Here is a 115,343-nt window from a genome sequence, read left to right on the forward strand (position 1 = left end):
GCTGCACAGATGAAACCCGTACAGGAAGGAGATACCAAGCTTTCGGAAATTATGCTTAAAGTATTTGTTCCTGCTATTATTGCCGGAGCAATAGGTTGGTTTATTCCTAACAATATTTTTGGAAGTGACAGTACAGATGCCTTTATTTTTGCATGTGTACCTGTAATCTATTTCTATGCATCCCTTTATTTTAAAGCTAAACCTGACGAAAAAGCATCTATCGGAGCATTACTTTCTGTATTCCTGATCAGTATGTTCTTCTGGGCTGTTTTCAAACAGAATGGTACAGCTTTAACGAGATGGGCGAATTATTATACAGACAGAAGTGTTCCTGCTTCTCTTGAAAAACCATTGGAGGGAATTTATATGGTGGAAGGTAAGAGCTATGAGAACAAAGAAACTCCGGTATATGACAATCAGTTCAGATCTCAAAAGGATGACAAAGGAGAGACTAGAAAGGAGACGGGTAAAGATGTTTATTTTAAAAACATATCCCCTGAACAGCGTGCTGCCCTCGAGAAAAACCCTGAGAATAAAGTATACCTGTACAATACAGAATTATTCCAGTCTATCAATCCGTTCTGGGTTATTGCATTGACTCCTGTAATTGTTGGATTCTGGGCATTATTGAGAAGAAAAGGAAAAGAACCCCTGACTCCTACCAAGATTGTTTTAGGATTATTTATTTCAGGACTTTCCTGTCTGGTAATGGTTTTAGCAGTAATGGCCGGAGATAACGGAGCTGTAAAAGTATCTCCTCTATGGCTTGTTGCCAGCTATGGAGTAATTACCATCGGGGAATTATGTTTGTCTCCAATGGGACTTTCATTTGTTTCAAAACTTTCCCCTGCAAGGATCACCGCATTGATGATGGGAGGATTCTTCCTTGCCAACTCTGTGGGAAATAAGCTTTCAGGAATCCTGGCAAGTACATGGTATAATTACGAAAACAAGACGAATTACTTCCTTGTCAACTTCGGTTTGTTAATATTTGCTACACTTTTAGGTCTTTCTATGTTAAAAAGACTGAACAAAATTATGAAAGAAAAAGGACATTAATCCTTGATATTATAACGATTAGCAAGCTGCGGAACTATTCCGCAGCTTTTTTATTTAAAAATAAAATTAAAACCTTGCCAAAAACCCAAAATAAACTATATTTGTCAGTCTTAACAAAAATTAACAATAGAAATGGATAATATTGAAGCATTGAGTCCGAAACCGGATGAATTTGTAGAGAATAAGAATTCCAGGCATCCTAAAGGATTATGGGTTCTTTTCGGAACAGAAATGTGGGAGCGTTTCAACTTTTATGGGATGAGAGCACTTTTGACGCTCTTCATGGTAAATTCCTTATTAATAAAAGAAGCTGATGCGGCGATCATCTATGGTGGATTTCTAGCTTTATGTTATTTAACACCTCTTTTAGGAGGGTTTATTGCTGATAAGTATATCGGAAACAGATTTGCAATCATTATTGGTGGATCTTTAATGGCTATTGGCCAGTTTCTATTATTCATCAGTGCCTCTACCTTTTCCGCAGATCTGGGTAGTTCCAAAATGATCATGTGGTTAGCTTTATTCGTTATTATTTTTGGTAACGGATTCTTCAAACCGAACATTTCCTCAATGGTAGGAAGTCTTTATCCAAAACAGGAAAAGTCTAAACTGGATTCAGCTTTCACTATTTTCTATATGGGGATCAACATTGGAGCATTCTTAGGTCAGTTTATCTGTCCATACGTAGGAGACGTAAAAGATGCTGCGACTGGAGTAAGAGATATCTTTGCTTTCAAATGGGGATTCTTAGCTGCTTCTATTGCAATGATAATCGGAACAATAACATTCTTTATCCTTAAAAATAAATATGTAGTAACCCCTGAAGGAAGACCTATCGGAGGATTGCCTAAAAACAATACAAGTGCAGACTTTGAAGAAGGAGAAACGCAGACTGCTAAATTCTCAGGAATGTCTTTAGGTATTACTGGAATTATATTTGTGATTTTATTCTTTGCTTTCCGATATCTTCTTGTAGGAGAATTTGGCTTTAAAGCAGTAGAAATGGGTCAATTGATCAAAGGAATTATTTATCCATTCATCTATGCAGCCGGTATTTCCTTAGCATTCCTGATCATGAGTTCTGCTGAAAACAAAATTGAAAGACAGAGAATCTGGGTAATCTATATCGTATCATTCTTTATTATTTTCTTCTGGGCTGCATTCGAACAGGCAGGTTCTTCTTTAACATTTATCGCAGATAACCAAACAGACAGAAACATTTTCGGTTGGAATATGCCACCTTCAATGGTTCAGATCTTTAACGGAATTTTCGTAGTTCTATTAGCTGTTCCTTTCAGTTTGTGTTGGGATAAGCTAAGAGCAAAAGGAAAAGAACCGGTATCTCCATTCAAACAGGCAATGGGATTGGCATTAATCGCTCTTTCTTATTTTATCATTGCACACAATGTAAAAGATCTTGGAAACTCAGGATTATTAGCAATCAAATGGTTAATGCTACTCTATTTCATCCAGACTTGTGGTGAGCTTTGTCTTTCTCCGATTGGTTTATCATTGGTTGGTAAACTGGCTCCAAAAAGATTTGCCTCATTATTATATGGTGTTTTCTTTATCTCTAATGCTGCAGGATACGCTTTGGCAGGTTCATTAGGAGCTCTTATCCCTGCAACAGGTGATAAGTTTACAAAAGCACAGGAAATAGGAGTTAACCTACAGGATGTCTTAGATAAGAAAGTAACCTTAACTGCAGATCAGGTAGCTGCTTTTGATAAAGCTCAGTTACCATTACACAACCCTACTTTTGTAGGATTTGAGATTCACAACTTATTTGAATTCTTCATGGTATTCGTAGTACTTTGTGGTATTGCTTCTGTAATTCTAGGTTTAATTTCACCTATCTTAAAGAAAATGATGCACGGTGTAAACTAAGTGTATTAACAAAATATGAATAAAACCTCTGCTAAGTCAGAGGTTTTTTTTATTTTCGTACGATGGAAATATGTGACGCAGTGCGTCACGAATTGGGCTGAATCCATGACCTATTTCTTTCACTCAAAATGATAAAAACAATTTATTCGCCAGCAAATACCTGCTGTACCTCCCAAAAGAAGAAGAATTAAAACAAATTATTGACCAGGACAGAATCCGTTTTGAACTGGATCAGAAAGATAAAAACCCTTAATTAGAACTTAATCATATATCATTATGAGCTTAACTTTAGATGAAATACAAGATTTCAAAGGAAAATATCCCAGACAGATCTGGAGCCTTTTTTTCTCTGAAATGTGGGAACGTTTCTGTTTCTACGGAATGCGTGGAATGCTGGTCTTCTTTATGATCTCACAGCTTAATTTCCATGAAAAGGAAGCCAACCTTCAATATGGCGCCACTCAGGCTTTCGTATATGCCTTTACTTTTATAGGAGGTCTTTTTGCCGATAAAATTTTAGGATTCAGAAAATCCCTCTTCTGGGGAGGTCTCCTGATGATTGTAGGAAGTTTAATTCTTGCTACAGATCCTCATAAATTCTTTTTCCTCGGAATAGCATTCACCGTAGTGGGTACAGGTTTCTTTAAACCTAATATTTCATCCATGGTGGGACAACTTTATAAACCTAATGATTCAAGGGCTGATGCAGGCTTTTCGCTTTTCTATGCAGGAATTAATCTTGGGGCATTATTAGGTGGTTATTTGTGTATTGCCATTGGTAAAGGAGAATTCCTAAGTAATATTATTGCAGAAGAAATGAGATGGCATATTGCTTTCGGACTGGCTTCGATCGTAATGGTGATAAGTTTAATTAATTTTGTATTTACACAAAGAACATTAGGCACTATTGGTCTACAGCCGGGACATCCTTTGGCAGAAGAAAAAACAGCTCCTATACCAAAATGGAAAGAATACGGAGTATATGTATTGTCACTGGTTTTTGTACCCATTATTATGATCATGGTTGCTCAGACAGAATATACAGATTATTTCATGTGGACCATTGGGCCATTAACCTTAATTTATCTATTCTATGAAATGTCCAAAGTAACAGCTTCAGAACGTAAAAAGTTATGGGCAGCTCTGGTTTTCATTATTTTCTCCATCATATTCTGGGGAATTTACGAACAAAGTGGAGGCTCTTTAAGTATTTTTGCAGCTAAGAATCTGAACAAGGATCTTTTCGGATTAGACCCTAATGGTGTGAATAACTCTGGAGGAGCTTTCTTTATTATTTTCCTTGCTCCAATTATCGGACTTCTTTGGATCTGGCTGAATAAGAAAAAAATTGAACCTAATACCATTATTAAATTCGGATTAGGATTCATTTTCCTGGGATTAGGATATTATGCCCTATTTGCTACCCGATTGTTCGCAGACCTTCAGGGAATTACTTCATTGAATTTCTTTACCCTGGCATTATTAATCATTACTCTTGGTGAACTATGCCTCTCTCCTATCGGATTATCTATTATGACCAAACTGTCTACCAAGAATCTGCAGGGGATGATGATGGGAATGTGGTTTCTTGCTTCTGCGTATGGACAGTATGTTGCAGGGATTATCGGAGCCAGTCTTGCTACGGCAAAAGAAGGTTCCACCAACTATGATGAATTGATCACTTATACTGATGGATATAAACAATTAGGATTATATGCGATAATTGCCGGAGTGGTATTAATTTTGATATCTCCGTACGTGAAAAAATTAATGCAGGATGTAAAATAAAAAGAATAAGTAATTATGCTTATTTTTACCTAAATATCACAATATGAAGAAATTTTTAAGCATAATTCTCTTACTTTTATTAAATTTCAGTTTTGCCCAGGTAAAGTGGATGACCATTGAGGAAGCTTTAAAAGCCCAAAAGGAAAATCCTAAAAAAATACTGATTGATTTTTATGCAGACTGGTGCGGCCCATGTAAAATCATGGACAAAAAAACTTACGGACATCCTGTGATTGCCCAGAATCTGAACGAGAATTATTATCCTGTAAAGTTTAATGCAGAAGAAAAAAAGAGTATTGATACCTTCGGAAGAACATTTTCAAACCCTAATACCGAGCACAGAAAAGGAAAAAATTCACTGCATGAGTTTACACAGTATATGAATGTAGGTGCTGTTCCAAGCACCGTATTTCTGGATGAGCATGGAGATCCTATCACCATTCTTCAGGGAGAATTATCTGCCAAAGAACTGGAACCCTATCTGGAACTGATCTCAAAAGATTTATTCAAAAAGATTAAAACCAGAGAACAATGGGAAGATTACCAGAAAAAATTTAAATCTAAAATCAAAGATTAATATAGAGATCCGGATTTTCGGATTTAATTTTAAAAATTCACCATACAGACTTCCAATTTTTTGGAAGTCTTTTTAATTTTACCGAAATTCGAACCTTTATTTCTTTTGTCAAAAAATAAGGATCAAAAAATTCAAAAACCCGCATCCTGAAATCTGAAAAATGAATCTCGAAACCTCCATAGAATACGTAAAAGGCATAGGTCCGGAAAGAGCCAAACTTATTAAAAGTGTATTGGGCCTGACTACTGTTGAAGATATGCTGAACTTCTACCCTATCCGCTATCTGGATAAAAGTAAAATTTATACCGTTTCTCAGCTTCGGGAAGAAAGCAGCCAGGAAATACAATTGAGGGGAAGAATCACTCATGTTCAGGAAATCCAGACTGGGAAGACTAAAAGATTATCTGCGAAATTCAATGATGAAACAGGCAGCATGGATCTGGTATGGTTCCAGTATTCAAAATGGTTGAAAGAACAGCTTCCTATTAATAAGGAGGTTTATATTTTTGGGAAAATCAATGTTTTCAACCGCCAGTTTTCTATGCCGCATCCGGAAATAGAAGCTGAAGAAAGTAAAGAAGGAGATACAAGACTTAAACCTATTTATCCGAGTTCAGAAAAACTAACTAAAAGAGGATTAAGTCAAAGATTTTTTCAGAATGCATTGAAAAATATCTGCAAAGAAATTCCTGGTCTTATTGAAGAGAATTTTCCGGAATACCTCATGAAAACCTTTAAATTCATGTCCAGGCAGCATGCTTTTCTGAATGTTCATTTTCCGAAAGATAAAGAGCATTTTGATAAGGCAGATTACAGGTTGAAATTTGAAGAATCATTCTTTTTTCAATTAGGATATGGCTTAAAAAAGCTTCACCATAAAACACAGGCTCATGGCAACCCTTTCCCAATTATTGGGGATCATTTTAACGATTTCTACGAAAACCACCTTCCTTTTGAGCTTACCAATGCACAGAAAAGGGTATTAAAGGAAATCCGTATTGATATGAAAAGGCCGATTCAGATGAACAGGCTTTTACAGGGTGATGTAGGATCAGGGAAAACGATGGTGGCATTGCTAACCATGCTTATTGCTATGGACAATGGTTTTCAGAGTTGCTTGATGGCTCCAACAGAAATTCTTGCCCAGCAGCATTATAATGGTATCAAGGAACTATTAGAAAAAACCGGAATCAACATCCGTATTCTGACCGGTTCTGCCAAAGCAGCAGAAAGGAGAATTATCCATGAAGAACTGGAAAATGGTACACTTTCAATTCTGGTAGGAACCCATGCTGTTTTAGAAGATAAGGTTAAATTCAAAAATCTGGGATTAGCAATTATTGATGAGCAGCATAGGTTTGGAGTTGCTCAGCGTGCTAAACTTTGGGCCAAAAACAAAATTCCGCCTCATATTCTGGTGATGACCGCTACTCCTATTCCGAGAACACTTGCGATGAGTTTTTACTCAGATCTGGATGTTTCTGTGATTGATGAAATGCCTGTAGGAAGAAAACCTATCATTACGGCTCACAGACGTGAAAAAGACAGACTATATGTTTATAATTTCTGTAAAGATGAGATTAAGAAAGGGCGGCAGGTCTATTTTGTATATCCGCTTATTGAAGAATCTGAAACCTTAGATTACAAAAATCTGGTGGAAGGGTTGGAACATGTCATGGATTATTTCTCAGAATACAACGTGACCATGCTTCATGGGAAAATGAAACCGGACGAAAAAGACGCGGCAATGGCTTATTTTGCTTCGGGAAAAGCTGAAATTATGGTGGCAACTACAGTAATTGAAGTTGGAGTAAATGTCCCTAATGCTTCCGTAATGGTTATTGAAAGTTCAGAAAGATTCGGGCTTTCACAGCTTCATCAATTAAGAGGGCGTGTAGGAAGAGGTGCTGAACAGAGTTACTGTATCCTGATGACATCAGACAAATTGTCGAAGGAAAGCAGAACGCGTATTAAGACAATGACTGAAACCAATGACGGCTTTAAAATTTCTGAAGTGGATATGCAGCTTCGTGGTCCGGGAGATATTCTGGGTACCCAGCAAAGTGGTGTGGTAGATTTTAAGAGATTGGACCTGATTAATGATTCGGCGATCATTAAAACAACAAAAAATACGGTAGAAAAAATTCTGGAAGCGGATCCGATGCTGTCCAGACCTGATAATCTGATCATTAAAAACTATTATATCAGATACTACAAAGGAAAAAACAAGTGGAGTAAAATTTCATAAAAAAACCGCAGAAAATACTTCCTGCGGCCCCCTTATAAAACTGTTATTTAGAAGAAATTACTTTTGATATATTCAAAAATTTATTTAATAGTTAAGGCTTAATATTTTGTGATGTGGTGTGGTGTGATGTGAAAATATCTATATAACAATATATATTTAGATAAGCTAAAACCTTAACTATTAAAATAAATTATGAAAAACAAAATGAATTATTTTTTTCCAACTTGCTTATTATAAAAACTAACTGAGTTTCGCTGGAGATGAGGGAATGAAACGAATAAAAATACCTCCAACTACTTTTGAGTTTTCATGATTGTACCGTTTTGTTTAAAGATCTTCTATGCTTTAAAATTGGAAAATTAGTATAATCCATTTTGTTAACTAACATCGTGATTTATATAATTTTTGTTTTTAGAAACAATTATTCTCATTCATCTGTATCTTCTACTATATAATGAAATTTGTGTCTCAGATTACTTTTACAAATGTCAGTATATTAATTCAGATCCTTTTTATATTATTTTAAGTATTAGTTATAAAATTTTCACTTATTTGTGAATAGTATGCATCAAATACGATTAATATTTCCTTAATACAAAATTAATAATCCCTTTATTCATCATACTTTTAGAATAAAATGATCTTTATTCAATCCTGAAGTGTGATACTGCCAATTGATTGTAATAATTTCTGTAAGTACTTTTTTAAGACTCTCAAAAGACTCAGGTTTTTTCATGAAAATATTGGCCCCTTTTACAAAAATATCTTCAATTTCATTTTCCGAAATAGGTTCAGAAAAAATGGTCGTTACCATATTATTGAATTTTGAATTCGCTCCAATTTCTTCCAGGCATTCCAAGCTGTCTTTTCCAGGGATGGTGTAGTTTATGAAAACAATTTCCGGAACTACGGCATCATCATTATTCAGATATAACATCATATCTTTTCCGTTACAGAAGCATTGAACTTTTATAGAGATTTTCAACTCTTTCAAAATATTTTTAAAAAAAATCAAGGTGTTTTCATCGTTATCTGCTACTATTACGTTCAGAAATTCTTTATTCATACTGCATTTTAGGGTTTATTACCGTGCTTTGAGCTCTTCTTCGTTTTCCAATAATCTTTTGAAACTGGGAGGGAGTGATTCCCGTTGTATTTTTAAACTGGGTGCTCAAATGCGCCACACTGGAGTAATTCAGCTTATGGGCTATTTCTGTAAGGCTTTGTTTATTTCTTATGATCAGGGCTTTCGCGTGCTCTATCTTTTGCAGAATAATAAAATTCTCAATAGATGTATAAGCAACTTCGGAAAATAGGTTGGAAAGATAACCATAGCTGTGATTCAGTTTTTCAGCAATATATATGGATGCTTTTACCGGTATAATCTCATCAGAAAAGACCAGTTCTACGATAGCATCTTTTATTTTCTGTACCAACGCAGTCTTTTGACTTTCTATGATTTCTATACCATAATCTTCAAGATTTTTCTTAAAAAGACTGTGTTGTTCTTGTGTAAGGGGCTCATAAAATTCCACTTCACCGAAGTTCAGCAACCTGTACTTCAGCCCGTGTTCTTTAAGTTTTTCGTCCAATACCTTCTTGCAAAGGGCATTGAAATCAAATTTAACATACATTTTCATCCTAGTATATATAAGCATGTTTTATTTAGTAAATATAATAATTTATTTCATTTAAAAGTGAAATAGATTCAATTTTTTTATTTTTACCAAATAGACGCAAAAACTCCTGTATTTAAGAATACAGGAATTTAAACACTAAGGATGAAAAAAATATACTGATAAAAAGCTGTGTCAGCTCAAAACCAAGCATATGAATGTATTGTTATAAGTGATTTGGTTCTGAAGCAAAGATCATTCAAAATAAGAAGTCACTTGTTATAGAATTACAGGATAAAGTTACAAAATTTTAAGTCAATGATAAGTGAATTAGAAATTCCATCATGTAATCATCCATTACAAATCCGTTCCCTATATCGAAAATACCTTCCCCATAAACCCTGTATCCTTGAGACTCATAGAAGTTTCGGGCAGCATTATTTTTATTCACATTCAAAATAACTCTTTCATTTCCGTTTTCAGAAACTTTTTCATGCAGAAACTGAAGTGCTTTTTTGCCGAATCCTTTACCCTTACTCTCCGGAACAAGATAAATACGGTGCAGCTTGGTTGTTTTATCTTCATAATGATGTTCATATCCGATAAAACCTTCGTAAGAGTCATTATTTTCATCCTGAATGAGATAATAATGGTAATGAGGATTCTGAAGGTGGTTCAGAATTTCTGTTTCAGAATACATTTCGGAAAGCATAAATTCCATCTGTTCTTTTGAAAGAATGTCTGCATAGGCATTTTCCCACGATCTTCGTGCCAGATCTTGAATTAAAGGGACATCCACGGCTGTTGCCTGTCTTAATTTCATGATTTATTGTATTATTATGATTAAAAAAAGTGAAAAGCCTAAACTTTTCACCCTTTATGTTTTTCAATAATGAAATGCTGAATTTTAAAGTGATATTAAAATTCAATTCATTATTAAATGTTTGCCATTTCAGCTTTAATTTTTGCATGAAGACCTTCTGATGCTTTTACCAAAGGAAGTCTCAGATAGTTTTTAATGATTCCTTTTTCTGCAAGAATTACTTTAATACCGCAAGGGTTACCTTCTGCAAAAATCAAACGGGTAATATCTACCAGCTTATTGTGAATTGCGTAAGCTTCTTTCACTTTCCCTTCAAAAGCTAGCTGTACCATGGTAGAGAATTCTTTAGGATATGCCTGCCCGATAACGGAAATCACACCATCTCCTCCTGCTAATGTTACAGGCAATGTATATTCATCATCTCCGGAAACCAATGAAAAGCCTTCAGGTTTCTTTCTCAGAATATCAAAATACTGTAAAATATTAGGTGAAGCCTCCTTAATCAGGAATAAATTAGGAAATTCCTTTGCAAGACGAAGGGTAGTATCTGCTTCTACGTTCTGACCGGTTCTTGAAGGAACATTATAAATAATAATATTCTTCCCTGTGGAAGCTAAAGCTTTATAATGCTGATAAAGACCTTCCTGGTTCGGTTTATTGTAATAAGGAGATACTGAAAGTACTGCTTCAAATGCAGAAAGATCTGCTTCTTCAATCTGTTTCTTAACGTCAAGAGTATCGTTGCCGCCAATTCCCAAAACTAAAGGAAGACGTTTATTATTCACCTTAATGATATGCTCAATTACCTGTTTCTTCTCCTCTGCAGAAAGCGTTGCGGCTTCTGCCGTAGTACCCAATACTACCAAATAATTGGTTCCGTTTTCGATATTGTATTCAACCAGTTTTGTTAAACTGTCGAAGTCAACGGATAAATCTTCATTAAAGGGTGTTACCAATGCAACACCTACTCCTTTTAAAATGCTCATCTGTTAGAATTATTTTTGCCAAATTTAATCATTTACAGTAAGAATTTGTAATAAATAATAATGTTTTATTATACATATAGTTATATTTGCATATACTAAAAGATATTATGAAAAATAAATTCTTGTTAATAGGAATTGCCCTGGCAGCCCTTACAGCATGCAAAACAGCTTCTACGCTGCAACTTGCGGATGTAAAGACCCAGAAAAATATTTCTATTAATAATGAGCTAAAAAATGATGAGGAGTTTGCAAAATTTATTGAGCCTTATAAGCAAAAACTGGATAAAGAAATGAACCAGAAGATCTCCCACACGAATGCGGATCTTACAAAGCAGGGCGACAACAGCAATCTGGGCAATCTTTTAGCTGACTATACGTTTGAAGGAGGTAATGAATGGATAAAAACTCATCTTAAGCAGAATGTAGATGCTGCATTGATCAATATCGGAGGAATCCGTACCACTATCGGAAAGGGTGATATTTTACTTAAAAATGTATTTGAAGTAATGCCTTTCGAAAATGAGGTAGTTATTGTGAAAATGAAAGGAGCCGATTTACAGGGACTTTTTGAGTATTATGCAAAAACGCAGGTCAACAATCCTGTTTCTCATTTATATATTGAGACCAATAACGGACAGGTAATCAAATCCCTGATCAACGGAAAAGCAGTAGATCCGGCTAAAGACTATTATATTGCTACTTCAGACTATCTTGCACTGGGAGGAGACAACATGAAATTCTTTGCAAAAGGAGAATCAATCTCAACAGGAATTAAAATGAGAGATCTGTTTATCGATTATTTTAAGAAGACTCCTGAAGTGGTAGTAAATTCAGATGTTCGTTTAAATTTTATCGGGAAGAAGTAATGGATAGAAAAAGTTTTTTAAAAGCAATAGGAGGCGGATCTTTGGCAATGGCTTTAGCTCCCAATATGATGATGGCGGAAGAGTTGAAAATTCTTGACTTAAAATCCGCAAATAAACTGACGATCCTTCATACCAATGACCAGCATAGCAGAATAGAACCTTTCGATGCAAGCTATACAAGAAATCCTAACCAGGGAGGTTTTGCAAGAAGGGCAAACTTAATTCAGCAGATCAGAAATCAGGAAAGCAATGTACTGCTTCTTGATTCAGGAGATATTTTCCAGGGAACTCCTTATTTCAATTTCTTCGGAGGAGAACTGGAGTTTAAATTAATGTCAATGATGAAATATGATGCCTCTACTATGGGAAATCATGATTTTGATAATGGTCTTGATGGATTTTTAAAAGTACTTCCCAATGCGAAGTTTCCTTTTATCTGTTCCAATTATGATTTTAAAAATACGATTCTTGACGGGAAAACTTCTCCGTATAAGATATTCAACAAGAATGGAATTAAAGTAGGAATTTTCGGAGTGGGAATTCAACTGGACGGCCTTGTAGGTAAAAAACAGTACGGAGAAACCGTTTATTCCAATCCCATTGACGTAGCACAGCATTATTCAAATTATCTGAAAAAAGAGCAGAAATGTGACCTGGTAATTTGTCTTTCACACATCGGTTATGATTATAAAGATGAACCGAATAAAATAAGTGATAAAATTTTAGCGGCCAATACAGAGAATATTGATATTATCCTGGGCGGCCATACTCATACATTTTTACCGGAACCTCAATCTTATACCAACAGACAGGGCAAAAACGTACTTGTCAATCAGGTAGGATGGGCAGGTCTTCTTTTGGGTAGAATAGATTTTTATTTTGATACAAACAAAAACGTACAGCATATTTCCTGGAACAATCAGGCAATAGACAGCAGCATAACCGCATAATATGAAAAAACTCTCTATAATTTCTCTTGGTATTTTAGCATCCCTGCAGTTTACAAAAGCGCAGGTCATTTCATCGAAAAAATGGGCTGATGTATTTTCCTATAACAAAGTCTTAGCTATGAAAGAAGACAATGGGAAAATCATTGCAGCTACAGAAAACGGAATATTCTATTATACAATATCAACAGGAGAAATTACGAAGTTGTCCAAGGCCAATGGCCTTCATAATATTGGAATAACAGCCTTCGATTACAACCCACAGACTAAAACAGGACTTATTGGGTATGAAAACGGCTCCATGGATGTTATCACTCCACAGGAAATCAAATATATTGTTGATATTCCTATTGCTACCGGCTATAACGGAAATAAAAAAATCAATCATATTTCCATTACCGGAAATCAGGCTGTCATTTCTGTAGGCTATGGACTTTCCATATTTAATCTGAATAATAAAGAATTCGGAGATTCTGCGTTTTTCCTGACTGGCGGGGTGTATGAAGCAAGTAATGAAGCAACCATATTCGGGAATAAAGTATATTCTGTAACCAATACAGGATTGAAGAGCCATCAGTTGAATACTACCTTCCCGGTATATTCTACATGGACAACGGAAGCTCCCGGAGCATTCAAGCATATAGATTCAGAATCTGAGCTTGTATATTCATCAGCTACAGCGGCCTATTTTTACAACAACGGCACTCCGACTCAGCTTCCTACGAACTTTGATAATATTCGTGATATCGTTGTTACATCTAATAATATTATAGTTACTGACAACAGAGTGTATACCTACGGAATAAACGGGGTATCACAAAATGCGGTAAGCCTTGGAGAAGAATGCAACACTGCAATAACAGCTGGTGGAAAAATTTTTGGAGGAACCTTATTATCAGGGATCAAGGATGAAAGTAATAATACTTTCAAACCATCAGGCCCTTACTACAATTTTGCCTATAATATTAATCTTTTCGATAATAATCAGCTTCTGGTTTCCTCTGGTGCCAGAGCAAATAATTACAACCACCCGTCCATTATTCCACAAGAACCGGGATTTTATTATTTCAACGGTACGGATTGGATTTATCCTTCTTTTTTCAATAAAAGTAATCCAAATCGTCCAGTCTTTGTCAACGTATTGGATGCTATTATAAGTCCTTATAACAGTAATGAAGTTCTCTTTACTAACTATACAATGTTGGATAATGGAGTGTATAGAATGAAATATAATGCCACAAGCAAAGATTTTGATCTGGTAAAGTATTATAATCTCGGTGCACAGCCTTACTACAGACGTCCGGTAGGATTGACTACAGATACTCAGAACAATCTTTTTGTTTCCTTCGGATTTAATGACGGAAACCCTTCCATGGGAATCTATGATAAAGCCGCTGATGATTTTATCATCAAGAAAATAGTTCTTGCCAGTGATGGTATACAAAAGGCCGTTTTCCATGAAAATATGCTGTGGACTCCGCTGCCGAGATCTAATAACTTTTGGGTATATGACTATAAAAATGCAACCAACCTTTCCGATGATACAGATTATATTCTGGGTTCTTCTAATGGATTTAATAGTTCAGGAGGAATCTTATCTGTAGCATTTGATAAGTCCGGAGATGCATGGATCGGTACAGACGGAGGTTTAAGGATTATGCCTAATGCTGCATCTGAGATAAAAAATCCACAGCCGGAAGTAGAACCTATAGTCATAGAACAAAACGGGCTGGGTGAAGAGCTTTTCAGGGAATCAGCTATTCTTCAGATCGCAGTAGACGAAGGAAATTACAAATGGGTTTCCATTGATGGTGGTGGTGTATATTACCTTTCTGCTGACGGCCAGAAAACAATAAAACATTTTACTAAAGAAAATTCACCTCTTCCTACAAACAGTGTTACAGATATAAAAGTTGATAAGAAAACCGGGAAAGTATATTTTGTAACATATAATGGTATTGTAACATATCAGGGTGATGTTGCTGATGTAACTTCCAATTTCGGTGATGTTGTAGTATATCCTAACCCTGTTGTATATTCTAATTTTAAAGGAAAAGTTACCCTTAAGGGTCTTGCAGAAAAAACGAATATAAGAATTGTAGATGCAGCAGGAAATGTTGTACACTCTGCAGTAGCAAGAGGAGGTTATTATGAATGGGATCTTAATAATCAGAAAGGGGTAAGAGTAGCCTCAGGAATGTACTTTGTCCTGATGACCAATGAAGATGGGTCAGATAAAGCTACAGCCAAAATAGGAGTAGTCAATTAATTAATGAATTCACAAAACGGTTTTTTACTTTCGTTTATAAAATATGGAGAAAATGATGCTGTATTGCATTGTTTTACTGAAGAAGAGGGTTTTCAAAGCTATTTTCTGAAAGGAATTTATGCTAAAAAGAACAAAAAGAAAGCTCTGCTGCTGCCCCTGAGCCATCTGAATTTTTCAATACAACCGCTCCGTGGCAATGGCATACCAACTGTTTCAAAGTTTGAACTGGTAAAAAATAATGATATTTATACGGATATAAAAGTCAATACCGTTATTTTCTTTATTTCAGATTTCCTGAGTCATATCCTTAAATATGAGGATAAAAATATTCCTATCTATACCGGCATAAATCATTTTATCAATGAACTGACGAACAGGAATTATCAGGCACATCTGCTCTTTTTACTGGCTGTTTTAAAAATTCAGGGAGTTGCTCCACTGTTGGGTGACGGTAAGTTTTTAGATCCGGAAACCGGAACTTTTTCCTTAGGAATCTGTCATCAGCAATTCAATGAAGAAATTTCCACATTATGGAAAGAAGCACTTTGTGCTGAAAATCTATATGCTACAAAAATCCATTCTTCATTAAGAAAAGATTTTCTGGACAGCCTTCTGATATATTATCATTATCATATCACAGACTTCAAAACACCTGCCTCATTGGAAATTATCCAGCAGATATTTGAATAGGCCGATTTCTGATGGGTAGTATTGTTTTATGATTCTTTTGTTTTTTCAATATCTCCAGGCATTTCAGTTTCAGATTCGGCAATTTCTTTTTTGGAGAATCTTGGCTGTAAGATCTTGGCAATAAGTCCCGTCCAGCCTGTCTGGTGGGAAGCTCCTACTCCACGTCCGTTGTCCCCATGAAAATATTTGTAGAACAGGATATAATCTTTAAAGTCCGGATCCGTCTGAAATCTTTCATACTGCCCGTGGACAGGTCTTTTCCCATTTTCATCCTTTAAAAAAATCTTTGCAAGCCGTTTGTTTAAAGCATCCGCTATCTGATCAAGGTTTAAATAGTTTCCACTCCCTGTAGGATATTCCACTAAAAAATCAGGACTATAGTAGAAGAAAAAGCGCTGAAGACTATCGATAATCAAAAAATTAATAGGAAACCATACCGGACCGCGCCAGTTGCTGTTTCCCCCAAAAAGACCGCTGTCACTTTCTGCGGGAGTATATTTCACATTATAATCCGTTTCATTCAGTGTCAAAGTATAAGGATTATTTTCATACTCTTTTGATAACGCTCTTACTCCATAATCACTTAAAAATTCATCCGGATTCAGCATTCTGTTTAATAATCTTTTCAAACGGTGTCCGCGAAGCAAAGACAAAAGGTGTTTGGAATCCTGGCCTTTGACTTCCCACCTTGAAACCAGAGAAGCCAGTTCCGGTTTATTTTCCAGTACCCATTTCATTCTTTTCTTAAAATTAGGCAGGTTTTCAATCATTTCATCATCGATGACCTCAACGGCAAACATCGGAATCAATCCTACGATGGTTCTTAATCTTAAATACATATGCGTTCCGTCATTAGAAGCTATGGCATCATAGAAAAATTCATCTTGTTCATCCCACAAACTGAATTCTTCCTCACCCATATTATCCAGTGAATTGGCAATCGCCAGGAAATGTTCAAAAAACTTCATCGCCATTTCTTCATACACATTATTGTAAAGAGCCAGTTCCAAAGCAATCCGCATCATATTCAGGGCAAACATGGCCATCCAGCTCGTCCCGTCCGACTGTTCCAGCTGCTCTCCGTTTGGCAAAACAGCATTCCGATCGAAAACCCCAATATTATCAAGTCCTAAGAAACCTCCTTCAAATATGTTATTGCCATTGGTATCCTTTTTATTGACCCACCATGTAAAGTTCATTAACAGTTTCTGAAAAGCACTTTCCAGAAATTCCAGGTCAGGTTTGTTATTTAAATATTCATCAATTTTAAATACTCTGAAAACGGCCCAGGCATGTACCGGAGGATTCACATCACTCAAGTTCCATTCGTAGGCGGGAAGCTGTCCGTTTGGATGCATATACCATTCAAACAGGAAAAGTTTCAGCTGATGCTTTGCAAAATCAGGATCTATCAAGGAAAAGCTGATGGTATGAAATGCCAGATCCCAGGTGGCATACCACGGATATTCCCATTTATCCGGCATGGAAATAATATGTTCGTTATTAAGATGCTTCCAGTCGTAATTTCTTATTTTTTTCCGCGACTGTGGAGGAGGCATTTCAGCAGGATCACCTTTCAGCCATTTTTCAACATTGTAGTGGTAAAACATTTTATTCCACAGCATCCCTGCAAAAGCCTGTCTTTGTACCAGCCTCTCATCTTCCGAAGCAATTCCTTTCTGGATTTCAGCATAAAATTCATCTGCTTCTTTCTGTCTTTGATTAAAAACAGTATCAAAATCACCGAACGGCTCTCGTAAGTCCTTATCCGATATTCTGAATTCAAATATTCTGGATTCCCCAGCTTTGAAATCTTCATCAATAAAAAAAGAAGCTTTGGTTCCTACATTCTTCGGGTTCACAGATTGAGAGTTACCTGTCATTACAAAATTATTGATCCCGTCTTTGCAGAACTTAAATTCATTTTGCGACTGGTAAAGTCTTTCATTATTGGTTTCATTATTACAAAACAGGGTTTTTAAAGATTGTTTTGCATATACATTTTTGATGTCAATATCCTGATGATTTACTTTAATACGGTCTGCATCTTCAGCATACAATTTGGGTTGATAGTCATCATAGCCCCACTTCCAGGTGTTTCTGAACCAAACCGTAGGCAATATTACAAGGGATGCTTCTTTTTCAGATTTGTTGACAACCGTTAGTCTGACAAGAATATCATTCTGACTTTCTTTTGCATATTCAATAAAAATGTCAAAGTATTCATTGTTATCAAAAATTCCGGTATCAATCAATTCATATTCCGTTTCATCCTTACTTCTTGAAGCATTTGTTTTTATGAGATCTTCATAGGGAAAAATAGTATGGGGATATTTATACAGCATTTTCATATAAGAATGGGTAGGTGTAGAATCCAGGTAATAAAAATATTCCTTTACATCTTCACCATGATTTCCCTGTCCGTTGGTCAATCCAAAGAACCGTTCTTTCACCATTTTATCTTTTTTATTCCAGAATCCGACAGAGAATACAAGCTTCTGAAGGTCATCACAGATTCCGCATATGCCTTCCTCACCCCAACGGTATGTTTTGGCTTCCGCAGTATCATGACTGGTATAATTCCAGGCATCTCCGTTTTCACTGTAATCTTCACGAACAAGCCCCCATTCCCGATTACTTACATAAGGACCCCATTTTTTCCATGAAATATCTGAAATTCTCTGTTTTTCTGACATAAGCGATAATTATGAGTAATGAATAATAAGCAATGAGTCATATCTGATCTCGTTTGAAGCTATGAGAACAACCCCAAAACTATAAACTTTAAACCTTGAACTTCTTAACCTCCTGTAGAAAAACTCTCAAACGTAGTCATGCCACCATCAACGAAGATGCTGGTTCCGGTAATATAATCAGCAAGATCACTGGCCAGAAAAGCGGCTAAATTTCCAATATCCTGAGGCTGTCCGATTCTGTTATAAGGAATAAGGGTAAGAAGAGAATTCAGTGCTTCAGGAGTATTCCAGGCATTTTGATTAATAGGCGTCTGAATAGCTCCCGGGCAAATAGAATTGACCCTGATTTTATCTGCACCATATTCCTGAGCAAGAGTTTGCATCAACATTCTGATGGCTCCTTTACTGGATGCATAATTGGCATGCCCGGCCCATGGAATAATTTCATGCACAGAACTGATATGAATAATCTTCCCACATGCAATGGAACGTGAAGGGTCTATTCCCCGCCTTAGAAACTCTTTAATGGCTTCTCTGGCACATAGAAACTGTCCCGTAAGATTGACCCCTATGACAGCATTCCATTGATCGATGGTCATTTCGGTGAATTTCGCATCTTTTTGAATACCCGCATTATTCACCAGAATATCTACAGTTTGAAATTCAGAAACAACATGCTGAAACATTTTGACCACCTGATCTTCTTTGGATACATCACATGCATAGGTTATTCCTTTTCCTCCGGCATCAGTGATTTCTTTCAAAACAGCTTTGGCTTCTTCTGCAGATCTTTCCGAAGAATGGTTGACAATGATTGTCGCTCCTGCTGCAGCTAATGATTTTGCAATTCCTGAACCTATTCCGCTGGAGGCACCTGTAACCACAGCTACCTGATTTTGAAGTGATATTTCCATGTTTTGTAATTTGATGTTACTCAAAGTTATGGAAAGATATCAGCAGATAAAAAATTATGATTTTAAAATTTTATTAAAGTTTTTTGTACATCAGATATTGAGGACCGCTTCTTCCTATTCTGGTTTTACCGTCAAAAATATATCCTGACTGAAGATAAATATGGTATGCGGAATCATTTTTCTGATTTACTGCCAGTACAATTTCGTTACAATCTCCAAAGTGGGTTTTTACAAAATTTCCTACTTCCAGCATAGCCATTTTTCCTATTCCTTTCCCCTGCATCTGAGGATTTACAGATAAAGAACGCAGTAAAACTGATGTTTTATCATCGGTAAGTTCAAATTTATCTTTCCCGAAATCAAGTACAAAAAACCCGACAGGCAGCTCATTTTCAAATATCGTTATCGGAAATGCGTCGTCATCATCCCGTTCGTTGATACTTTGCAAAGCCTGTTGAGCTGTCGCAGTAAATTGCATCTGGTTTTCATCCAAAGCATAACTGACTCCGGAAAGATCTTCTGGTTTAAAGAATTCTAAATGTATCATAGTCTTAATGATGGTAAATATCTTCATACATTACTCCCGCACGGATTTCCACAGGAAGTTTATTCTCCTCAGGAACAACAGGGCAATTGTAATCGTAAGCATTATAGGCACAAAAAGGATGATAGGACTGATTGAAATCAAGCACAATCGTATTTCCTTTCGGTATCTTTAAATCCATATATTTTCCTCCTCCATAGGTTTCTTTTTCATTGGTAGCATCACGAAACGGAAGAAAAAGATAGTCTTTATATTTATCTTGCTTGATTAAAGCCAGGCTTTGATATAAGGTAACCGTATAGGGTTTATCATCCAGCATAAATATAGCTTTTCCATATTCCTGATACGTCTTTGTTTTTCCTGAAGAAGTAGGAAGTTCAAAGGGTTTAGTATCTTTTGATTTAACAAATTTTGCGGTTACTCTGTATTTAGCATCAAAAGGAAAGAAAGGGTGACCTTTAAAGTTTTTAAAGTTATCTCCCCTTAATGGAGTCTCTTTGGGATTCAGATATTCAGCATTGAGTTCTTTCTGAAATTTCTGAACATCTTTCTCTTCCTTTGAAACTGTTTTCTGAGAAAAAGCCCATAATGGAAGGAGTAAAAAGAGTACTATATATTTTTTCATGTATGTAAAATTATAACCAAAACTATGAATTTTCGGAACAACAAAAGTTAAAATTCTGATAAAAAAACATAATCTGTTTTAAATAAAATAAGCACCAGCTGATCTAGCATACTTTTTGGAAAGCAAAGCTCATGGACAGAAAAAATTTCATCAGGACCAGTGCATTGGCTATATCAGGTTTCTATTTTCTTCAATCTGAATTGTTCCGGGCTGCGGAAAGAAAAAACAGCCAGATAAAAGAAAATACTGATGTTCCTATTGTGATCATTGGCAGCGGGTACGGAGGAGCTGTATCTGCATTACGTCTTTGTGAAGCCGGGAAAAAAGTAGTGATGCTTGAAATGGGTCTTAACTGGGAGAAAGCAAGAATTCCGTTTTCCAATCTGCTGAAACCCGGGAAAAGTTCGGCCTGGCTGAAAAAGAAAAGCATTGCCCCTTTCATGAATATTTTTTCTCTGACTCCTTTTACCGGGATATTGGACCGTCTGGATTTTGAACATATCAATATCTGGGTAGGAAGAGGCGTTGGCGGAGGTTCTCTGGTGAATGGCGGAATGGCTGTTACTCCCAAAGAAAGTTATTTCAAAGAAGTTTTTCCTGATCTTGATCCTGAAAGGTTTTACAATCATTATTTTCCTCTGGTACGGGAAGAACTCAAAGTAAATGTGATTGATGAACAGTTTCTGAAAGACTGCCCATATTATAAATTCACACGGGTAGGTGAAGAAGAGGCTCATAAAGCGGGTTTTAAAACCATGAGAGTTCCGAATGTGTATGATTTTAAGTATATGGAAAAGGAGTTCCGGAATGAAGTTCCCCGTTCTGCTCTTAATACCGAAGTGATCTATGGCAACAATTATGGGAAAAACAGTTTGGATAAAACCTATCTCAGAAAAGCACTGGAAACCGGCAATTTGGAAATCCTCGACCTTCATCATGTCCAAACGATACAACTTAATGATGATAAAAGCTATACATTAAATGTCCGCCAGATTGATACATCAGGTATACTGGCTGCTGAAAAAGTTTTCCACTGTAAAAAGCTGATTCTTTCTGCAGGAACAATGGGAACTTTACAGCTTCTGTTACAATCTCATGCAGAAAATAATTTCCCCCTCCATGAAAAGGTCGGAAAAAAATGGGGTAACAATGGGAATTTTATGACCGGAAGAAACTGGGTACAACCTTTGTCTGGCGGTACAGGAGCCAAGCAATCTACTATTCCGGTAGGTGGAATTGACAACTGGGAGGATCCGGAACATCCGTTTTTCACAGAAATTGCCCCTTTACCGATGGGAATGGATGTTGCTACCGCTTTATATCTGCTCATCAACAGAGTCGATAAAAAAGGAGAAGTTGCATACAATAAAGCCAGCCAATCCCTGACTTTGAACTGGGACGAAAGCAATACCGTCAAAATGAAAGAAAATGCCCAATATTTTATCCGGAAAATGAATAAAGCCAATGGCGGAACGAGAAGCCACCTGCTTTTCAATAATGGTTTTGGAGCTGATATCTGTTATCATCCGCTTGGAGGATGTGTTCTTGGTGAAGCTACCAACGAATATGGAAAATTAAAAAATCATGAAAACCTGTATGTTCTGGATGGATCACTAATTCCCGGAACCATTGGTGTCAATCCGTTTGTAACCATTACTGCCATTGCAGAATACTGTATTGAAAACCTCATCAAACAAAATGAATTTGCCTGAAATCAGGGCATTGATTGTATTTCTGTAAAATAATTGCGGATATCATCTTCCAGTTTTACCGGATAGATAAAATGAAGTTTTTCTGCCAGAGAAGTTCCCAGTTCATATACCAGATCGGCACAGGCAAGCAAAGCTTTCCAGTTTTCTTCAATATCATTTCCTGAGAATGTAGCTTCCACTTTATTCCATAATTCCGGGGATAAATATTGTTTGAAAAGTCTTCCATGCTTATTGGTCGTAATATTATTCCAGTTATGATTCGCGGCAATATACCATTCAATCAAAGGAACAAGATAATCAGTACGCAGGACATTTTCAGACATAAATTTGGCATAAAAAATATCACCGCGTTTAAGGCATTTTGCCACATAAGTTGTATCCCACCAGAAATCATTGAACAGCTGTTGAAATTCTTTTTCCGTAGGCTTATGGATCATGACAGACTGATAGGTTGGAGGTTTCAGGTTTTTAGTCAGATTATCTTTATCCAGTAAAACTTTATACCCTACATCCCAATCTTCGGGAAGATTTTCTTCATTGATTTCTTTACTAAATTCTGACACCTGATACAGCTTAAAATCAACCTTCACATGGTCTTTATACAAAACCATTTTCATGGCATGTTTTCCCTCAAAAACACTGTCAGCTTCTTCAATCATAGAAATAGGTTCACCAAAAAGCCTGATCCATTCATTTCCGGATTCATAAGATGCCCTGTTTTCAAAAACAAGTTCTACATCCAGATCACTTAAATCATCTACGGGAGCATAAGGGTTTACCAATGAACTGGTCAGAAGAACAGCACGGATATCGGGATTGTTTTCAGCCCAATGAATAATCTGTTTCAGTTTTTCTTCCCTTATTTTCATCTTTATTAGGATTCTGAGATTTTTACCCGATACACATCGGAAGAATTTCTTTTGATTGATTCTACAAAAAAGCCGCCTTCTTCAGGAATTACTTCTTTTAAATCAAAACTTTTACAATCTTTCGGAAGCCCGGAAAATATCAACGTAAACCAAAAATCTTTCATAAAAGGAACCGCTGTCCAATAGGGAGAAATTGAAATATTTTCCGCATGAATCAATTTGCTTCTATGCTCAGACTGGTTGTCAAAAAGATAGGTCGAGTGCCAGATTCTGATCAGGTTTCCTAAAAACGGTGATGCCGGAAAACAACAATGTACAATCACCTGTTTCTCCTCTTCCGTTTTTGCCTTAAGAGATTCCAGGATTTCCTTTGCAATAACAGGTTTTACAATTACTTCTTCCACCTTTTATAAATAATGAGTGATGAACAATGGGTAGCAGTGTCTACTCCCATTGTTCATCACTGATGTTAATATTCTAATTCTAATTTTTCTTTTGTATAATTTCTCACCTCATTGGTCAGTTCAGGATTTTCAGCCAGTTTTTGTCCATAAGAAGGAACCATTTCAAGCAGTTTTCCTTTCCATTCGCCATGTAATTTTTCCGGGAAACATTTTTCCAGTACATTCAACATGGCATATACTGCTGTAGACGCGCCTGGTGAAGCTCCCAGCAGAGAAGCAATGGTCCCGCTCTTATTCACAACCACTTCAGTTCCGAATTCCAGTTTTCCCCCTTCTTTTTCATCTTTTTTGATGACCTGAACCCTCTGACCTGCTACTTTCAATTCCCAGTCATCTTCTTTGGCATCCTTAACAAATTCTCTTAAATGCTGCATTCTTTGAGATTTCGTCATGGCAACTTGCTGGATAAGGTATTTCGTCAGAGGAATATTATGCCACCATGCTCCAAAAAGGGATTTCAGATTTTTGGTGTTTACACTTTCAGGAAGGTCAAGATAGCTTCCTTCTCTCAGGAATTTGGTGGAGAACCCTGCAAAAGGTCCGAAAAGAAGAGCTTTCTTACCATCAATAATTCTAAGATCAAGGTGTGGAACAGACATTGGAGGAGCATCTACTGTAGCCTGCGTATATACTTTAGCCTGGTGCTTTTCCACCAATTCCTGGTTATGGCTTACCAGCCACTGTCCGGAAACCGGGAAACCTCCGTAACCTTCACTTTCTTTAATATCTGAACTGTCTAATAACGGAAGTGCATACCCTCCGGCACCAATGAAAACAAAGTCTGCCACCACTTCCTGTTTGTGGCTGTTGATTCTGTCTTTCACCTTCATTTCCCACTTTCCGTCTTCTCTGGCATCAATATCTTTCACTTCGTGGTATAAGAAAACCTCAACATTAGAATCTTCCAGAAGATGTCTTCCCATTTTTCTTGTCAGTGTTCCGAAGTTCACATCCGTCCCCATATCCATCTTCGTTGCAGCCATTACTTCAGACTGATTTCTTTTGCTCATTACCAAAGGAATCCACTCTCTCAGTTTCTCATGATCTTTAGAAAATTCCATTCCTGAGAAAAGAACAGATTCGGCCATTTTATCGTGGCGTTTTTTAAGATATTCAGCATCTTTTTCTCCGAATACCAGACTCATATGCGGGCAGGAATTGATAAATTCTTTAGGCTCATGAATATAGCCTTTGGTGAGCAGATAGGCCCAGAATTGTTTTGAAATTTCAAACTGTTCTGCAATGCTCTCTGCTTTGGAGATATCAATAGACCCGTCTGGTTTTTCAGGGGTATAATTTAGCTCACAAAATGCGGAGTGCCCTGTTCCGGCGTTGTTCCATGCTGCTGTACTTTCTTTGGCAAATCTTCCGAGTCTTTCAAAGATTGCAATTTCAAGATTTGGATCAAATTCATGAAGCAGCGTTGCTAAAGTGGCGCTCATGATTCCGCCGCCTATCAGTACAACGTCATATTTAGGTTTCGGTGTTCTGCTTGTAAGCGATTGTGACATAATTTAAAATTTTACTTCAAATTTCGTGAAAAGTTTTAAAAACTGGACCGCGTTTAGCGATTTTAACACGTTATTTTTTACAGCAAAAACACTTCTTGAGTACGCAACAAAAAGCTATGGAAAATTTCAATAAAACATCATTGAAATGATTGATAATATCAGATCATTATAATCTCTTGGATCATCAAAATGAACAAAAAAACTTAAGCATTGAAATACTTAAGTTTTTTTGTTCATTTTATGTTACAAACAAGGTTTTAGCAATAGCCTTGTTATTTTAATTCAATTTTGCAGTCAGTTTTTTAAACTGTTTTTCAGCATTTTTACCTTCATAAAGAATAGCGTAAACAGTATCTATAATTGGAAGTTTAAGATTTTTCTGTTTTGCTGTTTTATAAATAGAATCTGCTGCATAGTATCCTTCCGCCACCATATTCATAGACTGAATGGCAGATCTCACGGTATATCCTTTTCCGATAAGATTCCCCAGGTTTCTGTTTCTTGAGAAAAGTGAATAAGCAGTCACCAGAAGGTCACCCAGATAAGCACTTTCATTCACATCTCTTGGTGCTTCATAGATGGCTTCCAGGAATGTTTCCATTTCACGGATTGCATTTGAAACAAAAACAGCCGTGAAGTTATCTCCATATCCTAAACCACTTGCGATTCCTGCTCCGATTGCAAAAATATTTTTAAGAATCGCACTGTATTCATTTCCTAAAATATCTTTACTTGTTTGTACTTTGATAAAATCTGAACTGAAAATACCTTCAAGTTTTTCAGCCGTTTCATCTTCTACTGTCGCAATGGTAAGATAAGAAAGTCTTTCCATCGCTACCTCTTCTGCATGACAAGGCCCTGCAATAACCGCCTGATTTCTGAACCCGATTTTAAATTCATCACGCAGATAATGCGCTACCACATCATTTACTTTAGGAATAATCCCTTTAATTGCAGAGATAAAGATCTTATCTGAATAATCACAGGTCATCTTATCCAGTGTATCAGACAGGTAGATGGACGGAGTTGCCAGCACAATAACGTCACAGGCAGAAACCAGTTCATTGATATCTGTTGTTAATTTTAAGCTTTTCAGATTAAAGTGGGCCGCTGTAAGATAAGTCGGGTTATGTCCGCGAAGCTCAATGGCTCCTTTTACAAATTCACTTCTTACACACCAGTGTACAACCTTACAGTTTTCAACAAGCATTTTTACGATAGCGGTTGCAAAACTTCCGCTCCCTACAACTCCTACAGAAATATCCTTTTTATTCTTTTTTGGATTCGAAGATTCTGAAATAATTTTCTTTTTAGCCATAATTGGAATGTGAACTGCAAAGATATTAAAACAAAGACGTAACAAAGGCTTTGAAACTATGATAAACGCCATTTTCTGAAAAAATTAACACTTCAACACAATTAAACAGCTAATTAACCGTTAAATACAGAAAAAACTGAATTTTAATTAAAAATAACCCACAAAGCTTATTTTTAATTAAATTTGCAGCTTCAAAACCGTTTTAAATTTATTAAGAGAAGAAATATGAAAAAATTTCTAAGCAGCAAGAAGAACGTAAACATTCTCCTGGGAGGACTTTTACTAGTAGTTTTTGCACAAGGTGTCTTCATTGCGAAGCTCTTTTCTGAAAGAGATGACAAAACCTACGAAGTCAATCTTGTAAAAATAAACACTGAAAAAGACAGTGTAGATTATCTAAAAATGAAAACTGATCTTACGCTCGTAGATCAGACAGTGGCTCAACTCAACTCTTTCCTGAAGTCCAAAGACATTACCAACGAAAAACTGATGATGCTCAACCAGGACAGTATTTCAAATTCTATTTATCTTTCCAAACAGGCAAACCGATACAGCCAATATCTGATGGATCTTCAGAAAAAGCTGATGCAGGTTCCGTTGGGTATGCCTACAGACGGGTATATTTCCTCTAATTTTGGAGTGAGAAAAAATCCGATTCCATTCAAAACTGTTTTTGCGTCGGTAAAAACAAGTGCTGCAACGGAAGCAAAACCGGCAGTAGCTGCAGCTCCAAAGCCTGAAGTAAAAGCTGAACCTGTTGAGAAAATTATAGAACTTACAGACAGCTATGGAAATAAAAGGGAAGTAAAAGTAATGGTTACTCCAAAAGCAGCTCCTGTAGCGTCAGCATCAGCTCCTTCTACAACAAAAGCTGTGGCAGGAACTACAACAACTAAAACTGTTGCTGAAAAAAACAACCCGCCTGCAGAAGCTGACCAGATGCAGTTCCACAAAGGACTGGACATTGCCGTTGCCTATGGTTCTGATGTAAGAGCTGCCGCTGCCGGAACAATTATTTTTTCCGGACAGAGAGGGGGCTATGGAAACTGTGTGATTGTTTCTCACGGAAACGGATTGGCTACACTCTACGGACACTTATCACAGCTTGTATCTAAAGTAAATGATAAAGTAAAGGTAGGTCAGGTAATTGCTAAATCCGGAAATTCAGGACGTTCTACAGGTCCTCATCTTCATTATGAAGTCCACAAAAACAATACTCCGATTAATCCGAAATTGTTTATGAATCTATAAAAAGAAAGGCTGCTCAGTATGAACAGCCTTTTTTATTTTGATATTACCCAGGTTCCGGATACGTTATGCGTATTTTATTCTTTATGGAAATTCAATGTTCAGCATTTTTTTAGTCTTTCTGTCAAATGCTACATTGATAAACGGGAAAACCTTATCTCTTTTGCTTACTTCTCTTATTAAGATCATCTGTCCCAGATTGGGATTATCCAGAAATTCAAATCCCTGAAACTGTATTTCTGTAATCGGGCCTAATTCAGAATCCATTCTTGAAATCGTTTCTTTGACTACTTCTTTTTTAGGCTTAAATTTTGGCTCAAACATTTCAAGAATTCCTTTATCATCTTTATTAATCAAAAATGAATTGATCTTATCAATTTCCGGGTATATATCTTTTACTTCCTGCAGTTCTTTTCGAGTGAATGATTTTGTAAAACTGGCTCCGTCTGATAAAAGTAATTTTGTTTTAATAACATCATATTCTCCAGGTTTTTGATTCTGAAAAACTATAAATGCAATATTGGCAGCATTGGATACAGCTCTTTGAGGCTGGCTATTGATCAGTTTACTGTCTTTAATCTCCACTTCAAAAAAATCACCGGATTTTCCATTCAGCGTTTGTACTCCTTTCATCGTTTCAACATAACCTCCGTAAAACTTAAGAACTTCGTCAACAGATTTTTTATCTTCGAATGTTGTTGCCAGTTTACCACAGCTGAATAAAAACAGCAATAACAGAAAAGGCAGAATTTTAATTAATTTCATTGGTTATTATTTGATTTTAAAAATAAATTACAGATTCTCTTCTCTTTTTAAAGAAGGTTTTCTGCTAATCAAATATAACAAAAAGTACATGTAAAATTTACATGTACTTTTGATTCTTATCATTACTTCAAAATCTTAAGCGTTCCTTTCGGATGGGTAAATGTACCATCAGGACCTGCAATATTTGAATACACTATATTTTGATTATAATCCTGAATATGGGTTACGTTGAAGCCAAGATGTGGCTCATGCCAATACACCATAAAAACATTCTTCGCTACTTCTACAGCCGTATATTCTACAGTATCTGTACTGTTTTTTGAACTTCCGGCTGTTCCTGTAAACGTCATTGTTTTGTTATCTTTAAAATCAAGAAGGAATTTCACCGCTCCAAAATCAACTTCCACTTTATTCCTGATTGCCGGATAAGGTGATTTCAGATCCCAAGCCATTTCGCCAAAGAAAACTTTTGCTCCCATTTCCAGCTCATCTTTTCCATGAAGATCAGGATATTTTTTAACCATAAAATCTACAACAGCAGAAGATGTTTTGTTTTCAGTGACTGCTTGTTTATAGTTTTCCAAATAGCTTTTCACAAAATCAAGAGATTTTGGAGTGGTAGAAAGTTCTGCAAAATGAGAAGGAACAACCTGCTCCGGCTTCAATGCTTTCATTGCATCAATCTGTCCTATCCATTGATCAATTGCTTTCACATTTTGTGTATCTGCCATCCAAAGGTGTGAGCCTACGGAAACCGAAATACCACCCGCAATGGTTTTGATGGAAGGAATCCAAAGAAAACTATGTGCCGGATCTTCCGGGTTTTGTCTGATTTCAATTTTGTTTCCTTCAAGATCAGGAATTGAAACAGCTGCTTCAGGAACAATAATTTCTGATGGAGCATCTGCTTTCAACTGTGGTTTCCATACTCCCATTTTATCATCTTTTGAAGCTGATATCAAATAGGCTGTCTGAGCTGTTGAGATAATCTTTGCATTAGGAAAAGCTTTTTTGATGACATCCAACCCGAAATAAAAATCAGGGTCGCTGTGAGAGATAAAAACTGTTTTCAGGTTCTTTCCTGTTGCTTTTATTTCTTTCACAAGCTGCTCTGCATATTGTTTCTGAAATTGAGCATCAACAAGTATGGCATCTTTATCTCCATAAATAATGGTGGAAGTAATCGGGAAAATAGCTTTGGTTCCCGGATTATATACTTTTACTTTAAGGTTTCCGGCAAATATGCTGATAAATCCCAATAGCGATAATATCGACAATAATTTCTTTTGTATCATTTCTGTTCTTTTATGTATTAGTATGCAGCTGTAAAACGTTCTCTGATATGGTTGTTCTGTTCCAGTTCATCTACCAAAACTACGGCTACATCTTCTACAGACAGACGGCTTCTTCCGTTTTCATCAAATACCGGAGTTTCTAATGATGTTCTGTATTTTCCTGTTCTTTCTCCTACATTTGCCTGGTTCATTTCTACTGCAGGGCTGAAGAATGTCCAATCCAGCGTGTTGTTTTCTTTGATTTTGTTCAGATAATCTCTTGCTGCTGTAGCACCTGGCTTGTAAGCATCCGGAAAATCAGGGGTGTCTACGATTTGTATATTATCCGGAGTATAAAGGCTACCTGCTCCCCCTACTACGATAAGTCTTTTTACCCCGGACTGTTCTACTGCTTTTTGAATATTCTCAGAACCATTCAAAAAATCGTTATAAAGATTAGGATTCGTCCATCCTGCGTTGAAGGTACTGATGACAGCGTCGCTTCCTTTTAATGCTTCAGCCAATTCATCTACATTGTTTACATCAACGCTTTTTGCTGTTACATTTGCCTGTGATTTTACCTTAGATGCATCTCTTACCAATGCTTCTACAGCATATCCTCTGTCTGCTAATTCTGCTACTACGTGTGCGCCTACAAATCCTGTTGCACCGATTACTGCTACTTTTTTCATAATGTTTATTTTTAAATTAAACTGTAATAAATTTTGTTACATTTAAGGTTAAAAAATTTTTACTCGAACTGGTCAGCGAATTCCTGTAATGACTTGTCTCCTAAAAACTTTACTACCAAATGATCTGTTTCTTCAAATAATGTATTTAAATGAACGTTAATTTCCTTTCCAACACTGCAGGCCGGATTAGGATTCTGATTTTTTTTACCTAATACTTCTGTATTTTTTACTGCTTTATAGATCTCCGAAATGGTGATCAATTCCGCATTTTTGCCAAGCTGACTTCCTCCTTCTTTCCCTTGTCTGCTAATCATCAGACCTGCTTCTCTTAATACGCTGATCTCCTTTCGGATAATCACCGGATTCACATTGATACTACCGGCGATCCACTCGGAAGTAAGCCACTCCTGAGGGCTCTTCGCCAATAATGTCATGATATGTATTGCCGTAGCAAATCTTGTATTGTTCATTGTAATTACATTGCAAAGGTAAACATTTTTTCAAATGTAACAAATTTCATTACAGTTAATTTTTTCTTAAAGAATTAATTTATCCAGATCAAGCAGCAGATAATTGATATTCTGATTGATGGTACGGGTGGCTGACTGCATCTGATTGAGCATGGCAGCGCGGTTATTGAGATCATCTGCTCTGTAAAATCCTCCATCGCTGAAGATCACAGACTTATCTGCAGCTTCTTTTACATCATCAAACTGATAATGAAGCCATCTCAACTTCATATTTCCTATGATAGAGTATTCTTCTTTGTTGGAAAATTTTTTCTCAGTATACATATACCAAATGAAAGGCGGGAAGTTTGGGGATTCCAGTTTTTCTTTCCATATATCCCTCAAAAGATTTCTCTGGTGGATAAATTCTACTTTTTTTCCCTTGGGATTAAGGGTTGCCAAACCAAACCCTGCTCCTAAAATACCTCCTCCGATACCAATTGCATTATCCCAGCCGTCACTTTTTACAATTCCACCCGCAATGGATGAAGCTGCTCCGGCAATGATAGAATATAAAATCAGTTTATTATTTCTGGAGGCATTCAGATTATCTACATAGCTTCCAATCTGAGCCACTCTTTCTCCTTCACAGTCAAATTCTGCAGCTACTGCATCCAGCTCTGTTAAAGCAATGGTAATTCTGCTGTTGATTTTGGTTTTAAGCTGCAATATTTTCACCTGTGAGGTGAGGGAAGAATCTTTTTTAAGTTCGATGATTTTGTGTACATCATCAAGGTTTCCCAATGCATTTAAAATTAACACACTCTGATCGGTAAACATTCCGCTGAGTTCTTTATTGGCAGTTAGAATAGAATCCGAATTATAAGACGGAAGCTTATTATTGTAATTGTATTTAAAAGGTGCCTTACAGTAGCTGTCCTTAAGGGTAAGAATATTCTGCTGGATTGCCTGGTTCTTTTTGGAAACACACGACACCAGTAAGCTAACCATAGCAATAAGGTAGAAGAGTTTTTTCATTCAGTCATATTTTTGTGTTGCCTGACGCATTGTAAAATAAATTTCTTCATTTTCACAATTCATCTATACGAATATAACACAAATAAAAAAATTTACCTGAAATCAGGTAAATTTTTAATCTATTTTTAAGAAGGATTATTTAATATCCAGTAATTCAACTTCAAAAACAAGCGTACTGTTTGGTCCGATTTCTTTGCTGATCTCCTGATCTCCATAAGCTAAATGCGGTGGAATGATCAGTCTCCATTTGCTTCCAACCGGCATCAGCTGAAGTGCCTCTGTCCACCCTGAAATCACTCTGTTTAAAGGGAAAGATGCAGGTGTATCCCTTTTTACTGAGCTATCGAATACTTTACCGGAAATAGTGGTTCCGTGATAGTGACATTTTACAGTAGATTTAGGACCTGGTTTTGGACCGTCTCCTTCTGTAATGATCTCATACTGTAAGCCGCTTGGTAATTGCACAACGCTTTCTCTCTTACCATACTCTTCCATATATTCTTTACCCTCTTTCAGGTTCTTTTCTGCCAATTCTTTTTTACGTTTAAATAACATATCTGCTACTCCCATATTATAATTTTTTACAAAGATAATGCTTTTTTAGGCTTGGAAGAGGGAAGCATGAGGATGGAAGATTAAAAATCCTGAGTATTTCCACATCAAACAATACGTTTTAATTTATTCTTATTTAAAACAATTTTATACTAATAATCAACAAGTTAAATAGTATATTGATCGAAATTCAGCAATCATATTGCCTTACATTTCTTTATTTAAAAGCATCTTTTCAACAAAATTCAAATAATTGTAATACTTACTTAACACAGATTTCGAAACTTGGCGTTATAATTGGATTTTAAAAACTAAATGCCAAATCCATTAAAATATAATAAGAAGTTTGATGAACTGAATGAGGAGGAAAAAAAGCTTCTTGAAATCAATAAAAAAACAATTGCTGATTTTGTTGAGCAGTCCTCTTCCATCAGTGACGTCAATTATGCAACCCGAAACGCCCATGCTAAAACATATGCCGTAGCAAAGGGAACGTTCTGGATTGAACCTGATATCCCGGAATCACTGCATCCTTTTTTTGATAAGGAAAAATTCGATCTGACTATACGATTTTCCAATGCTCAGTTGAAAATTAAGAATTCAAAAAAAGATATTCCTGCGTATGGCTTTGCTGTGCAGATCAAGGATGAGAACAGTGGATTACTTGCCAATTATCCATTGGTGAATTTTCCTTTGTTCCCTGTCAGTTCTGTTTCTACTTTTCTGAAATTGTTTACAGCAATTAATCGGATTTATATGAAGCAATGGAGCAGTTTATTTTCTATGTTTGTTCAGCTGATCAAAACACTGCCCTCTTTATTGACAGGCGATATGCTTCGTAATATGCTTATGCTTATTGGGAAAAGAAATGATTTTATCCTGTCCTTTGATTATTATTCTGTAGGAGCTTACCGACTGGGAGATCAGATCATTAAAATAAAGTTAAGTCCTCAATCCGTTGATAAAAATACAGGCAGGAAGCAGAAGATCAAGGATTCTTTGACAAACTATCTTCAAACTCATGATTTCACTGCAGATGTTATGATACAGATTTGTTATGATTTAAAAGATCAACCGGTCAACAAACTGAATGTTGAATGGAAAAATTCTCCATTTATTAAAATTGGTGAAGTCAGAATCAACCAAGATTCCTTATTGGATTCACGCAATTGCACGAATGAGCTTCTTTCATTCAATCCTTTTGAAAGTAAAATGTTCTTCCAGCCTGTAGGGAAAATACAGAAACTGCGTGATGAGGCTTATAAAATTTCTTTGCAAACGCGAAGAAAGATTAACAAACTGCTGCATGGGAAAAACAGTTAAAATAATGATGAATTATAAATGATGAGTTATAAATTTTTGAATGCAAAACAAAGATTTTATCTAAAAAAGAGCATTTCTTGGAAGTGTCATTCTGAACGAAATGAAATGTAGTGAAGAATCTCACATCATTGTTTATCATTAAGATTCTTCCTTCGTCAGAATGACAAAAACCAAATAATTTGAGTTTTGAGATAATTTCTTATTATTTTATCTGAACTTTCGATCTTCTTCGTTAATAGCTAAATCATTGATACTTGCATATCTTTTCGCCATCAGCCCATTTTCATCAAACTCCCAGTTCTCGTTTCCATACGCCCTGAACCAGTTTCCATCTTTGGTCTGATATTCATATTCAAAGCGAACCGCAATGCGATTATCCGTGTGTGCCCAATATTCTTTTTTAAGCTTATAATGAAGTTCTTTATCCCATTTCTTTTGAAGAAATGCTACAATCTCTTCTCTACCATTCACAAAGGTATCTCTATTTCTCCATTCGCTGTTGCTGGTGTATGCTTTAGAAACTTTTTCAGGATTCTGACTGTTCCAGGCATCTTCAGCCAATTGAATTTTTTCCAATGCCGTTTCAAGAGTGAAAGGTGGAAGCGGGTGTTTTTGTTCCATGATTTATTGTATTAAATTGGTGACTATTTTTTTTGATTTTTCAATTAATTCATTGGATTTGAAAAGCTGGCTTTCTATGATACTGCTCTCAAAAAGCATATAAACATGGTCGGATAGTTCATCATCATCTATCAATTCTGAAAAATAGTTTCTGAGATCAGCTTTATGGGACTGAATGACACTCAGAATTTTAATATTATCCATTGGGATTTCTGATAAAATATTCAGAAAACTGCATCCCCGAAAGTTTTCCTTTTCATTCATATAGACCAGAAAATCGAAAGCTTTGGTAGTTTTAGATTTTGAATCTTGTTCTTTTGCTAAGAAGTTATGGAGTTCATTGAACCAATATTCATGTCTTACCTTCAGAAATTCTACACACAGGTCTTCTTTGGATTTAAAATACTGATAAAAGCTTGCCTTGGCAACTTCTGCTTCTGAAATAATCTGATTGATTCCGGTAGAATTATAGCCTTGTCTTGCGAACAATTGAAATGTGGTTTCTATAATTCTTTCTCTTGGGGATTTCATATGCTTTTCTTTTCTGGAACAAATGTATGAAAAAAATAATAGACAGACTAGTCTGTCTATTATTATTTTTAAAATATTTCTTTTATTTCGTTGGAAACGCAAAAGCGCTAAAGTTTTTATAAGAATGTGTCAAGGCGCAAAGATTTTATCTTCGATAAAATTGAATACCGCTAATAATATGGCTTTGAATAATGCGAATAATTAATATAAGTAATTATCCTTGCTGAAAATCTTTGATTTTCCTGCGTCTTAAAAAGCAGCATAATTTTTATCTTCTTTGCGACTTTGCGTTCTTCCAACAAAAAAGCCTCCAGAATTGAATTCCGGAGGCTTTTTATATATTTTAAATAAAATTATTTTTCTTCTAATTCTTCTTTTTTCTCTTCTTCTTTTTCAGGGAAGATGATGGATAAAAGAACAGAGATCACCAATACTCCTCCTACAATTCCTAAAGAAACCGGAGACGGAATATGAATCCATGGTGCAATAAGCATTTTAACTCCAATGAAGGAAAGGATAATCGCCAATCCATAAGGAAGTTTGCTGAACATGTGGATAAAGTTCGCTAACAGGAAATATAATGATCTTAATCCTAAAATCGCAAAGATATTCGATGTATAAAGGATGAAAGGGTCATTAGAAATCGCAAAAATAGCCGGAATAGAGTCTACCGCGAAAAGAACGTCAGTAAATTCGATAACCCCTACTACCACTAAAAGAGGAGTTGCCATTTTGATTCCATTCTGAATGGTAAAGAATTTATCTCCGTCATAGTTGTCAGAAACTTTCCAGAAACTCTTGATCAGTCTTGCTCCTGCTGTATTGCTGTAATCTTCATCGTCATCGTCGCCACCGTCGCCCCATGATTTGATACCAGCGTATACAAGAAACAACCCGAACAGTGCCATAACGATATTGATTTGTACAGCTTTACCAAAAATATTCATTTCAGGAAGATAAGTCAGATTGATCAATCCTACTCCTGCAAAAATGAATATAGCCCTGAAGATCAATGCACCGATGATTCCCCAGAAAAGAACCTTGTGATGAAGGTATTTCGGAACTTTAAAGAAACCGAAAACAAGGATAAATACAAATAAATTATCCACAGACAAGGCTTTTTCAATCCAATAGGCGGCCTGATATTGTGTAAATTTCTCTATTGCCAAAGCATGGCTTTCAGGGCTTCCATCGGTATTGAATACCCAATACACCACTCCTGAAAAAACCATTGAAAGCGAAATCCACACGATAGACCATATGGTAGCTTCTTTGGAAGAGACTTCATGACTTTTTTTATTAAATACCCCTAAGTCCAGGAGCAGCATGATAACGACTGTTATTGCAAATCCCCACACCAGACCTGGGTGCAGTTCTAAAATACTTTGATGTTCCACGTGAGTTATGTTATTATATGATAAAAGCAATAGATGTACAGAGTACAAATATTGCTATTTTATTTATCTTTTGATTTACAATTGATTATAGATAATTCATCTGTACCGTCTGGATCGTCTGCTCCAGCTTTTTGTCTGCTGTAGGATCTCCGATAGCGTTGAATTTCCATTCTCCGTTTCTCTTATAGAAAACACCCATTACCATGGCAACATGTCCGTTGAAAGAAGCATCATTTGCAATATCATATTTTGCAAACACTTCTCTCACATTGGTAGGTGTTCCTTCATAAATACGGATAGAAGCAAAAGGAATTGTTCCGAAGTCCTGGCCTCTGTAGCTGTTCAGTACCATAGCCACATGCTCTACATTCGGCTCCAGCTGGCTGAAATCTACTGTGATCACCTCGTTATCCAATCCGTCATCTCCGTTTACGTCACCGGTAAGATCATCTCCGCTGTGTTTTACAGATCCGTTTCTAGATTTAAGATTTCCAAAATAGATTACTTCAGTAACGTTTTTGTTTGAATCATATAAAATACAGCTTCCGTCTAAGTCTACTGCTTCTTTTTTAGTTCCAAAAAATCCTTTCTTTTCAATTGCTCCCCAGTTGATTCCTACACAAGCTTGGGAAAGCTCAGCTCCATTTTCTTTTTTAAGGTTAATTCTCTGACCTTTTTGTAAGTTGATAGCCATCTTTTTATGTTTAGTTGTTATTTACATTTTGCAAAAAAGCGAATCTTCTTTGCTTTTCAAATTTCGTCTTAGTTATTATTTAAATTCAAATTAAGCATTGCCCGCAGAATATTTGTTTCTTCGTCAAAATCAAATATTTTGCTCATAATATCTATATTTTCCAGGTTTTTGATATAGTCTTTCAAAACACCTTCCACTTCTGCCGGTAAAGTACGTTTTCTTTCGTTCATACTATGTTCCAACTGTTCATTTTTACTTCTCAACTGATCAATAATGGAACTCTGATTAGATTGATTTTCAGAAATATCCAGCTTGTCCAGTTCTTTGTCAAAAAGATACAATTTCTTTTCGTCTACACTGAAAATAAAATAATCATCAGACTGAAAGATTTTGAAAAGTTCATAATCATGGGTTCCTATGAGGTAACCACATACAAAACGGACTTTAAACCCTTGTATATTAAGCCTTCCCAACAGTTTTCTTTCAATGGAGTAATCTTTATACTGATATGCGAGAAATGAATCGGATTTCAGCAGTGTTTCATCTGCTTCCGCTCTATAAAATTCCTGAGCATATTTTTTATGAAAGTATAATACATTATCCCAATTGGCCGTAAAACTATCTTCCGTAAGATCTTTATACAAAGCTTTCAGATGCTGGGAAAATACACCGCTGTACATTTTCCTGTCGGTCTGAAAGCTGTCTACCCTTCTTTCTTCAAAACCTGAAATATATTTACTGTTGATGTTAATTTCATTAATGACCGCCAGCATATCATTTTCCTTCTGCTTTTTAATTTTAGTCAGAAGCTCTATGAGGCTGTCTGTATACTGCAGGTGAAAAAGTTCCAGTTTATTGTAATCTAAAGCTGTATTTTCCTGAAACAGATTGTGGATAATATCTGTTTTGATATAGATTGATATGATATCAATATGTTCAAAAAAATTAGCAAGAAGCTTAAGCTTTGTTAATCTTCTTTTGCTTTGCGACAATATGGTTGCTGCATCATCCCCCACCTTAGTACTCTATAAATTAACCTCTGACATTAGCTTTAAGCTCATGCTCCAATGTCTGAAGATCCTGATCCAGTTTTCTTCTGTTATCTGCTCCCTGTTTCTGGATTTGTTTCACTTCATTCAATGTATTGATAAGCATTGATGTTGTTTCTTTCAATGTTTCCACAGATACGATAGTCTGCTCGTTCGCTCTGGCAACATTCACAGAATTCTGTCCAAGACGTTCCGCATTCTTTCTTAAGATCTCTTCTGTAGTAGAAGACACTTTCTGTTGGATCTCAATATTCTGCTGCTGTCTGTACATCGCCACAGCAAGTGAAAGCTGATTTTTCCAAACCGGAAGTGTAGTGGTAAGAATAGTCTGTGCTTTTTCAGCAATAGAAACGTTGTTATTCTGTACCAGTCTGATCTGTGGAAGCGACTGCATCATGATCACACGCACCACCTTAAGATCAGCCATTCTTCTGTCTAATCGTGCGATAAAATCTCTTTTATCTGCAATCTGATAATCCTGAAAATTCTGAGGGGCAGTTTCCATCTGAGCAAGTTCTACTGCAGCTCTTTCCATTCTTAGATTTCCTGCAATCACAAGATCTTCAATCTGTTTTATTGAATTCACATTGCTTTCAAAGATAGTCTGAAGTACAGCATTATCTTTTGTGGAAGTAATGATTCCTGCGTTTACTTTATAAGAGATCTGCTCAATATTATTGATGATCTTATCATATTTTGTAAACAAGTTCTCTACCTGAGTTATTACCTTTTTCATGAATGGTAATTTACTTAGGAAACTTTTCACTTTATTTCCGTTAAGCTCTTCTACATCTACATAATTAAGCTCTACCAAAAGATCATTGATAAGCCCTCCTACTTCTCCTGAATTGGATCTTCTTACGTTTCCTAAGAAGCTGTCACTCTGATTGGTTAATGTTTTCTGAAGTTCCGCCCCAAAATTCACGATGGAACCAGGGTTGGCTTCATCAATAGAGTTCGCAAGAACTTCATATTTCTGACGTTCTTCTGACTGCAGCTGCGTCAGATTTACATTTCCTTCTCTGTCTACAAGAACTGCCGGTGCTGCATTTTGAACAGGCTGAGCTGGTGTTGGCGGAACCATTGGAGTAGGTTCAAAGGTTTTAAGGGGTTCTATTGATCCTAGTGGATCTATGGGTTGATTTTCCTGATTGTCCATGATTACTTCTGATAAATTGATACAAATTTGTCAAGGCCATCTCTTTGTCCTGCACCTACAGCCTCAAATTTCCATTCTCCGTTTCTGTTGTAGATTCTTCCGAATTCTACAGCGGTTTCGATTGAGAAATCTTCGTCTAATTCATATTTTAAGATCTCTTCATTCGTATCGGTATTGAAAATTCTGATGAAAGAATTTCTTACCTGTCCAAAATTTTGTTTCCTTGAATCTGCTTCGTGAATGGTTACCACTACTGTAATTTCTTTGATCGCATCATCAATTTTCGTAAGATCAATTTTGATCTGCTCATCATCACCTGACCCTTCTCCTGTAAGATTATCTCCTGTGTGAATTACAGATTTGTCCGGAGACTCAAGGTTGTTATAGAAAATAAAGTGGTTATCTGAAACTAATTTTTTGTCGTCCCCCAGCAAAAATAAAGATGCATCAAGGTCGAATCCTGTTCCTGTAGAAGTATTATTGATATCCCATCCTAAACCTACAGTAAATTTAGGTGCGTTAATATTTTCTCTTTGTCCTTTTTGTAAGTTAATAGCCATAATATAATTCCGTTTGTGTTAAAGTATTGATGTTATTTTCGTATTCTTTTATTAAATGATAATTGTTGCTGATAGCCAGCTCCAAAAGCAGATCCATCTGTTCTTTTTTTACTTTAGACGTAAGATAATCAAAATTACTTGAATCCAGGCCTAAAATATATTTTACAATCCTTGTATTGAACTGAAAACTTTCTTTGTTCATCACTTCTGCAACATGTTTTACACTTTTAACGGCATAGTAATTGAAAAAGTTTTCAATTTTAGGATCAAGGTCAAAATTCATCAGTTCAGCGTAATACATGAACATAAAGTCTGCTTCTACACTATATTCATTCAGAATTCTGTTGACTGTATATTCATGGCTTCCCGTGATTTTTATATCGTCTATAAAAATACAAAGTTTTCCTCTCAAAAAATCCTTATCAATATAATAAGTATCATTTGCGATCAGATTTTTCCGATCTTCAAAATTCAGATTCCCATAATCTGTAATATAAGTGTGATTACGATTGATCTTAGATAAAATACTCGACTTCTTTCCTTTCTGAAACAGATAAAAATCCAGATGTTTTTTAAAGTAAAAGCATAAAAAGTTGGAAGCTGTAGGAATCGCCATATATGGGCTTGGCAGCACTACAATCTCTTTATCAGTATTAAAAAGCTCCTCATTTTCAGAAATAAATCCGTCAAATAATTCTTTTGCAAATTTTTCAGCATACGACTTATCGCCATACTTGAAATAGCTGTATTCTGCAGGTGAGAAAGTAAACTCATCCGCTGAATGAATGTGGTGTAAGCTGTATCTTTTATTCATGTTTATTTTTAGTGTTTAAGTAAGTGTGCACTGAAACCGAAGTCTTTTGCTCCCTGATAATCTGCTACCGGATTGTCTCCGATATGCAGGATCTGATGCAGCGGCAAATCCTGATCCTTGATATTATTTTTCACTTCCTGGAAAATTAGCGGATTCGGTTTGGAACAGTTAATTTCATCAGAATAGATATGAAAATCTATGTACTGATCCAGGTTTTCATGGATTAGAAATTTCCTCATGGTTTTTCCCTTGATGAACCCTGTGTTGCTCAGAATATTAATAGTCTTTCCCTGATTTTTGATATTCTCAAAAAAATTGTGAATATTTTCAAAAATCACAACCGGCCTGTATTCCAGAAACAATTCTTCACTTTTGCTATAAAACTCATTAAGCTTTTCTTTAGTCAAAAGTTTTACATCTACATCCAGAGAACCAAGAATCATCAAATAAATCTCAAAAGTGTCTATATTCCCTCCTGTCACTTCATTAATGGTATTGCAAAGATCATCATAATATTTTACGGTTTTCGCAACTTCATTCATCGGTTTTTCTACATTGAAAAATGAGGAGAACAGCTCAACTCTTTTTGTTTTAAATTCAGGATGAGATTTTATTAAAGTGAGCCACAGGTCAAAGGAAAAATGACAGTGTTTATGGATGTCGATATCTGTTTTCAATAGGTTTTAAGTTAAAAGTTTTTATTAGCTTCTTGAAAAAGATTTAAATTTTTTTAATCATCAACAAGTGTTTATAATACTATTCTTCCCAAAGATAAAATATTTATCATAAAAGCATTACGTTCGATATCTGTTTTAAGATATTTTTATGAAATTTCACAATTTTGACAGATTCACAGAAGATGATTGACGAAGTGTTTAATATCAATCCACAAAAAAATATTTTCAAAAATTCTTTGGAAATCAAAAAAAAATTATAATTTCGCAACCGATTAACAATCAACAATGTCAACAAAAATGATAAATATTATAACGTTAAGCAATCCTGTCAGAGCTGTGTTCTTTGGCAGCACTGAATATTTATCTGAATAGTTCTATAGATCTTTTATACCCAAAAATATATTGAAGACCTATCTATTCGGATAGGTCTTTTTTGCAGCCCTATTTTCAGACTTTAACAATTCAAAAAAACTTCTGTTATTTGTTAAGATCTCTGAAAATTTCTCTTTGATACAAAATACAAAAAATGTTTTACCGGCTTTATGAGACCGGAGTGTATTTTGTGCTCATTTTTTTCAGACCCTTTTCAAAATACAGATCTAAAAATCAACAACTTAAATCAAACAAAATGAAATACAACACACGAAATATAGGGGTCATAGCACATGTAGATGCGGGAAAAACAACTTTATCGGAACGAATTCTTTATTACACAGGACTCATTCATAAAATCGGTAATGTAGATGATGGAAATACCACCATGGATAAAGACATTCAGGAAAGAAACAGAGGGATTACGATTTCTTCTGCTGCAATTTCTACCCAATGGAAAAAAGATAATAATGTGTACAATATCAACCTTATTGACACTCCGGGACACATTGATTTTGCGGTGGAAGTGGAACGTTCTCTAAGGGTTCTGGATAGCGTTGTCGCCGTTTTCTGTGCCTCTTCCGGTGTTCAGCCACAAACTGAGAATGTTTGGTTTCAGGCAGAAAAACACGGAATCTCCAAAGTTTGTTTCATCAATAAAATGGACAGAGTTGGGGCAGACTTTTTTGCGGTTCTCAATGATATAAGAAACAAACTGAATGCTGTTCCTATGGCTCTTCAGATTCCGATTGGAGCTGAAGTACATTTTGAAGGCGTTATAGATCTTGTCAAAATGAAAGCTTTATACTGGGCCGATGAAAACGGAGAAACCATTGTGGAAAAAGAAATCCCTGACAATTCTATTGCTGAGGCAGATGAGTACAGAACAACCTTACTGGAAACGCTTGCAGAATACGATGAGACTTTCTTTGAAATCTTTATGGATAATGAACAAAACATCACCGTTGAAATGATTTCGGAAGCTATACAAAGAGTCTGCAGATCCGGATCGGCTGTTCCTGTTTTATGTGGTTCTGCTTTTAAAAATAAAGGAATCCAGCCTCTACTTGACGCTGTCGTAACTTATCTTCCGGCTCCTGATCAGCTTGCTGACCTACAGGGAAAAGACCCTCACACACAGGAAATGATAACATTGGAAAGAAATGAAGCTGCTGCTTTTTCAGGGCTTGTTTTCAAAGTATTGATTGATAAACATATGGGAAGGCTGGCTATGCTTCGTGTATATTCCGGAACGATAAAATCAGGGGATACTTTATTGAATGTAAGAACGGGTGAAACCTTCAGGATTTCAAGAATCTTACAAATGCTGTCGGATAAAACGTTATCGTTGGAAGAAGCTAAAGCGGGAGATATTGTTGCTTTAACAGGAATAAAGGATGCCAAAACCGGAGATTCTTTATCTTCTTCGGATAAACCGATATTATTGGAAGCGATTACAATTCCGACTCCTGTTATAAGGGTAGCTATTGAACCGAAAACCAATGGTGATGAGAAATCTTTCGGTTTGGTACTGGCAAAAATCCAGGAAGAAGATCCTTCCCTGGTGGTAGAAAGAGACCCTCAGACCGGGGAAACTTTATTGAGTGGATTGGGTGAACTTCATCTTGAAGTCACTTTGGAGAAAATCCGTCTGAATCATGGTATTGAAATTAATAGGGGAAAACCTAAAGTTTCTTACCGTGAGATCTTAACGGAAACCAAAGTTCACAGAGAAAAGCTTTCCAAACAAAACGGAGGAAGTGGTCAGTTTGCTGATATCAGCTTTGAAATTGGACCAGGAAATGATTATGAACATGGATTGGAATTTATCAATATGATCAAAGGAGGAGTTATTCCCACTGAATTTATTCCTTCTGTTGAAAAAGGATTCAGAGAAGCTATGGAAAACGGACCTTTAAAGGGATATCCTCTGGAAAACATGAAGGTCACTCTTCTGGATGGTTCTTTCCACGCTCAGGATTCTGCTGCATTTGATTTTGAAATTGCCGCAAGAGAAGGATTCAAAGCGGCAGCAAAAGGATGTAATCCCAAACTGATGGAGCCTATCATGCAGGTGGAGATTCAAAGTATTGAGGAATACACGGGTGCTGTTACTGCAGATATCAACAGAAGAAGAGGAATTATCACTTCTATTGATGAAAAATCAGGAAGAAAGATTTTTGCAGCAGAAGTTCCGTTAGCTTCAACTTTCGGATATATTTCTGATCTGAGAACATTGACGAGCGGAAGAGCTTCTATCAGCATGAGATTGTCGCACTATGCTTTAGTGCCTGATTTTATCGCGAATACATTAATCACCTAAACAAGCAAGGACTGTAGATTTTTTCTTACAGTCCTTGTTTGGTTTATGGGGCAATTTTGTTGTGAAAAGCCAATCGTCAACCCGCTGCACTTGTCAATTTTTCTGCTCTACAAAAATCCACTATTAACTTGCGAAGCAAAATTCACTATTGACTCCTGTCTTATTTTTCCGGCATCACCTTATAAGTTGGATCTTCCTGGATATTAACTTCAACTACTGCTTCGGCATTTTTCAATATTTTCCGGCAGTCTTCACTGAGATGCCTTAAGTGTAATGTTTTATTTTGTTCTTTATAACGGTTAGACAGCTTGCCTAAGGCTTCTATCGCACTCATATCCACAATACGGCTTTCTTTAAAATCAACAATCACTTGCTCCGGATCATTCATTGGATCAAACTTATCTGTAAATGCTGTCACTGAACCAAAAAACAAAGGTCCATATATTTCGTAGTATTTCACTCCGTTTTCATCTACATGCTTTCTTGCCCTGATTCTTTTGGCATTATCCCAGGCAAAAACCAATGCTGAGATGATAACACCAATTAAAACAGCTAAAGCCAGGTTATGTAAAATCACAGTAATTAAAGCTACAGTAACCCCAACAAAAATATCTGATTTCGGCATTTTATTAACAATCCTGATCGATACCCATTGAAAAGTACTGATCGCCACCATCATCATAACTCCTACCAAAGCAGCCATGGGAATTTTTTCAATGACAGGTGCTCCACACAAAATGATTATTAAAATAAGAAGCGATGCTATTATTCCTGACAATCTCGCTCTTGAACCTGCATTAAGATTTACCAAAGTCTGCGCTACCATTGCACAACCACCCATTCCACCAAAGAAACCGTTGGTAATATTGGCTAATCCCTGTGCTACGGATTCTTTATTTGCACTTCCTTTTGTATTTGTGATTTCATCCACCATGGATAATGTCAGAAGAGATTCGATAAGACCTACTCCGGCCATAATTAAAGCATATGGAAAAATAATTTGTAAAGTTTCCAGAGAAAAAGGAATCTGCGGAATGTGAAAACCAGGAAGGTTTCCACTGATATGAGCAATATCTGCTACTGTTTTGGTTGGAATGTCAAATCCAAGAACTACAGCAAAGACAATAATAATAGCTACAAGAGAGGCAGGAACTGCTTTCGTTATCTTTGGAAAAAAGTAGACTACGGCGATCGTCAAGACAGTTAAACCAGCCATTATATACAGAGCCATTCCCTGCAGCCAGTTTACAGCTCCGCTGCTGTCTGTCGTTTTGAACTGTTCCACCTGCGCCATAAAGATAATAATGGCCAATCCGTTCAGGAATCCATACATAACCGGTTGTGGAATCAATCTCACAAATTTCCCTAATTTAAAGACACCTACCAGCATTTGAAGTATTCCGGCCAGTGCTACGGTAGCAAAAAGATATTCTATGCCATGAGATTGTATGAGAGCAATCAATACAACGATGGTTGCACCAGCTCCACCGGAAACCATTCCCGGCCTTCCTCCCAAAACAGCTGTTACCAGTCCCATCATAAAAGCGGCGTAAAGCCCTGTAAGCGGAGACAAACCGGCAAGGATAGCAAATGAAAGAGATTCAGGAATCATCGTCATCGCTACCGTAAAACCGGCCAGCAGTTCATTTTTATAATTTATTTTCTTCGAAAAGTCGAATAAGCTTATAATATTTTTCATTGATTTGCAAAGGTATGGACTGTCCCCATGGTATACAATTTTTCTTTTTATCATTTTTATATGGTGAAGCTTATCACTTATAAGCAATTCACACATTAGTTCTTATAATATGTTAATTTTAATTAAAATAAGCATATAAAGTATGATTTTTACATTCCTATCTCTTTTTACATCTTATTTTTGTTTACATTTGAAACCGAATAAGCGATTATTTGGTACTAATTAAAGAATTCAACGCGTAAAAAGCTGTATATCAATTTATCTACAGCTTCAACTCATAGAATTGTATAAAAACCTTAATAGGTCATATATTATTTACACAAATGGCAGGAAGAGAAGTTTGAAGGAGAAGAAGAGAAAACCCATTGAAAATAAAGAATATATCCCAAGTACATTAAGGTGACTCCTACCCACCTGTTTTTAAGTTATTTGGTAAGTTACAGATCCGTTTTTTAAGACTCATCATCTTATTAAACGCAATTTAACATTCTTACATCATAATTTCTATTTCTTAACAATTTCAAACTGAAGTGAATCATTTCCCAACACATAAGATAATATATAAAACCTATTTTCGTTTTTTTGATACATAAGTTTAAACAAAAGAATAATATTCAATAAAATGTTATATAAAGAAATCCATATTGGAAAGTTTATTAAGGAAAGGGTAGATGAAAATGAAATAACAATAGAAAGGATATGTAAATTTTTAGGTAAAGATGAAGGAGCAATCGAGGTAATGTATGACAGCAAATCGATGGATACGGATCTTCTTCTAAGATGGAGCAAATTATTGGAATATGATTTTTTCAGACTTTACAGCTCACACTTAATTTTATATGCACCTCCTTCTGCCATCAACAAAAACCAGCAGAAGTCCGAAAAAACGCCTTATTTCAGGAAAAACATTTACACTCAGGAAATCAAAGATTTTATTATGAAAAGAATTCTTTCCGGTGAAATGACCCAAAATGAAGTCATTAAAGAATATTCTATTCCGAAAAGCACTCTTCACAGATGGCTTCAGAAGAGCGATAATGTAAACGGATAAACAGATAAGACATGCGCCCCAATTACAAAAAAATTTATCAGGATATGCTTAGGATGGAATATCCTGAAAAGCTGAAAGACCCAAAAATCAAAGAACTTCTTGAAAAACTCAACACCAGTGAGGATGTTCTGAAGTTCAATGAAAAGCTGTTCAAGCAGTCCAGAGAAAATCAAAAACTTAAAACCTATGACAGGCAGACTATGTTAAAACTGCTTCAGTATCAGAAAAAGCATGGTCATTCAACAAGCTATATGTCGAGAAAATATAAGATAAGCAGAACTACTCTTTCAAAATGGAAACTCATGTTTGAAGAAGAGCTTGATACAATGAAAAGTGCCGGTAAATAATTTACCGGCATTTTTTAAAGGTAATGATAAGGAAAAAACCGGGCTTTCGTTTGCCGGAGTCGAACCGGATAACCTTGCCGGAGTGACCGGCTTCGCTATTCCTCCCTTAATTGCGTTACGATGAATTTTTTCCTAACGACACTTCATAATCGTACTATAAAGAAGCTGGAAGTGGGGAGAAGAAAGAGGATAAAGTCTGAAAATCGATCTGACTTTATAGAAAATTATATACAAAGAGATCTTTCAACGTCCCACTTCCGGCTTCTGATTTATGAAAACAAGGCAACAACCGAATAATGCAGTCGTGCTCTAACCAACTGAGCTACTCTTCCTATGTACATCGTGTTTTTTTCTGTGGAAGAGACGGGACTCGAACCCGTGACCCCGTCGTGATGAGCGAAGTAGCATTTTTCTACGGCACTTGTTTGTTTTAAAATAAAAAGAGGCAAGATTCGAAAAGACTTGTACAAGATCACTTTCATGACCTTCTGGAGTCGAACCAAATTAAACCGAAGTAGGCCTTTTCTACGGCACTCTTTTATGTAAATCAAGGTAATATTTTCAGAATCTTCCGTGCATTTGCTCTACCTGCTGAGCTACCTCTCCTTTTCGAGGGAAAAGGCAGGATTCGAACCTGCGACCCAATGTTTATTCAATCTCGAAGTATGATTCTAAGACGACACTTGATTTTTATTTTAGTTAGGTAATCAAATCAAACAGAGCCTTATACGGGGTGTTACCATTTCTACTATCTGCGATTGCAGAATAGGATTCGAACCTGTATTACCGCCCCTAAAGAAGTAACTCTGTTTTACGACACTTACTTTCTATGTTTATTCATAGTTATTCGTTTTCTTTTACAAAATTATATTGTCACTGCGCATTCTATTTACGCACTTATTTTTTATTTAAATTTTGTTCGTTTTGCCTTGAAGCAAAAGAACCAAAAGTTCAAGACCTGGAAACTCCGGCTAAAAATAATCTCTACTCTCTAAAAATTCTAAACTTGCGCGAATTTACCATTAGTTCTTCGTTTCCTTTACTGTGTCGCGCTTCAAACAATAGAATTTTCTTAACGTTCGCAGAGTTTATTTTTTTAACGCCTCCGTTTCCTATGTCACATTTCCATAGCTGTCATCGCTGGAAATTTCGCCCTTTTTATTATTATTTTTTTATGAGTGTGATTTAAATAAAAGAAGCCAGGTTCAAAAAGACTGATACAAGATCATTTACATTCTGGAGTCGAACCAACTTATACCGAAGTAAGTATTCTCTACGGCACTCTTTTATATAATCAGGGCAAAACGGCGGAATCTTTTCTTTTTCTTCTGCTCTATCTTTTGAGCTACATTCCGTTTACAACAGGTATGGCAGGAATTGAACCTACATCTGAAGACTTAACTCGAAGTATGATTCCAAAACGGCACCTGATTTTAATTTTTCCATTGAGTTTTTCTATATTTCTTCCAGTTTCTCTGGAACTTTGTATACTTTGCATTCACCACTTCATAACCGTGTGGGAAACAGTATGAACAACCCATTTCATTCCCGTACAAGATTCTTGAGATCTGTGTTCCGGAAATTTTCTTCGGAAAGTCAGTCAATCCATATTCATTGAATCCGAATTTCTTTCTTACTTTTTTTATTTTTTTCATAAGTATTGAGTATTAACCTCAATACAGTGTTCCTTTTAGATTTGGTTTATGATGAATCATGATTATTCGTTTTATCTTTTGCAAATGTATATGGCTAGCGCGCATTCTTTTTACGCACTTATTTTTTTATTAAAAAACCAAGCAAATTAATAATAAGAGTAAATGATGTTCAATTGGAAGTTGACGATGAAACTCTTATCGACGGCATTGGTTAGCTAGCGGGCAATCATATGAAAGACTCTGTCTGTTTTTGGAATCGAAGGAGGTCTTTCTAACGGCACCGATAGTATTAACACTGCAAAATTATATTACATGTACGCAATCTTTTTACGTAGTTTCTTTTCATTTAAACATTTGTTCGTTTCGCCTTGAAGCAAAAGAACCAAAAATTCAAGACTTGGAAATTCCGGCTAAAAATAATCTACACTCTCTAAAAATTCTAAAACTTGCGCGAATGCAATATTACTTCTTCGTTTCAATTTCTGTGTCGCGCTTCAAACAATAGATTTTTTTTAACGTTCGTATAGCTTATTTTTTTTAACGCCTCCATTTCCCAGGTCATATTTCTATACTTATCATTAGTTTTGAAATTTTCTCTCCTTCGTTAATATTTTTTTTCCAAGAATTATCTTCGTTAAGAAATTATGATTTTTTTGGATTATCTCTAGCCCCGATTGCAACGGCATCCTTTTTCTAAATGGCTTGAAAAAAGCTTTGGCGAAAAAGATATAGTGGAAAGCGGGATTAAGCTCCTGAATATATTGATTGTTTTCGTGGTTATCAGTTTTATTCAAAAGCAGTGCCTGTTACAGCACTACTTCTTGAATCATTTTCACTGCAGATTTCTTGTCTTCCAAAGCATTCAGTACATCGAAAACTTTGTCTGACCAACCTGCAATAAGGTATACATCATTCTTTCTGACATCAAGAGGCTGCTGACCATAACCTGCCAGGTCAAAAATATACAGTTTTGCATGAGGAGTGATCGCTTTATATCTGTTCCAAAGATCTTCAAAAGAGTTTCTGTTTCCAGTGCTGTTCCACATCTGAGTATCGGTAAAAAGCATTACTTTATCTACCTGTTCTTTTCTTTTGATCAGATCTTCGATGACCAGATATCCATTGGTAGAATATCCTGCTTCACCTTCCCGCTTGTAGAATGCATCTACATTCCTTAAGATACCGTTTTTCGGCATTGGAACTCTTACCCAACGGTCACCAAAGATACCTGTTACCACGTTTTTACACTGTGACTGCAAGATCATAGACATCAGCAAACCGATATCATACAGTAATATTTTACTTTTGCCGGAAACCGCTTTCTGCATAGAACCTGAAACATCGGCTGCAATTACTACTGAGGTATCAAAACCAAAACCTTTGATGTTTTTAGCACTTACCACAAGGGCAGCTTCTAAAGCTTCCAATACTGAAGACAGATAAGGAGAATCTATTGTTTTTAATTCTCTGTAAGCTGCCAGAAATCGGAACGGAAGCTGTTTTGAATTGGATACGGCTTTTTCATCAGAAAGATATCTGCAGACTTTATTCATTGCATCAGACGATACTTCGGCTTCCAGGATATTCCTCAGGTTTCTCATGGTTGCCATATAACCTAATTTATTACTGAAGATCAGTTCTTCCCATTTGTTTTTGAAAGCCAACTTTCTTTCTGTATCACTTGCAAATTTCGTCTGACCCAAAACGGAAAGTTCAACTTCCCATGTATAAGGAGTTTCCAGCGTATTATTAGCAATTTTGTTGAAAACCGACTGCTGATTTTCATCTTTAGCTTTCGGGTGAACCAGGAAGAGCGCGTCTTTCAGGGTTACTTCTGCTTTTCTGTTGTATTTTGCAAACTGATATTCATCGAATTTATTGAATGACATCACCAGACCTTTTTGAATCTGTTTTGACAGTTTGTTCAATTTTTTAGTATCTGTTCTTTTATTCGCAAGTTGATAGTATGCCAGTAATTCTGTGATTTCATCTGCTCTCTTTACTACTTTATCTACTGTTCTGCTTACCAGATCCGTACCGGAAACCTGCTTTGCCAATTCGGTAGTCAATACCAATGGAATGGAACGGAGATACATATCTTTTCTTACATACACCGCCAGTTTAGCTACAAATTCGGGATCATTTTTTTTGATCAGAGACTGGATTCTTTTCAATCTGTCATTTCCTTTTTCATAGTTGGTATCCGAAAGTCCTGTTGTAACAACAGCACTATACAATTCTTCGGCAGGTGTCATCACATATGCTTTTTCACCTTCGTAGTTCAATACTACTTTAGTTTCTTTTTTTAAAAAATTAAATTTCATGGTTACTGTTTTTGGTTAAACATTGGAAAGATTGGTACTTCCTCTCTGATTTCTGATGCAAAGTAAAAACAGTATTGCGCAACCTTTTTGCGTAGAAAATTTTTCTTTGTTTTTTTTCTTTAATTGGGGATTAGATCTAATACATTGAATATTTTTAAAAAATTCATGCAGATTTTTAAATTTTGGCTGAAGCTGGATGAATGAGTTGCTTGTAAGGCGGGCTAAAGCCCACCTCTATTGAATTGATTTTGAAAACAGATAGTGATATTTACCAACAACCTAATCCCTAATCCCTAATCCCTAATCCCTAATCCTTAATTATAAAATCCTTCTATCATTCATTTTCATTAAAGAAATCATCTCTGATCTGTTTTTCAGAAAGGGTTTTCTAGCTTTGTCATTAAAATTAAGCTATGATTAAGGGAATATATGAAACTCATGTTCAGGTGAGCAATCTGGAAAATGCAATACAGTTTTATACAAAAGTATTAGGATTGAAACTGGCTCATAGAGATGAAACAAGACCTATTGCTTTTTTATGGGTTGGAGAAGGGAAAGAATTTATGTTGGGATTGTGGGAGCAGAAGGAGAATCTTCAGACCAGACATTTTGCCTTTTCCAGCAGTAAGGAAGATATTTTAAACTATTCAGTGGAGTTTTTAGAAAATAAAGATCTAAAGCCCTACAATTTCCTAAAAAATGGAAGTGCTGAACCAATGGTATTTGCGTGGATGCCGGCTGTTGCTGTTTATTTTAATGATCCGGATGGAAACCAGCTTGAATTTATCTCTATTCTTGAGGGAGAAAGCAAACCGGAATTGGGTGTACTTAGTTATGAGGAATGGATGAGACAGGTAAAAGATTGAGGTAAAAGATTGAGATAAAAATACCTGTCAGCTACTGAAATAACGCACAGGCACAAGAAATCAAAGTTATGAGGGGATACAAAATTTTTGTGTCCCTGCTACTGTCGACAAGATAATAAAATCAGATAGGAGAAGTTTTTAACTGTTTACCAGTTTCTTCACTGCCAACACGTGTTTACAGGGACCTCTTTCTCCCTGATACTTACTGAACCATTCGCAGGTACAGCGTTCTTTTTCTTGTTCAATGATTACTGTATGGTGCACACCGGTTCCTTCTACTCTGGCTTCTGTTCTTTCTTTGTTGCTATTTAAAATTTCTATCTTTCCGCATTCTATCAACTTTTCGGCATTTTTTATACGGGGGTTGAGGCCAATAATACGGCTCAATTTAAAAGGAAGTCTGCGGTAGAAAAATTCTTGATCATCAAGGTCATAGCCCAGTAATCCCATTGCAGCAAGTCTTCCTGTAACATTATCAGCTTTACTGAAACTCAGATTTTCCTTCAGAGCAAGCATGGCAGGATTAAAAGATTGATTGGCATAGGCATACTTATCCAAAGCATCAATCCACTCATCAGAGACTTCAGAAATCAGGCTTTCCAATACAGCACCTTCTCCTGAGAAACCTCTCCAGCACTCTCTTGACAAAGAAAAGCAGAATCTGATATGTCCCATATAAAGCTGCCATGTTGTAGACTGCATATTAGAATGTGGAAAAACCTGCATAGAATCAATATAAGGAAGCAGAGGCTCTAAAAGACGAAGCCTGTGAAGCCCGCCTATACAAATAGCATCTGCAGATTTTACCGGAGAAAAAAAGGGTTTATTTCCTCTCACAATCAGATAATAATCGGACTTTATAGTTCCTTTCGGCATTCCCCGGAACAGCTGCTGTGTCTGGATTTTATTAAAAGCATATCGTTTTTCAGATTCTGATAAATAAACCTGAACCGTTCCCAGTCCTTTAATCCATTTTGATGGCAAAGGGACTTTTCTTTCTGTTACTTTTTCTTCTTCTTTATACAGAGCCACTTCTTTTTCACCTACGGAAAGCATAATTTTTTCATTTGGGCGGATACTTCCCAGGGCTGTTATCATAGGCTGGTTAAAATCTACATTTGTAGTTCCGTTTTCCAGAAATTCTCCTTCCAAACCATCAGGCAGTATATCAACTCTTGCGTAGACTCCGGCACAGTGAGAAAAACCCTCAAAGCGTAATCTTTGATTTCCGGCTGTTACTATTGGATCTTTGAGAAGTCCCATCTGAAACGGAGACAGATTAAAACTGGATTTCACAATATTGGAAAGTGCAATCAGGCAGCGTGCTAAAATAAAAGGCTGCCTGACATTCCCCCAGAAAAAACATGGAGCACTGGTATTTTTATGTACTTCACTGTACTTAGCGAGAAAAAGTTCTTCAAGCGCATCTTTCCTTACTAAAGAGGATGTTCCTGAGTAGTTGTAAATAAGCGTACCCTCCATAATCTATTTTTTCAGAAGAAGACTGCAGATTTTTTTCAGACTTGAATTTTCTTTCCAGCTATCCAGTTTCCCGATTATCTCCTTATGGGCTTCTGAGTGATTCAAAGCCAATACTTCATGGTAGATTTCCAGAATCTTTTTCAGATTGGTAACCGGCGTTTCCATTTGAAGCAATATATTGGAAATCAATTCTTCCAGAGCAATATTATGGTTCTTACTTACATTCAGCATATGATGCTGTATAAGATCTGTCAATCTTTTAACAGGAGCCCATTCCAGCTTTTCATGGAGACCGATTACTCTTCCTAACCATGCATTATCCATCGTTTGGGAAGAAACGTGTTCCAGCCAAATTTCAGCTGCTGTACCACGGATCGTTTTATCGCTGTCCAGGAAAATAGTTCCTAAGAACAAATACCCGATTTCATCCAAAGGTTTTTTGATCTGATAAAGCGCATTCGCAGTATTCAAAACCAGGCTTCTTTCATAAACTTCGGCAATTCCTGAAAAGAAAAGGCAGTGCTTGATTACTTTTGCCAAAGCATTTGCCGGAGTGTTCGGAAAACACAGCATCAATGCAGGGATTTCGGTAAGTTCTTTCTGTTCGGCAATGAAATATTCCACGAATAAAGGGGCTTTCCTTTTTACAAGATGATATTTGGGAAGAACAATTTTCAGCTCTACAGGATAGTATGAGTTTTTCTTATTATCAATGGTTTTCCATTTGTAAGTCCCTGAAAAGAATTCTACAGGAATATCATCATATCCGAAACTGCTGAATTCTTCAAACACAATTTCCGGCGAACGGGTAATTCCCGCAGTCATCCACCATGAAGGGTGTTCAAATTTTCCTTCCGGTCTGGCATTTTTGCCAAAGAAGAAAAGTAACAGTTCTTTATATTCTCCCTTTAATCTTTTTTCAACTTCTATCACAGCTTCTGAAGTATTGTCTAAAGCACAACGCTGCAATGCCAGCTGAATATCAAGATGATGAGGTACGATATTATTATTCTGATAGCTCTCTAATCTTTCCACCAGTGTAACAGGGGAAATCCAGCATGGAGCATGGGTAACCGGGAACAATAGCGGGATTTTATCTCCTGACTTTATTTTTTCATACGCATAAATAGCAAGCTCTTTAAACGCGATTCTGGCGGGGCAATCTGCTCCTACATTTTCAATCGGTCCCAATTTTTTCTGATAATTGGAGTAAGATTCTCTTTCGGCTTCCTCATCTTTGGTTTTATGGTAAATTTTTTCCAGGTTTTTAAGCTGAATCGGATATTTTTCCAGTAAATCCAAACCATAGTTGATAATAGCATTGCATAGTAAAACATTCAGATAGGGAACTTCCCATTTCGCAATTGTTTTACAGGCTTTCAAAAATACAGGTTCTATTAATTTCACAGACTCAGCATTTACATCACCGGCAAAGCGGATAAATCCAGCCAAAGCAATATCACAATGATGACTGTACGGATCATCCATGGCCACAGGAAGATAAAACATCAGGTCTTCAAAGTTCTCAAGTACTTTCACCGCATTTTCTTCTGGAGTCAGGGATAGTTTTTCTGAAGCTATTGCCTCCAGCTCCGGTTGTGTTTCTTCAATATATTTTATAAGAAGAGGACGTACATTAGTCAGTATATTATCCGAATAATGTGCAAGAGCTTCTATCATATTTTCTGAAGCCGGAATATATTTAAGGATAATTTTCGCAGCTTTTGACTGTACGCCATCATCTTTGCTGACAAATGCTGTACTTAGAGCCATTCCCAGCATTTCAGGATCTATTTTCTTTCTCTGAAATATTTTTTCGGTCAGTACCAGACTGGAAACAACCACTGTTTTTACTTCTGAGCTCAGCAGATTCGGAAGGTAATGGGAAAACTCATCATTCTTAAAATCAGGAACTCCCACAATTTTTTTCAAATGTGATAATATGGTATTCACAGCTTTTGACTGTGAGGAGGCCAACCCTGCAAGCAATTCATCCTGCAGCTCAGAAAGTTCTTCTTCAGTTGGTTTTAATGATGTAAATGCATCCATAAACCAGCCCGTGACATTTTTATTAAAATTTCTGTTGGAAGCCAGAAGGCATTCTTTTAAAAATCTTTTTCTTTCAATCTTTTTTTCTGTGATCAGTTTCTGAACGATAGGAAACCATTCTTTACGGAAAGGTAAAGATTTGGAAGGATATTCACATAAGTACCAAAAGTGGGTATTAAGGGTTTCGGGATGACGGTCCAATTCAGCCGGATAATTACTCAGATGATGTCCCAGCAATTCCGGTTTGGGCTGTACGTAGCCTTTTTCTGTCCATCCTAAAATATCTTTATAGTTAAACGCTGTAAATTCAGCTTCTACGGATTCATTGATAAAGTCTGAAAACCATTCTGGGCAGCCCCACTCCAGAATCTGTTCGGTCTGTTCTGCATTACGGAAAAGACTCCAGTAGTTTTTACCGAAATTCTTTTTATCCATACAGACAAATGAAGCAATATCAATAATGGAATGTTGGCTTACAGATCCTGCCGTGTGGTAGGAGTTTTTAGTCATTACAATTTTACTGATTTCCCTGTCCATTTTCTTTATAGAGGGCACCAGGGTTTTCCTTTCTTCAATGCTAAGTTCTTTTAGAAAAGGGATAATCTCATGTATCTTTTCCTCATTAAGGATCTCATAAAGTCTTTCTTTCATGCGCTTCTAATTTGATGTATAAATTTGTTTCAGGTTATTCATTTTTTCCATTCTTCCAGCAGTCCGATAATTGTCTTGGTCTGGTTCTGCTTTACCAGTTCATAACAAAAATTGGAGAGCTTTTAACATTAAAAACTGATTTCTCAACAGCTGAAAGAATGGGGATCAGCAGTTTTCTGAAAGCGATATTTCGATTGGTAATCAGGTTGATAAGTTTTAAAAACTTTTCTGTAAATATCTTTACTATTGTCCATTCAAAACTGACCTTTTTACCGATTGATATTTCTAATCTCTGTTTCTTAAAATCATCCGAAACTGTATTGTTTAATAAGGCTTCAAAAGCCGTACCAGAGAGTGTTTCGTATTTATTAAACAGTCCCAAAGAGAGGAATAAATAATGCATCTGCAGAGAAGATGAATTCAACTTCATCCAAACACCCGGAAACGCCATTCCTTCCTTGGTATTATATTGATATACAGCACTTGATAAAATTTCATTGCTTTTCATTGAAAAAAAAGAATCTGAAAAACAAAGTCTCTTATATAAAATTTTAAACAGGCCATTATGATAAACACAACGATAAGAATTGAATAAATTGTTCAAAAAAGAGGTATTTTCAAGAAGGTGATTTTCAAAGAATTCGTCGACAAAATAAGCCGGTATTACAACATATCCGGATTTGTCATTGTACTCATTTCCCGCTTTGCAGCAAATCAAAGAAGCCAATACACAAATTGTATTGCGGCTCAGTTTTTTATTATTATATTTTTTTAAAAGAGCAGCAACTTCTTTTTTACCTTTTGGTGTAAGCTTTTTAAGAAAAGGAGTAATTTCCTTTATTTTATAGTTTAATTTTTTTATCTCAAAAACACCATCAATAAGCATAAATTCATTCTTATCAGCTAAAATATAAAAAAATGACTGGTAGACAGTAAATTATCCCATTAAAGTGAATTTTTTAACAAAATATTAAGTTAATAAAACAACTGATACCATCACTTTGACAACATAAAAACAATTCCCTGTTTAAAGATATATTAATAAAAAAGTGTCTAAAGACTCTCTACTTTGATATTTACACATTGTTTAGTGTCTTAATTTTAGAATTTATAATACCTTGTGATGAAACCATTATATTGTACAGATACGTTAATTTTATTTAAAATATCAAAATCCGGGTTGTAATTCATTAAATTTTATACACTTACAAAATAAAAAAGACTGTCTCATGCTTTGAGACAGTCTTCATTTTTAAATTGATCTATTATTATTTCAGATTATTTAATAATTCTTCAGACACCAATGCAGAATCTTTGCAATGTTTTTGGCATCATCCACTCCCCTGTGGTGTGTACCTTCTAAAGTCATACCCAATTCACCCAAAGCCCTGTTCATCCCAACACTTTTTCTGATAGTAGGATGAGTTTGTCCGAATAATGTTTTCACATTGATATGGTCATCACTCATAGGATAATCTGTATAGAACCTTCTTGCCTGGTTCTGAAGCATATTAAGATCGTAGTTTCCGTAGCTCGCCCATGTAAGTTCTTCTGAATCATATTCTGCTCTCAGAATATCGAATGCATCATCCAGCATGACTCCTTCATCATCCAGCATATTTTGGGTAAGAGTAGTAAGTTCCGTACAGAACGGACTTACTTTTGAGTATTGGGGCTTTATTAAAATCCCTTCATTTTTGGAGATCTTACCGGTCTTTGCATTCATGATGCATACTCCGATTTCGATGATCTCGCTTTCCTGACCTCTTGGCGGGTAGTTTTCCCAACATGTTGCTTCAAGATCTACTATTAATATATTTTCTGTTGTTTTCACTTGTTTAAAATTTAATTGTTAAAGGATGGAAGAGGGAAGTTTTACAGCATGTGATTTACTTCCAGCTCCCAGCTTCAGTCATCCATCCTAATTATTTACAGAATCTTACTTAAAATTCTGGCTGTATTGTAAGCATCATCTGCTCCACTGTGATGGGTGCCTTCAAAGTCCATATTCAGATAGCTCAAGGCTCTTTTAAGCCCTATTTGTTTGTGCAGTCTGAAATGTCTTCTGAATTCATGCATCACATTCATATAGTTTTCTGAAAAAGGGTTTGTTATTCCAAGCCAGTCACACTGTTCTATGATCTGTTCTCCATCAAAGTTTCCGTATCCTGCCCATATAAGTGGCGCAGAACGGTATTGATCTCTGATCATTTCGCAGGCTTCTTCAAAATAAATTCCTTTTTCTTCTATCAATTGAGGAGTAATTCCGGTCAGTTTTGTACAGAATCTGTTGATTTCTGATCTTTCAGGAATTACATAAATGCTTTGTTTTTGGGAAATTGCTTTTGATGTTAAGTTTAATTTGCAAATCCCTATTTCTATAATATCGACTTTCTGCCCGATGGGAATTCTGTCGTTTTCCCAGCACGTAGCTTCCAGATCAATAATTATGATCTCATTGGTTGTTTTCATGTTATTGTAAAATGTACAATGCAAAAAGTAAAATGTATGATGAAGGCTGTTCAATACGCAATGAAATATTATTTTCATTTTTCCTTCCATCAAATCATTACTTATTACTTGTAATTAATTTCTTGGAGCAAATGGTGGTGTCCACTTTTTCCTTTTCATCAATTCTTTGACTTCCTCGTAGGAAACCGGGTAAAAATCGTGGCAGTCTACTCCTACGTCAAAGCTGAGTGCCATCTCATCATCCGGCAATGTCCCGTGTGAATGGCCATATAACTGCCAGACACCGCGGTGCGAGCCATTCCAGGTACGCATAGCATAGTGGAAAAGAATGATTTTCTGTTTTCCGTTGCTGTTATCTGCTTCATCAATTTTCAGTTCGTGATAATCTCTGATGGAAGCAAAACGCTTGGGATATGTGAGAGCAGCACCTTCGTGATTACCTTTGATGAGATGGATATTACCATTCAATCTATCTAAAATCTCTTTTGTAAAATCTGGTTTCCCAAGGCTCATATCTCCTAAATGGTAGACTGTATCACCGGGTTGAATTTTTTTGTTCCATCTTTTAATGAGTTCTTCATTCATATGATCCAGAGATTCAAAAGGTCTTTCTGAAAATTTTATAATATTTTCATGACCAAAATGATGGTCAGCTGTAAAAAATATATTGGGTTTCATTTTTTTTTAATTGTTTTTAACTACAACATTCCCACTGTCATTCCAAATACAGTCTGAGAGTCTGTGGAAAAGTGAATAATCTATCTTCAGTTTGAAAGAGATTCTTCCTTCGTCAGAATGGCAACTACACGTATATGCAATCTGTGGATTTTATAGTTTTTGTTTAATAAATATTTTTAATTAATTCTTACGAAATGCTTTATAAAAAGCTGTTTCAATTTCTTCCTGATCACGCTCCGTATATCTTCTTGAAAAGTGAATCGGGACTGCATCTCTCACCTGGCATTCATTCATTATTTTTCCTGATGCAGAAGCAAAACTATGGTAATTGATCTTTGCAAATTCCTGATCTGTATCTTTATAAAAGCTTTCAATATACACGAGATCTGCTCCTCCAAATACAGTTCTTATTTTTTCGTAATTGTTTTCTTCTGCCGCATGATCCATGATGACACCAAGCTTGTATCCGGTATTTCGGGTTAACAAATGAAAGAGATCTGCTGCGTTATAAACAGTTCCTTCAATTTCAATTTCTTTGTCTCCATCATTATTTTCAAAAGCGGTCTTCAACTCGCTGATCCACTTTCCCTTTCTAAAGCCGGAAATATTTTCATTAAAACTTACCGAATCTTTTTCTTTAAACAAATAAGCGATGGAATCTGTTTTGTGATCCAGAATAGCAAAATCAACGTTTACATATTCGTCTTCAAAAAGGAAATTTTGGGTATTAATTAGTTCCAGATTCCAATTTGGCGGATGAAGGGCGTAGATATTAATTTCATCTTTTGAAACAATCTCACGAATTTCATATGCAATTGCCTTTTCATCAATCAAATTCCAGGTGTAAGATTTTAACCTTGCCTCAACCTGCTGATGAATATTTTTTGGTCCACAGATCACCACTTTTTCTCCACTTCCGATCTGATGCCTGAAAACCCGGTCAAAATTTGAAAAGTGATCAATATGGGTATGACTGATGAAGATGGCTGATATAGACTGTACTTCTTTCACCGTCAATAAACTTGCTTCACCACAATCACACAAATAATGCTTTCCTGAGTTAGGGACTTTGATCAATATACTGATGTCTTCTTTTAAAAGACTTTTTATTTCTGCCTGTAACATAGTTTTTTCTTTTTTTGAACCATAAAAAATATTCATAACAGCTGTCATTCTGAAAGAATCTAACCTCTATTTTTATCTATCGAGATTCCTATCGGAATAATAAACTAGCTGCTTAATGAAAATCAAAGATTTTTGATATTTATCTTATTTTGATGGTTAAGTTTACACATAAAAAAGTTTCGGTAAAAAATTACCGAAACTACACTTTAAGAGTCATCAACTCTTCTTTTATAAAATCAATTGCTAAAGAATTCAATTTTTTATTGATCTTTTTCTGCTCGTCTTTTTCAATAGCTGTGAAAGCTGCTGGAAAGTCTTTTTGGAAATCCTCTAAAATATCCTGTGAAAAAAGACCAATTACCTTCCCTATCATTTTAGGTTGGAATTCGCCGATTTTGCTTACCACATTATTTAATCTGTTGACTGTAGCATATTTTTGGATTTCTTCCCAGATCTCCTGAGCTTTATCACTGAAATGAACCTGTTTCTGAACAGTTTTACCTTCTTTTTTAACCATTTTAGACTTTTCGACCCACTTTTCATTCTTATTTTTCAGAATAATTCTTGCACCGTTTCCAAAGTATTTGGTTTTCAAAGTTTTTACAATGGTACCTTCACACATATTGTTCTCCAATTCAGGAAGTCCCAGCCAAGCTGGAATTTTTGAATTGAAAACATTGGGGAATTTCAAAGCGTCCTCAAGAGTTCCCTGGAACAAGATTTTAGCATAGAAAAATCCTGTCTCCTCAAAAATCTGATTGACAACGTCTGTATCCAAATAGGTAATTCCATTCAACTTGATATCGAAAGCGTAAAATTCGTTGTGAGGAGCATATTCAATGCCTTTCTGTACCTTCACAGCATCTTTTACGGGTTCCACTTCATTATGTTTGTAGCCGCCACCGAACAATTCACCGTAGATCACTACAGTTTCTACATCCGGGTAAATCGTTTTCACTTTTTGAAACACTTCTATTACATTTTTTTTATAGCGTTCCAACATCTGATGTGCATTGAAAAATTTCTCATCTTTTTCGATGAAAGCAGTTCTCTTCGCAATTTTAATTTCCTTTCCATCGGTAAAGAAAGAGAAATTAGCTCCGTGAACTTTTTCCTGTACTATGAAAACCTCATCCCCAAAACCCTGCATTCTGATCTGTTCGATCACGCGGGCCTGGTAAGCATTTTCTATAGAGTTATATGTTTTGAAAATCATTTTGTTTTAGTTTTTAATCGTTTCTAATTCGTTTTTTTTCATCTGGGTAATGTGCCTTTGGGCATGAAGTGACAGAAAATAAATATATTCATATACATTAATTTTCTCTAGTTCATTCACCGTCATTGTTGTTTTATACAAGAAACCTTCACCATTTTCCATTACTTCCAGATATTGTAAACACTGAAGATATTGCTGAGTAATCAGGTTTCTGATTTCATCCAGATTCATTTCTCCTTTCGGTTCCATATGTTCCGGTCTTATCCATTCAAAAGCGCCATGTTCACCTACCCTGTCAAAGTTTTCCTTATTGAAACTGTAGTTTTTAATTTCAGATCCAAGGTCAAGATTCAAAGAATTTTTCATTGCTTTCTTGAAACCTTTTTCAATAAGGATTAGCAAGTAAAAATTCGTAAGATAAATATGTTCTAAAATCTGTTGAATCGTCCAACCTCCGTTTGAAGGTTGATAATTCAACGTTTTTTTATCTTTTTTAAACCATCTATCCACGTCATCAAATGTGAGTTTCAGATGAGTTTTTATATCTTGAATATATCTAAAAATGTCCATTACAGTTTTTTAAAGTTTTTTAAAAGGCTAAGAATATTTTCCTTTCCTACAGGATTCATAGAATGACAATAGAATTTTGGAAGATCAAGATAATTATCCATACAGTATTCTATCAGCCATTTGGCGCAGTCATATCCTGTTTTTTCGACAAATTCCTGAGAATCCGGCTCCAAATAGTGTTCATCTGCCAAGTCATGGTCAAAAGAAATCATTTCCGGAAGTCCTTTTTCCAAAATCCTGTTGACAAACTGTTCGTAATTCCGAATGATATGCCAGTCACTTCTGAGGAAAATATCCTGTTTGGTATAATGATACGCCTCAACCGGATATCTTATATCATCCAGAAATAATAATCTTTTTGTCATTTCCATTGTTTTATTTTTTAATTTGAAAAATAAATATTCAAAGCTTTTATAACACTTTTTACATTGGTGTTTGGATAAAATCCTGAACTGTTGATACAATTTATTTCAACTATTTTCCAGCCTTCATCCGTTAAGCAGATATCCATAACAAAGGCTTCTTCAAGATTAAAAAGCCCAATCATATCATCAACGAAAGTGAACCCATCTTCTGAGACTTTTTCTTCAAAAGGAGCATTATCATTAAATTTATAATAACCTCCATCGATAATCTGTCCGCCAACAATCCAAAGTCTTGCTTCTTTTATCGTCCGCTTTGCCTCGGAAACCTGTATCAAAGAATCTGCTGTAATTCTATTAGTTTGACTTTCCAGTGCTTCAAATACAAAATCTTTCCATTCTGTTTCTGAGAATACTTTTCCTGTAAAAATCTTCGCTTCATTATAAGGTTTAATGAATTTCATCTCATCTTTTTTCCAATTCAGCTGCTCAGAAATTTTATGAACAGTAACATTATAATTAAGGAGATTTTCGCCATAATATTTTGAATACACCTCATATAGGTGATTACCTCCATAAAAAGAACCGGGAAACCAGTCTGTATTTTGTTTCGCCAATCTTGCAATAGTTACCGAACCGTATACAAAAACATCTTTTCTCTCTATATCAAAGTCTATTTTCTTTGCAGTTGGCGTGATATTAATTACATCATAATCAATGTTCAATTCTTCCAGTGCATCAAAAATTTTATAGTGATCCGGATCTAAATACACATTAGCCTGAATTAAAAAATACATGATTTCTAATTTTTTAAGATTCTATTATTTATTTTTTTGGATAAAAGTTGGAAGCCAGATGCGGAAAGTTAATATTCATACTATTAAACTTCCTGCTACAATCATCCTGCTTCCAGCTTTATTACACCATCATATCAGCACAATTGGAACTTGCGAAGGCAAAAGGTTTCGCTTTAAACACATATCCCATTCCCAGAATGTATCCCATGGCATCTTTTAATGCGACATTGGATTTAAAATCGGGGTCGGTATTAATGTCTGCGTGTACCTCCATTTCCACACCATAAGTATCCAACACAGAACAGATCGCGTATGCAATTTCAACGGATTTGTTGACCTCATTCAGCATTCGCTCCTTGATACTGATATTCTGTATTTCTCTTTCTTTTCTGATAAAGGTAAACGCTCCTTTTCCTTCACGAATAAATACTACTGCCGTAGCATAACTGATGGCATCTCCGTACACATGAGAGTCTGATCCTACACATACTTTCAGACGGTGTCCGTTTGCCTGTTCGCGGATGATGGCTTCTTCTACCAGCTGTGTGATAGAGTTGTGGAAAAATTTTCCGTTCATATTCTGCCATGTTTGTTGTTGCGTTTCCATTTTTTCTACATGTTTTAATTCATAAATGATTGTTGATAATTGATAAATGATCACTAGCTGTTATAATTTCTAACTTCTAGTTTCTAATTTCTATTTTTTGCACTCCGAACCGGACTCGAACCGATACCATCAGTTTTGGAGACTGAGATGCTGCCATTACACTATCAGAGTAAACGTTGTTAATTCATTAGGACTCGAACCTAAACTCCAAGAATCAAAATCTTGTGTGCTGCCTATTACACTATGAATCAGTATTTAAATTAATGAGTAATAAGTAATTGGTAATGAGTAATGCCAGAAACCAGTCAGGTATCAATGATTACTCATTGCTCATTACTTATCATTCATGTTTTTGTGGAACAGACAGGAATTGAACCTGTACCTCTAGTTTTTCAGACTAACGTGCAGACCTTCTACACCACTCTTCCGGATTTAATAAATAATGAGTAATTTTCAGATTATAGCATTATTTAGTATTTATGTTTGGTACGGGAAGAGGGATTCGAACCCCCAAAAGCTTGATCCTAAGTCAAGAGTGTCTGCCATTCCACCATTCCCGCGGCATTTATATATAATGAGTAATTTTTGTACAGCTTATTACTTATTGCTCACTATTCATTGCTTATCATATTATTTTAGGTTTGAGAAAGCTCTGTCTGTTTATAAATTATGCCTGCTAGTATTTGTAAAGATCTTCTGCGCCTGACAAACCTTTCTCATTTCCTAATGTATTTTGTTTTTTTAAAAAGTAAAAGGCTGTCTATTTTTATTGACTAAAGATCTTCTGCTCTTGACAGACCTTTTCTCTTTTCTTCATTTTTTGTGTGAATGGTAACTGGCCAATTTTTAAAAAAAATCTGAACTTTCATGGTATTATATCGATTCAATATTGACCAGCTATTCACATCCAGTACTCTATAAGGGAATCGAACCCTTATTTTCTGCTCGAAAGGCAGGCGTCCTCACCGTTAGACGAATAGAGCTTAACCCCACTGACCAGGAATCGAACCTAAACAACAAGAGTACATTTCCTGCATGCTGCCATTACATTATCAGTGGTTGGTGGAAGTAGTAGGATTCGGACCTACTCAGCAATGAAGCAACAGATTTACAGTCTGCCCCGACTCTCCAACTTCGGCGTACTTCCGGATTTCATGAGTAATTAATTCTTTGTGGAGTAAATAAAGTTTGTCATTATTTTTTTGTTTGACATAAGATCGTCTATGCTCGACAAACTTTTATTTTTTCTCCTGAACTAATCTCATTTTAGTTTATTGAGATGGTTATGGGATTCAAACCCACTCAGTTTACACAACGGTTTTGCAGACCGCCCCGACTCTTCCACTTCGGCGAACCATCAGATTAAAAAATAAAGTCTGTCTTAATTTGTTTGATATAAGAACTTCTGCGCTCGACAAACTTTATTTTACCTAAAAATTTATAAATGATATCTTCAATTCTAACTGTCTTTGGAGAGATCAGAAAAAGTTTGTCAGTATTTTCTGTGTTTGGCGTAAAGATCTTCTGCTCTCGACAAACTTTTACTTTTTCTCCTGAAACAATTAACAATTAGTTACCTGCGATTTTGGAAAGATTCGAACTTTCAACTTCCGGTTTAACAGGCCGGTGCTCTACCATTGAGCTACAAAATCATTGTAATTCCGGAAGGACTCGAACCTTCAACCTTCGGTGTATCAGACCGATACTCTAACCACTTGAGCTACGAAATCATTTGTATTCCATAAGGGGATCGAACCCTTGTCGTTCGGTAGAAAGCCGAATGCACTTACCACTATGCTAATGGAACAAATTGTCTGGAAAGCAAGATTCGAACTTGCGACCTCCCGCGTCCAAGACGGGTAAACAACCACCGTTATCTTTCCAGTTTTGCAGATTCACTTTAAAATTCTTTTCCGAGAGACAGTCGGAACCGAAATCTTTTATGAATCTTTGCGGTCTATGCGAGAATTGAACTCGCAGTGCCCAAGAGACAGTCGGGCAGGTTAGCCATTACCTCAATAGACCTTTTTGTGATTCCGAGAGGATTGTTCATGAATTTCATACTTTACTTTATGGCATTCACGAATACTTTGTATTTCGAACCTCTAACCCTGGGTTTAGAAAACCCATGCTCTATCCGGTTGAGCTACGGAACCGTTATAGTAATCCCAGAAAGATTTGAACTTTCAACCCCCGGTTTAAAAGACCGGTGCTCTAACCATTTGAGCTATGAGATTGTTTTAATTTTGTGAATAGTCAATTTTCAATTCGCTTCGCTTGTCAATTTTTAATTTCACAAATCACATTTTTGTAATCCCAGAAGGAATCGAACCTTCAACCTTCGACGTATCAGGTCGATGCTCTAACCATTTGAGCCATGGGATTTTATATTTTGGGTATCTCCGGGGATCGAACCCTGTTCTCCGATTCCACAGACCGGCGCTTTACCAAATAAGCTAAAGAAACCATAAAAAAAAGCGCCTCTTTTCGGGAGGCGCTTCATATATTTTAACGTAAGAGATCATTAGCTGACCCACGTATATAAGCACCTTTTATCCACAATTCTACTTTCAAGAATACATGCAACACCTGCCGGATCCTGTCCGAATAGTCTTGAATATTGATTGAATATGTTGTGTAACTGTTTCATTTTATTTTGTTTGTTTTAAATTATTTTTAATTGAATCCTGAAAACCTGTTGCTTTCAATTTTCGGTTGCAAAGTAAATATGATTTTTTGGAATCTGCAAATAAATTTTTGGTTTAAATTATTGATAATCAATTGATTATACTTAATTTTCAGAATAGAGAATTTCTGTCCGCAATATTTTGCAGATATCTTAATTACCTAAATGACTGTCTCTCACCGGGTTGCTTATCACTCTATTTTATCGTATTAAAGTTTCATTGTTTATTAAAAATTTTTCATGTTTATAGTTATTTTTTTTCATTCTAAATAATTTCTGACCTAAAAAACAAAAAACGCCTCGGTTTTCCGAAGCGTTTCTGTTGTATTTTGATTAATTTTTTACAAGTTTACAGTAAATAATTTCCAAAGTCAGCACATTTCGCCTCATTCCATATCATCTCATCATACCCGAATAACCCTTTTATAGAAGGACTTTCGCATAGTTCTGCATTGATATGTGCTCTTTGTATTGTCATAATTTTCTGGGGCAAAGATAAATCTTTTTTGGTATTATTTTGTAATTGTCACAAGGATGGGGAATAAAACCAGGGGTTGATATCTATTTAAACGCAAAGTTTTTATTCCTTTAAATGATTATTTTAAAGGAACTAGGAGAGATAAATTAAAATTGATTTGATGAAGCGACTTCTATATCTTTTCTTTAATTTCTAAACATTTTATTTCTTCCTGTCTTGAATCTTGAAATATCTTTCAGAATCACTTCATCATCAGGATTAAAGAATTTCAGTTCATTGACAATTTCTGAACGCGTGGCTACTTTCTCTGCAATTATTTCATAGGCTATGTTTCTGGTTGCTGTATGCAATTTGGGATCTTTTTTGAATTCATATTTCAGAGCCTCCAGATAAGTGATCTTTTTGTGGGCCGGAGTTTTCTGATATAAATGCTGAATTTCAGATTCCAGTTTTTTAACATCAAAAATATTGGCAAAGTAGTTATTCAAACAATTGAATGCATCTTTATCTTCTTCCCAACCTTTCAGCAGTACTTTTTGTGCTTCTTCCGTTTTCTCCATTTTTTTGCGGTATACCAAAGAAGCTTTCACCATTTGATTATTGACGGTATAGTCATCTGCAACCATCTGATAATAGTTGTGGGCATTTTTAAGATCATTGATTTCTTTATAGAGATCGCCTACTTTTTCTTTCTGCTCCATTTCTTTATAGAGGTCAATGGCTTTTTTGTATTGCTTTGCTTTTTCATAGCAGGTTGCAGCATCGGATTTGTTGTTCAGCTTTTTAAGATAAACTACGGCTGCTTCATTGTAGAATCCACCATTTTCCAGTGTTTTTGCACCTCTGTAATTATCCTGCAGCAGATTCATATAGACTCTGGCTGCTTTTTTATAATCGTTTTCAGCAATATATTTTTCAGCGAGTTCTTCGTATTTGCTTCGTATTCTGTCAAAAAGTGAATTTTCCAAATAGAAACTGCTGCTTCCTCCGCCTTTTCTTCCTGCTGAATTTCTGCTGTTTTGTTCTTTATCTTTTAAAGAAGTGATCACGAGAAGGATAATAACGGCTACAATTAAGAAAATAGCCAATGTTCCGACTACACTCCAAAAGCTTTCATGAAATAACTGGGCAACGATTCCGATGACCTTAAATATAGCCAGCAATAGGAATGCTGCCATAAATTTGTCTATAAATTTCTGTTTATTCATCATCATCGGATTTTAAAATGGTTTTATCATCTCTGAACAATCGATAAAGGAGCAGCATCACACAGATTACGAGAACCCATACAAACCAATTGTAGCCAAACATTTTTACTAATGGATAAAATAAGTACACCAGCATCACCACAAGGATTGCTATTAAAATAAATTTTACCCATACAGGTACGTTATCACCACCAAGATTTAATGATTTATTTTTAAATAAAAACAAATACAATCCTACTCCTGCAATCATCAGGATCACCATATACATAATATCTGAAACCGGGGCTTTATTCTCCAATGGCGTTCCTTCCGTTCCCACTGCTTTCACTTTTGATTTGTCAATGGAAGCAGAAGAAGGGTCTACAATATCAAATGTACCGTAAAGTTTTCCCAAGGAATCAGCCATCAAAGCTTTTCTCTTTTTCAGAAGGAATTTTACGACTTCTCCGTTTACAGGTTTTCCTTTGGTATACTGTTTTAGAGAATCTGAAATTTTACGTTTCAGTTTTTCTGTATTTTGTTCAAGATGTTTTGTAATCTTTTGGGTATAAATGGTTTTAAGAGAATCTCTGCTTTGTTTTTCTTTATTCACAAGCTTTCCAATGTCTCTTCCTATTTCACTGACCTCTCTTCCGCCAGCTTTTTTATAATTCTCCTTGTCTTCTTTTGTTTTGGATTCTATGATCCCGGCATGAATAAGTTCTTTGGACAATTCTTTTCTCTCCTGATGATATATAGAATCTATCTTCAGATCAATTTCCGAAATTCCGGACTGGAAAGCAATCATATCAGAAGGTGCTTTTACAGCGTTGTTTGCAATTTTTCCGGAAGAGGCTGTATTTTCTTCCTGATCGGGATTATTTTTATCTGAAGGCAACGCAATCTTTAAGACGATAGCCACGATAATTACTGCCCAGAAAATTCTGCGTAAATTTCTTGTTCTTGCACTGTCGGTTTTACCTCCGGAACCTCCGCCAAATAATCCTTCCAGCCAGGTAAATTTGCCAAAGCCATCTCCTCTGGAAGTTCCCATAACATCCAGAGAAACGCCTAGATCTACTGCTCTTTCAGGATATTTTTCAATGTATTGTAAGTATTTTTCTATTTCTTTTTTATTCCCGGCCATTACTTTTTTAAGGTCAAACGGAAGGTTATTCATCCATTCTTCTTCGGTTTGCTTTGGCTGTAATGCTTCCATCACTTTTTCGTCATCAATTTCAACGGTATAGCTTTCTATTTTTTGAGGAATTGAAACTCCGTTCAGTGGTTTTCTGATGCTTTCGTCTATAATACCGGGCTGTTGAATTAATGAAATCCAGTCGATTTCCTCAGATAGTTTTACCAGGCCGAATTCGGGATGCATAATCAGAAAACGGGAATCAAGCTGCGCCCAGTCTTCCGGATTTATTTTGGGATAAAAAGTAGTATTTTCAGGAATGAAAAGCCTGTTATCTACACACTGAAAGTAAGCATTTCTGCCTATTTCCTGCGGAGCATTGTCAGTAAAAACAAGGAAACAACCATACAGTACATTGGGATTGTCCGCAGGAATTGCATAAGATCTTATCTGGTTTACATTAATTCCAAGCATTTCCATTTCCTGAAGCCATACCACAGGTGAAGAGCCTCTGATCAAAAGCCCCGTTTTGGGATAATTATTTTTCGGGAAAGGTTTTATTCTAAGCTCCATAATCCAAAATCTGTTCTATAAACGGTTTCAAAAACCTGTCGCACATATCGTCCATTGTTCTTACTTTCAACAGGGCATGTTCCGGAAGATAATATTCTGATCCGCCAAATTCAGTATAGGTTGCCAAAGAGAGGAATCCATGAGATGTGGAAGGAAGGAAAAATTCTTCAATACTCTTATTGCTGCTCCGGAAAGTCAGCATTCCCCGTGAATCTGTAATAATTTCACTTCCGTCGGGGAATGTAAATTTATTTTTATTCTGCTCAGCAAAAATTTTAATCTCATACTTATTTTTGGAAAAATCCAGTGTGTTTTCTGAAGCACTGTACAATTCATGTCCGGAAATAACCAGATTTTCATATTGATTGATTCCTATTTTGTTGAAATTATTGATAATCTTCAATCCGCTTCCCTTCAGTTTGGCAACTTCCGCTTCGGCCTTTATATTATTTTTTTCAAATTCTTTATCTTTTCCGGTAATAGGTTCCACAGAAATATTTCCATCTCTGTTTATTTTATAGTGGGTAGAATTGTCCGGGTGATGCAGATAAAAACTCCGCCCAAAATAAATCAGTTTGTAGGACTCCGGAATATTCATTCCTGTAAGATTCTGCTCAGAATATTCTCTTGTATTCAGATTAAGCTTTGATATTAATTTTTGATCAGACTGATACTGGCACAGAATAAAGTGCTGCTGTTTGTCTTTTGCAAGGGCAAACTGTCCTTTTGGTTTTATGGAAATGTTATCAAACAACACTTCACAGCCATGATGTGTTTTATAGTAATCATAGGAATGTTTGTCGTAATAATTATCAGAAAGATAAGTCTTCAATAATTGCTTTTTTGAACTCAAAATAAAAAATTCTCCTTCATATAAAAACTTAGCGATCTTATTAACAGGGGTTGGGAATAAAATCGGATAATTTTGTGGAAGATCGGTTTTCTTTCCATTGAAGTTCTGAACAGACCGTTTTTGCTGTGGCGGATTGGCCCATAGTTCCTGCAATGGAAGTTTTATTTTCTGAATATGTTTTCTGGCTCCTTTATGATGTTTATAAAAATTAATTTCCCCATCTGATGTTGTAGTCACCAGAAACTTTAGTCTGTCTCTATTCTGAAGAACTACCCGCTGAACTTTTTCATCCTCCATATTCTCCTGATGGGTAATGAAGAAAACTTCAATATCTTTTTCAGTATGTTCCTGGTTAAAAAAACTTTCCAATGCTTCTGACACTTCCAAAACCGGACTTACCTGATTGAGGTTTTCCACCACTTCTTCCACTTTGTTAAGCGCAATTGGAACTCCTGCCTGTCCTAAAGCAAAAACTTTACATTCAGAATGGGCTTTCGGATGTTTGATAACAGCTATTGCAGAGGCAAAAGCCAAAACTTTTGGAGTTCCCCAGTTTCTGAGGGAAGTATCTATCAGGATAATTCTTTCAAAAATATTTTCTTCAGGCGGAATCTCTCTTTGAATGTAAAGAGCTTCATTATTGGCTACCCGATTCATGAATATATCATCTTCATTGGCAAACTCAGAAAGAAGCATCCTGTGAAAATCACCTTTGTTGGTCATATCAGAAATTCCTCCGATAGGCTGTTCTCCGGGAGAAAGGTGGCGCATCGGAATTTTCAGACCACTCCATATTCTTTTGATGAGACTTCCTACCTGAAATGTCTTTGGTTCTTCAATTAATTCTTTGATAAAATCTTTATCCGTATCCGTCGTTGTTTCTTCTTTTATGACCTCATCATCCAGTTCAGGTTCTTCAACCAGTCCCTTCATCGCATCAATGATGGATTGTACTGTAGGAAATTTTTCGTTCAGATTCAATGCGCTTAAATCTTTGTTTAAAACAGATGGACCGGCATGTTGTTTTTCTGCACTGGAAACAAGCTCATGCGGCCGCTTATAATAGATTCTTATATTTGCTTCAGCATTTACTGAAGATATTCTGTTGTGGCCATTGCTGAATAAAGTCTGCAGCAATACAATTCTGTTTTGCTTCTGCTTATAAACATTAGGAAGTGATTGTATTTTTTCAAGAAATTGAATTTCTTTTTCTGCATTGAAATCAAAATTTCCAATGCTGTAAAACTCAGCGGTACGTCTCAAAGGGCCGGCAAAATCAATATAACCGTCCTGCATCGCATATAAAACCATAAGCAGGGCTCCAAACGGAGGCCATCCCTGTGGCTGAAGTTCTTTGAGAATCTCCATCACATAGGGCCTGTATGCTATCGCTCCCACTCCCGGTACCGAGAGGAGATTGTTGTCATGATACCCGGAATCACCAGGAACATCTTCATCAGTTTTCCATTCCCAAAAGTAATTTTCGTAGGACTGGAAATAGGCCTTTAATTCCATTCTTTTGATTTTTCTGTAAGACGGAATGAGCTTACGGACAATGGGCGGAAATCTATTTCTTTTATTAAAAGGTAATTTCCATTTTCATCCCAAAGTAACCATCCTTCCAGATCTTTATTATATTTCTGCTGTAAAAGTGTGCTTAGGTTTTTAAATTCAAAATCCAACCCGGCCGGCAATAAATGCCTGTCTTTTGCCCAATATGTTTTTCCGGGAAAGCTTAATAATGGAATCCCTATAAACAGGGCTTTATCTCCCAAAATAGTCCATTTTATTTTTTCCAGTTTAAACTTAGGTAATGCAGCGATACTTTCTTTAATATCAGTAATATTACTCAGTAAAGCAATCACCGGCTGCTCTTCATTGCTTTCTTTTACTCTTACCTGAACCTGTTCATGAATTCCAAAATAGTTTTGATTGGAAGGTGGAAAAGTAAGCTGCAATGCCTTGTCTATAGGTATCCAAAGCAATGCTGTCCTCATTTTTTTACTTGGAACCAAAGCCTCTTTCCTGAATAAAAGACCCTCCCGAAGTTCATACAGGATAAAGTCCGGTAACTGTTGTATTTCCGGAGCTTCTACCTGTTCGTCAGTAAAGCCTTTCAGCCAGATTGTTTCTTCATCCACTGCGATCTGAACATTTTTCCAGTCTCTGATAGAGCCCAGAAAGTCTTCATCAGCACGGGGAAGTTCTGCCCAGAATTCTTTTAAACGCTTTGAAGGATTTTCTGCCATAAGCTTTCAATTTCTTGCTGGATATACTGTTTCTGTTCCGGATTTCTGATCCAGTCGCAACGGGTCTGCAGATATCTCAGTTTATCTTTTATTACATTCTGTTCTTCAAAGCTCAGCATTCCGCCATTCCATTTTTCTACAAGAATTGTCACATCTTTCATCACTTCCTCAGGATTGGGTGTTTTGTTGTGCATAGCCTGTGGATGGGAATCTGGGTGCTCGTCTTTTTCTATGGTTCTGTTGATAATTCCTTCCAGAATTTCAATCTGTTCTTCTGTATCCCAGATATGCTTCAACACCCAAAGGTCAGAAAGCACTGCTTCTTTTCTTCCGCAGATCAGGGCACTTGCGGCAATCAGGTTCTGAAGCTTTACGGCTCTACGGTCTGAAATAGCAATTCCTGTATTCCGAAGACTCATAATGGTATTCAGATATACTTCATAAATGGGTTTAAGGTCTATTGTCCAGCATAGGCTCTGGAGCTGCCTGATCTCATCGGCATGAATCTCGGGAACTTCAGTTTCTTCTTGGTTTTCCAGTTTTCTTCCGGCTAAAAGTACCTGTTGTAATAGTTCAGGATTTACATAATCTACATTAATTCTTACCAGAAAACGGTCAAATAATGCGTTCAATGCTTCATCTTCAGGAAGAACGTTACTTGCTCCTACAAACATCAGTGCAGGTAAGTGTTTTGTTTCTTTTCCTCTTTTAAAAATCTTCTCGTTAAGTGCCATCAAAAGGGAATTCAGAATAGCAGAGTTCGCATTAAAAATCTCATCCAGGAAGACCATGGAAGCTTCTGGCATCATTCCTTCTGTATTGGTTAGAAGTTCTCCTTCTTTCAGTTTTCTGATATCAAAAGGACCGAAGATTTCGTTTGGTTCTGTAAAGCGGGTTAATAAATATTCAAAGTTTTTGCCGTCTTTCACTGTTTTTGCCAATGTTCTGACAATAGCTGATTTTGCTGTTCCCGGAGGACCGTACAAAAAGGCATTTTCTCTTGCCAAAAGGCATATTCCCAACAGATCTACGACATCATTTTTGCCTACAAAAGTTTCTTTTACGTAGTTAAGAACTGTATTGAGTTGATTTATATTCTGATTCATTGATTTAAAAAATTAAAATTTCCACCATTTTTTCTTTTGAGGTTTCTCTTCATCTTTACTTTCCGCCTGTTCATTTCTTTTACTGAATGAAAAAGCAAGTCTCTGATAAGGATCTTTGATGTCAAAGTATAATAGAGTTCCATCATCGAGTGTTAGCACATCCATGATCTTATCTCCATCCTTGACCAGATTTTGTGATACATCCTGTTTATTGAGATGATGTCTGATCAAATCTCTTTCATCCGAAATTCTTGTAATAATATAGGGAGAATCTTTAGTTCCGTCTCCTGTTTTTTCAAGACATTCAAAAATAATCTGAGCGATTGTCATTTCAATATTCTTTCCTTTTTCATCGCCCAGTTCCTTGTACGCAAAACATTTATAAATATGTGCTCTCGGACTTAATAGAATATTGACATTTACATATGGTATAACCTCTTCAAATTTTCCTTCATTGAGTAAATTCTGGATGTTTTCAATATCTTCGGAATAAGGATCATATTCAGGATCATTGATCACCAGTTCACGGCACTTCAGGAAGGTTTCTTTTGTGGGGTCAGTTAAAAATTCAAATACTTTCTCATACGTTTTCATTGTGGTCTTCGGTTATCGTTTTTAGTTCCCGCCAGAATGCATCTTTGTATATTCCGAATTCGGCAGTTATTAGTTTATTAATGAACGGAATTTCCGCCAGTTTATAATCTTTTTTCTCAACAATTCTTTCCAGATATAATTTTCTGTAAGTTTTGTCCTTCAATTCTTCCTTCCAATTTACATTTTTAAGATCGAGATCGTACCCTATTCCTGAATAGTGAAACTGTGTCAGAATATCTTCCAGCATGGCAATCAAAGGATCTTCCGGATCTACAGAGTTTAAAGCAACAATGACCTGTGGTAGAAACCTCAGTGATAAGTCTGCGGATAAGATAGAAGAAACGTCCAGACTTCCTTTAAATGCGGGAATAAGATTTTCAATATTTTTCTCTGTATTTTCTCTGATCAGATAAAGCTGTGCGCTGTGATAGAGAATTTTTGCCGCCCAGACGGCAGTTTCCTTGTTACAAGTAAGTTGGCCGGATAGAAACTCCAGTCTTTCTTTTTCAAATTCTGTTTCAAAATAATCTCCTGCTTCCACCTCTTCCTGAGGGGAAATTTGCTGTAAGCTCGAGAAAAGCGTAATACATTCTTCCTTACGAAGCAAAAAGATCGTGTCTAAAAACGGTGACTTGGTTTCCATGATCTAACAAAAATAAAATTATTTCGTTGAGAATAAAATTTTTGAGGAGAAGATTCGTGTTAAATATGGAATTAAAGGGTGGGAAAACGCAAAGGCGCAAAAGATGATAAATGTTATGCTGTTTTAATGCGCAAGAAAATCTGAGATTTTCAGCATAGATACTTCGCAGTGATTTGCTTTATTAGAATTACAATTCTTAGTATTGAATTTTATCGGAAATAAAATCTTTTGCCTTTGCGTTTTCCAACCTATATGAGATTGCTTCGTCGCTGAAGCTCCTCGCAATGACGGGTTAGGCTACGATTTCAATGATATTTTTTTCCGGGTCAAGGATTATGCTTTCATAATATCCATCTCCGGTGGTACGAGGTTCTCCGGCTACTTCATATCCATCTTTTCTCAATGTTTCTGTAAGTTCATCTACTTTTTGTTTACTATCCACAGAGAATGCAAGATGAATGATTCCATACTGTTGAGCTTCATAAGATTTTTTGCTTTCTTTAATATCCGGCCTGTTCATGATTTCAAGACGGCAGCCATTCTCAAAGCTTAAAAAGTAAGACTGAAAATTTTTGATAGGATTATGGTATTTTTCATTGGAAACGGCTCCGAAATATTTCTGGTAAAATGCTCTGGATTTTTCAAGATCTTTAACCCAAATGGCAATATGCTCTATTTTCATTTCTAAAAATTTTATTGTTTTATCACTGCAAAACTAGCCTGACTGATTTCACCACACCTGCTCCGTATTATTCTTTTATTGCTTTGTATTTACCAGATTACGTTTTGAATTATATAAAAGACTCCATATATAATATTATTTAAGGTATTTATTGATAACATCTTATATATTCTGTTGATATAAGATGGCTTCATTGTTTCCATTATCGTAATCATGGAGACAATCTAAAAGTTATTATCTTTGCTCATTCAAAATAACATTATGAGTATTCACATCAGTGCAAAAAAAGGAGAAATTGCTAAAGTAGTATTGCAGCCGGGGGATCCGCTTCGTGCACAGTATATTGCTGAAAATTATTTAGAAAATGCTAAACTGGTAAGCAAAACCAGAGGAATTTTTTATTATACAGGTCTTTATAAAGGCAAAGAGATCACTGTAGGAGCCAGTGGAATGGGTTTCCCAAGTATCGGAATCTATTCTTTTGAGCTGTATACAGAATATGAAGTAGATACGATCATCAGAATCGGGACTTGTGGTGCTTACAATACAGATCTTAAACTTTTTGATATTTTAAATATTGATAAAGCAGCCAGCGAAAGTACTTATGCCAAATATGCATGGGGAATTGAAGATGAAATCCTTTCTCACCAGGGGAATATCTTTACTACCATCAATGAAACAGCTAAAGATTTATCTTTAAATGCTAAAGCAATCAATATCCACAGTAGTGATATTTTCTACAGAAAAGATCCTGCGACTCCGGAAATTGCTACAAAATATAACTGTCCTGCAGTAGAAATGGAAGCCTTCGGTTTATTTGCCAATGCTCAACACTTAGGAAAAAATGCAGCGACTATTCTTACAGTAACGGATATCATTCCGACACACGAAAAAATCTCTGCTGACGAAAGAGAAAAAGCTTTGAATCCAATGATGGAACTGGCTTTGGAATCAGCAATAAAGAGTTTGTAAGAAAAGACTATTCTGCTTATAAAAAAAGAGCTTTACTTTATCAGTAGAGCTCTTTTTTATAGTCTGAAAAAATTTCTGGCCGTTTCTGTGGTCTCGTCTGCGACTTCGGAAATGCTTATCTTCTTCAGATGGGCAATCGTTTGTGCTACATAAGGTAAAAAAGAGGGTTCATTTCGTCTGTTCTGCATTCTGGGCATATTTTTCGGAAGCATAAAAGGAGCATCTGTCTCAATCATCATCCTGTCGAGAGGAACATATTTTATAACATTTTCCAGGTGTTTAAATCTTTTTTCATCACTGACTGCGCCTGTGAATCCTAAATAAAATCCTTTATCCAGATAGAGCTTCGCTTCATCCAATGTCCCCGTAAAGCAATGTACAACAGCTTCAGGTAATTGGGAAAGATATTCATCTGTGATCTCATTAAATCTTTTAAACGCTGATCTTTCATGAAGAAAAAGGGGTTTATTCACTTCTATAGCGAGTTCCAGCTGGGCTTTGTAACATTTTTCCTGAATGGGTCTCGGAGAGAAATCACGGTCAAAATCCAATCCGCACTCTCCTACTGAAATCACATGATCCTGTTTTAATAATTTCCTGAGTTCCCCGATACTTTCGCCGTTAAACGATTTGGCATCGTGAGGATGAATTCCCGCTGTCGAAAATAGAATTTCCATATATTCTTCTGCAATCTCAGCAGATTCTTTGCTTCCTCTTACGCTGGCTCCTGTAAGAATCATATGTTCTACACCATGGTTCAACGCTCGGTTGATAATTTCTTCGTGTTCATTATAGAACTGTTTATTGGTCAGATTAATGCCAATATCAATGTATATGTTCATTGTTTTTAATTTTTATTACACACTATTTTCTTAGGGAGATAAGCGTGATTCGAACACGCAACCATTCTGTGCAGGAATTATTTTTCCATTTAAACTATTATCTCCAATTTACTTTGGGAGTACAGCTTCTCCTTGTGAACTGTGTACTCTTGTGAAACGGACGGGAATTGAACCCGCAACCTCTTACGTGGACGGCCAACACTCCTCCGTTGAGCTACCGTTTCAATAGTTGGGAGATAAGCAGGAATCGAACCTGCAACTCATTTTAGCAAAATGTATTTTTCCATTATTACTATTATCTCCGTATGGATTTTACCAGGGATTAACTTTATAATTTTTCAATAAAACTCCACTCAGGTAATTTCCTTTTATTCCTTCTATGACAGGATGCAGAATTCTCGCTGCACCATCCACTGAATCCAGCGGCGGAATGTATCCCATCTCAAACTGTTTCTTTCTAAGACTTTCCTTAGCTCCTGTAGAAATCCATCCTACGTCTACGGCACTCATATAGATCTGATCGTTTTCAAATTCTTTTGCAGACGTCAGAGTCATCATATTCAAAGCTGCTTTTGTCATATTGGTATGCGGGTGAAAAACCGTTTTATTCTCGTAGCTGAAAATTCCTTCTGATGAAGTAACATTAATGATAAATTTCTCTTTAAACGCAGAGTTTTTCATCATTGGCTTCAGCTCTTTGATCAGAAAATAAGGAGCTATATGATTGATGAGGTTTACCTCTACCAGTTCATACATAGAAACTTCCTCCAAAGTAGAATTCCAGCTGGTTTTTTCTCTGTTATCCACCGGTTGTCCAAAACGGGTAAGCGCAATCTGAGTTTCTTCATTATGAGCATATTCCAGTTTTGCTGTTTCACTTGAAATTTCTGTCTGATTAGGAATCAGGGTTTGAATATCTTTAAATTCTATCAGTTTTTCTTTCTCACGTTTTATAATCGGAAGATAGTATTCATCAGGATATTTTATGGTTTGAGCTGCATTATTGATCAGAATATCCAGTGTATCAAAATTAAATTTATAGAAGTCTATAAAATCCTGAATCGCCTTCAGATTTCTTAAATCCAGACCATAGATCCAGAGTCTGTCTTTCCAGTTGTCATAATCTGCCTCCTGCTGCATCAATTCCAGTGCCAGTGCCGGAAAACGGGTTGTCAAAACCAAATTGGCCCCATTTCTCAACATCTTCAATGCGGTGGCAAAACCTACCTTCACTCTTCCTCCTGTCAGAATTACGTTTCTTCCTGTAAGATCTGCCGTTTCAAAACGTTTTTCATAGTTTTCTGTGGCACAAACAGGGCATAATCTGGAATAAAAAGAGTGTGCATACTGATAGCTCTGGTTACAGCAGTAGCAGTTTTTCGGAATCTGAAGTTTTGTGAGCTGTATTTCTTCTTTTTCATTATCATAATAAGCAGAAATTCCCGCCAAAGCCTTCTGCATCAATACAGAATTGGAATTTACAGCCAGATCATGAAACTTCATCTCAGAGTAGTTTTCATAACGGCTTTGTTTTTTGGCGTTCTTATGAATCTTAGTAATCAGTCCTGAAAATATTTTGTTATCAGGGTTCATGAAAGGATCTTCCTTCAGAGCATTCAAAACCTTGAGACATGTTTCCCATTCTTCGGCTGAAAATTGTTGATCTGATTTGTTCATAGCTTCCGTTTTATATCTGCAAAACTAGAAGTATAATGCGCAATGTTTTTACGCAGTTAAAAGAGGATGAAAAATAGTTTTTATTTTTCCACAGATTTCGCAGATGACACAGATGTTTATGCTGTATTTATTCATTGATAAATTTTTCGAGAAACCCAATTAATTTTGTTCCTCCATGGCTCCAACGGATGCCGTGGCCTTCTTTTTCCCTGATTTCAAAAACCAGTTTATGTTTGTAATGAAAAAAAACATTCCACCAGGTTCTGTTGTCAAGGATATCATGAATTTTCATCATTACTTTCTCCTGTTTCTGCTGATTGTTTCCTTTGATTTCGCCCCAGAAATCATCATCCATTCTTCCGATATGTTTTTCCCAGGCTCTCTGTGCAATGGTAATTTCACTATTGAAAGATTCCTGACAAGCATTGATCAGGATTGTTTTTAAAGGTGGGATCGCACTTTCATCGCGGATGCTTGCGGAGGTTAATCTTTGGCCTAAAATATTCAGCCAATGTTCAAACGAAATTGCTTCCAGAAGTTTTGTTTTCACCTCATCTGCATCATTACTTTCAAGAATATCAATGAATTTTTCAAAGCTTTCTTTTCTGTCAATGATTATTTCTTCATTAAAATAAGGGCGGTGAAGTTCTAAAATATTTTCCTTAAACTTATGAATATTTTTCTCCAGAGTTTCCAGATATTCTTCTGCTAAAATAGCTTTATACTTGCTTTTCCATGTTTCTGAAAACAGAGAAATATAAGGTTGAAACAGATTCATATTTACTTCGTTTTGATGAGATTAACAGAAAGGCTTTCTTCTGTGATCAAATATCCAATCAAATTAAACCATTCTTTACAGTGATCCAGAATCCAGGCATCTGAAGAAATAACGATTTCTGAACTTTCCGCCAGGAATTTATCGGGATTGTACTGCAGATCACCTTCCCAATTGAGCTGATGCTGTTCTGCAAATTCAAGAATAATCTGTTTTATTCTTCCGCTGTTGGAAACCGGTTTGTCAAAAATCCATACCAGTTTCTGAATCTTATTTTTTCGGTGAAAAGCAGCCACCAATTCCACTGCTCTCAGGGTTTGATTAACTCTTTTATAGGTTCCATGAACACCGGAAAGATCACGGATGCAGCCATCCAGTCCTTCGAAAATATAAGCTTCGGAAAGCAGACTTTCCAGCAGGATCAGGACATTAAAACCGTCAAGGTAAACCGTTTTTCCTTTTAAATCTAAAGCTTCCACGTGTTTCAACCTTCTGTTGTAAAGTTGTAAATCTGATGCTGAAGCTCCCCGCAAAGCTTGTATCTGACGGGTTTTCAATCTATATCTGTTTCCAACCAGTTCAGAAGCTGCTTTTTCCGGGTACTCTCTGGTGAGAAGATACCGCATATCCTCAACAGCCAATTTCAGTTTACTGATCTGCTTCTCTGAACCGAACAGGGGATCATCGCCCGTATTTTTTCCGCGGTTTCTGTTACTCATACTCAAAAATAGAATTTTTGATGAATTTTTATGGTAAGAAATATATTTTTATTCGGGATATTAAAACCACCCCGTCAAAATTCTTTGAATTTTCGCCACCCCTCCAAAAGAGGGAAATTATGCCGATTCAAAAGTCCTATTTTGACATCAATATGGAGATTATTAAATAGAAATACATGTGAATACCACTTTCTTTCATTCTATTTCCTGATCTGTTATGTTTTCTACAACAAAAGAGATATTTTGTACAAAGTTTTGATATTTATTAGGAATAAGTTTGCAAAGACTTAAAAAATACCCTTATGAATACACTGAAAAAATTATGTTATCTGTCTGCAGCTGTGCTGTTATCAGCATCTTTCACTGCATGTTCAAGTGATGATAATGAGATTATTATTGAACAGCAGACTCCCTCACAGGTACTATCATCTACTCCATGGGAAACTACCGGAGCTAAGGATAAAAGTGGAAATAGTGTAGCACTTACAGATGCCAGTGTTGCCGGATATGTAGGTTTTGCTTATTTCAAAGCAAACGGAAAGTTTGCTATTTACAATCTTACGGATGTGCTGAGATCAATGGGAACATGGTCTGTAGATGCACAGGGAAAGACAAGAACTATTGCCGCATTGAACCCGGATGGGACGACTATTTTCACCCGTGATGTTGAAATTCTTGTTTTAAACAGAAATGAATTTACGTACAGAATCCGTCCTAACTCCAGCGATCCGTCTGTATATTATGACATCATCCATACGAGAACTTCTCATGCAGAACCAACTAATGGACAGCTTACATTAGCTTCCACACCATGGGAAACGACTGGTGCTAAGGATAAAAGCGGAAATAATGTTGCATTAAATGATGCCAGTGTTGCCGGATATGTAGGATATTCTTACTTCAAAGCTAACGGAACTTTTAAAATTTTCGGATTAAATGATGTATTGAGATCTGAAGGTACATGGTCTATTTCTCCGGATGGGAAGAAGAGAACGCTTACCACGCCTACTTTTACCCGTGTTGTGGATATTCTGCTTCTGAATGAAACTACATTTACGTACAGAATTACCCCAGATGTAGCTAATCCATCTGTATTTTACGATATTATTCATACTAAGGTCAACCATAAGGAGCCTTTGTAGTGATTATTTTTTTGATAAGAAGGAAGAAACCTGCTCAGTAATGGGCAGGTTTCTTATTTTAAAATGAGAAAGAATATTACATATAATCTTCCCACCATTTTTTCCAGGAGATTGTTCCCAACTGATCTAAATTTACTTTTTCTCCGATCATAGGAAGCGTAATCGGTATATTATTTTCTTCTGCATGTTTTGAGGCCAGTTCCAAAGGTTCATACCAAATGTGCTGTGCCAGCTTGAATTTGGAATTATGGACAGGAATGAAGTTTTTAGCTTTCAATTCTTTAATTTCTGTGATAAGCTGATCCGGCAACGTGTGAATATACGGCCACTTTTCGTTGTACTGTCCGTTTTCCATGATGGCCAGATCAAACGGTCCGTATTTGTCTCCAATTTCTGTAAAATGATTTCCATAACCGCTGTCACCACCCAAAAACAATTTTTTCGTAGGTGTTTTTAAAACAAAAGAAGTCCAGAGTGAAATATTACGGTTCAGCAATCTTCCGGAAAAGTGTCTTGCCGGAGTGAGCGTGATTCTGAAACCTTCTGCAATGTCTATGCTTTCCCACCAGTTTTTTTCGATGATTTTGTCAAAACTCCAGCCCCAGTATTCAAAATGCTGGCCCGTACCCAAACCACAAATGACTTTTCCTACTTTATCTTTTAAATCCTGAACGGTTGTATAATCGAGATGATCCCAATGGTCATGGGAAATAAGCAGAAAGTCAATATCCGGCATATGTTCCGGCTTGTAATAATCAGCTCCCTGAAAAGCTTTTATGGAACCCGGCATTGGGGAAGCATTTCCACTGAAAACAGGATCTATCAGAAATTTTTTACCATCTACCTGTATGAAATAGGAACTGTGCCCGAACCATATCAAAACATTTTCTTCAGGTTGAAGGTTCTCTAGATCCGTTACTACAAATGGAAGTGCAGTTTTGGGTGAAGTATTTTCCACTTTACATAGGGTGTGGAAAAGTACTTTGGTCATGCTTTCTCCTTCTAATAAGGAAGGTGTTGTCAATATATTCTGAAACCTCCCATTAAGATAATTGGGAAGTGTATTGAAATATTCTTTTCTTTTTTCATCGGGAAACTGCCCGAGCTGCTTTTTTAAATTCATTCCCTTATTTTTTACATTCTGAGCCTTTCTTCTTCAAGGTCCAGTCTTGTTAGATAATGTCTTATATATTCTTCGTCAATATTCGGGTTGCGTCTGTTTTCTTCCCGAAGCCAGATTCTTTGCTGTTCCAAGGTTTCAAAATAGATTGCTTTTGCTTCTTCAGACAGCTTATGAATAGAGTCTTCTTTGTCTTCCTGTTCCCAGCGGTCCATCAGTTTGCTAAAATATTCATTTTCGCTTCTTCTTTCTTTATAATTTTCATCAAGATACCTGAAGGCTACCTTGCGTATTTCCCTTCTTAAGAAATGTTCAGATTCTTCCTCAGACAAATATCCTCCTCCGGCATCAGATAAATTGAGTTTTTTGATTAAAGCAGGTAAGGTAAGTCCCTGAATAATCAAAGTGGCAAGAATTACAATGAAAGTAATGAAGAGAATAAGATCACGATGTGGGAAAGGCTGTCCGTTTTCCATCACCACAGGAATAGATAATGCTGCTGCAAGAGAAACTACCCCGCGCATTCCCGTCCAGCCCATCAATAATGGAGCTTTCATTCCGGGGTTTCTATCGGCTACATTAATAAAATTCCTCATAATCAATGTTACGAAAACGGCACCAAAAGAAGAAAGAAAACGCACAATAATCAGTACCGCTGTAATCAACAATCCGTAACCGACAGCATCAGACAGACTTATTCCTTCTTTGTTTAAACCTACCATAATTTCCGGCAGATCCAGTCCTATGAGTAAGAATACAATTCCGTTGATCAGAAATACAAAACTTTCCCAGACATTGGAACCTCTTAATCTGGATTGTGAAGTTCTGAAAATCTCATGTCTTCTTACGGAAAGAAATAATCCACCACTTACTACTGCCAGTACTCCTGAAGAGTGAACTTCTTCTGCAGCAATGTACATCACATAGGGAGCAACCAGACTTAGTATAGCATCCATATTGACATCAGTAGGGAATATCTTTTCAATTTCAAGGAATACAAAAGCCAATACAACTCCTATTCCCAACCCTCCGAAAACCATCCATCCAAAGCTAATGGCTGCATCCTGCCATATAAACTGCCCTGTAGCCACCGCCAACATTGCAAACCTGAAGATGATCAGTGAGGAGGCATCATTGAACAAACTTTCACCCTCGAGAACAGTAGATAGATTTTTAGGAACTTTTACAAATTTTAAAATGGCTCCGGCACTTACCGCATCCGGTGGTGATACTATTCCACCCAACACAAAACCTAATGCCAGTGAAAAGCCGGGAATATATGAGTTCGCTACAAAAGCAACAGTGATTGCTGTAAGGAAAACTACAATGAATGCAAAACTGGTAATGATCCGCCTCATTTTCCATATTTCCTTCCAGGATACGGCAAAGGCTGCTTCGTATAAAAGCGGAGGCAGGAAAATAATAAAAATCAGTTCAGGATCTATTTTCAACACTGGTAATCCAGGGATAAAACTAATAAGAAGTCCGGCAATAACCAGTAGGATAGGATAGGCTACTTTCAACCGATTGGCCAGCATAATGGCCCCAATAATGACAAGGACCAGTCCTAAATAATAAATAAAATTTTCCACCATTGCTTTTCAATTAATTTTAAATCAAGTCTCTGTTATCGAATAACAAAATTTAAAAGAAAAATAAATATAAGCATAAGATTTTGAGATGTGAAAATAAATTTAATCGACTATGAAATTTTTGCCAAATGATGTTTAATGTAAATAAGTCTGATCTTTAGAAAGCCATTTAACCAGTCCCAGCATAATACATCCCAATATTGAACCTAACAGGATCAATACAGCTAAAGTCTTCGCAAACGCTGTCCCATACTTTTTTTTATCGAATGTAAAATCTACTGGATTAATATTATATGTAGTATAAACTGAAGGATTGATGCGCAGATCCGGTCTGAAGTAAACGATTCCCTGAATATATCTTCTCCGCAAAGCTCTGAGATTTACAATATAGCAGCTGTAACCTGCATCCACTCCATCAAAATCTACCTCTGTTACAGAGCCATTGTGTTTTACTTTTAATACATAAATTTTATTTCGGGGGCTAAGATCTACATCATATTCATTGGCAAGGTGATATTTTTCCAGATTATGGTAAAGAATATGATCTGTCGTTCCATTTTTTCTTTCATAATGAACTCCTTTATCATCAACCACAATCCTTTTAACTACTCTTTTTGTGACCGTCTTCTGATAAAGAATAAAACGATATAAACCAAAACCTAAGGCCGGATAGTACAATATTGATACTACAACAAGCATTACAATATTTTTACAAATAATAACCGGTAATACTAATAACACTAAAAACATCACCAATAATAAAAGTACAGCCAATGTTCTGGTTAACCAGGTCATGAACCACCATGGCTTAGAGACTAACGGCAAAAAATCTTTTCTTACATCCTCTTGCATCTGTTCAAGATACGAAAAAGGAAATACATAAAAAAGGAAACCTTTCCGGCTTCCTTTTTTTCAACAAGTTCCATAGAAGAAACTTTGTCTTCATCAAATATATTATTTAAGGTCTCTAATTTTTCTGTTATTCTCCCAATTCCAGCTGGTTTTTGACCAGATTAAAATATTCTCCTTTTCTGGATACCAATTCCTGATGGTTACCCTGCTCTACAACTTCACCTTTTTTCAAAACGATAATATTGTCTGCACTTTTCACTGTGGATAAACGGTGTGCAATGATAACAACGGTTCTTCCTTTGAAAAATTCCTGCAAATTATCATGTATAATTTTTTCATTTTCTGCATCCAGTGCAGAAGTAGCTTCATCAAAGAAAATAAAATCCGGATTTTTATATACCGCTCTTGCAATAAGAATACGTTGTTTCTGCCCGCCGCTTAAATCATCTCCTGCGGCTCCTATTTTGGTATCAAATCCCAGAGGAAGACTTTGAATCATTTCATAGATATTGGCTAATTGGCAGGCACTGATCAATTGTTTTTCATCTGCGTCTTCCTGCATGGCAATATTTTCTCTTATGGTTCCGCTGAATATGTATGAATCCTGAAGCACAACCCCACAATTGCTTCTCCACCAATCATGATTGATCTGAAACAGCTCTTCTTCCCCGATATTCAGATTTCCGTCTGAACAGGGGTAAAATCCCAGAAGCAGCTTAGACATTGTTGTTTTACCACTTCCGCTTTCTCCTACTATGGCAAGAACTTTCCCATTAGGGATTTTAAAATTAATATTCTTTAAAACATAAGGCTGATGCCCTCCCGGATACTTGAACCATAGATTATTTAAACTGATATCCTTACCCAGCAGAGCCTGATCTCCGTCTTTTAAATTCAGGTTTTCATCGGTTTGCTGTAAAATTTCCTGAACTCTTTTATATACTAAACTTGAATCCTGAAACGAGCGGAAAAAAGCGACCAGGTTTTCTATGGGGGCGGAAGCAATGCCTATAATATATCCTATACTCAGCATCTCACCAACGGTCATTTTCCCAAGTGACACCCAATATACGCAGAAAAAGGTGGTTGAAAATATAAATAACTGCTTAATAATGCTGGTAACATTGGTTTGATAAATATCCAGGATAAGACTTTTTACTTTGGTCCTGTATATTTTTTTCTGCAGCTCTTCCCACTTTGATATTCTTGAAATATGCGCATTACTGATTTTAACAGAGACCATCCCGGTAATCATCTCCACAAGATGGTTTTTGCTTTCTGAATTTAATTTAAAGGCATAATAGTCTATGATCCTTCTCTTATTATGAAACAGGTAAATCCATACAGTGGAAAAAACTGCAATTCCCAGAAATCCCAATGCGATATACTGGTTGTATATCAAAAGCCTTATGACTAATACGATCAGTAAAAAAACTGATAAAATATTGGATAACAGTTGTCTGGTTAATAACTGTTCTATTTTAGACTGTTCTTCTATTTTCTGTAATAAATCTGTATATAATCTGTTTTCGAAAAAAGAGACCGGAAGTCTGACTGTTTTCTGCAGCAAGTCATTCAGCATTTTAATGCTTACCTGTGAGCTAAAGTGTACCCCCACAAAATTCTGAAGAATATTGATGAGTATCTGCCCGCCATACAACAGCATCTGAAATCCAAAAATTCCAATAATCACTTTTCCTTCTTTCGACTTCATTCCTTCATCAAACATCTTCTGGATCAGCTGAGGAAAGATGTATGAAATAACAGAACTTATGGTAATTAAAAAAATAAGCAGCCCAATTTTGAAATTTTGTTTTTCTAAAACTGAGCGAATATAGCTTTTGAAAATTTTTAAATCCTGCTGTTCAAAAGGAGGTTTAAACTCTACAAACTCTTCTGTCGGAATTAATTGCAGTCCGATCCCTTCGTTATCTGCAGAAGAAATCCAAAGTTTTACAAACTGCTCTTTTTTAAGCTTTAGCCTGCCATATTTGGGATCCGAGATATAATAAAAATTATTTTTGATTTTATAGAGTACAACAAAATGCTCCTGCTCCCAATGTAAAATGCATGGTAAATGAACATCCTCGTTCAGTGTAGACAAAGGAATCTTAAAAGGAGTTGTATGAAAATACAGCTTCTTCCCAGCATCATTAATATCTGCCAGGGTCACCCCGGATCGGGTAACTTCAGTAAGGTTTCTCATATATACAAGGTCACAATCTTTGCCGTAATATTTTAGAATAATCTTAAGGCAAACCGGACCGCAATCCATCTGTTCTATTTGGGAATAAAAGGGAAATTTGTTGAACACAATAATAAGTTAAATTGTTATGCCTAATGTTTTCAGCTTTTTAGTAAATTCTTCATCTTCTACTAATTGCCCGTTATTGGATGTTTTATCTAAATAATTTTCTATTATAATTTTTACTAATTTTTGCGGAGAACTTTTAACATGAGAAAAATTCTCGTTCAGATACTCTAAAAAATCTTCATCTTCAATTTTATCAATACAGCGCATGGCTATCAGTAAATTTTCCTGATCACCGGAAAATTCATTTTGCTTTAATAATTCATTAAAGATCTGCTGAAATATCAGCCTTGTTTTTTTCTCATCCTGCAAAGATTTAAGAATGGCGATATAAGAGTTATTAATGATATGTTTTAACATCCCCTGCTTATCAATAAGCGGAAGATTTTCAGCCAGATTTTTGTACCTCTCATTTTCATGTTTATTGCCCATGAAAAAAGCCAGTATCTTCAGGACTTCTGCCTTGTAGCGCTCTTCATTTTGAGTACGGGCAAAAATTCTGATTTTATTAAGTGACTGTTCTCCAATAATTATGGCAAAATAAGGAAACGTATTACTCTGAATTAAAGCACTTTCAATAGCCCTGTCAATATTTTCCTCTGCCAGTTCAAAATCATTTTCCACGTAGTTTTTATACGCAAGCAAAGCATAGTCTAAGCTTATCATTCCCTGATGAATAGGCTCTATGAAATAATTATTCATACTTTGCATTTTTGAATACAGATAATTTCCTAAGGTAATATTCCCTGCACGAAAAGCAGAAAGTGATTTTTCAGACAAATTCATATAGTAAAACAACCCTGCCTGGATATCTTCCGGAACGCCTTTTTTAAATTCCTCAATCAGATTTTCGAAAATATGTCTTGGCTTTTTCACCTCATATTCCCGGAATTCTACTGTTTTTATTTTGTCTAAAATTATTGTTTCCATACATCATCGATTAAGAAAGCACAGCTTGTTCATTAATATATCTCTGAAGAAGAATTCTGTCGTCAATATTAAATTTGAAAGAAGGACACGCCGGGATATTATCATACCAGTTTTTCGGACACGCTCCACCACACAACGGAAGGAATTTGCAGCTTTTGCACCATGAGTTGTTATCCGGTATTTCATTAAACCAGTTTCTCATCACAACATTTTTGCTGTCTACATCTTTATCTTTCACAATGTTTCCGGCATAAAACTCAGAGTTGTCATATTTTGGAGTGTACGGAATTTCCCAACATGTAGAAACGTTTCCGAAGGCATCAAATACTTCCGAAGTCTGGCTAACCACCATGCATGGTTTGGTAACTCTTTCAGGGATAATCTGGGTTTTAAATTTAGCTTTTGACTGTAAAAGCTTCATATAAACTTCTATTTCAAGCTCTGCGAATTCTTCTTTAGAAACTCCTTTAATAGTAGCTTTGTTATCACCCCAGTCGTGAATAGGAGCCAGATAGAAACTTACGTGCTCCAAAATTCCTTCTGCTTCCAGATAATCAATAAAATCTATCACATTGTAGCTGTTTTCTTTATCTACATTACATCTGATATTGAAGCTGGCTTCTTTTTGATACAATTCGGAATTAACAATTTCTTTGATATTTTTAATAATGATATCAAAACTGTTGGAACCATTCTTAAGATATCTTCTCTTATCATGGAATTCCTGAGTTCCGTCAACGGTGATCTGATATTCTGTAACTCTATAATTTTTTACCAGTTTTTCAAACAGAGAATATTTAAGGCTTAATGCATTAGTAATGATTTTTGAAGAATATTGGATGTTTTTTTCTTCGCACAGGCTAATTAAGCGGGTAGATAAATTAGAGATCGCCGAAAGCCCTGTTAACGGCTCTCCTCCATACCAGGTAATGCTTAAATGTTCAAGATCGCTGGAAAGACTTTCCATTTTGGTGATGATTCTGTCATACGTAAGGTCTAAAACTTCTTTTGACATACTTTTGTTGGTATGTAGCTGGCCACAATAGTGACATCCTAACTGGCAGTTTCCGGAAGGCTGGATCACATAAGAAAGTGTTTTCAGATCCTGATGGTCTACAGACATGATGTTATCTGACAGGATTTCTCTCAACTCATCTTCAAACTCGGGTACGTAAAACTCATTTTTTATCAGGTTGATAAAAATCTCTTCAGGAATTTCAGTGGTTTCAAGATTACATATTTTTTCATATAATCCTTTTTTCACTTCAATGGATGTTCCGGAACGGGTAGAAAAAAGAATGATATGATCATCTAAAATCTCCTCGTTTTCTATGGTATGGATATATCTTGATAATTTGTATTTCATAATTATTTTATTTTAACATTAAATAGAGTAGCACGAATGCTACTCTACTTTTTACTTTAGTTGTAACTCCAACATTCGTTACCACTGCAAGTCTGTGTACCTCCAAATCCCCAGCAGTCATTCTGGCTTGTACAACTTGCCGCTAGTTCTAAAGGTAACTTACCTCCTTTGATTGTCTTTACCGAATTTTCGCTCATTTCCTGTAGCTTGTTTTCAGTGATTTTTTTAGACAATTCAAACAATTTTTTGTTTTTCATCACAATAAATCTTAGGTTAATTTTTTTTCTTGTAAAGTTTTAATTCCACACAAGACCCTGCAGAACATGATTGATGGAATCAGAGAGTATTAGTTATAGCTCCAGCAGCTGTTACCACTGCAAATAGCTGTACCTCCAAATCCCCAGCAGCTGTTTTGGCTTGAGCAGTCTGCAGCAAGTTCTAAAGGCAGTTTACCACCTTTGATTGTCTTTACTGAATTTTCGTTCATTCCCTGTATCTTGTTTTCAGTAATTTTTTTAGACAATTCAAACAATTTTTTGTTTTTCATGATAATAAATTTTCATAGTTAGTAATTTCCCTGAACAGTTTTAATTCCACACAGGGCTATACAGAACGCGAATTTCTTTATGAAAAGCTCCAGCAATTAGGATCTATCTGCAAATCTGGCCTGCAGTAACTACAGGTACATTGGCTACAATGGTAAGCGAGCAAACCACCGGTAATAAATACAAGGTCCTCTTTCTGCAGTTTTTCCATTTTGACCTTTGTGATTTTTTTGGAAATCATTTCAAGCTTTTTGTTTTTCATAGAAGTAAGTTTTTTATGTTTATTACGAATCTTAGCTCTATTAAAAATTAATCAAGCCTATATAGACGAGTTATTGGTCAAAATAAGCCCAACAGCTGTTTAATGCACATGGGCTGGTTCCATAACCCCAACATGCATTTGCTCCGAAACATGCACAGTCTGATATTATCTCTTTTTGTATTCCCCCCTTAATAACTTCTACTGATTCTCTTTTCATTCCTGGGATTTTGTTCTCAGTGATTTTTTTAGACAATTCAAACAGTTTTTTGTTTTTCATCACAATAAATTTTCATGGTTAATCGTTTTGCTGAAAAGATTTTATTCCACAAGGCATTACAGAACATATTATTCTTTAATAGAAAGCTTTACGGCTATATTGGGTTATTGTATATCTTTTCGACTTTTTATTACAATCTGTTATTCAAAAATTGCACAATGGGAATCATTCAGCGAGCAGTTAGTCCAATAGCAATGGCAATTAGCATCTCCAACGCAATCACCTATGATACCTTCTTTCCTGCGTAAATCGTGAGAATTTCGTGTTTTTCTAATTTTTTGATCTTACCTAGGGTTATCTTTTTGGATAACTCCACAAGTTTTTTGTTTTTCATGGTTATTAATTTTTATCCTTTGGTGTTATTAGTTTTTTTGAACAGCTTCAATCCTCAAAAGAGGTCTACAGAATTTTATGAATACATCCAGCAGCTGTTCTCTGAACACACCGGCGCCGGTCCACAATACGCATAACAGTTTGGCCCATCATAGCACTCTTCTATAATACTCTTCTTTCCAGCGTATATCGTGAGAACTTCATATTTCTGTAATTTTTTGATCTTGCCCTGAGTTATCCTTTTGGATAATTCCTCAAGCTTTTTGTTTTTCATGGTTATAGTTTTTATCCTTTGGTGTTATTAGTTTTTAGTAAAAATTGCAGGATTATAGTCGGGGATTCTCATTTTGGGTTCTTCCTTTGTCTATATCTCCGGTATTCACCTTTTTTACTTTGTTTTTTCCAAATGTCTTGGATATGCTGAGTGATATGGATCTTAAATTGGATTGTGAAAAGGTTTCAATATACCCGTCGTTATTATATAATGTATTACGGGAGTTTGAAAGATTCAGCAGGTCTTTTACAGAAAGCTTGAATTTGAAATCTTTATAATTCTTTGAAACCTCAATCTGATTATTGATAAAATAACCGTTCTTCTTATTAACCAGTGTATATGGAGAGGTGTAACCAAAGTTGCAGCTGATGTTCCAGCCTTTATTCCAAAGATTGTTTCCACTGATGGTAACAGAAGAGTTATTATACCATGAACTAGGATGGGTATCATAGATATCTGCATTATTGATATAATACATTCCTGTTGAAAGATTGAACATCCATTTGTTCTCAAATAACGGTTTGTTGTAATTCAGCCCTACATAAAAACGTTTTACATTGCCTTCAAAGTTTTTAGGTCTCGTAACAGAAATATTATTCGCAATCTCTGTATAAGGAAGAATAGGATTTTTTACAATTCCGAAATTGCTTACAAACACCCAGGTTCTTTTTATACTGTAGCTGGCATTAAACAAATACATCTTTGCTACATTCAGATCCTGATTCCCGGTTTCCCACCAGGTTTCATTATTTTTATAGATAAAAGGATTCAAATCATCTACATAAGGTCTCCACAACGCGGTTCTGTATCCCAGAGAAACTCTGTTGTTCTTATTAATCATATAAGAAAAATTGATGCTGGGCACAATATTATTATAACTTCTGGAGAAGTTCTCGCTAACCTTATTTTGTTTTGCACTGATGTTTGTATTTTCATAACGCAGCCCTAAGTTGACGTCCAACACAGAAAAGAGTTTTTTCTTAACATTGGTATATAATGCGTTGATATTTTCATGATAAATGAAATTATTAGAAAACAGGGTATTCAATGTACCGTCTTCATTATAATAGGTATAAGGATTATCCGTAGAAAGCCAATTAAGCTTCCCTCCCACTTCAAGACTTATTTTCAGTTTTTCGAAAGTTTTGGAATAATCTACTCTTACTGTGTAATTGTCTTTCTGATAATCATTATATATTAAGTTTGAATACGGGTTGGTCAAATTGAAAAACTCCGTCGTATTGTCTCTGTGATGGGTGTAATAATCAAAGTTGATATCCAGCCGCTTGGATTTTTTATCATCATTAAAGCTGTAATAAACATTTCCTCCGAAAAGATTCAGCTTATCATTTTGTGTATTTACCGTTCTGTTTTCAAAAATTCCTCCTGTGTTATCATTATATATATTTCCGTTTTCCAGAGAGGATTCGGGTGTTTTGTGGTAGTATTCCAAAATACCTCCTATGCTGCTTTTCTCATTAAGCTCATAATCAAACCCTGTATTTCCTCCAAAGTTGGTTTCTTTTATCAGCGTATTTCCTGTAATCTGATTTCTGCTGGTTTTTGAGCTATAGTTATCAATGCTGTTTCTTTGCAGATCATTATTATTTTCAAAAAACAACATGGTATTATTTGAAAATCTGTTTTTATGATAATTTAAAGCAATGTTCGCCTGCTGGCTGTTTTTTCTGTTTTGTTTATCTGTAATGGTAAAACTTCCCTTAAGTCCGTCTGTTTCCAGTTTCTTCAGCTTCAGATTAATAATCATTGCATCTTCCAGATCATATTTTGAAGAAGGGTTGGTAATCAGCTCTATCTTTACCAGATTAGAAGCCGGCATCGCATTTAGATATTGTATTAAGTCTTTTCCTTTCAGAATTGATTTTCTGTCATTGATGTAAACAGATGCATTGGTTCCTAAAAGGGTTATTTTATTATCATCTACTTTTAACAATGGAGTTTGAGAAAGAACTTCAGATATGTGATTGCCTACAACTAAATCGCTGTTTTCAACATTAAAAACGAAACGGTCATCCTTTTGTTCAAAAAAAGGTTTTTTACCATTCACTTTTATTTCTGCAATTTGTTTTTCTATAACTGTTTTAATAGAATCTTTCTTCTCTTGAGAGAAACCAAACAACGGAAGCAGAACACCCACACCTATCAATATTTTTCTCATTTACTTTCAATATTTCTGATGCAAACATCATGATTATACCTAAAGTCTACAAGATTAGCAATCCAAGATTGATCAATACCGGTATATCCCTTTCCAAAAATTTACAAATTCAGTATTCTTCAAAGTTATTATTCAACTGATGTACAAACACTTAGAGATGTATCGTAAGAATTCAATGATAATTCATAAATTTGCAGTGTATTTAGAGATATGAAGAAGTTTCATTTAATTATTTTAACTGTTTTTCCTTTTTTTTTCTTTTCTCAAAGCATAAAAGGATTACACATTCCAGACTCGTTAAAAAATAAAAGTTATAAGTATATTGATGATGCTTACAATAAAGTATTCCAGATTGATAATGATAAAGCTGAGCTTTTAGCCAATTATATTCTGTTAAAAGGAAAGAAGGAAAACAACAAAGACATCCTGTTTGATGGATATTATAATATTGCCCGGGTAAAAAATCTGAAGAATGAAAATGGGCATCCATTTGCAGATTCACTCATCTCTGCATCAAAAAACGTAAATAACTACGATTACCCAGCCAAATCTCATATATTAAAAGGAATCTTATTCAACAATGAAGGGAAATACAAAGAAGCTTTAGATGAGTATACTATAGCTATTAAGTACAACAGGGCTGAAAATAAAGAACAGTTTTTTTATATAAACAAGCTCATTGCCATCCTAAAAACAGCTACAGAAGAATATCAGGAAGCCCTCCCTCTTTTTTTGAAATACTATGAGTACGAGAAAGATAAAACAAGAACCAACAATGTAGATGCGAAAAACTACATTGCTTCTATTTTTTCTCTGGCTAATATTTATACTAAATGTAAGGACTATAAAAAAAGTATTGAATTTGCAGATCTGGGGCTGGCAGAATGTAAGAAGTACAATAATTACTCTAACTATAGCTATCTGCTTATGATAAAAGGGATCAGCCTCTTTTATGTAAAAGATTATCCGCCGTCTTATAAAATCCTGCTGGAAGTAGAAAAAGGATTGATAAATAATAAAGATTATACCAATCTCGGGGTTTTATATTACTATCTGGGGAAAATAAAACACTCAACCCGAAGTGAAAACCAAGCTATAGAATTTTTTAAAAAGGCAGATTCTATTTCTTTTACTTTCAAAAGCTTTGAGCCCATAAAAAGAGATGGATATGAAATTCTGATCGATTATTATAAAAAGAAAGGCGATTTAAAAAACCAACTAAAATACATTGATAATCTGATCCATAGCGACAGTATAATTGCTGTAAACCGCAAAAATCTTTCAAAAGAGATTCTGAAAAAGTATGATACTCCCCTGCTTATGAAAGAAAAGGTAGGTGTAATTGAAAAACTGAACCATCAGAATGCATGGCTGATAGCGTCTCTGATGCTCATTACTTTAGTTTTCATATTGGTAATCAGAAAAAACAGAAAGAAAATAAAAGAATACGAAAAGCAGGCAAAAGTATTATCAGAAAAACCTTTGGCTACCCCTCTACCGGAAGAAGAAAAAAAGAATGAAACTCCTATTACGGATAATCCTTCCACTATCGTTGAAAGAAAGGAAAAAGCACCGAAAAGTGACCCTTCTTCCAATCCGAAATTTAAAATACTCATTGATAAAATAGAACAGTTTGAAAAGACTAATAGCTTTCTCAATAAAAATATTACATTAGACTCTCTTGCAAAAGAATTTGATACAAACAGGGATTATCTCTCCAAGCTGGTCAATGAATTAAAAGGCAAAAACTTTTCCCAATATCTGAACGAGCTTAGGATCAACTATATTGTTGAAGAACTAAAATCTAACGAAAAAATAAGAAAGCATACCATTGCTGCTATTGCTGATGATATTGGCTACAATAATGCTGAATCTTTCACAAATGCCTTCAAAAAAATAACAGGAACACTTCCTTCTTATTACATAAAAGCCCTCAATTAAAAATAGATCACAAAACATTAAAATACAACGCTTTACAATTTAAATTTATCGAAATTTATCAATTTCGATAAATTTAAATTCTTTATTTACAGGAATAGAATTTACTTTGTACTTCAATTTATTTAGAAATTTTAAAATTACTTTAGCTGTGAAAAAAATTAAAAAAACAGAAAAAAAATTATCCTTAAACAAAGTTCAAATGTCTAAAATAAGAGGAGGGGTAAGCTCTGGAGGAGGCGATCAAATGCTTTTGAATGGGGATAACGATACTGTGGTAGACAGAACAATAGATGATACTCTGGATATGACAATAAAAAACCATTAAACATTTCAACATTTTATCAGTAATTTTGAAAAAAATTACTGATTTTTTATTTTTATGAAGTACCTATTAGCCCTAACTTTTTTTCTTACATTTAATATTACTTTTTCTCAGAAAATAAGTATCAAGCATTTTAATGAATACAATATTGAGAAACTGCAGCCTTTAATTTCTCATTTAAATTCTGAAATACAAAAGAATTATAAAGAAAAAGACAAGGCAGTAAAATATGATAATCTTTTCAGGGCAAGTATGGCCGCAAAAAACTATGATATTGCTCTAAGCCAGCTGGATTCAGTACGCAGTGTTTACAGAAAAAGTAATCCCATTATTTCTAATGCAATGGGAACACAGTATGAAATTTACATCAATGCTCAGAAAAATAAAAATGCTCAGAAAGATTTTCAGGAAAAATATAAAGAAGAATTCCTGAAAAAATATGAAAGTCTGCCGACAAAAACACAGATCATACTTCCCCGCTATTTCAATGGTGATACCGAGAAAACAAAAAAAGAGATTCTGGCTGCCCTTAAAAATGATTTTGAGAATAAAGACAGCGTGGATCTGAAAAAAGCTTTACTGCTGTGCAGAAGTTATAACTCATATGTAACAGGACCTACATTTGATATCGCTAAAAATTATTTAAAAGAACTCGACTTCAGGAACTTCGAGGTGAAAGACAGCTTATTAATCAATAATGAAATCAGTATAAGAGTTGTTTTAAATAAAAAAATAACCAATCCTGAATCTACCATCCTGGTCAATTCCATCTATCCTGATGCAGAGGATGTCAATGATCAAAAAGTACACACAAGCTATGGCTATCACTCTGTTTACATTTATCCCAGAGGAAAATATACGAGCAATGCTGCCATAGAACCTTTTGAACATGAGCAGGAAGATATTAATAAGGTCATTGACTGGATTATAAAACAACCCTGGAGCAATGGCAAAGTAGGAATGATTGGAGGCAGTTATCTGGGATTCAGCCAATGGGCAGCCGCTAAAAATATGCATCCGGCTCTAAAAACTATTATTCCGCAGGCCTCTGTAGGAATTGGCGTAGTAGATTTCCCTATGAATAATAACATCTTTTCCTCTTATTCTCTTCGTTGGATTAACTATGTTACCAATAATAAAATGCTTGATGCAGGCTTCAAAGATGAAGATCATTGGAATTCTATTTTTAAAAAATGGTATGAAGGCGGTGAGGCATTTAACAAGCTAGATTCTATTGCCGGCAAAAAAAATATAATATTTCAACGCTGGTTAAAGCATCCGTCATTTGATAGCTATTGGCAGAAAATGATTCCTTACCAAAATGACTATTCCCACATCAATATTCCGGTTCTAACCATTACAGGATATTATGATTCTGATCAGCTGGGAGCGTTATACTATTTCAGAAATCATTATAAATATAACAAAAACGCCAATCATTATTTGATTATTGGACCTTATGATCATTCAGGAGCCCAGGGTTATATTAAAAATAACCTAAAAGGATATACAATTGATTCTGCGGCCAATATGGATATCGGAAATATAACAATGGAATGGTTTGATTATATTCTGAAGGGGAAACGAAAACCATCTTTTCTTAAGGATAAAATTAATTATCAGGTAATGGGAACCAATGAATGGAAAAGTACTTCCAGCATTGATGATTTTGATAAAAATAAATTAAAATTCTATATCAGTACCCATCATCAGCTTTCTTTAGAAAAAGATAAAGACAAAAGCTTCACACCGTTAACAGTAGATTTTAAAGACCGGACTAATGCAGATGAGCTTTTTAAGCAGAAAGATAACGTACTGGATAGTAAAATTTACAGTTCAGATGCCATTGTATTTTCCTCAGAGCCATTTGAAAAACCTGTTGAATTTACAGGAAATTTTGTAGGTAATCTGAAATTATCCGTCAATAAAAAAGATGTTGATGTATACATGAAGCTGTATGAGCAAAATACAGAAGGCAAATATTTTCTTTTATCTACCTATTATGGAAGAGCAAGCTATGCAAAAAGTTCAGAAAAAAGAAAATTGCTGCGTGAGAACAAAGAGACAAATATAACTGTTACTAATAATGAATTTGTAAGTAAAAAAATGGAAAAAGGAAGTAAACTGGTTTTAGTATTAGGAGCGTTAAAAAATCCTCTTATGCAGATCAATTATGGAACAGGAAAAGAGGTAAGTGAAGAAACTATTAAAGATGCTGCTGCTGCTCTGGAAATAAAATTTTACAACAACAGCTTTATAGAAATCCCTATTTCCCTTAATTAATGCCACGCTTTCCTTTTCAGTTTTTTGACCGTTTTGCTGTCAGATTACCGCTTTTTTCATACAGAGATTTTCAGAATAATTTTTCCGGTGAAAATAAAACCCGCGGAAATTTAGAAAAATATTACAGTAATACTATTTTCAGAGAAGCCATTTATTTAGCTTCTCTTTCTTTGTATCAGGAGATAGAAAAGTATACTGACAATGGGTTACTGGGTTATCAAACCCTACACAAAAGAACAAAAAGCTCATTGCTAAAATATTATAACCGTACAAGTACCCGCTGTACCCCATTTGGGCTATTCTCAGGAATAAGTACAGGAAAATTTGAAAAAGAAACCCTATTTCCGGTATTCTCAGAATATACAAAAGTAAGAGACACAAAGCTGGATATGCATTTTTTAGTGGCGCTATCAGAACAGCTTCTTTCCGTTCCGTACGTTAAAAACAATATTTCTTTTTTTCCTAATAACAGTATTCATAAAGTTGGAAATAAAATCCGCTTTGTAGAATATGAAAATAAAGGAGGAAAAAGAGATTACATCATTTCTTCCGCTCCGATTTCCGAGGCATTAGAACTTATCCTACAATTTTCAGAAACAGGTAAAACAATTGACCAGCTTGCCATTCCTCTTGTTCAGGAAGAAATATCTTTTGAAGAAGCACGGGAATTTATTAATGAACTTATCGAAAATCAGGTTCTGGTAAGTGAACTTAATCCTACCGTTTCAGGAGGTGATTTTCTGGAAGTAATACTTTCCATTTTAAACAGGGTTGGTGCCCATCAGGAAAAAGAGATTTTGGCAGCCCTCAGAAACAAGGTAAGTGAACTTGATTTACATTTTGGAAATACAGCAGCCTCTTATTCTGAAATTGAAAAACTCATCAAAAAACTGAATGTTCAATATGAAAAAAAATATCTTTTTCAGACAGATCTTTATTTTGAAGAGGAAACAAACTTATCTTATCAATGGAAAAAAGAACTGAAAAAAGGAATCTCTTTTCTGAATAAAATTGCCATTCCTTCCAAAGAAACTACTTTAGAAAAATTCAAAAAAGCTTTTTATGAAAGATTTGAAAATCAAGAAGTTACTTTGTCTTATGCTTTAGATCCGGAAATAGGAATTGGCTATATACAGGATACTCAGGCCAAAGGAGTTCATCCCTATCTTGAAGATTTAATACTGCCGTCTTCTAATCAGAAAAAAGAAATTCAGGTAAATCTTAATCCGGTACAAATCATTCTTAATCAGAAATTACAAAAAGCCTATTGGAATAAAGATCATGTAATACATTTAACTGATGATGATTTTAATGGTTTTGAGGAACAATGGGATCAACTGCCAGATACATTATCCGTTATGACTGAAATCATTTCAGAAAACCAGCAGGAAAAATTATCTATAAAATCTGCAGGTGGAAATGCCGGAAAATTACTGGGCAGATTCTGTTCAGAAAAATCATCCGTAAAAGATTTGGTTAAAACCATTGCTGAAAAAGAACAGGATCTTAATCCAGACAAAATTCTAGCAGAAATTGTACACTTACCCGAATCCAGAATTGGAAATGTGATCAGAAGACCTTCGCTGAGAGAACATGAAATTCCTTATCTGGCAAGTTCTGCATTAGAAAAGGACAATCAGATTCTTGTAGAAGATTTGTATCTGTCCATAAAGAACGGCCAACTATTTCTAAGGTCAAAGAAGTACAACAAAGAAGTTATTCCTCATCTTACGAATGCCCATAATTATTCAAACAACTCTTTGCCTGTCTATCATTTTTTATGCGATTATAATAATCAGAATGTAAAATCTTATTTATCATTTAACTGGGGCGGTTTATCCCAGATCTATGATTTTCTGCCAAGAGTTGAATATCAAAACATCATTCTGTCTAAAGCACGATGGAAAATTGATCCTGAACATATTCAGTATTTGGAGTCATTGGTTCAATCTGATGAAAATGATCTTCTGCTTCAAAAGATTGAAGAATGGAGAAAATTAAAACAAATACCAGAATGGATACAGTGGGTAAAAGGAGATCATACACTTGCTGTCAATTTAAAAAATTATGATTTAATTCGAATGTTTTTATCATCCGTAAAAAATGAAAAACAAATTTTTATTGAGGAGTTTCTGTATAATGATCAGTCAGATTATATTCATCAATTCGTTTTCTCTCTATATAAAGACCTATAAATAAGATGGTAACCAGAAAATTTCATCCGGGAAGTGAGTGGCTCTATTTCAAAGTTTACACAGGGATCAAAACTTCAGATAGTATTTTACAGGAAGTTATAGAACCATTAATAGAGCAATTACAAATTCAAAACCTTATTGAGAAATGGTTTTTTATACGATATAACGATCCTAAACCTCACCTGAGGATAAGATTAAATCTTAAGCCTATAACTGACCCTAGTATGATCTTAGAAATGATTAATTCATTATTTAAGGACTATCTGGAATCAGGAGAAGTCTCTTCTGTCATTATGGATACCTACTCAAGAGAACTTGAACGCTATGGTGAAAACACGATAGAATACGCGGAATACCTCTTTTTTAAAAGCAGTCAATTGATTTTAAACTTCCAGGAATACAGTGATGAAGAAAAGATTATTACTTCTTTATTTTATATAGATCATATTTTATCAGCATTCAACTTATCTCTTGAAAAGAAAACAGAGTTTGCACAGCGTTCTGAAAATGCTTTCAAGTCGGAATTCCATGCAGATAAGAACTTAAATAATCAGTTAAAGAAAAAGTATAATGAGTTTTATCCTCAATACTTTGAATTTATTACTTCTGAGGAATATGAAGAAATCAGAGATTTAATAAAAAGTAATATCACTGAAATTGCATTAAAGTTTGAAGATCTTTCAAAATTGGAAAAAGATAATCTATTAGAAATAAAACTAAAAAATTTCTTGAAAAGCATTTTTCATATGCACATTAACCGGTTGTTTATTTCCCATCAAAGACTATTTGAAATGGTGATTTATGATCACTTATTCCGCTTTTATAAAACAAATAGAGGCCATTCTCTGAAAAAATAAATTTGAATATTGTAAAAATAAAAAAAGCACCTACATTTCTGTAAGTGCTTGATTTAGAAAGTGGTCCCACCTGGGCTCGAACCAGGGACCACCTGATTATGAGTCAGGTGCTCTAACCAACTGAGCTATAGGACCTCAAAACTTGGTTAAATTTTGTGTTTGCAAAAATAGTAAAATTTCTTTCACTACAAAATTTTTTATTGCTTTTCTTGGCAAAGTTCTACCAGTACACCGTTTGTAGACTTTGGATGCAGGAAGACAACTAATTTATTATCAGCACCTTCTTTAGGTTCTTCGGAGATAAACTGAAATCCTTCTTTTTTCAGTCTTTTCACTTCTTCCAGGATATTTTCAACCCCAAATGCCAGATGATGGATGCCTTCTCCCTTTTTATCGATAAATTTTGAGATCGGACTTTCAGGATTACTGGCTTCCAACAGCTCAATTTTACTTTCTCCTGTTTCATAGAAAGAAGTTACAACCCCTTCTCTTTCTACGGATTCTTTTTTATAAGATTCTTTTCCCAATAATTTGGCAAAAAGCTCATCAGAAACTCCTAAAGACTTTACGGCAATACCAATATGTTCTAGCTTCATAAATACTAATAAATATAATTAAATCGTAAATTTGATACTCCAGTTGAATTTCAAAGTATCAATTCAAACAAAAGTACTAAATTTGCAGAAATTATGGAAAGTAACAGACAAAGAAAAGTAGCACAGATTATTCAGGAAGACTTCGCAGAGCTTTTCCGCAAACAGGCTTCAGAAAGCAAACAGAGTATTTTAGTATCTGTTTCAGATGTAAAAGTAACTGCTGACTTGGGAATTGCTAAGATTTATTTAAGCATTTTCCCACAGGAATTCCGTACCGCTGTGATGAAGGAGATTGAAGAAAACAAAGCTCAATACAGAAACTTCATCGGACAGAAAATGTCAAAACAGGTACGTATCATTCCCCAGCTTAACTTCTACCTTGACACCGCTCTGGATGATGTTGAAAAACTGGAAAGAGAATTAAGAGGCGAAGGCGACAATCCTGTTTTATAAATCTTGAAGAATATTGCATTTTACATAGCATCCAGATACCTTTTGGCTAAAAAAGGCAGTACCGCGGTTACGTTTATTACGTGGCTGTCTGTGGGTGCCATGACGGTTGCTGTGACTGCAATGTTCGTCATTATTTCTGTTTTTTCAGGTCTTGAGGATCTGAATAAAGACCTTATTTCCAATCTTCATGCTGACCTTACTTTAAAAAGCGTTTCCGGAAAAACTATTAAGAATCTGGATACCGTGAATAAAGTATTAGGCACCCATAAAGAAGTGAGCAGCTTCTCCCGTGTTATTGAAGAAAAAGTATACATCAGCTTCAACGGAAAAGGAGATATTGCTTATTTAAGAGGCGTTGATTCTGCTTACATCAAAGTAAACCCTATCAATAAAGATGTTTTCTACGGAACTTATCCGAGCTTCAAATATTCCAATGAAGTATTGATGGAAAACAGTCTGGATAACAGACTTTCAATTCCTGTGGATTCTTCCAACCATTATGCGACAGTCTTTATGCCCAAACCGGGAACAGGGATTATCAATAAAGAAGAAGACATCTATAATAAAAGAGATATTTCAGTAACCGGTGTTTTCCCTGGAAAAGATCAGCTGGACAATTATATTATCTCTCCTATTGAGCTTGCGGAAGAGTTACTTAACCTTCCCAAAAAGTCAGCATACCAGATTGTCATTAAACTAAAAAATCCGGAAAATGCAGATGCTGTAAAACAAAGCCTGCTTTCTTCTCTCGGCAAAAATATTGAGATCAAAACCAAGGAAGAAGAAAATGCTGCTTTCTGGAAAATGATCAACACCGAAAAACTTTTTATCTACCTGATTTTTGCCCTGGTTATCTTCATTACCACCTTTAATCTTGCCGGAGCAATCATTATCCTTCAGCTTGATAAAAAAGAACAGGCAAAATCACTTATTTCACTGGGCTTTCCTTTAAGCCATTTGAGATTAACCTATTTCTACACCGGTCTCCTGATTGTTGTTTCGGGGGTCATTACCGGATTGATTCTTGGAACAGCACTTTGCTACTTCCAGCTTTACACAGGATTCTTCCGAGCTAATGAAGTTCTGCCATTCCCGGTAAAAATTGTAGGAAAAAACTATCTTATTGTAGCCCTTACAGCTTCCTTGTTCGGAATCACTATTTCATGGTTTTTCTCAAAAATCAGCAAAGAATATATTACTAAAAACTAATCTACTAAGTGTATATATTACATTAAGTTAATATACTTCGGTTTCATTTTTTCGTACCTTTACGCCCCAATTTTAAATAAATGAAACGAATTTTATCTTTTTTTCTATTAAGTCTGACATTTATCAGCGCTTTAGCACAGGCTCCGGCAGGATATTATACAAATGCTAACGGATTAACAGGTGCAGCTCTGAAAACAGCTCTTATGAACATTATCAGCGATGGACATGTAGACCATGGTTATGGTGGTTTATGGACTGGCTATGCTACTACTGACCGTGATTATTTTTATGAAAATGACGGAACAATTCTGGATATTTATTCTGAAAACCCCAATGGAGCGGATCAGTATAATTTCATTCTGGGAACCAATCAATGCGGATCTGCCGGATATTCTAATGAAGGTGACTGTTACAACAGGGAGCACGTTATTCCTCAGAGTTTATTCAACAGTGCTTCTCCCATGGTAGCTGATATTCATTTTATCCGTGCTACCGATGGAAAAGTAAATGGAATGAGATCCAACTACCCTTTCGGAATCGTAGGAAATACTTCTTTTACCTCTAAAAACGGATCAAAATTAGGCACCTCCGTATCACCAGGATACTCAGGTACTGTATTTGAGCCTATTGATGCTTTCAAAGGAGATATTGCCAGAATGTTCCTTTATTTTGTGACAAGATACGAAGACAAACTTTCCAATTTCACTTCCGGTGATATGCTTGGCAACACACCATTCCCGGGACTGCAGCCTTGGGCACTCAATCAGTATTTAATATGGAATGCAATAGATCCTGTATCTGCAGAAGAAATTGCAAGAAACAATGCTTCTTATACTTATCAGGGAAACAGAAACCCTTTCATTGATCACCCTGAATATGTTTCTCAAATCTGGGGATCTCCAGTAATTGACAACCAGGCTCCTACAGCAGCAACCAACCTTGTAGCCAACAATCCTACTTCAAACTCTATCGCTGTAAGCTGGACAGCCGCTACGGATAATGTAGGAGTAACTACTTACCAGATTTATGCAAACGGTACATTAAAAGCTACGGTTTCCGGTACAACAACATCTACGATTGTATCAGGATTAGCTCCACTTACTCAATATACTTTCTATGTAATTGCTAAAGATGCTTTCGCAAACTCATCTCCACAAAGTACAACAGCTATAGAAACTACTCTTGACACGCCTGCAGGAGGTGGAAGCTGTGGAACAGAAGATTTTGAAATGATCACTGGTGCAGCGAATACTTATCTGACAGCCAACTGGACGAACAACGGAATTTCATGGACTGCTACAGACGCAAGAGTTGACCAAACAATCAACAACAAGGCCATCACCATCAGAAACGGTACTTTAACAAGTTCAACACTTTCAAGCGGAATCCAGAATTTAACTTTAACAACACAGTTAAAATTCTCAGGAAGTGCAGGATATTTCAATGTTTTTGTAAACGATGTTAATGTAGGAACTATTCCTTACAGTACTGTTGTCACTACAACTACCATTAACAATATTAACGTAAGCGGAAATGTTGTCATTAAGCTGACCAATTCTTCTACTTCCAACAGAGTTGCTCTGGATGACCTTAGCTGGGCATGTTTCGGTACATTAGGAACTGCTGAAACTCAAAAAAACAAATCAGAATTCACTATCTACCCTAACCCGGTAAAAAACAATGAATTATTTGTAAAAGGAGAAAATCTTAGCAAAATTTCAAAAGCCGATATCTATGACCTTTCCGGAAAATTAATTGAAACAATCGTTAATCCTTTCAAACATTCAAATAAAATTAACCTTAAAGGTGCTGTAAAAGGAACTTACATCCTGAAAACAGATAATTTCTCTACTAAATTTATCGTAGATTAATTCTTAAAAAATATTTCAAACCAAGGCCGGATTTATCCGGTCTTTTTTTTATTTTTGATATATGGATTCCAATAAAAAATTAGGATTGATAGGAAAAAATATTTCCTATTCTTTTTCTAAAAAATTCTTCGAAAATAAGTTCCAAAAGCTCATGCTAAAGAACTTCTCCTATGATATTTTTGATCTTAACGAAATCAATGAAGTGGAAAACCTTTTTGCTTCTCCGGACCTTTTAGGATTCAATGTTACCATTCCCTACAAAGAAAAAATCATTGATTATCTTGATGAATTAAGCGATGAAGCGGAGAAAATAGGTGCCGTAAACTGTGTTCTTATCCAGGATGGCAAAAAAACAGGCTATAATACGGATGCTTACGGATTTGAAAAAACTCTTCTTTTACACAAAACCCCTTCACAGGACAAAGCACTGATCTTAGGAAACGGCGGTGCTGCAAAAGCTGTAAAATATGCTTTAGATAAACAAAATATTCCTTCTGTAATTATTTCCAGAAGGACGGAAATCAATTTTGAAAACCTTGATAAAGAAACCGTTGCGGAACACAAAATAATCATTCAGTGTACCCCGGTAGGCACTTTCCCGAACGTTAAAGACTGCCTGAATTTTCCTTTTGACGGGCTTTCTTCTGAACACCTGATCATCGATCTGATTTACAATCCAAACTACACTCAATTCATCATCAATGCCTCTGAAAAAGGAGCAAAGACAGTGAATGGATATTATATGCTTGAACAGCAAGCAGAAAAAGCTTGGGAAATTTGGAATTTTCAAAAAAAATAACATAAATTAGTGCTTTAATTGGCCTTAAAGCTATATTTAAAGGATATAAACGCCACTCACATAAAAGATTTGCTATGACTACAGAAAACAATCTTTCTGAAAACGAAGAAAAGAACAATCCTAACGAAGTATCTCAGGAAACATCAGAAAACACAGTTTCTCATGATGCAAACCGACATGAAGAGGATGCAGAGCACCTGGAAGAACATGAAGAGGTAGAAATTTCCCTGACTGATGCTTTAAAGGAAATGGAAAAAATCATCAACACTCCCAACGCCGGTGAGAATTTCAAAAGATTCAATCTGTTGAGGGAAAAAGCAAGTCACTATATCCATGATGAAGTGGAGGATAAAAAGCACGAATATGTAGAAGCCGGAAATCCTGCTGAAAACTTCAGCTATGAGCATCCTTCTCAGAATAAATATTCTGCATTGGTTAATATTTTCAGGGAAAAACATGACAGCTTCCAGAAAGGACAGGAAGAAGAGCAGAAGAAAAACCTTGAACACCGTCAAAGCATTATCGAAAGACTTAAAAATCTATATACCAGTTCTGAACCGGGAATCAATCTTTTCAAATCCATCCGTGAAATTAAAGAAGAATGGTCAAAAGCCGGACAGGTTGCAAAATCTGAATTCAAAATTCTTAACAACAACTACTTCCACCACCTGAATCAATTTTATCAGATGCTGGATCTGAATAAAGAATTTCTGGAGCAGGAATACAGCCACAATCTGGAAAAGAGAGAACATATTATTGCCCGTGCCAAAGAGCTGGAAAATGAACCGGTGATCCAAAAGGCTTTAAATGAACTTCAGTATCTTCATAAGCTTTGGAAGGAAGAAGCTGAACCTGTTGCAGAGGAATTCCGTGAAAAAACATGGGAAGAATTCAAAGAAATTTCCAACAAAATTCACGAGAGAAAATCTGAGCTTTCTGCTTCTATTGAAAAGGAACAGACCGTAAATCTTGAAAAGAAAAACGAAATCATTGCTGAAATCAAGAAACTGTCTGAGCCATCAGAAACTCCTAATCACAACTACTGGCAAAATGCCATCAAAAGAGTTGAAGATCTGCGTTCTGAATTCTTAAAAACCGGAAGCGTTCCAAGAAAATTATCCAATCAAAACTGGAATGATTTCAAAACAACACTGAGAGGTTTTAATACAACGAAAAATAACTATTACAAATCGTTGAAAGGTTCACAGCAAGCGAATCTTGAAGAGAAATTAAAACTGATCCAGACGGCACAGGACAATATGAACAATGAAGAATGGGATATTTCAGTTCCATTATTCAAAAAACTGCAGGAAGACTGGAAAAAAGTAGGCCACGTTCCAAAGAGCATGACCAACAAAATCTGGGATGAATTCCGTGATGCATGTAATGCGTTCTTTAATAACTACAGAGAGAAAAGCAATACTTCCACCGACAACTGGAAAGAAAATTATAAAAACAAAAAAGTACTTCTTGATGAATTGAAATTGGTTTCCAATGAAGAAGGCAGTATCGAAAAAATTGAGCAGATCAAAACATCATGGAACAACATCGGTAAAGTTCCGAGAGATAAAATTTCAATCAACTCTGAATTCAACAAGGCATTAAGAGAGAAATTGAAAATAAACAAAATCAACGAACTTGAACTGAAAGAAGAAGGTCTATCTGAAAACCAGCTTACTGACAAAGCAAGAAAGATCAAAAACCAGATTTCTGATCTTGAAGGTGAAATTGTAAAACTGGAAAACAACCTTTCTTTCTTCAACAAACCATCAAGGGAAAATCCTCTTTTAAGAGATACTTACAACACCATTGATGAGAAAAAAGCTCATCTGGAAACATTAAAGCAGAATCTCCACAGCATCATCAGCGGAGATTAACAGATAACAAAATAAATAAAGGCGGAGCAAAGCAATTTGTCTTCGCTTTTTCTTTTTATAAATATGAACAACGACGAACTGTATATCAAAAGATGTATTGAGCTGGCTCAGAAAGCTCTTGGCAACACCTACCCCAACCCTCTTGTAGGAAGTGTAATCGTACACAACGGAGAGATCATTGGTGAAGGCTACCATCATAAAGCTGGAGAAAACCATGCTGAGATCAACGCCATCAACTCTGTTAAAAATAAAGATCTTATTCCGGAATCTACCATCTATGTATCCCTGGAGCCCTGTGCACACTACGGAAAAACTCCACCTTGTGCTTTAAAGATTAAAGAATTAGGATTTAAAAAAGTGGTTATTGGTGCGATGGATTCTCATGATAAAGTCAATGGTAAAGGAAAGAAAATCATCCTGGATGCTGGAATTGAAGCCGTTTCAGGAATTCTTGAACAAGAATGTATTGAACTTAATAAAAGGTTTTTCACTTACCATGAAAAGAAAAGACCTTACATTATCTTAAAGTGGGCAGAATCCGGTGATGGCTTTTTGGATAAAGACTTTAAACCAACAGCTGTTTCCAACACCTTGGTGAATCAGTTTGTCCATAAGTTAAGAGCTGACGAACATGCTATTCTGGTAGGCACCCAAACTGCCTTAAATGACAACCCAAGTCTTACTGTAAGGAATGCAGAAGGAACAAACCCGGTAAGAATTCTGATCGATTTTGATTTAAAAGTTCCGTCCAATTTCAACATTTATAATAATGAAGCAAGGACATTGGTTTTAAATTCAGTAAAAGAAGGCATCGAAGGATCTATTCAATTTATTAAAATCAACAGGAATAATTTCCTGCCTGAACTTATGGAAGCATTGTATAAAGAACAGATACAGTCTGTGATTATTGAAGGGGGCCATTTTACGCTACAGCAGTTCATCAATGCTGGTCTTTGGGACGAAGCCATTGTCATCAAAAATGAAAATCTGAACCTTGAAAACGGGACAAAAGCACCTGAATTCAATCATACACCCACTGCAATTGAAAATTTCAGAGACAATACAGTTTCTTTCTTCAGACTAAAATAAAAGCACTTTATCACCACTGAATGAAATAATTTCTTTACATTAGTTACACAAAAAAATTACTATGAAAAATTTAAAAAAAGTTTCAAGACAGAGTTTAAAGAAAATAAACGGAGGAAACGCTCCTGAATGCTGCTCATTCTATCCGCCTTCATTACAGCATTGCTGTGCAACGCCTTCAAGTATGAGCTGCCCACCGCCTTGGGCAGATGGAACATTCCAATGCTAATATTGTTAAATTATATCAATTAATCCAACAAAACTATTATCATGAATAACCTGAAAAAAGTATCCAGAGCCAGTATGAAAACCATTAAAGGAGGGATTTTTGTAACATGTATACTCCCTAATGGACAACCTACAAGATGCAGAGACAAATGCCCTCAGGATTTTTGCGGTCCAACAAGCTATATGTGTCTGATTCCAATGGACCTTTGTGGAGATGTGATGTAACAGTATAATTTTACATTCAAAAATATATAAGCCGTCAAATTCTGACGGCTTAATTTATGATCATGATGCAGAATACTAAAGCATTTAATATTTTTGCATAATTAAAGCCGGAATACACAATGACGTTTGAATACAAAACCATAGAAAAACCCATAGAAAATACTCTTTTAAAGGAAAAAGGAAGCAAGTTTATAGGATTTGCGTTCCCGGTAACCAATGAAAAGGAATTAAAGAATGCGCTGGAAAAAATAAGGGAAGAACATCCGAAAGCTACTCACCACTGTTATGCTTTCAGAATGGGATTAAATGGTGAAAATTACCGTGCCAATGATGATGGCGAGCCTTCCGGAAGTGCCGGATTACCTATTTACAATCAGCTGCTGGCAAATGAGGTCACCAATATTCTCGTAATTGTAGTCCGTTATTATGGAGGAACCAAACTAGGGGTTTCGGGATTGGTAAAAGCTTATAAGGAATCTGCAAAGATTACATTGGAAGAAGCTCAAATCATTACCCGTGAACTGGAAACGGAAATAGAGATTCAGTTTAATTTTAATCAGCAGAATACAATATTCACTCTGCTTTCAAAATTTGATGCCAAGGTTTTGAATTTTGATGCCAACGAAAACTGTATTCTTACTGCCTCACTGAAGCTTGCACAAAAAGAAAACATCTCGGAAAAACTCTCCGAGATGCAATATGTTTCATTTGAATTTAATAATTAATCCCTTCTTCCACCAAGAAGTAATGATCCCCAGTAAAGAAGTTGTGCCAGAGATCCTAAGGCTGCTACCACATAAGTTCTTGCTGCCCATTTCAGGCTGTCCTGCACTCCTACAAATTCCTCTGCAGTTACAGTTCCTGTATCTTTAAGCCATTTCATAGCTCTGTTACTTGCGTCATACTCCACAGGAAGTGTTACAAAAGCAAAAAGTGTTGTCACAGCAAACATAGCAACTCCAATGGCAAGAACTGTTGTATTTCCATTGGGATTTTCCATCGTTCTTGATGCTGCCATTACCGCAATACCCGCTATAAGGACAAATTGCATCAGATTGGAACTTATATTAACAATAGGAACCAGTTTTGAACGTAAATTCAACATAGAGTATCCTACGGCATGCTGTACTGCGTGTCCGCATTCATGAGCTGCTACTGCGGCTGCGGCTGCGTTTCTCTGCATATAAACCCCTTCAGAAAGGTTCACTGTTTTATCAGCCGGATTATAGTGGTCCGTCAACTGCCCGGGAACAGATATTACCTGAACATCATTGATCCCGTTATCCCTCAACATTTTTTCCGCTACTTCTTTCCCCGAAAGGCCGTTTCGAAGGTGCACATTGGAATAATATTCAAATTTTGATTTCAACCTGGAAGAAACCCACCAGCTCACCAACATTGAAATACCAATAATGATATAATAACCCGCCATTTTATATAGATTTTGTGTTTAATTTTTATCCATAATGATGTAAAAACTGTGCCAAAGTATAAGATATTATTATTTATATTTGTCCTTAAATTACCATCAAAAGTTATGTCTAAGGTTTCAATTATTGAAGTAAAAACAGCCGGTCAACTCAAGCAATTCGTAAAATTTCCGATGGATCTGTACAAAAATAATCCGTACTATGTTCCATCCTTTATCAAAGACGAAATAAAAATATGGGATGCAAATGAAAATCCGGCATTCCTCTATTCCGAATCCAAGCAATTTCTGGCTGTAAAAGACAGTAAAGTAGTGGGAAGAATCGCAGTAATTATAAACCACAAGGAGGAAAAAGAATTAGACATCAAAAAAGTACGCTTTGGCTGGATAGATTTCATCGATGACATTGAGGTTTCTAAAGCATTGATTCAGACTGCTATTGATTATGCCAAAGAACATAACATCAATAAGATTGAAGGGCCTATGGGGTTCACCAATCTTGACAAAGCCGGTATGCTGACAATGGGATTTGATAAACTGGCAACAATGATTGGAATTTACAATCATGCCTATTACCCTAAACATCTTGAAAATCTTGGATTAACCAAAGAAAAAGAATGGGTAGAATATGAGATGAATTTCCCGAAAATACTTCCTGAAAAAGTAGAAAAATTCAGTGGACTGATTGCTCAGAAATACAAACTCAGCGTTCTTAAATTCAAATCAAAGGAAGAAATCCTCCCGTATGTAGAACCTATGTTTAAGCTGCTGGATGAAACTTATAAGCATCTTTCTACTTATACTCCAATTTCTGATGAACAGATCAAAACATACAAAGAGAAATATTTCCCGTTCATTGATAAAAATTATGTGATCTGCGTGGTGGATGAAAATCAGCAGCTGGTTTCTTTCGCCATTACGATGCCTTCTTATTCTAAAGCTTTACAAAAGTCAAAAGGAAAATTATTTCCTTTCGGATGGTGGCATTTCCTACAAGCAGGCAAAAAGAATGACAGAGCCAATTTTTACCTTATCGGGATTCACCCTGAATATCAAAGACGTGGCGTAACGGCAATTATCTTCAAAGAAATTTTTGTACGATTTACCAGTATGGGAATCAATTTCGCAGAAACTAATCCTGAACTTGAAGAAAATAAAAGTGTGCAGCTCCTATGGCAGGATTATAATCCGGTAAATCATAAGAGAAGAAGAACCTATTCGATGGAAGTGAATAAGTGATACTGTATTTATAGAATGTAAAAAGTATTTTAAACTCTAAACTTTGAACTTTATGAAACCACAACTTATCATTTTCGCTATTTTAATTGCCGGATTTATCAGTTATAACATCTTTTTTCAATCGCAGGATGATAGGACGAATACCGTCATCAATATCCTTTTTGCCAGTATTCTTTTTGGATACATCTCTTTTATGGCATATTCTGTTCTAAGAAAAATGAAGAAATAAAATATAAAGCCAATTTTTATTAAATCTGCATTTCATTCAGTTAAAATATCTCCAATACATAGGATGAGCTATATTTTTGGGGAGCTGCTACAAAAAAAGGGGAAAAACACATTAAGAAAAACAATCACTAAAAGCTAATTTTTATTGATTCTAAATTACCGATTTAACTCATTTTCATCCGACATTTAAGCTGATAAATTTCATGCTTTCTTGTTTATTCGCTAAATTTGCAAATTGAGATAATAATGCAAAAATGAATTTACCTGAAAGTTATATTCCAATCCTTATCCAGGCTGGTGTAGCAGTAGGATTTGTAGCTGTTTCTTTGCTTGGGGCACATTTCTTGGGACCACAGCAGAAAAAAGGAAACTCTGTAAAAAACCAAAGCTGGGAATGTGGAGTTCCTGCAGAAGGAAATGCTAGAACACCGTTTTCTATCAAGTACTTCCTGACCGCGGTATTGTTCGTACTATTCGATATTGAAATCGTATTCTTTTATCCTTACGCAGTAAACTTTAGAGAATTCGGCATGGAGGGATTCCTTGCTGTACTTACGTTCGTTGCGATATTCTTCGTAGCGTTTTTCTATGTTTGGAAACGCGGTGCGCTGGATTGGGATAAATAAATTTTAACATTAAAAGATTGAATTTATTTAAGTAATTTAAAGATTGTGAAGGTCTTATTTTTTAATCTTTAAATATTTTAATCTTTAAATATTTACTAAAAATGTCAGATAAAAAACCAGTAATAAGAACAGATGCACCTGCTCCCGAAGGATATGAAGGAGAAGGGTTTTTCGCAACAAAACTGAGCAGTGTAATCGGGATGGCAAGAAAGTTTTCACTTTGGCCGTTACCTTTTGCTACCTCTTGTTGCGGTATTGAGTTTATGGCTACCCTAAACCCAACGTATGATGCGTCAAGATTTGGTATGGAAAGAAACTCTTTCTCTCCAAGACAAGCAGATATGCTGATGGTTTGTGGAACTATATCAAAGAAATTAGGACCAGTCCTGAAAGAAGTTTATACTCAGATGGCAGAGCCGAAATGGGTAGTAGCAGTTGGAGCTTGTGCTTCCAGCGGTGGTATTTTTGATACATATTCTGTACTTCAGGGGATCGATAAGATTATTCCGGTGGATGTTTATGTTCCTGGATGTCCTCCAAGACCTGAACAGATCATTGAAGGAGTAATGCAGGTACAGGCTCTTGCAGAAAGCGAAAGCATCAGAAGAAGAGACATGCCTGAATATCAGAAATTATTAGATTCTTACAACATAAGCAACTAAACGGAAATGACGAACGAATTTGTATTAGAAGCAATCACAAGAGAATTTCCGGAATCTGTCATTTCAAGCTCAGAACCTTACGGAATGCTGACGATTGAAGTGAAGAAAGAAGATAGTAAGAAAATCATTCACTACCTTAAAGATTCGTCTTTGGAATTTAATTTCCTTACGGATATCTGTGGTATTCATTACCCTGAATTCCCTGAAAAGGAAATAGGCGTTGTATACCATTTGCATAATATGATGGCCAATTTCAGATTACGTCTGAAAATATTCATGTCCAGAGAAAATATCGAAGTAGATTCTCTTACTGAGCTCTATGCCGGAGCTAACTGGATGGAAAGAGAAACGTATGATTTCTATGGGATTAAATTTAAAGGACACCCGGATCTTAGACCTATTTTGAATATGGAAGATCTTGGATACCACCCAATGTTGAAAGAATATCGCCTTGAAGACGGTACGAGAACCGATAAGGACGATAATATGTTCGGAAGATAAAAAATATAAATGATTACTGATGGTTGATTCATTATCAATTATCCTTTATCAATTTATCAATTATATATTATGAAAGATAACTCATTATCTAATATACTAAACCAGTACGAAAGTAAGGAACAGATTGACGGACAATTGTATACCCTCAATTTAGGACCTACCCACCCTGCTACTCACGGGATTTTCCAGAATATCTTAACGATGGACGGGGAGAGAATTCTTCACGCTGAGCAAACGGTAGGATACATCCACAGAGCATTTGAGAAAATTTCTGAAAGAAGAAACTACTCTCAGATCACTACCCTTACTGACCGTATGAATTACTGTTCTGCACCCATCAACAACTTAGGTTGGCACATGACAGTAGAAAAACTGATTGGCGTTGAAGTTCCAAAACGTGTAGACTATATGCGTGTTATCTTAATGGAATTAGCAAGAATCGGTGACCACCTGATCTGTAA

General features: G+C 35.8%; 106 protein-coding genes and 16 tRNA genes (2 of these 122 only partly in view). 38 read left to right on the forward strand and 84 right to left on the reverse strand.

All coding sequences use genetic code 11. The features are described 5' to 3' along the window. From ACPF63_RS17105 to recG, 5 genes are all read left to right on the forward strand, one after another. A protein-coding gene (locus ACPF63_RS17105) for a peptide MFS transporter (RefSeq protein WP_426480714.1) crosses the window boundary here: on the forward strand, nucleotides 1-1,059 show its 3' portion. The gene continues 597 nt to the left of window position 1, outside the view; the window shows 1,059 of its 1,656 coding nt (coding positions 598-1,656); its start codon lies off the left edge, out of view; its stop codon occupies nucleotides 1,057-1,059. A 132-nt stretch (nucleotides 1,060-1,191) separates the two neighbouring features. Next, nucleotides 1,192-2,946 carry a peptide MFS transporter gene (locus ACPF63_RS17110; RefSeq protein ID WP_180565202.1) on the forward strand — a complete coding sequence of 585 codons (1,755 nt, stop codon included), beginning with the start codon at nucleotides 1,192-1,194 and terminating at the stop codon, nucleotides 2,944-2,946. 276 nt (nucleotides 2,947-3,222) lie between these two features. Beyond that, entirely contained in the window at nucleotides 3,223-4,734 is a 1,512-nt protein-coding gene (locus ACPF63_RS17115; protein ID WP_426480715.1) for a peptide MFS transporter, read from the forward strand. 43 nt (nucleotides 4,735-4,777) lie between these two features. Continuing rightward, nucleotides 4,778-5,311: a thioredoxin family protein gene (locus ACPF63_RS17120; protein ID WP_426480716.1), complete on the forward strand. Its 534-nt coding sequence runs from the start codon at nucleotides 4,778-4,780 to the stop codon at nucleotides 5,309-5,311. Nucleotides 5,312-5,471: 160 nt separating this feature from the next. Then, nucleotides 5,472-7,559: an ATP-dependent DNA helicase RecG gene (gene recG / locus ACPF63_RS17125; RefSeq protein ID WP_426480717.1), complete on the forward strand. Its 2,088-nt coding sequence runs from the start codon at nucleotides 5,472-5,474 to the stop codon at nucleotides 7,557-7,559. A 619-nt stretch (nucleotides 7,560-8,178) separates the two neighbouring features. On the opposite strand, the gene ACPF63_RS17130 is transcribed toward recG, so the two are convergent. From ACPF63_RS17130 to dapA, 4 genes are all read right to left on the reverse strand, one after another. Beyond that, nucleotides 8,179-8,625 (reverse strand): response regulator, encoded by a 447-nt coding sequence (locus ACPF63_RS17130; RefSeq protein WP_426480718.1) that lies wholly within the window; start codon nucleotides 8,623-8,625, stop codon nucleotides 8,179-8,181. After that, nucleotides 8,618-9,199, reverse strand: coding sequence for a helix-turn-helix domain-containing protein (locus tag ACPF63_RS17135; protein WP_077413962.1), 582 nt, complete (start codon nucleotides 9,197-9,199; stop codon nucleotides 8,618-8,620). The genes ACPF63_RS17130 and ACPF63_RS17135 overlap by 8 nt, the downstream gene beginning before the upstream one ends. Before the next feature lie 286 nt (nucleotides 9,200-9,485). Further along, the gene (locus ACPF63_RS17140) at nucleotides 9,486-9,998 is read right to left on the reverse strand and encodes an N-acetyltransferase family protein (protein WP_426480719.1); all 513 of its coding nucleotides are present in this window, start codon (nucleotides 9,996-9,998) and stop codon (nucleotides 9,486-9,488) included. 113 nt (nucleotides 9,999-10,111) lie between these two features. Then, complete coding sequence (dapA, locus tag ACPF63_RS17145) at nucleotides 10,112-10,984, reverse strand: 4-hydroxy-tetrahydrodipicolinate synthase (RefSeq protein ID WP_426480720.1); 873 nt, start codon at nucleotides 10,982-10,984, stop codon at nucleotides 10,112-10,114. A gap of 107 nt (nucleotides 10,985-11,091) precedes the next feature. Here dapA and ACPF63_RS17150 point away from each other — a divergent pair, with 107 nt between their 5' ends. From ACPF63_RS17150 to recO, 4 genes are read left to right on the forward strand one after another with little or no spacing between them, the layout of a single operon-like run. Beyond that, nucleotides 11,092-11,850, forward strand: a complete 759-nt coding sequence (locus tag ACPF63_RS17150) for a 5'-nucleotidase C-terminal domain-containing protein (RefSeq protein ID WP_426480721.1) — start codon at nucleotides 11,092-11,094, stop codon at nucleotides 11,848-11,850. After that, nucleotides 11,850-12,800 carry a bifunctional metallophosphatase/5'-nucleotidase gene (locus tag ACPF63_RS17155; RefSeq protein WP_426480722.1) on the forward strand — a complete coding sequence of 317 codons (951 nt, stop codon included), beginning with the start codon at nucleotides 11,850-11,852 and terminating at the stop codon, nucleotides 12,798-12,800. Before ACPF63_RS17150 ends, ACPF63_RS17155 begins: the two co-directional genes overlap by 1 nt. A gap of 1 nt (nucleotide 12,801) precedes the next feature. Continuing rightward, nucleotides 12,802-15,066 carry a hypothetical protein gene (locus tag ACPF63_RS17160; protein WP_426480723.1) on the forward strand — a complete coding sequence of 755 codons (2,265 nt, stop codon included), beginning with the start codon at nucleotides 12,802-12,804 and terminating at the stop codon, nucleotides 15,064-15,066. Between the two features lie 3 nt (nucleotides 15,067-15,069). After that, on the forward strand, nucleotides 15,070-15,756 hold the full coding sequence (recO, locus tag ACPF63_RS17165; RefSeq protein ID WP_077413956.1) for a DNA repair protein RecO: 687 nt from the start codon (nucleotides 15,070-15,072) through the stop codon (nucleotides 15,754-15,756). Nucleotides 15,757-15,782: 26 nt separating this feature from the next. Here recO and ACPF63_RS17170 read toward each other — a convergent pair whose 3' ends face one another. The 4 genes from ACPF63_RS17170 to ACPF63_RS17185 form a co-directional block, all read right to left on the reverse strand. Next, a complete protein-coding gene (locus tag ACPF63_RS17170; protein WP_426480724.1) occupies nucleotides 15,783-18,452 on the reverse strand; it encodes an MGH1-like glycoside hydrolase domain-containing protein in 2,670 nt (889 codons plus the stop codon). A gap of 104 nt (nucleotides 18,453-18,556) precedes the next feature. Then, a complete protein-coding gene (locus ACPF63_RS17175; protein WP_426480725.1) occupies nucleotides 18,557-19,366 on the reverse strand; it encodes a glucose 1-dehydrogenase in 810 nt (269 codons plus the stop codon). Nucleotides 19,367-19,439: 73 nt separating this feature from the next. Beyond that, nucleotides 19,440-19,913 carry a GNAT family N-acetyltransferase gene (locus ACPF63_RS17180; protein ID WP_232539058.1) on the reverse strand — a complete coding sequence of 158 codons (474 nt, stop codon included), beginning with the start codon at nucleotides 19,911-19,913 and terminating at the stop codon, nucleotides 19,440-19,442. Between the two features lie 4 nt (nucleotides 19,914-19,917). Continuing rightward, nucleotides 19,918-20,535: a DUF1684 domain-containing protein gene (locus ACPF63_RS17185; protein ID WP_426480726.1), complete on the reverse strand. Its 618-nt coding sequence runs from the start codon at nucleotides 20,533-20,535 to the stop codon at nucleotides 19,918-19,920. 131 nt (nucleotides 20,536-20,666) lie between these two features. Here ACPF63_RS17185 and ACPF63_RS17190 point away from each other — a divergent pair, with 131 nt between their 5' ends. After that, a complete protein-coding gene (locus tag ACPF63_RS17190) occupies nucleotides 20,667-22,247 on the forward strand; it encodes a GMC family oxidoreductase N-terminal domain-containing protein (RefSeq protein ID WP_426480727.1) in 1,581 nt (526 codons plus the stop codon). 2 nt (nucleotides 22,248-22,249) lie between these two features. On the opposite strand, the gene ACPF63_RS17195 is transcribed toward ACPF63_RS17190, so the two are convergent. From ACPF63_RS17195 to ACPF63_RS17210, 4 genes are all read right to left on the reverse strand, one after another. Then, on the reverse strand, nucleotides 22,250-23,116 hold the full coding sequence (locus ACPF63_RS17195; protein ID WP_426480728.1) for an AadS family aminoglycoside 6-adenylyltransferase: 867 nt from the start codon (nucleotides 23,114-23,116) through the stop codon (nucleotides 22,250-22,252). Nucleotides 23,117-23,121: 5 nt separating this feature from the next. Continuing rightward, nucleotides 23,122-23,520, reverse strand: coding sequence for a hypothetical protein (locus ACPF63_RS17200; protein ID WP_047382319.1), 399 nt, complete (start codon nucleotides 23,518-23,520; stop codon nucleotides 23,122-23,124). Nucleotides 23,521-23,585: 65 nt separating this feature from the next. Further along, nucleotides 23,586-25,091 (reverse strand): malate dehydrogenase (quinone), encoded by a 1,506-nt coding sequence (gene mqo, locus ACPF63_RS17205; protein ID WP_426480729.1) that lies wholly within the window; start codon nucleotides 25,089-25,091, stop codon nucleotides 23,586-23,588. 277 nt (nucleotides 25,092-25,368) lie between these two features. Then, complete coding sequence (locus ACPF63_RS17210; RefSeq protein WP_180565195.1) at nucleotides 25,369-26,409, reverse strand: NAD(P)H-dependent glycerol-3-phosphate dehydrogenase; 1,041 nt, start codon at nucleotides 26,407-26,409, stop codon at nucleotides 25,369-25,371. Between the two features lie 225 nt (nucleotides 26,410-26,634). Between ACPF63_RS17210 and ACPF63_RS17215 the strand changes: the two genes are divergently transcribed. Continuing rightward, nucleotides 26,635-27,660, forward strand: a complete 1,026-nt coding sequence (locus tag ACPF63_RS17215; RefSeq protein WP_426480730.1) for a M23 family metallopeptidase — start codon at nucleotides 26,635-26,637, stop codon at nucleotides 27,658-27,660. A gap of 81 nt (nucleotides 27,661-27,741) precedes the next feature. Here ACPF63_RS17215 and ACPF63_RS17220 read toward each other — a convergent pair whose 3' ends face one another. The 6 genes from ACPF63_RS17220 to ACPF63_RS17245 form a co-directional block, all read right to left on the reverse strand. After that, nucleotides 27,742-28,422, reverse strand: coding sequence for a hypothetical protein (locus ACPF63_RS17220; protein WP_426480731.1), 681 nt, complete (start codon nucleotides 28,420-28,422; stop codon nucleotides 27,742-27,744). A gap of 122 nt (nucleotides 28,423-28,544) precedes the next feature. Next, complete coding sequence (locus tag ACPF63_RS17225; RefSeq protein ID WP_426480732.1) at nucleotides 28,545-29,717, reverse strand: MoaF-related domain-containing protein; 1,173 nt, start codon at nucleotides 29,715-29,717, stop codon at nucleotides 28,545-28,547. A 17-nt stretch (nucleotides 29,718-29,734) separates the two neighbouring features. After that, the gene (locus ACPF63_RS17230) at nucleotides 29,735-30,388 is read right to left on the reverse strand and encodes an NAD(P)-dependent oxidoreductase (RefSeq protein WP_426480733.1); all 654 of its coding nucleotides are present in this window, start codon (nucleotides 30,386-30,388) and stop codon (nucleotides 29,735-29,737) included. Nucleotides 30,389-30,447: 59 nt separating this feature from the next. Then, on the reverse strand, nucleotides 30,448-30,858 hold the full coding sequence (locus ACPF63_RS17235) for an Rrf2 family transcriptional regulator (RefSeq protein WP_077413945.1): 411 nt from the start codon (nucleotides 30,856-30,858) through the stop codon (nucleotides 30,448-30,450). 66 nt (nucleotides 30,859-30,924) lie between these two features. Then, nucleotides 30,925-31,875 carry a hypothetical protein gene (locus ACPF63_RS17240; protein ID WP_426480734.1) on the reverse strand — a complete coding sequence of 317 codons (951 nt, stop codon included), beginning with the start codon at nucleotides 31,873-31,875 and terminating at the stop codon, nucleotides 30,925-30,927. A 135-nt stretch (nucleotides 31,876-32,010) separates the two neighbouring features. After that, on the reverse strand, nucleotides 32,011-32,445 hold the full coding sequence (locus tag ACPF63_RS17245) for an FKBP-type peptidyl-prolyl cis-trans isomerase (protein WP_426480735.1): 435 nt from the start codon (nucleotides 32,443-32,445) through the stop codon (nucleotides 32,011-32,013). A gap of 297 nt (nucleotides 32,446-32,742) precedes the next feature. Here ACPF63_RS17245 and ACPF63_RS17250 point away from each other — a divergent pair, with 297 nt between their 5' ends. After that, entirely contained in the window at nucleotides 32,743-33,750 is a 1,008-nt protein-coding gene (locus ACPF63_RS17250; protein ID WP_426480736.1) for a catalase, read from the forward strand. A 207-nt stretch (nucleotides 33,751-33,957) separates the two neighbouring features. Here the strand turns inward: ACPF63_RS17250 and ACPF63_RS17255 are convergent, their stop codons facing one another. The 9 genes from ACPF63_RS17255 to ACPF63_RS17295 form a co-directional block, all read right to left on the reverse strand. Beyond that, a complete protein-coding gene (locus ACPF63_RS17255) occupies nucleotides 33,958-34,371 on the reverse strand; it encodes a DUF1348 family protein (protein WP_426480737.1) in 414 nt (137 codons plus the stop codon). A 3-nt stretch (nucleotides 34,372-34,374) separates the two neighbouring features. After that, on the reverse strand, nucleotides 34,375-34,902 hold the full coding sequence (locus ACPF63_RS17260; RefSeq protein ID WP_180565187.1) for a TetR/AcrR family transcriptional regulator: 528 nt from the start codon (nucleotides 34,900-34,902) through the stop codon (nucleotides 34,375-34,377). Between the two features lie 353 nt (nucleotides 34,903-35,255). Next, nucleotides 35,256-36,299 carry a TerC/Alx family metal homeostasis membrane protein gene (locus tag ACPF63_RS17265; protein WP_426480738.1) on the reverse strand — a complete coding sequence of 348 codons (1,044 nt, stop codon included), beginning with the start codon at nucleotides 36,297-36,299 and terminating at the stop codon, nucleotides 35,256-35,258. Nucleotides 36,300-36,384: 85 nt separating this feature from the next. Then, nucleotides 36,385-36,993, reverse strand: coding sequence for a TerD family protein (locus ACPF63_RS17270; protein WP_426480739.1), 609 nt, complete (start codon nucleotides 36,991-36,993; stop codon nucleotides 36,385-36,387). Nucleotides 36,994-37,061: 68 nt separating this feature from the next. Beyond that, nucleotides 37,062-38,009 carry a hypothetical protein gene (locus tag ACPF63_RS17275; protein ID WP_426480740.1) on the reverse strand — a complete coding sequence of 316 codons (948 nt, stop codon included), beginning with the start codon at nucleotides 38,007-38,009 and terminating at the stop codon, nucleotides 37,062-37,064. Nucleotides 38,010-38,025: 16 nt separating this feature from the next. Beyond that, on the reverse strand, nucleotides 38,026-39,201 hold the full coding sequence (locus ACPF63_RS17280) for a toxic anion resistance protein (RefSeq protein ID WP_175627196.1): 1,176 nt from the start codon (nucleotides 39,199-39,201) through the stop codon (nucleotides 38,026-38,028). 2 nt (nucleotides 39,202-39,203) lie between these two features. Further along, the gene (locus ACPF63_RS17285) at nucleotides 39,204-39,761 is read right to left on the reverse strand and encodes a TerD family protein (protein ID WP_077413937.1); all 558 of its coding nucleotides are present in this window, start codon (nucleotides 39,759-39,761) and stop codon (nucleotides 39,204-39,206) included. After that, complete coding sequence (locus ACPF63_RS17290; protein ID WP_426480741.1) at nucleotides 39,751-40,575, reverse strand: phosphoribosyltransferase family protein; 825 nt, start codon at nucleotides 40,573-40,575, stop codon at nucleotides 39,751-39,753. The genes ACPF63_RS17285 and ACPF63_RS17290 overlap by 11 nt, the downstream gene beginning before the upstream one ends. Before the next feature lie 8 nt (nucleotides 40,576-40,583). Next, complete coding sequence (locus ACPF63_RS17295) at nucleotides 40,584-41,252, reverse strand: HAD family hydrolase (RefSeq protein WP_426480742.1); 669 nt, start codon at nucleotides 41,250-41,252, stop codon at nucleotides 40,584-40,586. 628 nt (nucleotides 41,253-41,880) lie between these two features. Here ACPF63_RS17295 and fusA point away from each other — a divergent pair. Next, on the forward strand, nucleotides 41,881-43,947 hold the full coding sequence (gene fusA / locus ACPF63_RS17300) for an elongation factor G (RefSeq protein WP_426480743.1): 2,067 nt from the start codon (nucleotides 41,881-41,883) through the stop codon (nucleotides 43,945-43,947). A 160-nt stretch (nucleotides 43,948-44,107) separates the two neighbouring features. Here fusA and ACPF63_RS17305 read toward each other — a convergent pair whose 3' ends face one another. Beyond that, entirely contained in the window at nucleotides 44,108-45,646 is a 1,539-nt protein-coding gene (locus tag ACPF63_RS17305; RefSeq protein WP_426480744.1) for a SulP family inorganic anion transporter, read from the reverse strand. Between the two features lie 622 nt (nucleotides 45,647-46,268). Between ACPF63_RS17305 and ACPF63_RS17310 the strand changes: the two genes are divergently transcribed. Next, nucleotides 46,269-46,697 carry a helix-turn-helix domain-containing protein gene (locus ACPF63_RS17310; RefSeq protein WP_077413933.1) on the forward strand — a complete coding sequence of 143 codons (429 nt, stop codon included), beginning with the start codon at nucleotides 46,269-46,271 and terminating at the stop codon, nucleotides 46,695-46,697. A gap of 11 nt (nucleotides 46,698-46,708) precedes the next feature. After that, entirely contained in the window at nucleotides 46,709-47,044 is a 336-nt protein-coding gene (locus tag ACPF63_RS17315) for a helix-turn-helix domain-containing protein (RefSeq protein WP_180565182.1), read from the forward strand. Between the two features lie 1,433 nt (nucleotides 47,045-48,477). On the opposite strand, the gene ACPF63_RS17320 is transcribed toward ACPF63_RS17315, so the two are convergent. Together ACPF63_RS17320 and ACPF63_RS17325 are read right to left on the reverse strand one after the other, a co-directional pair. Beyond that, nucleotides 48,478-48,699, reverse strand: a complete 222-nt coding sequence (locus ACPF63_RS17320) for a phosphate ABC transporter substrate-binding protein (protein ID WP_426480745.1) — start codon at nucleotides 48,697-48,699, stop codon at nucleotides 48,478-48,480. Nucleotides 48,700-49,505: 806 nt separating this feature from the next. Further along, nucleotides 49,506-51,023, reverse strand: a complete 1,518-nt coding sequence (locus ACPF63_RS17325) for a TROVE domain-containing protein (protein WP_426480746.1) — start codon at nucleotides 51,021-51,023, stop codon at nucleotides 49,506-49,508. Between the two features lie 413 nt (nucleotides 51,024-51,436). On the opposite strand from ACPF63_RS17325, the gene ACPF63_RS17330 reads away from it, so the two are divergent. Continuing rightward, a complete protein-coding gene (locus ACPF63_RS17330) occupies nucleotides 51,437-51,889 on the forward strand; it encodes a VOC family protein (protein ID WP_426480747.1) in 453 nt (150 codons plus the stop codon). 138 nt (nucleotides 51,890-52,027) lie between these two features. Here the strand turns inward: ACPF63_RS17330 and ACPF63_RS17335 are convergent, their stop codons facing one another. The 35 genes from ACPF63_RS17335 to ACPF63_RS17505 form a co-directional block, all read right to left on the reverse strand. Then, entirely contained in the window at nucleotides 52,028-53,371 is a 1,344-nt protein-coding gene (locus ACPF63_RS17335) for an SWIM zinc finger family protein (protein WP_426480748.1), read from the reverse strand. Nucleotides 53,372-53,374: 3 nt separating this feature from the next. Further along, nucleotides 53,375-56,071, reverse strand: a complete 2,697-nt coding sequence (locus ACPF63_RS17340; protein WP_426480749.1) for a DUF6493 family protein — start codon at nucleotides 56,069-56,071, stop codon at nucleotides 53,375-53,377. Nucleotides 56,072-56,162: 91 nt separating this feature from the next. After that, on the reverse strand, nucleotides 56,163-56,957 hold the full coding sequence (locus ACPF63_RS17345) for a hypothetical protein (protein ID WP_426480750.1): 795 nt from the start codon (nucleotides 56,955-56,957) through the stop codon (nucleotides 56,163-56,165). Between the two features lie 396 nt (nucleotides 56,958-57,353). Next, nucleotides 57,354-57,905, reverse strand: coding sequence for an exonuclease domain-containing protein (locus ACPF63_RS17350; protein ID WP_426480751.1), 552 nt, complete (start codon nucleotides 57,903-57,905; stop codon nucleotides 57,354-57,356). Nucleotides 57,906-58,000: 95 nt separating this feature from the next. Further along, nucleotides 58,001-58,543: an exonuclease domain-containing protein gene (locus ACPF63_RS17355; protein ID WP_426480752.1), complete on the reverse strand. Its 543-nt coding sequence runs from the start codon at nucleotides 58,541-58,543 to the stop codon at nucleotides 58,001-58,003. A 114-nt stretch (nucleotides 58,544-58,657) separates the two neighbouring features. Further along, the gene (locus tag ACPF63_RS17360; protein ID WP_077413922.1) at nucleotides 58,658-59,221 is read right to left on the reverse strand and encodes a metallophosphoesterase family protein; all 564 of its coding nucleotides are present in this window, start codon (nucleotides 59,219-59,221) and stop codon (nucleotides 58,658-58,660) included. Between the two features lie 180 nt (nucleotides 59,222-59,401). Beyond that, nucleotides 59,402-60,346, reverse strand: a complete 945-nt coding sequence (locus ACPF63_RS17365) for a peptidase (RefSeq protein WP_426480753.1) — start codon at nucleotides 60,344-60,346, stop codon at nucleotides 59,402-59,404. Between the two features lie 199 nt (nucleotides 60,347-60,545). Beyond that, complete coding sequence (locus tag ACPF63_RS17370; RefSeq protein ID WP_426480754.1) at nucleotides 60,546-61,562, reverse strand: RNA ligase, Rnl2 family; 1,017 nt, start codon at nucleotides 61,560-61,562, stop codon at nucleotides 60,546-60,548. 6 nt (nucleotides 61,563-61,568) lie between these two features. Further along, on the reverse strand, nucleotides 61,569-62,132 hold the full coding sequence (locus ACPF63_RS17375; RefSeq protein ID WP_426480755.1) for a DinB family protein: 564 nt from the start codon (nucleotides 62,130-62,132) through the stop codon (nucleotides 61,569-61,571). Beyond that, a complete protein-coding gene (locus tag ACPF63_RS17380; protein WP_426480756.1) occupies nucleotides 62,132-62,503 on the reverse strand; it encodes a cyclic-phosphate processing receiver domain-containing protein in 372 nt (123 codons plus the stop codon). Before ACPF63_RS17380 ends, ACPF63_RS17375 begins: the two co-directional genes overlap by 1 nt. 11 nt (nucleotides 62,504-62,514) lie before the next feature. Then, a complete protein-coding gene (locus tag ACPF63_RS17385; RefSeq protein ID WP_426480757.1) occupies nucleotides 62,515-63,291 on the reverse strand; it encodes an ATP-grasp domain-containing protein in 777 nt (258 codons plus the stop codon). Between the two features lie 121 nt (nucleotides 63,292-63,412). Further along, complete coding sequence (locus ACPF63_RS17390) at nucleotides 63,413-63,898, reverse strand: ribonuclease H-like YkuK family protein (protein WP_077413917.1); 486 nt, start codon at nucleotides 63,896-63,898, stop codon at nucleotides 63,413-63,415. A 100-nt stretch (nucleotides 63,899-63,998) separates the two neighbouring features. Then, nucleotides 63,999-64,069: transfer RNA gene (locus ACPF63_RS17395), tRNA-Trp, on the reverse strand. A gap of 184 nt (nucleotides 64,070-64,253) precedes the next feature. After that, nucleotides 64,254-64,326 (reverse strand) — tRNA-Phe (locus tag ACPF63_RS17400). 56 nt (nucleotides 64,327-64,382) lie between these two features. Further along, a tRNA-Leu gene (locus tag ACPF63_RS17405) sits at nucleotides 64,383-64,458 on the reverse strand. Between the two features lie 351 nt (nucleotides 64,459-64,809). Beyond that, nucleotides 64,810-64,881: transfer RNA gene (locus ACPF63_RS17410), tRNA-Glu, on the reverse strand. A 77-nt stretch (nucleotides 64,882-64,958) separates the two neighbouring features. After that, nucleotides 64,959-65,045, reverse strand: a tRNA-Tyr gene (locus ACPF63_RS17415). Nucleotides 65,046-65,175: 130 nt separating this feature from the next. After that, nucleotides 65,176-65,257 (reverse strand) — tRNA-Cys (locus ACPF63_RS17420). A gap of 221 nt (nucleotides 65,258-65,478) precedes the next feature. Continuing rightward, a tRNA-Asn gene (locus tag ACPF63_RS17425) sits at nucleotides 65,479-65,550 on the reverse strand. Between the two features lie 4 nt (nucleotides 65,551-65,554). Then, nucleotides 65,555-65,628: transfer RNA gene (locus ACPF63_RS17430), tRNA-Ile, on the reverse strand. Nucleotides 65,629-65,633: 5 nt separating this feature from the next. Further along, nucleotides 65,634-65,705, reverse strand: a tRNA-Glu gene (locus ACPF63_RS17435). A gap of 6 nt (nucleotides 65,706-65,711) precedes the next feature. Continuing rightward, nucleotides 65,712-65,783, reverse strand: a tRNA-Pro gene (locus ACPF63_RS17440). Between the two features lie 146 nt (nucleotides 65,784-65,929). After that, nucleotides 65,930-66,054: transfer RNA gene (locus ACPF63_RS17445), tRNA-Arg, on the reverse strand. Between the two features lie 7 nt (nucleotides 66,055-66,061). Beyond that, nucleotides 66,062-66,135 (reverse strand) — tRNA-Lys (locus ACPF63_RS17450). Nucleotides 66,136-66,209: 74 nt separating this feature from the next. After that, nucleotides 66,210-66,283: transfer RNA gene (locus tag ACPF63_RS17455), tRNA-Ile, on the reverse strand. 8 nt (nucleotides 66,284-66,291) lie between these two features. Further along, a tRNA-His gene (locus ACPF63_RS17460) sits at nucleotides 66,292-66,359 on the reverse strand. Nucleotides 66,360-66,933: 574 nt separating this feature from the next. Continuing rightward, nucleotides 66,934-67,062 carry a penicillin-binding protein gene (locus tag ACPF63_RS17465; protein WP_077413916.1) on the reverse strand — a complete coding sequence of 43 codons (129 nt, stop codon included), beginning with the start codon at nucleotides 67,060-67,062 and terminating at the stop codon, nucleotides 66,934-66,936. Between the two features lie 185 nt (nucleotides 67,063-67,247). Then, nucleotides 67,248-68,270 carry a hypothetical protein gene (locus ACPF63_RS17470; protein ID WP_426480758.1) on the reverse strand — a complete coding sequence of 341 codons (1,023 nt, stop codon included), beginning with the start codon at nucleotides 68,268-68,270 and terminating at the stop codon, nucleotides 67,248-67,250. Further along, entirely contained in the window at nucleotides 68,263-69,960 is a 1,698-nt protein-coding gene (locus tag ACPF63_RS17475) for a nicotinamide mononucleotide transporter family protein (RefSeq protein WP_219072226.1), read from the reverse strand. The genes ACPF63_RS17470 and ACPF63_RS17475 overlap by 8 nt, the downstream gene beginning before the upstream one ends. Then, nucleotides 69,950-72,328 carry a hypothetical protein gene (locus ACPF63_RS17480; protein ID WP_180565172.1) on the reverse strand — a complete coding sequence of 793 codons (2,379 nt, stop codon included), beginning with the start codon at nucleotides 72,326-72,328 and terminating at the stop codon, nucleotides 69,950-69,952. The genes ACPF63_RS17475 and ACPF63_RS17480 overlap by 11 nt, the downstream gene beginning before the upstream one ends. Next, nucleotides 72,319-73,062 (reverse strand): hypothetical protein, encoded by a 744-nt coding sequence (locus ACPF63_RS17485; RefSeq protein WP_426480759.1) that lies wholly within the window; start codon nucleotides 73,060-73,062, stop codon nucleotides 72,319-72,321. Before ACPF63_RS17485 ends, ACPF63_RS17480 begins: the two co-directional genes overlap by 10 nt. Next, a complete protein-coding gene (locus ACPF63_RS17490) occupies nucleotides 73,035-74,168 on the reverse strand; it encodes an AAA family ATPase (RefSeq protein WP_426480760.1) in 1,134 nt (377 codons plus the stop codon). Before ACPF63_RS17490 ends, ACPF63_RS17485 begins: the two co-directional genes overlap by 28 nt. 12 nt (nucleotides 74,169-74,180) lie before the next feature. Further along, nucleotides 74,181-74,762, reverse strand: a complete 582-nt coding sequence (locus ACPF63_RS17495) for a DUF4919 domain-containing protein (protein ID WP_426480761.1) — start codon at nucleotides 74,760-74,762, stop codon at nucleotides 74,181-74,183. Beyond that, the gene (locus tag ACPF63_RS17500; RefSeq protein ID WP_426480762.1) at nucleotides 74,749-75,405 is read right to left on the reverse strand and encodes a hypothetical protein; all 657 of its coding nucleotides are present in this window, start codon (nucleotides 75,403-75,405) and stop codon (nucleotides 74,749-74,751) included. Before ACPF63_RS17500 ends, ACPF63_RS17495 begins: the two co-directional genes overlap by 14 nt. 292 nt (nucleotides 75,406-75,697) lie before the next feature. Next, nucleotides 75,698-76,087 carry a VOC family protein gene (locus tag ACPF63_RS17505; protein ID WP_426480763.1) on the reverse strand — a complete coding sequence of 130 codons (390 nt, stop codon included), beginning with the start codon at nucleotides 76,085-76,087 and terminating at the stop codon, nucleotides 75,698-75,700. Between the two features lie 261 nt (nucleotides 76,088-76,348). Here ACPF63_RS17505 and deoD point away from each other — a divergent pair, with 261 nt between their 5' ends. Further along, on the forward strand, nucleotides 76,349-77,059 hold the full coding sequence (gene deoD, locus ACPF63_RS17510) for a purine-nucleoside phosphorylase (protein WP_219072222.1): 711 nt from the start codon (nucleotides 76,349-76,351) through the stop codon (nucleotides 77,057-77,059). A 56-nt stretch (nucleotides 77,060-77,115) separates the two neighbouring features. On the opposite strand, the gene ACPF63_RS17515 is transcribed toward deoD, so the two are convergent. The 5 genes from ACPF63_RS17515 to ACPF63_RS17535 all read right to left on the reverse strand — a co-directional run bounded on the left by ACPF63_RS17515 (nucleotide 77,116) and on the right by ACPF63_RS17535 (nucleotide 81,072). Continuing rightward, entirely contained in the window at nucleotides 77,116-77,901 is a 786-nt protein-coding gene (locus tag ACPF63_RS17515) for a TatD family hydrolase (RefSeq protein ID WP_426480764.1), read from the reverse strand. Between the two features lie 152 nt (nucleotides 77,902-78,053). Then, nucleotides 78,054-78,125 (reverse strand) — tRNA-Gly (locus ACPF63_RS17520). 88 nt (nucleotides 78,126-78,213) lie between these two features. Then, on the reverse strand, nucleotides 78,214-79,578 hold the full coding sequence (locus ACPF63_RS17525; protein WP_426480765.1) for an SDR family oxidoreductase: 1,365 nt from the start codon (nucleotides 79,576-79,578) through the stop codon (nucleotides 78,214-78,216). 127 nt (nucleotides 79,579-79,705) lie between these two features. Then, entirely contained in the window at nucleotides 79,706-80,356 is a 651-nt protein-coding gene (locus tag ACPF63_RS17530; RefSeq protein WP_426480766.1) for a hypothetical protein, read from the reverse strand. 2 nt (nucleotides 80,357-80,358) lie between these two features. Further along, entirely contained in the window at nucleotides 80,359-81,072 is a 714-nt protein-coding gene (locus ACPF63_RS17535) for a DUF434 domain-containing protein (RefSeq protein WP_426480767.1), read from the reverse strand. A gap of 302 nt (nucleotides 81,073-81,374) precedes the next feature. Between ACPF63_RS17535 and ACPF63_RS17540 the strand changes: the two genes are divergently transcribed. Next, entirely contained in the window at nucleotides 81,375-82,214 is an 840-nt protein-coding gene (locus ACPF63_RS17540; protein ID WP_426480768.1) for a DUF4822 domain-containing protein, read from the forward strand. Between the two features lie 76 nt (nucleotides 82,215-82,290). Here ACPF63_RS17540 and ACPF63_RS17545 read toward each other — a convergent pair whose 3' ends face one another. From ACPF63_RS17545 to ACPF63_RS17595, 11 genes are all read right to left on the reverse strand, one after another. Next, nucleotides 82,291-83,337 carry an MBL fold metallo-hydrolase gene (locus ACPF63_RS17545; protein ID WP_219072216.1) on the reverse strand — a complete coding sequence of 349 codons (1,047 nt, stop codon included), beginning with the start codon at nucleotides 83,335-83,337 and terminating at the stop codon, nucleotides 82,291-82,293. Nucleotides 83,338-83,348: 11 nt separating this feature from the next. Next, entirely contained in the window at nucleotides 83,349-84,929 is a 1,581-nt protein-coding gene (locus ACPF63_RS17550) for a Na+/H+ antiporter (RefSeq protein WP_426480769.1), read from the reverse strand. Nucleotides 84,930-85,061: 132 nt separating this feature from the next. Further along, nucleotides 85,062-85,778, reverse strand: a complete 717-nt coding sequence (locus ACPF63_RS17555) for a hypothetical protein (protein WP_426480770.1) — start codon at nucleotides 85,776-85,778, stop codon at nucleotides 85,062-85,064. A 127-nt stretch (nucleotides 85,779-85,905) separates the two neighbouring features. Then, complete coding sequence (locus ACPF63_RS17560) at nucleotides 85,906-88,053, reverse strand: peptidase domain-containing ABC transporter (RefSeq protein WP_426483231.1); 2,148 nt, start codon at nucleotides 88,051-88,053, stop codon at nucleotides 85,906-85,908. 48 nt (nucleotides 88,054-88,101) lie between these two features. Next, nucleotides 88,102-89,019: a hypothetical protein gene (locus tag ACPF63_RS17565; RefSeq protein ID WP_426480771.1), complete on the reverse strand. Its 918-nt coding sequence runs from the start codon at nucleotides 89,017-89,019 to the stop codon at nucleotides 88,102-88,104. Nucleotides 89,020-89,029: 10 nt separating this feature from the next. After that, the gene (locus ACPF63_RS17570; RefSeq protein WP_426480772.1) at nucleotides 89,030-90,385 is read right to left on the reverse strand and encodes a radical SAM protein; all 1,356 of its coding nucleotides are present in this window, start codon (nucleotides 90,383-90,385) and stop codon (nucleotides 89,030-89,032) included. Between the two features lie 56 nt (nucleotides 90,386-90,441). Next, nucleotides 90,442-90,642 (reverse strand): ecotin, encoded by a 201-nt coding sequence (locus tag ACPF63_RS17575; RefSeq protein WP_426480773.1) that lies wholly within the window; start codon nucleotides 90,640-90,642, stop codon nucleotides 90,442-90,444. A gap of 89 nt (nucleotides 90,643-90,731) precedes the next feature. Next, on the reverse strand, nucleotides 90,732-90,932 hold the full coding sequence (locus ACPF63_RS17580) for an ecotin (protein ID WP_426480774.1): 201 nt from the start codon (nucleotides 90,930-90,932) through the stop codon (nucleotides 90,732-90,734). A 330-nt stretch (nucleotides 90,933-91,262) separates the two neighbouring features. After that, the gene (locus ACPF63_RS17585) at nucleotides 91,263-91,469 is read right to left on the reverse strand and encodes an ecotin (RefSeq protein WP_330745285.1); all 207 of its coding nucleotides are present in this window, start codon (nucleotides 91,467-91,469) and stop codon (nucleotides 91,263-91,265) included. 409 nt (nucleotides 91,470-91,878) lie between these two features. Further along, nucleotides 91,879-92,076: an ecotin gene (locus ACPF63_RS17590; RefSeq protein WP_426480775.1), complete on the reverse strand. Its 198-nt coding sequence runs from the start codon at nucleotides 92,074-92,076 to the stop codon at nucleotides 91,879-91,881. Nucleotides 92,077-92,128: 52 nt separating this feature from the next. Then, on the reverse strand, nucleotides 92,129-94,255 hold the full coding sequence (locus tag ACPF63_RS17595; RefSeq protein ID WP_426480776.1) for an outer membrane beta-barrel family protein: 2,127 nt from the start codon (nucleotides 94,253-94,255) through the stop codon (nucleotides 92,129-92,131). A 210-nt stretch (nucleotides 94,256-94,465) separates the two neighbouring features. Between ACPF63_RS17595 and ACPF63_RS17600 the strand changes: the two genes are divergently transcribed. From ACPF63_RS17600 to ACPF63_RS17620, 5 genes are all read left to right on the forward strand, one after another. Beyond that, nucleotides 94,466-96,196, forward strand: coding sequence for a helix-turn-helix domain-containing protein (locus ACPF63_RS17600; protein ID WP_426480777.1), 1,731 nt, complete (start codon nucleotides 94,466-94,468; stop codon nucleotides 96,194-96,196). 199 nt (nucleotides 96,197-96,395) lie between these two features. Continuing rightward, nucleotides 96,396-96,521, forward strand: a complete 126-nt coding sequence (locus ACPF63_RS17605; protein ID WP_426480778.1) for a hypothetical protein — start codon at nucleotides 96,396-96,398, stop codon at nucleotides 96,519-96,521. Between the two features lie 54 nt (nucleotides 96,522-96,575). Next, complete coding sequence (locus tag ACPF63_RS17610) at nucleotides 96,576-98,801, forward strand: CocE/NonD family hydrolase (RefSeq protein ID WP_426480779.1); 2,226 nt, start codon at nucleotides 96,576-96,578, stop codon at nucleotides 98,799-98,801. Further along, complete coding sequence (locus tag ACPF63_RS17615; RefSeq protein ID WP_426480780.1) at nucleotides 98,801-100,996, forward strand: lantibiotic dehydratase family protein; 2,196 nt, start codon at nucleotides 98,801-98,803, stop codon at nucleotides 100,994-100,996. The genes ACPF63_RS17610 and ACPF63_RS17615 overlap by 1 nt, the downstream gene beginning before the upstream one ends. Nucleotides 100,997-101,001: 5 nt before the next feature. Then, the gene (locus tag ACPF63_RS17620) at nucleotides 101,002-101,853 is read left to right on the forward strand and encodes a thiopeptide-type bacteriocin biosynthesis protein (protein ID WP_426480781.1); all 852 of its coding nucleotides are present in this window, start codon (nucleotides 101,002-101,004) and stop codon (nucleotides 101,851-101,853) included. Between the two features lie 61 nt (nucleotides 101,854-101,914). Here ACPF63_RS17620 and ACPF63_RS17625 read toward each other — a convergent pair. Both ACPF63_RS17625 and mce read right to left on the reverse strand, forming a co-directional pair. Further along, nucleotides 101,915-101,988 (reverse strand) — tRNA-Ile (locus ACPF63_RS17625). A gap of 62 nt (nucleotides 101,989-102,050) precedes the next feature. Continuing rightward, a complete protein-coding gene (gene mce, locus ACPF63_RS17630; protein ID WP_126653567.1) occupies nucleotides 102,051-102,449 on the reverse strand; it encodes a methylmalonyl-CoA epimerase in 399 nt (132 codons plus the stop codon). A gap of 93 nt (nucleotides 102,450-102,542) precedes the next feature. Here mce and rbfA point away from each other — a divergent pair, with 93 nt between their 5' ends. The 9 genes from rbfA (at nucleotide 102,543) to ACPF63_RS17675 (ending at nucleotide 110,922) form a co-directional block, all read left to right on the forward strand. Continuing rightward, entirely contained in the window at nucleotides 102,543-102,902 is a 360-nt protein-coding gene (gene rbfA / locus ACPF63_RS17635) for a 30S ribosome-binding factor RbfA (RefSeq protein ID WP_077413872.1), read from the forward strand. Nucleotides 102,903-102,905: 3 nt separating this feature from the next. Continuing rightward, entirely contained in the window at nucleotides 102,906-104,111 is a 1,206-nt protein-coding gene (locus ACPF63_RS17640) for an ABC transporter permease (RefSeq protein WP_426480782.1), read from the forward strand. Between the two features lie 80 nt (nucleotides 104,112-104,191). Beyond that, entirely contained in the window at nucleotides 104,192-105,982 is a 1,791-nt protein-coding gene (locus tag ACPF63_RS17645; protein ID WP_426480783.1) for an endonuclease, read from the forward strand. A 61-nt stretch (nucleotides 105,983-106,043) separates the two neighbouring features. Further along, nucleotides 106,044-106,781, forward strand: coding sequence for a shikimate dehydrogenase family protein (locus ACPF63_RS17650; RefSeq protein WP_426480784.1), 738 nt, complete (start codon nucleotides 106,044-106,046; stop codon nucleotides 106,779-106,781). A gap of 74 nt (nucleotides 106,782-106,855) precedes the next feature. Next, complete coding sequence (locus ACPF63_RS17655; RefSeq protein ID WP_426480785.1) at nucleotides 106,856-108,658, forward strand: DUF349 domain-containing protein; 1,803 nt, start codon at nucleotides 106,856-106,858, stop codon at nucleotides 108,656-108,658. A gap of 63 nt (nucleotides 108,659-108,721) precedes the next feature. Continuing rightward, nucleotides 108,722-109,747 carry a bifunctional diaminohydroxyphosphoribosylaminopyrimidine deaminase/5-amino-6-(5-phosphoribosylamino)uracil reductase RibD gene (gene ribD / locus ACPF63_RS17660; protein ID WP_426480786.1) on the forward strand — a complete coding sequence of 342 codons (1,026 nt, stop codon included), beginning with the start codon at nucleotides 108,722-108,724 and terminating at the stop codon, nucleotides 109,745-109,747. A 61-nt stretch (nucleotides 109,748-109,808) separates the two neighbouring features. Next, nucleotides 109,809-109,973, forward strand: coding sequence for a bacteriocin-like protein (locus ACPF63_RS17665; protein ID WP_426480787.1), 165 nt, complete (start codon nucleotides 109,809-109,811; stop codon nucleotides 109,971-109,973). 41 nt (nucleotides 109,974-110,014) lie between these two features. After that, a complete protein-coding gene (locus ACPF63_RS17670) occupies nucleotides 110,015-110,197 on the forward strand; it encodes a bacteriocin-like protein (protein WP_077413866.1) in 183 nt (60 codons plus the stop codon). Between the two features lie 119 nt (nucleotides 110,198-110,316). Then, the gene (locus ACPF63_RS17675) at nucleotides 110,317-110,922 is read left to right on the forward strand and encodes an IMPACT family protein (protein ID WP_426480788.1); all 606 of its coding nucleotides are present in this window, start codon (nucleotides 110,317-110,319) and stop codon (nucleotides 110,920-110,922) included. On the opposite strand, the gene ACPF63_RS17680 is transcribed toward ACPF63_RS17675, so the two are convergent. Further along, nucleotides 110,919-111,629, reverse strand: coding sequence for a zinc metallopeptidase (locus tag ACPF63_RS17680; protein ID WP_142719845.1), 711 nt, complete (start codon nucleotides 111,627-111,629; stop codon nucleotides 110,919-110,921). The two genes, ACPF63_RS17675 and ACPF63_RS17680, sit on opposite strands and share 4 nt — an antisense overlap. A gap of 105 nt (nucleotides 111,630-111,734) precedes the next feature. On the opposite strand from ACPF63_RS17680, the gene ACPF63_RS17685 reads away from it, so the two are divergent. From ACPF63_RS17685 to nuoD, 6 genes are all read left to right on the forward strand, one after another. Further along, nucleotides 111,735-112,865 carry a GTP cyclohydrolase gene (locus ACPF63_RS17685; protein ID WP_426480789.1) on the forward strand — a complete coding sequence of 377 codons (1,131 nt, stop codon included), beginning with the start codon at nucleotides 111,735-111,737 and terminating at the stop codon, nucleotides 112,863-112,865. 52 nt (nucleotides 112,866-112,917) lie between these two features. Continuing rightward, nucleotides 112,918-113,094, forward strand: a complete 177-nt coding sequence (locus ACPF63_RS17690; RefSeq protein WP_426480790.1) for a hypothetical protein — start codon at nucleotides 112,918-112,920, stop codon at nucleotides 113,092-113,094. Between the two features lie 253 nt (nucleotides 113,095-113,347). Continuing rightward, a complete protein-coding gene (locus tag ACPF63_RS17695; protein WP_047382179.1) occupies nucleotides 113,348-113,719 on the forward strand; it encodes an NADH-quinone oxidoreductase subunit A in 372 nt (123 codons plus the stop codon). Nucleotides 113,720-113,820: 101 nt separating this feature from the next. Further along, nucleotides 113,821-114,381 (forward strand): NADH-quinone oxidoreductase subunit B, encoded by a 561-nt coding sequence (locus ACPF63_RS17700; RefSeq protein ID WP_002983540.1) that lies wholly within the window; start codon nucleotides 113,821-113,823, stop codon nucleotides 114,379-114,381. A 6-nt stretch (nucleotides 114,382-114,387) separates the two neighbouring features. After that, a complete protein-coding gene (locus ACPF63_RS17705) occupies nucleotides 114,388-114,882 on the forward strand; it encodes an NADH-quinone oxidoreductase subunit C (protein ID WP_077413862.1) in 495 nt (164 codons plus the stop codon). 69 nt (nucleotides 114,883-114,951) lie between these two features. Continuing rightward, a protein-coding gene (gene nuoD / locus ACPF63_RS17710) for an NADH dehydrogenase (quinone) subunit D (RefSeq protein ID WP_047494369.1) crosses the window boundary here: on the forward strand, nucleotides 114,952-115,343 show its beginning. The gene runs 832 nt beyond the window's last position; only the first 392 of its 1,224 coding nucleotides appear in the window; it begins with the start codon at nucleotides 114,952-114,954; its stop codon lies beyond the right edge, outside the window.

The sequence above is a fragment of the Chryseobacterium sp. R2ACT005 genome, assembly GCF_049949215.1.
Lineage (GTDB): Bacteria > Bacteroidota > Bacteroidia > Flavobacteriales > Weeksellaceae > Chryseobacterium.

Bases quoted from the DNA above. Each gene is read 5' to 3' on its own strand.
- ACPF63_RS17110 (WP_180565202.1), top strand. From the start codon at position 1,192: ATGGATAATATTGAAGCATTGAGTCCGAAACCGGATGAATTTGTAGAG.
- ACPF63_RS17115 (WP_426480715.1), top strand. From the start codon at position 3,223: ATGAGCTTAACTTTAGATGAAATACAAGATTTCAAAGGAAAATATCCC.
- ACPF63_RS17120 (WP_426480716.1), top strand. From the start codon at position 4,778: ATGAAGAAATTTTTAAGCATAATTCTCTTACTTTTATTAAATTTCAGT.
- recG (WP_426480717.1), top strand. From the start codon at position 5,472: ATGAATCTCGAAACCTCCATAGAATACGTAAAAGGCATAGGTCCGGAA.
- ACPF63_RS17130 (WP_426480718.1), bottom strand. From the start codon at position 8,625: ATGAATAAAGAATTTCTGAACGTAATAGTAGCAGATAACGATGAAAAC.
- ACPF63_RS17135 (WP_077413962.1), bottom strand. From the start codon at position 9,199: ATGAAAATGTATGTTAAATTTGATTTCAATGCCCTTTGCAAGAAGGTA.
- ACPF63_RS17140 (WP_426480719.1), bottom strand. From the start codon at position 9,998: ATGAAATTAAGACAGGCAACAGCCGTGGATGTCCCTTTAATTCAAGAT.
- dapA (WP_426480720.1), bottom strand. From the start codon at position 10,984: ATGAGCATTTTAAAAGGAGTAGGTGTTGCATTGGTAACACCCTTTAAT.
- ACPF63_RS17150 (WP_426480721.1), top strand. From the start codon at position 11,092: ATGAAAAATAAATTCTTGTTAATAGGAATTGCCCTGGCAGCCCTTACA.
- ACPF63_RS17155 (WP_426480722.1), top strand. From the start codon at position 11,850: ATGGATAGAAAAAGTTTTTTAAAAGCAATAGGAGGCGGATCTTTGGCA.
- ACPF63_RS17160 (WP_426480723.1), top strand. From the start codon at position 12,802: ATGAAAAAACTCTCTATAATTTCTCTTGGTATTTTAGCATCCCTGCAG.
- recO (WP_077413956.1), top strand. From the start codon at position 15,070: ATGAATTCACAAAACGGTTTTTTACTTTCGTTTATAAAATATGGAGAA.
- ACPF63_RS17170 (WP_426480724.1), bottom strand. From the start codon at position 18,452: ATGTCAGAAAAACAGAGAATTTCAGATATTTCATGGAAAAAATGGGGT.
- ACPF63_RS17175 (WP_426480725.1), bottom strand. From the start codon at position 19,366: ATGGAAATATCACTTCAAAATCAGGTAGCTGTGGTTACAGGTGCCTCC.
- ACPF63_RS17180 (WP_232539058.1), bottom strand. From the start codon at position 19,913: ATGATACATTTAGAATTCTTTAAACCAGAAGATCTTTCCGGAGTCAGT.
- ACPF63_RS17185 (WP_426480726.1), bottom strand. From the start codon at position 20,535: ATGAAAAAATATATAGTACTCTTTTTACTCCTTCCATTATGGGCTTTT.
- ACPF63_RS17190 (WP_426480727.1), top strand. From the start codon at position 20,667: ATGGACAGAAAAAATTTCATCAGGACCAGTGCATTGGCTATATCAGGT.
- ACPF63_RS17195 (WP_426480728.1), bottom strand. From the start codon at position 23,116: ATGAAAATAAGGGAAGAAAAACTGAAACAGATTATTCATTGGGCTGAA.
- mqo (WP_426480729.1), bottom strand. From the start codon at position 25,091: ATGTCACAATCGCTTACAAGCAGAACACCGAAACCTAAATATGACGTT.
- ACPF63_RS17210 (WP_180565195.1), bottom strand. From the start codon at position 26,409: ATGGCTAAAAAGAAAATTATTTCAGAATCTTCGAATCCAAAAAAGAAT.
- ACPF63_RS17215 (WP_426480730.1), top strand. From the start codon at position 26,635: ATGAAAAAATTTCTAAGCAGCAAGAAGAACGTAAACATTCTCCTGGGA.
- ACPF63_RS17220 (WP_426480731.1), bottom strand. From the start codon at position 28,422: ATGAAATTAATTAAAATTCTGCCTTTTCTGTTATTGCTGTTTTTATTC.
- ACPF63_RS17225 (WP_426480732.1), bottom strand. From the start codon at position 29,717: ATGATACAAAAGAAATTATTGTCGATATTATCGCTATTGGGATTTATC.
- ACPF63_RS17230 (WP_426480733.1), bottom strand. From the start codon at position 30,388: ATGAAAAAAGTAGCAGTAATCGGTGCAACAGGATTTGTAGGCGCACAC.
- ACPF63_RS17235 (WP_077413945.1), bottom strand. From the start codon at position 30,858: ATGAACAATACAAGATTTGCTACGGCAATACATATCATGACATTATTG.
- ACPF63_RS17240 (WP_426480734.1), bottom strand. From the start codon at position 31,875: ATGAAAAAACTCTTCTACCTTATTGCTATGGTTAGCTTACTGGTGTCG.
- ACPF63_RS17245 (WP_426480735.1), bottom strand. From the start codon at position 32,445: ATGGGAGTAGCAGATATGTTATTTAAACGTAAAAAAGAATTGGCAGAA.
- ACPF63_RS17250 (WP_426480736.1), top strand. From the start codon at position 32,743: ATGCCAAATCCATTAAAATATAATAAGAAGTTTGATGAACTGAATGAG.
- ACPF63_RS17255 (WP_426480737.1), bottom strand. From the start codon at position 34,371: ATGGAACAAAAACACCCGCTTCCACCTTTCACTCTTGAAACGGCATTG.
- ACPF63_RS17260 (WP_180565187.1), bottom strand. From the start codon at position 34,902: ATGAAATCCCCAAGAGAAAGAATTATAGAAACCACATTTCAATTGTTC.
- ACPF63_RS17270 (WP_426480739.1), bottom strand. From the start codon at position 36,993: ATGGCTATCAACTTACAAAAAGGTCAGAGAATTAACCTTAAAAAAGAA.
- ACPF63_RS17280 (WP_175627196.1), bottom strand. From the start codon at position 39,201: ATGGACAATCAGGAAAATCAACCCATAGATCCACTAGGATCAATAGAA.
- ACPF63_RS17285 (WP_077413937.1), bottom strand. From the start codon at position 39,761: ATGGCTATTAACTTACAAAAAGGACAAAGAGAAAATATTAACGCACCT.
- ACPF63_RS17290 (WP_426480741.1), bottom strand. From the start codon at position 40,575: ATGAATAAAAGATACAGCTTACACCACATTCATTCAGCGGATGAGTTT.
- fusA (WP_426480743.1), top strand. From the start codon at position 41,881: ATGAAATACAACACACGAAATATAGGGGTCATAGCACATGTAGATGCG.
- ACPF63_RS17305 (WP_426480744.1), bottom strand. From the start codon at position 45,646: ATGAAAAATATTATAAGCTTATTCGACTTTTCGAAGAAAATAAATTAT.
- ACPF63_RS17310 (WP_077413933.1), top strand. From the start codon at position 46,269: ATGTTATATAAAGAAATCCATATTGGAAAGTTTATTAAGGAAAGGGTA.
- ACPF63_RS17315 (WP_180565182.1), top strand. From the start codon at position 46,709: ATGCGCCCCAATTACAAAAAAATTTATCAGGATATGCTTAGGATGGAA.
- ACPF63_RS17320 (WP_426480745.1), bottom strand. From the start codon at position 48,699: ATGAAAAAAATAAAAAAAGTAAGAAAGAAATTCGGATTCAATGAATAT.
- ACPF63_RS17325 (WP_426480746.1), bottom strand. From the start codon at position 51,023: ATGAAATTTAATTTTTTAAAAAAAGAAACTAAAGTAGTATTGAACTAC.
- ACPF63_RS17330 (WP_426480747.1), top strand. From the start codon at position 51,437: ATGATTAAGGGAATATATGAAACTCATGTTCAGGTGAGCAATCTGGAA.
- ACPF63_RS17335 (WP_426480748.1), bottom strand. From the start codon at position 53,371: ATGGAGGGTACGCTTATTTACAACTACTCAGGAACATCCTCTTTAGTA.
- ACPF63_RS17340 (WP_426480749.1), bottom strand. From the start codon at position 56,071: ATGAAAGAAAGACTTTATGAGATCCTTAATGAGGAAAAGATACATGAG.
- ACPF63_RS17345 (WP_426480750.1), bottom strand. From the start codon at position 56,957: ATGCTTATTGATGGTGTTTTTGAGATAAAAAAATTAAACTATAAAATA.
- ACPF63_RS17355 (WP_426480752.1), bottom strand. From the start codon at position 58,543: ATGAAAACAACCAATGAGATCATAATTATTGATCTGGAAGCTACGTGC.
- ACPF63_RS17360 (WP_077413922.1), bottom strand. From the start codon at position 59,221: ATGAAACCCAATATATTTTTTACAGCTGACCATCATTTTGGTCATGAA.
- ACPF63_RS17365 (WP_426480753.1), bottom strand. From the start codon at position 60,346: ATGTTACAGGCAGAAATAAAAAGTCTTTTAAAAGAAGACATCAGTATA.
- ACPF63_RS17370 (WP_426480754.1), bottom strand. From the start codon at position 61,562: ATGATTTTCAAAACATATAACTCTATAGAAAATGCTTACCAGGCCCGC.
- ACPF63_RS17375 (WP_426480755.1), bottom strand. From the start codon at position 62,132: ATGGACATTTTTAGATATATTCAAGATATAAAAACTCATCTGAAACTC.
- ACPF63_RS17380 (WP_426480756.1), bottom strand. From the start codon at position 62,503: ATGGAAATGACAAAAAGATTATTATTTCTGGATGATATAAGATATCCG.
- ACPF63_RS17385 (WP_426480757.1), bottom strand. From the start codon at position 63,291: ATGTATTTTTTAATTCAGGCTAATGTGTATTTAGATCCGGATCACTAT.
- ACPF63_RS17390 (WP_077413917.1), bottom strand. From the start codon at position 63,898: ATGGAAACGCAACAACAAACATGGCAGAATATGAACGGAAAATTTTTC.
- ACPF63_RS17465 (WP_077413916.1), bottom strand. From the start codon at position 67,062: ATGACAATACAAAGAGCACATATCAATGCAGAACTATGCGAAAGTCCT.
- ACPF63_RS17470 (WP_426480758.1), bottom strand. From the start codon at position 68,270: ATGAATAAACAGAAATTTATAGACAAATTTATGGCAGCATTCCTATTG.
- ACPF63_RS17475 (WP_219072226.1), bottom strand. From the start codon at position 69,960: ATGGAGCTTAGAATAAAACCTTTCCCGAAAAATAATTATCCCAAAACG.
- ACPF63_RS17480 (WP_180565172.1), bottom strand. From the start codon at position 72,328: ATGGAATTAAAGGCCTATTTCCAGTCCTACGAAAATTACTTTTGGGAA.
- ACPF63_RS17485 (WP_426480759.1), bottom strand. From the start codon at position 73,062: ATGGCAGAAAATCCTTCAAAGCGTTTAAAAGAATTCTGGGCAGAACTT.
- ACPF63_RS17490 (WP_426480760.1), bottom strand. From the start codon at position 74,168: ATGAATCAGAATATAAATCAACTCAATACAGTTCTTAACTACGTAAAA.
- ACPF63_RS17495 (WP_426480761.1), bottom strand. From the start codon at position 74,762: ATGAAAACGTATGAGAAAGTATTTGAATTTTTAACTGACCCCACAAAA.
- ACPF63_RS17500 (WP_426480762.1), bottom strand. From the start codon at position 75,405: ATGGAAACCAAGTCACCGTTTTTAGACACGATCTTTTTGCTTCGTAAG.
- ACPF63_RS17505 (WP_426480763.1), bottom strand. From the start codon at position 76,087: ATGAAAATAGAGCATATTGCCATTTGGGTTAAAGATCTTGAAAAATCC.
- deoD (WP_219072222.1), top strand. From the start codon at position 76,349: ATGAGTATTCACATCAGTGCAAAAAAAGGAGAAATTGCTAAAGTAGTA.
- ACPF63_RS17515 (WP_426480764.1), bottom strand. From the start codon at position 77,901: ATGAACATATACATTGATATTGGCATTAATCTGACCAATAAACAGTTC.
- ACPF63_RS17525 (WP_426480765.1), bottom strand. From the start codon at position 79,578: ATGAACAAATCAGATCAACAATTTTCAGCCGAAGAATGGGAAACATGT.
- ACPF63_RS17530 (WP_426480766.1), bottom strand. From the start codon at position 80,356: ATGAATCTGTTTCAACCTTATATTTCTCTGTTTTCAGAAACATGGAAA.
- ACPF63_RS17535 (WP_426480767.1), bottom strand. From the start codon at position 81,072: ATGAGTAACAGAAACCGCGGAAAAAATACGGGCGATGATCCCCTGTTC.
- ACPF63_RS17540 (WP_426480768.1), top strand. From the start codon at position 81,375: ATGAATACACTGAAAAAATTATGTTATCTGTCTGCAGCTGTGCTGTTA.
- ACPF63_RS17545 (WP_219072216.1), bottom strand. From the start codon at position 83,337: ATGAATTTAAAAAAGCAGCTCGGGCAGTTTCCCGATGAAAAAAGAAAA.
- ACPF63_RS17550 (WP_426480769.1), bottom strand. From the start codon at position 84,929: ATGGTGGAAAATTTTATTTATTATTTAGGACTGGTCCTTGTCATTATT.
- ACPF63_RS17555 (WP_426480770.1), bottom strand. From the start codon at position 85,778: ATGCAAGAGGATGTAAGAAAAGATTTTTTGCCGTTAGTCTCTAAGCCA.
- ACPF63_RS17560 (WP_426483231.1), bottom strand. From the start codon at position 88,053: ATGGATTGCGGTCCGGTTTGCCTTAAGATTATTCTAAAATATTACGGC.
- ACPF63_RS17565 (WP_426480771.1), bottom strand. From the start codon at position 89,019: ATGGAAACAATAATTTTAGACAAAATAAAAACAGTAGAATTCCGGGAA.
- ACPF63_RS17570 (WP_426480772.1), bottom strand. From the start codon at position 90,385: ATGAAATACAAATTATCAAGATATATCCATACCATAGAAAACGAGGAG.
- ACPF63_RS17575 (WP_426480773.1), bottom strand. From the start codon at position 90,642: ATGAAAAACAAAAAATTGTTTGAATTGTCTAAAAAAATCACTGAAAAC.
- ACPF63_RS17580 (WP_426480774.1), bottom strand. From the start codon at position 90,932: ATGAAAAACAAAAAATTGTTTGAATTGTCTAAAAAAATTACTGAAAAC.
- ACPF63_RS17585 (WP_330745285.1), bottom strand. From the start codon at position 91,469: ATGAAAAACAAAAAACTGTTTGAATTGTCTAAAAAAATCACTGAGAAC.
- ACPF63_RS17590 (WP_426480775.1), bottom strand. From the start codon at position 92,076: ATGAAAAACAAAAAGCTTGAGGAATTATCCAAAAGGATAACTCAGGGC.
- ACPF63_RS17595 (WP_426480776.1), bottom strand. From the start codon at position 94,255: ATGAGAAAAATATTGATAGGTGTGGGTGTTCTGCTTCCGTTGTTTGGT.
- ACPF63_RS17600 (WP_426480777.1), top strand. From the start codon at position 94,466: ATGAAGAAGTTTCATTTAATTATTTTAACTGTTTTTCCTTTTTTTTTC.
- ACPF63_RS17605 (WP_426480778.1), top strand. From the start codon at position 96,396: ATGTCTAAAATAAGAGGAGGGGTAAGCTCTGGAGGAGGCGATCAAATG.
- ACPF63_RS17610 (WP_426480779.1), top strand. From the start codon at position 96,576: ATGAAGTACCTATTAGCCCTAACTTTTTTTCTTACATTTAATATTACT.
- ACPF63_RS17615 (WP_426480780.1), top strand. From the start codon at position 98,801: ATGCCACGCTTTCCTTTTCAGTTTTTTGACCGTTTTGCTGTCAGATTA.
- ACPF63_RS17620 (WP_426480781.1), top strand. From the start codon at position 101,002: ATGGTAACCAGAAAATTTCATCCGGGAAGTGAGTGGCTCTATTTCAAA.
- mce (WP_126653567.1), bottom strand. From the start codon at position 102,449: ATGAAGCTAGAACATATTGGTATTGCCGTAAAGTCTTTAGGAGTTTCT.
- rbfA (WP_077413872.1), top strand. From the start codon at position 102,543: ATGGAAAGTAACAGACAAAGAAAAGTAGCACAGATTATTCAGGAAGAC.
- ACPF63_RS17645 (WP_426480783.1), top strand. From the start codon at position 104,192: ATGAAACGAATTTTATCTTTTTTTCTATTAAGTCTGACATTTATCAGC.
- ACPF63_RS17650 (WP_426480784.1), top strand. From the start codon at position 106,044: ATGGATTCCAATAAAAAATTAGGATTGATAGGAAAAAATATTTCCTAT.
- ACPF63_RS17655 (WP_426480785.1), top strand. From the start codon at position 106,856: ATGACTACAGAAAACAATCTTTCTGAAAACGAAGAAAAGAACAATCCT.
- ribD (WP_426480786.1), top strand. From the start codon at position 108,722: ATGAACAACGACGAACTGTATATCAAAAGATGTATTGAGCTGGCTCAG.
- ACPF63_RS17665 (WP_426480787.1), top strand. From the start codon at position 109,809: ATGAAAAATTTAAAAAAAGTTTCAAGACAGAGTTTAAAGAAAATAAAC.
- ACPF63_RS17670 (WP_077413866.1), top strand. From the start codon at position 110,015: ATGAATAACCTGAAAAAAGTATCCAGAGCCAGTATGAAAACCATTAAA.
- ACPF63_RS17675 (WP_426480788.1), top strand. From the start codon at position 110,317: ATGACGTTTGAATACAAAACCATAGAAAAACCCATAGAAAATACTCTT.
- ACPF63_RS17680 (WP_142719845.1), bottom strand. From the start codon at position 111,629: ATGGCGGGTTATTATATCATTATTGGTATTTCAATGTTGGTGAGCTGG.
- ACPF63_RS17685 (WP_426480789.1), top strand. From the start codon at position 111,735: ATGTCTAAGGTTTCAATTATTGAAGTAAAAACAGCCGGTCAACTCAAG.
- ACPF63_RS17690 (WP_426480790.1), top strand. From the start codon at position 112,918: ATGAAACCACAACTTATCATTTTCGCTATTTTAATTGCCGGATTTATC.
- ACPF63_RS17695 (WP_047382179.1), top strand. From the start codon at position 113,348: ATGAATTTACCTGAAAGTTATATTCCAATCCTTATCCAGGCTGGTGTA.
- ACPF63_RS17700 (WP_002983540.1), top strand. From the start codon at position 113,821: ATGTCAGATAAAAAACCAGTAATAAGAACAGATGCACCTGCTCCCGAA.
- ACPF63_RS17705 (WP_077413862.1), top strand. From the start codon at position 114,388: ATGACGAACGAATTTGTATTAGAAGCAATCACAAGAGAATTTCCGGAA.